The sequence below is a fragment of the Saprospiraceae bacterium genome (assembly GCA_016715965.1).
Lineage (GTDB): Bacteria > Bacteroidota > Bacteroidia > Chitinophagales > Saprospiraceae > Vicinibacter.
Genome location: JADJXG010000001.1, coordinates 1 through 115,343 on the forward strand (window position 1 = coordinate 1; position 115,343 = coordinate 115,343).

The window sequence follows — 115,343 nt, forward strand, 5'->3', positions numbered from 1 at the left end:
TTCTTTTCGAGAAAAGGAATTACTTTTTGATTTCAATCGACGCACATCGTCCAGGCTGACCATATAAAGTCTGGTTTGCGTACCACTTGTCTGAACCGCATAATTCTGGAAAATAAGGCCATTCTTTGATACAAGGCGCACACCAGGTTGCCCAGAAGTTAAAGATTCGGATGGTATCGTCCTTTTTATCCATTTCCTTCAACAAATCTTTCAACACCAACACTATGGGTTCACGCACCTGACCATTGGCTTTAAAACAGGTAATAGACATCAACAGTATGATCACAATCTGAGTCATCATGAATTTAACGCCTGAAGTTTCAGAATGTTGTTTGCAATAGGACAAGGTTTTATTAATTTTTAATCGTTTAAAAAATCGAATGCTTCGAAAATTTTCAAATGGCAAAAGTAAATTGGCGAATCGACAAGTATCTGATTGATGGATAAAATATATACCTTCGCACTTATTGGATATGATGTCTTCCATCAGTAAATTTTTGTATATTTTCCTGGCCATTGTCATTCTGTATATGGTGGGAATTTTCTTTATTTATATTTTTATTGATTTCATTGTGTTTTCACCGACCAAACACGGACCAAATTATAAGTATACATTCACTCATCCGTATAAAGAAATCAAACTGGATCATCCCAATGGTCAAAAAATCAATATTCTTCAGTTTGAGAGCAAGATTCCCACCAAATCATATCTGATTTTTCTACACGGAAGTAACAAAAGCGCCGATTACTGGGCTGCCCAGGTGCCTTTTTTTACCAACAGAGGTTTTCGTGTAATTATGCCAGATTATCGCGGGTATGGAAAATCACAAGGCCATCCAACAGAAATTGGGCTATATGAAGATGGTCAAATTGTCATGGGATGGCTAAAAGGTCAGACTACAGAGGATAGTATACTCATTTACGGAGTTGATTTTGGAGCAACAGTTGCCGCCTATATTTCAACCATCAGTCCCTGCAGGCAAGTTATTCTTGACAATCCTGTGTATAGCCTTAGGTCCTGGATGAGAACCAGATTTCCATTGCTGATTTTACCTTATGAATTAAAATACGATTTCAATACATTTGAGTTTATTCCCAATATTATTAGTCCAATGACGATTTTTTATACAAAGAACAACCCGTTTCACAAAAAGAGGAACTGAAAAATATGGTAGGCTTACTAAGGGATCCAGGCACCGTCATTTGGTTGGAAAACGGAGGTCAAGAGGACCTGGATTTTATTCAATATTTTGACCAGATAAGTAAGAACTATTAGAACATGGTGAAACGCTCAAAACTTGAAAAATTTGCAGCCAATCTAGGCTTTACAAATGTATTTGAAAATTTCAATTTTCAAAACCCAAGTTTACATCAATCCCTTCATGAGGAAGTAGAACTGAAAGGAAAATGGCGCGCCAATCATTTTATGAACAATGATCCATTGATTTTAGAATTGGCCTGCGGAAGGGGAGAATATTGTCTTGGACTCGCAGCCATGTATCCAAACAAAAACTATATTGGGGTTGACATAAAAGGAGCCAGAATTTGGAAAGGGGCCTCTACCGCATTGGCGAAACGATTGGATAATATTGCATTTTTAAGAACTAAAATTGAATTAATTGGGCATTTTTTTGAAGAAGAGGAAATTTCAGAAATATGGATTACATTTCCTGATCCTTTTCCAAGGCCCAGCAAATCAAACAGGCGGCTCACTTCTCCAATATTTCTAGACCACTATTCCAAAGTCCTGGAAGATGGAGCCTATTTACATTTGAAAACAGATGATCCGGGATTGTATGTATTTAGTTTGCAAACCATTCAGTCCCATCCAAACTATACCGTATTGTATCATGATGATGACATCTATGGCAAAACACTCCCCTACCCTGAATTAGAAATTAAAACCTACTATGAGAATATCCATTTGGATCTCGGCAAAAAGATTAAGTACATCAGAGCGAGGCACCATAAACAATACAGATAGAAGAATTAAAATCTTAAATTTCAAGTGAATATAAGATTGTTTCCAAATTAAGAATTTGAACAGGAAGTCGTAAATAAATAATAAATTTGTTTCCAAATCAATTGGAAATTGAAATCGAATGATAGTTTGGAGGGTGATTTATTTTGGTTACGACTGATCATTCCATCCATGGTACAATTATCAAGATGTTTCTTTTTTGTCGCTATTTTTTCTCTCAGTTTAACCCATCCAATATATAGCCAACAAAACTACACTCTATTGGATTCTGCTCTTATCTATGAGAAGCTAGATCAAGCCGATGATTTGGATTTTAATGGTGAATTGGACAGCGCCCTGGCAATCGTTGAGTGGGTCGATAAGTTCTCAAGAAGCAAAATATGAGCAGAGGGCTTGGCTATGCTCAATTAAAAAAAAGCAGATCTGCTTCTCAAAAAATCCATGTACCCTCAAATTAGCGGGCTGTTGGATGAGGGTTACCATATTGGAAGTATCTTAAAGGACAGCCTTATGATGGGACTATCCCTCACCCAGAGGGCCCAATTCTACAAAGCAAAAGGTGATATGGAAAATTCCATCTCTTCAGCATAATCACAATTGCTTCTCCTAAAAAATGATTTAAGCGGTTTGTTCTTTATTGACAGAAAGTCGAGATTGGATTTGATCTTGTTCAAGATATTAATTGTATCATTCTACAAATTTATCTTAGATTTGTGTACCATTTTCTTGTACCATCTCGGAGCGATTTATATTAAATTTAAGCTGAATTCATTTGGTTTTGGATAAAATTTGTGAATTTCCAATTCATTCTTTGTAAATTCAACTTACAAACTATTTGAATACATGGGAATAATTCTTCAAATAAAGTGTCTAAATTTTATTGTTAACGAATAAATCAAAAACGATGAAAAATTCATTGATTAAAACAGCCATCTGTTTGAGCCTATTCATTAGTATCGGATTCAACATGAAAGCCCAGGGTAAATACATTCTAGCCCAAAACAATCCATTTGCCTTGGTTAACTTGAGCAATTTTGCATCACCGGCCCTTGGAGACATTGACAATGATGGCGACCTGGACCTTTTTGTTGGCCAATACAACTCCAATACCATGTTGTTTTTCCGAAATATTGGTACTGCCAAGATGCCAATATATGAAATGCAATCAGGCCAATTAAATCCAATGAATATCTACTCAAGTAATTCCGGATGCAATGCACCTGCATTGGTAGATATTGATCACGACGGTGATCTTGATGCATTTGTTGGGATTTATACCTATCTTATCCGACACTTGAAAAATGTTGGGAATGCCAATGAACCAGATTTTATTTGGCCCAGTCCTATGGATCATCCATTGGATAAAGTGATGACGGAAGGGATTTGCAGTTTTCCAGCATTTGTGGATATCGATAATGACATGGATGATGATGTGTTTATCTCCGATGGGAATGGAAGTATTCTATTTTATAGAAACATTGGAAATAAGACATCCCCTAACTTTGATTTGGATACCATGAATAATCCATTCATAAATGTAAATCTTACAGCAAGAACGAAAATTGCTTTTCATGATATAAACGGTGATGGATTGATCGATGCTGTAATTAGCCATGATGCCACAATACCTGAATTATTGTATTTCGAAAACACCGGATCAATAACAAATGCTTCTTTTGAGCAAATGACAGGAACGTCTAATCCATTCGACGGAATTACAGGACCAGTGGCCCTTGTACCGGCATTTGCAGATATCGATGGGGATGGTGACAAGGATTTGGTACTTGGCACAAATCAAAGAATCAGGCTTTATGAAGCAGTAAGTTCTTCCGGCACCAACTCTTATGACAAATACGCCAACTGCAAAATTTATCCCAATCCCAGTAACGGACTTTTAACTGTTACCAATTTACCCTTCGGTTCTACTTTAAAAGTGGTGGACATAACCGGAAAGGTGCATTATAATGCAATAACTAAAAGCGAGGATGAAATAATTGACACCTCAACTTTTATGAATGGTGTGTACAGTATCCGGATTGAAAACAACGGAACCTTGTACAACGAAAAACTTTTAGTTAGCAAGTAATTTTATTTAGGCATAAAAGACTTATATCATGTAAATTTTAATGTTTTATAACAAAACAGTTGGTCTCATTTTTGGGGAGTATTACAAATATCTTCATTTTTGTTAAAAGAGCATAGTTCAGGATTGAGTTGCTGCAGTTTTTCAAAATTATATATGAATTTCAAAAAATCAAACCGAAACTTTATTTACAGAAGCAGGAACATATCATAAAAAAAATCCCTTTATCTATTCAGATAAAGGGAAATAAATTGTTGAGGTCGAGAGCGGATTCGAACCGCTGTACAAGGTTTTGCAGACCTCTACCTAGCCACTCGGTCACTCGACCATAAGGGACGGCAAATGTAGAGCTTTTATTGGAAATCCTAAGTGTGGAATATAAAAAAATAAGGATTTTTTGTCTAAAATGAGCCCTCACTTCACCATTCCATTAATTTTGACCCATGAAATCCGAACTCGAATATCTTGATCTCTTGAAAGAATTTTGCCTGATTGTCCGGGCTCCGGGAAGGATTAACCTCATCGGCGAACACACCGATTATAATCAGGGGCTTTGTATGCCCGCGACCATCAACCGGTATATTTATCTTGGCATAAACCATTCAAAAAAATGGAGCTTTCAAGCCATCGACACCCTTGAAACTTGGGTTGAAGGTCAAAATTGGACCCCGGATTGGTTGGTGTACTTTAATGGTGTCATCCAACTCGCAACCGAAAAGAACTTACCGACCAGTCCATTAAGCTTGGCATTTGGGGGCAATCTTCCGGTAGGCGCTGGCCTATCTTCCTCTTCTTCAATTTGTTGCGGATTTTGTTACGCCTTGAACACGCAATTCAACTGGCAGATGGATTTGTCTAGTTTGACCCAATTTGCCGTACAAGCTGAAAGACGATCCGGCCTGGAAGGTGGAATGATGGATCAGATCAGTATTCTGAATGGCAAGAAAGCTTGTGCTTTGCTTATCGATTGTAAAGACTGGACATTTACCAACTTTCCCATGACATTGCCAGACCATAGCTGGCTGATTGTCGATACCAAAATCAAGCATAAATTGGTGGATACTGATTACAATACAAGAAGCCAAACTTGTCGGCAAATTTTGATAAAACTGCAAGAAAAAGGAATATCCATTGGAGCCCTGGGTGAAGTAGATGACCGCCAATTGGCTCTGGCAAAAAATTTACTTACGGAAGAACAATTTCTATTGTTGAAATATCAGGTCGAAGAAAATGAAAGGGTCAAAAAATTTGCACACGCACTTATCAACAAGGATGCGATTGAATTAGGCCACATTTTATTGGAAGGCCATAGAGGACTGAGGGATTTGTACAAAGTATCCTGTGATGAATTGGATTTTCTGGTTGATTTTGCAAACAAGGATCCAAGGGCTGAAGGGGCCAGAATGATGGGAGGTGGATTTGGCGGAAGTTCCATTCATTTGGTAAAAATAATACCTTGGACGCTTATCGATCCGACATCGCAGAAGCTTATCAGCTGAAGTTCGGGATACATGCAGATATCTTTGAAGCGGAAGCATCAGATGGTCTTATACGCTTGAAATAAGAAATTTTTAAAGAATGGCTTTATCTTTGCATTTCCAGCAAATCAAATTTCGTAAAAAAAATCTACAATATATATTCTTATCCTCCATCAAATGCGGTTTCAAAATAAAATTATTCTTGCAGTCTTTGTTTCCCTGGTCCACAGTTGTTCACTCTGGTCAGCAGCCACTGCCGCCCTTCAAGAAGATTGGATGATCACAGAATCAAAACTTAAAAAAATCTGGCCCAATGCTCAAATAAATCATCTGAACAAATTGGATGGCTACCAGACAGCCTGGGAAATTTTAGTGCCACAGAAAGTAAATCACCAAGACGCCAGCAGTCCGATTTTTTATCAACGGATATACATAGACCACAAGAGCCTAAAATCACCAAATGTTTTAGTGACTGAAGGATACCAAATCAATCACCGCATTCATGAGCCCAGTAAAATGTTGGATGCCAATCAAATCACCATAGAATACCGGTATTGCGGACAATCTGTTCCTACCAAATTGGACTGGACTTATTTAAATCATGCCCAAGCCATGCAAGATTTTTATAAAATTCAAAATGAATTAAAAAAAATCTACAAGAAAAAATGGATTGTTACCGGTGTGTCCAAAGGTGGCACTACAGCTGCCATCTATAAATTGCAGTACCCAAAAGCGGTAAAAGCGGCCATGGCTTATGTAGCACCCTTTCCCCTGGCTCAGGAAGACCTTAGGACCATCCGCCATTATCGCCAAAAAGCAGGCACAGAAGCATGCAGAAAAAGAGTTTTCGAATTTCAGAAAATGGTATTTTCAAACCGTGAAAAGCTGGTGCCGCTGATACAAAATCTAGCTAAAAGAGAGGGTGTCACTTTCCCATTGGGTATTGAAAAGACCATAGAATATTGTGCACTGGAATATCCTTTTTCTTTTTGGCAATGGGGAACCGATTGTGAGGAGATTCCGGGAACTGAAGCCAATGCATTGGATATTTTTCATCATCTGGAAGAAATCGTCGATATCAATTTTTATGATTCAAAAACTTACGAACAATTCAAACCAGCCTTCTATCAGTTTATGACTGAATTTGGGTACTATGGTTTTGATACGATCGGTTTAAGTCAATATTTACTTTTTGAAAAGCAACCCAGCAACCTGGTCTTTTGTCCATCAGATGTAGATATCCAATTTAATCCTTCCTTTATGCAAAAAATGGAAGAAAAGGCAAGAACGAATGGCAAGAAAATTATGTACGTGTACGGTGGTCTGGATACATGGACTGCTTGTGGCATCGAACCGGATAAAAGATTGAATGCGCTTCGACTGACACTCGCCGATGGTGGACACCGCACCAAACTCAGAAATTTTTCTGCAGAACAAAAATCAATGGCTGTCCAAAAATTAAAAAATGGACAGGTATTAAAAATATTTCCACACCTCAATAAATACTGCTTGCAATGATTCTTGAAAATGACCAGTATCAAATTCAGGGTTTAGCCCTTCTGGATCTAGTTGAAAAATACGGAACTCCTCTCTATGTCTATGACAGCTCCATGATCAAACGTCAATTGGATCGACTTCACAAGGCTTTTGACGTGCCGCAATTGGATGTACACTTTGCATGCAAGGCATTGAACAATGTCAATATATTAAAGCTGATAAATGGGTGGGGAGCGGGACTTGACACGGTTTCCATCCAGGAAATATGGACCGGTCTCAAAGCCGGGGTGGATCCTTCAAGGATTATCTATACTCCCAATTGTGTCGGAGTGGATGAAATTGAAATGGCCATCGAGCTGGGTGTTCAGATCAACATTGATCACATCGAAACACTGGAATACATAGGACACCATCACCCCAACACCAAAATGTGCATCCGGATTAACCCACATGTGATGGCCGGTGGCAATGAAAATATCAGTGTGGGTCATATTGATAGCAAATTTGGAATCTCTATTTATCAAATGCCACTTGTGGAGAGATTGGTCAAAACGCTTGGCTTAAAAATAAATGGTCTTCACATGCATACCGGATCGGACATTCTGGATGCGGGTGTGTTTAGTTTTGCCTCCGATATTCTTTTTGATGTGGCCAAAAGATTTCCGGATCTTGAATTCCTTGATTTTGGCAGTGGCTTGAAAGTTCCTTACAAGGAAGATGATGTCTATACCGATATTGAAGAATTGGGAGTCATCCTATCCAAAAAATTTAATCAGTTTTGCAAAGAATATGGACGTCCATTAAGTCTTTTCCTGGAGCCCGGAAAGTTTATTGTATCAGAGTGCGGCTTTTTTTTGGTTAAAACCAATGTCATCAAACAAACACCTTCCACGGTGTTTGCCGGTGTGGACAGCGGAATGAATCATTTGATAAGGCCTATGCTCTATAATTCCTACCATCAGATCGTCAATGTGAGCAATCCTACAGGAAAGCCAAGGGTGTACAATGTCGTCGGCTATATCTGTGAAACGGATACCTTTGCCAGCAACAGAGTGGTACCTGAGATTCATGCAGGAGATATCCTCTGTTTTAAAAATGCAGGTGCATACTGTTTTACCATGAGCTCCAATTACAACTCGAGATTCAGGCCTGCAGAAGTACTCATCCATGACGGAAAAGACCTGCTGATCCGTAAAAGAGAGAGCATGGAAGACTTATTAAGGAACCAAATCGAAGTATTGTAATGGAGTCATTTGGATCAATGTCATCTTGATTGCACTCCTGATTGCATCCTTAACTTCATAATCGTTGGTAGTTTTCAGGCTCCAATGATAAAAATGATTCATTTTTTGATACAGCCAATGACACTTTTGATCCATCGTTTGCATACTTTGATACAATTGTTTTGGAAAGACTTTTGAAGATCATTATCTTGTTGCCCGTAAATTATTTTTCAGGCTTGCATTGGAATGAAGCTTTTTACCATCCGCCATGCATTATATGACCAGATTAAAAAAAATAGTATCTTATTCATTTTAATACCCAAAATCAAATAGCGTTACCCGCATCAGGAATATTCAAAAAAATCTCCAGAATCCCAAAAGCAGTTTTCTTTCCACTAAAACCTCAACCTATTTTTACACGATCACAATAATTTGCTGCATCAGTCTATAATGAGAACTTATTACTTTTATTTCGGAGCATTGGGATTCATTTTATTTGAAATTGCCAGGGTATATTTCATAATGCCTTTACCCGGAAGCCAGGAAATGCAAAGCCTTGATTTGGCCTACTTTTTACATCAGTGGAAATGGGTTTTTAGAAGCTTGTTTTTGGCTTTCTTGATGTTAGGATTCTGGCGGACGTTCCAAAAGAAGAAATGGCTGACTGCACTGATTTTGACCATTGCAGTTTTTATTGTCTATCAAAACAATTGGAAAATGTCAGCCGACAAGATGTTTCTGCAGCCGGGCTATCTCAACTTCGCCGATTCCCGAGAAAACATGGTAGATCTTAAAAGAATCGTCATCGGTATCCACCATGAGGGAAAATCAAAAGCTTATCCAATACAATTTCTGGGATATCACCATCAGGTAATCGACCAAATAGCGGATAAAAAATCATGGTAACTTATTGCACGGTTTGCAGGACCGGTAGAATTTTTAAGCCCATCATCCATGGAAAAGAAGAGGTTTTCAGATTGGTAGGCATGGATCATTTCAACGCCATGTTTGAAGATCGGTCGACCAAATCGTGGTGGCGGCAGGCCACAGGAGAAGCCGTGGCTGGACCTTTAAAAGGGATGAAACTCGCAGAAATGGATTACAGCCAAATGACTTTAGAGCAATGGTTGCAAAAATATCCGGATAGTCAGATTATGCAGCCTGACAGCGATTTTACCATTAAATATGATAGTATGTCTAATTTTGAACGAGGTAAATTTTATGGTAAGTTGACCATAAGAGATACCCATTCATGGCAAGATAAGTCTTGGATTATTGGAATATCATTACAAGGCATTTCAAAAGCCTACGATTGGAATGAGCTCTGCCGCGAAAGAATCATTCATGACAGCATTGAAAACATTCCACTCGTGATCGCATTGTCAGAGGATCAACACAGTTTCGTGGTTTACCAAAGAAAACACAAGCATCAAATTTTAAAAATGAAGGGTGACAGCTTGGTCTCAGAATACGAGCGTTACGATTTTTTCGGAAATTCAGGAGACAGTAATTCGAACAATCTGAGGTCAATTAATGCATCACAGGAATATTGGCACAGCTGGAAGTATTTTCATCCAAATACCCTGCAATTTTATTTTACCGAGATTAGGGAAAGATAAATTTCAATCACCTCCTATTCAAAAGATTTAAATGTTGTATCCTCAAAAAAACACATTGAAACAGATCCAATTTTTCTAAACAAGGGTAAATGGATCTCTGTCTTTTAAAAGGGATATGCTTTCCTGAAAGCCTTTAATTTTTCTTTTGAAAGTACAGTTGTCCTGATCCCGGTTTCAGATCCCAAATCCAATATTCTGGTGCCTTCGAAATTCCAAACTCCTGAATCTCCTGAATATTCTATTTGATTGCCATCTATACCAAGTCCATTGACCCCAACCGCGTAACACACATTTTCAATACTTCTGGCAGTCAGCAAACTCAACCAGGCTTGTCTTCTTTTTGCCGGGAACTGCGCTACTCCGATCAGGAGCTCAATGTCATCTACATTGCGCAACCAAACTGGAAATCTCAAATCATAACAAATAAATGGCATTATTTTCCAATCCCTAAATTCAAAAACCAATTTTGAAGCCCCTTTTGAATAATGTAAATGTTCATTGGCCAAAGTGAATAAATGCACCTTGTCGTAATACAAAATGCTTCGATCGGGAAACGCGCAAATACACCTATTATAGTACTTTCCGCCATCTTTGATGATCAAACTTCCCATCACCAGGGCATGATGATGATTGGCCAGGACCTGCATCCAACGGACGGTAGGTCCATCCATTGACTCTGCCAATCTTGCACTGTCCATACTAAAGCCGGTTGAAAACATCTCACAAAAAACGATCACATCCGTTGACAAGTCTGGCGATTGAATCAATTGGTCCATGGACAAAATGGTTCCTGCCGGGTCTTCCCACCGAATTGGATTTTGAATCAATGTGACTCTAAGGTCATTCATTTTTATACCATTTCATTTTTTAGACCATTTGCTCCATCACCTGCTCCCATTCTTTTGTTAGTGAATTAAGCTTGGTCTTATCAAGTTTATACTGACTCATGGTTTCGTTGTAGGCTTTGGATTGATAAAACTCTGGATCAGCCATTTTGATTTCGCATTCTTTGATTTTAAATTCCAGTTGCTCGATCTGCCTCTCAATTGACTTAATTTTTTTCTGCAAATTTTTTTGCTCATCAGGATTGAGTTGGACAGGTTTGTGAAGCTTTTGGGTCTGGATCTGCGCAGCAGTTTGAAATGACTGGAGGATGTCCTCTGAATCCATTTTCTCCAAAAAATAATCAATGTCACCTTCGAAAACCCTTATTTTTTGATGGGCAAAGTAAATGGTTTTCTCCGCCAATCCGCGCAAGAACTCCCTATCGTGCGAGACGATGATGACGGTCCCATTGTAGTTTTTGATGGCTTCTTTCAGTGCCTCTTTCGATGGGATGTCGAGGTGGTGTGTTGGCTCATCGAGGATCAATAGATTATGCGGTTGGACCAGTAAAGTCGCCAATCGCAATCTCGACTTTTCACCACCGCTCAGCACCTTTACTTTTTTGTCCACATCCTTTCCCTGAAAACCCAGACCACCCAAAATGGTCCTTACCATCGGCCTCGCCTCCGGAATAGAAGCATCTTCCAAGGTTTGCAGGATGGTGAGTCCAGGATCCAATATATCCGTATGTTCTTGTGCATAGTAACCAATCTTGATTTCATGCACCGATTTGATATCACCCTTAGTTGGCAAAAGTTGTCCGGATATCATTTTGACCATGGTACTTTTGCCTTGGCCGTTTTGACCTATAAAGCTGAGCTTCTGACCCCTTTCAACCAACAGATCAACCTGATCAAGGACCAACAAATCTCCATAGGATTTAGATAGTCCGGTTGCCTCAAAAGCGATTCGTCCACCTGGTTTGTAGGCCTGAAACCGAAGACGCATGGCAGCCAGCTCTTCTTCCGGTGCATCTTTGATTTCCATTCGTGCGAGTTCGGATTGCAGTGATTTTGCAAAAGATGCTTTGCTGGCCTTTGCTCTGAATTTATCGATTAACTGTTCTTTCTGCTGGATCAGTTTTTGTTGGGAATTGTACTCGCTTTGCTCAATATCCTTTCTTATTTTTTGTATTCAATAAAAGCAGAATACTTTCCTTTGAAATCATAAATTTTTCCGCGGTCAATTTCGATGATACGGTCTGCAACATTGTCAACAAACATCAAATCATGGGAAATCAGAACCACAGCACCTTCGTAATTCCTGAGATAGGATTCCAGCCATCGGATGGAGATAATGTCCAAATGGTTATTCGGTTCGTCCAGAAGCAAGAGATCCGGATTTGCCAAAAGCAATTTGGCGAGTTCGATTCTCATCCTCCAGCCGCCACTGAACTCATGGGTCGATCTTAGAAAATCTGTTGGTGAAAATCCAAGTCCGGTCAGAATTTTTTCGATCTCTCCATCAATTTTATCTGCATTCAGGTATTCCAATTGATGTTGGACGGTTGTCATTCGATCAATCAAATCAGACATTAGATCATGATCCAGATGATGATCAGAAAGTTTATGCTCGATCTCTGAAAGCTCAGATTGCAACTGAGTAATCATGACCAAAGAACTTTTTATTTCGTCAATGACCGTATTTCCATAATCTTTGGGCAACTCTTGTTTGAGAAAAGCCAGGGTCATTGTCTTTGGTTTTTCGATCACACCAGTATCTGGTGAAAGTTCTCCGGTGAGCACTTTAAAAAGTGTTGATTTACCAGCTCCGTTGCGGCCTGTCAAAGCAAGTTTTTCACCAGCGGTGACCACCATCGATATATCGTCAAAAATGGGTCGTTCTCCGAAACCTAGGTTTAAATTTTGAATTCTTAACAAGGGGAATAATTTAGTATTTTTTGCATGATTGAATCTATCTAATTGAATATATGATCGCCATCCATTTGGCTGATCGCTGACCAGTGTTCCCCTTTGTCATTCATCATCATTTTCCAAAGGTCCAGTTTGTATTTTTTAAATAAGTAGTTGGTGTCCATTTGCGAAAGAACCCATGATTTTTCGGCAATTTCTCCTTGCAACTGATCGGCCGACCATCCGCTGTATCCCATAAAGAACCGAATGTTATCAGGGAGGATCAATTTTTGTTCAATTAAAAATTTCAAAGCATCAAAATCACCACCCCAATAAATACCAGGACACACTTTGATGGAGTCCTCTAACAATTCTCCAACGTTGTGCAAATAATGCAAGGTATTGGGAGAAACCGGCCCCCCTTCAAAAACTGGTGCGTCGAAATCTCCGATGTCTTCGATAAAATCAGAAAATTTCATTCCTGTACTGCGATTGAGAACAAATCCAACGGTACCGTCTTCTATGGTATGATCAACAATCAGGACCACGGTCCTTTTGAAATTGGGATCCAGCATGAATGGATCAGACAGCAATACCGAACCAGTTTTTATTTCGTGAGATGAATTCATAAAGTACTTACCGGGATATTGCGATCAATTCTTTTTAAAAAACCTGAAAGAACAGTACCGTTTCCTCCCACCTCAACAAATGAACTTATGCCATCTGAAATCATATTTTGCATAATCTGCGTCCATCTGACAGGAGCAGTAAGTTGGCTGATCAGATTGGCTTTTATGGTTTCCGGATCTGAATGTGGTCTGGCGTCAACATTTTGATAAACCGGGCAGGAGGGAGTTTTGAAATTTAACTGGTGGATGGCTGTTTCCAATTGTTTTTTGGCCGGTTCCATCAATGGAGAATGGAAGGCCCCGCCCACCTGAAGCAATATAAACCGTTTGGCACCAGCCTCCATTAGTTTTGCCTCTGCCAACTTCAGGCCAGCCAAACTACCAGATATGACCAATTGTCCGGGACAGTTGTAATTGGCTGGAATCACTATTTCTTCTGTAATCCCATGGCAAATTTCCTCGATTTGTTCGTCTGTCAAGCCGACAATGGCTGCCATGGATCCAGGATTTTGATCGCAGGCCAATTGCATTGCTTCTGCTCTGGTCTTTACGAGGGCTAAACCATCTAAAAAGTCAATCACTCCAGCTGCGACCAATGCAGAAATTTCTCCCAAAGAGTGTCCGGCCACCGCAGACGGCAAAAGCTCATTTGCCTTTGATCTGAGCGAAATAATGGAGTGAAGAAAAACGGAGGGCTGGGTAATACTGGTTTGTTTCAGTTGCTCTTCGTTGCCTGAAAACATCACTTCGCTTATTTTATAGCCTAAAAACTCGTCTGCCAAGTCAAACATGCTTTTGGACTTCGGGTCATTTTCATAAAGATCTTTTCCCATGCCTACAAACTGACTTGCCTGGCCTGGAAAAATAAAAGCCTGATTATTCATCACTTATAATGTTTTCCGAGTAATGTCAAAAATTCATTTCGGGTCTCAAAGGTCTTAAAAACTCCTGTAAAAGCCGATGAAGTTGTCAAACTATTTTGTTTTTGGACTCCTCTCATCATCATGCACATGTGTTGTGCTTCCATCACAATGGCTACGCCGTGGGGTTTTAAGGTATCGTCCAGTGCATTTAGAATTTCTATGGTCAATCTCTCCTGCACTTGCAACCTTCTCGAGAAAACATCCACCAATCTTGGGATTTTACTCAAGCCAACAATTTTGCCATTGGGTATGTAGGCGATGTGGGCATGACCAAAAAAAGGCAACATGTGATGCTCACACAAGGAATAAAACTCGATGTCTTTGACCAAGACCATTTCACTGTATTCTTCTGTAAACAATGCAGATCGTAGGATTGCCACCGGATCTTTCTGGTATCCTTCGGTCAAGAACTCGATTGCCTTTGCCGCCCGTTGAGGTGTCCTCAAAAGGCCCTCCCTATTCGGGTTTTCACCCATGGATTCAAGGATTTCCCGGTATAGATGGACCAGATTTTGATTTTTCAAAACTTGATTTTCTTCCATAATTTTCAAAATGGTTTCATCAAAACGTTCCTTGCTGCTTATAGTTTAGGAAAATTCCCATTTTCGGGTTGGTCAGAATTATTTCAGTTCTGATCGAAAAATTTGGGGTCATAATTCGACAGTTTATTTACTTTGCATGGATTCATGAATGATATCAGTGGAATAGAACTCAAACAACAAGTCAGCCACCGAAAATGGGCAAGGTTGCTATTCTGGAGTCTGTTTTTTATAAGCATTCTTTCCATCAGTCCATCCAGCTGGTCGCTGGCCCATAAAATCATGTGGGCACTCTGCATTGAGATTGCCTTTATACTTTCCGTATATCTAAATCTCAGGTATTTCGCCAGCGGATTGTTGGCCGATCAACATTTGGTACCTTACATTGCCAAATTAATTGGCCTCTCCTTATTGCTCACTCCCCTATTGATGTTTGCCAATCAATATTTTTGCAGACTTTATGTCGAGCCTAGTCCAGCTTGGCTCAAAGACCCAAAGGTGAACTTTTTGAGTATGTTCATCATCACTGCCTTTTCCACCATTGTGAGAGTGCCATTGGATTGGATAAAAATTCAAAAAGAAAAAAAAGAGCTCATTACGAAGAATGTTCAAACGGAATTGCAATTTCTAAAAAACCAAATCAACCCACATTTCTTATTTAATACCCTTAACAATCTATACGCGCTCACTCTTAAAAAATCAGATTATGCACCTGAGGTTGTATTGAAACTTTCAGACATGATGCGATACATGCTCTATGAGTGCAATGAAAAGTGGGTGAGTTTGTCAAAGGAAATCCAATACATCAAAAACTATGTAGAGCTCGAACGAATCAGATTGAGTAAACAAGCCGATATCACAGTGGAAACAGAAGGAGAACCAGAAGGTATTTATGTCGCTCCTCTGCTTTTCATTCCTTTTATAGAGAACAGCTTCAAACATGGTCTAAAAACAAGTCTTGATGGCGCATACATCAAGGCAAAGTTTATCATTAGAAGTGAGACGGTCGAATTTATTGTTCGAAATTCAAAATCTCAAATGATGCCAGGTTTTGCCAAAAAACACAAAGTGGGCGGAATAGGTCTGACCAATGTGCGCAAAAGACTAGAACTACTGTATCCGGATTTACACCAATTAAAAACTGAAGAATCCCCGGATGCTTATGAAATTCATTTGTTTTTATTTTTAAAACCAAATTCAGAAAAAAATGAAAATTAAAACGATCATCGTTGATGACGAACCGTTGGCAGTTGAAATACTGGAAGCTTATGTCCAAAAAATTCCAGAATTGGAATTGGTGGCAACTTGCAACAATGCCATTGAAGCTAATCAGATCCTCGCTAAACACAAAATTGAATTGATGTTTCTGGACATTGAAATGCCGGTCATGCGAGGTACTGATTTTTTAAAAACATTGGACGATGCTCCAAAAGTAATTTTTACGACTGCCTATCCGGAGTTTGCTGTGGAAGGATTTGAATTGAATGCCTTGGACTATTTGTTAAAACCCATTTCATTTGAACGATTTGTGAAGTCGGTCAACAAGGCCATAAAATCTTTTGACCAAACTACAGAACCCGCAAAAGTAGTCGAAGGAAAACCTGAATTTATTTTTGTAAAGGCGGATAAAAGATTGGTCAAGGTCAATTTCGATGAAATTCTATTTGTAGAAGGTCTCAAAGATTATGTAATAATCAGAACAGAACAAAATAAAATCATCACCCTACAGACGATGAAAAGTCTGGAAGAGAAACTTCCCACCCAGACCTTTCTCAGAATACACCGATCTTATATTATCAATTTGGATAGAATCCATGCGCTTGCTACCGGCTCGGTCGAAATCCTGGAAAAGGGTCAGATTAAAAACATACCCGTGGGCGCCAATTACAAGGAAGTCCTGGAGACCATTATTCATAGTAAAAAACTCTAGTTTATCTATTTCATCTGAGTCGGGTTTCAATCAGAATGATAATTAACCCTTATAAACACAAAATGCCTCCCAAATTTGGAAGGCATTTGTGCAAACCGATTATTAAAATGTATTATTTTACGATGACCATTTTCCCAGTTGCAGAATGGCCTGCTGTTTCTACTGTATAGTACAACAATCCTGAAGTACCATTTAATTCATCTGTACCTATTGTTAAAGAGTTTAATCCAGTTTTAGCCTGAATTCTTTTCTGAAGGATGAGCCTTCCGGAAAGATCTCTCACTTTGATATCCGCTCCAGCCTCGGCCGCCACCATAAAGGATATGGTGGTTGCTGAAGAAAATGGATTTGGAACATTCTGGTAGAGTTCAAATTTACTGACCAATTGGCCAGAATTTCTGTTTCTAAGTTGAACATCCAAAAGTTCCAACTCTTCGGTGTAAGCTTCTGCCGACATATCGACTCTTCTAATTGAGAGCACTTCAGCTGCTTTTACGGATTTAATACTGCTCGCTTCCAGGTAAAACAATGGTTTATTAGGCTCTGTTGCAATCGCTTCCTCTGCATTCCAGCTGATATTGATAAAATTAGATTCAGTAATGTGAATATTTGATTCATTCAACATAATAGCAGCGGGTCGCACTCCTTTGATTTGGATGTCTTTGGCGTCAAACGCAAGACTCATCTGAAATCCTGCAATTTTCTTCAGAGATGATCCATAGATTGGGATCAGCAATTCTGAAGAAGGTTTGAGACTTTCATCGGACAATTCAAAAATCAAGGAACCGGATGTACGAGGGCTTATTCCCCCAGACAGATTTGTTCTTGCTGTATAATTCAAATCTCCGATTTTCACGGCAAGAAAATCTATAGCAGAAAGATCACCTTGTAAATGATCGATGTGCACATGCTCCTTCCAGCCATTGTTGGTCCATGGATTTGTAGGTTCATCAAAAACGAAATCCTTGTTTACGAATCTCCATGATTTCTGGCCATTGCGGAATTCATCTGTAATCCCAAGAATAAGCTTCCTTAAATCAGAAATGTCTGCAACAGAAATGGAACCTGAGTTATTTGCATCGGCAGCAATGTACTGGAACGGTGATTCGAAATTCTGTTGACCAAGAATATGTCTCTGGATCATCACAATATCCGCAGTGGTAATTCCATTGGCAGCATCATCATTTTTGGAAGGCATCAGATCATAAGAATCTCCGATCGGTAGATCAAGGAAGGTAAAATGACCTGACTCAAGAGTCAGTAAATCTCCCATTTTATGGTTTGACTTGATCAATTCTACCACAGCACCTTTTAGTGGTGCGCTGGTATTAGCGGTCACCAAACCTGAGACCGTGCCACCACTCAATCTGTTTGGACACGCGTTGCCGGCATTGTCCTGCAGGGTTAAAGTTGTTCTGCAAAAATCCTGATTGCCTGCTTCGTCGGTCACATAAATAGTTACGATTGTATCTTTTGATACTCCATTGGGAATATCTGCACATCTGAAAATTCTGGTCGAATCATTGACATTAGAACTAAAGGAATATCTCAATCTTCCGGCCGGAGTACAGTTGTCTTCACTTTTCTCATTAAAATCTTTGGCCTTTACAGAAACCATGCCATTGCTTCCCATGATCACGGTAATTAATCCGGACTTACACACAGGAGTAGGATGCTTTATGTCTCTAATGGTAAATAATTTATCGCAGCTAGATGAGTTACCACACAAGTCGCGAACTGTCCATCTGATTTTGTGTGTTCCTATTCGATAGGTGCCTGAGGCATTTCTTCCATTGGCAGTCACATCAACAGAACCATTGTTATCAAAGTCAATGGTATATGACCAAACCAAAAGAGTTGAATCTGTACAATCATCTGTGGCATATCCGATTAAAGTAATCGCTTTTTCACAATTATTGCTCAGTGTGGAATCGGTGGATGGAGCGCAGGTAAAATTAGATAGTGTTGGAGCCGTTGTGTTTCTGACTTTAATCACCTGATTAAATTCCCATACCCCATTTGAGTCCGGATGAGCGACATCGTACTGACACCAATCAATGACCCTCCATTTTCTTAATATTTTGATACATAATCCTTCTACATTGTAGAATTTTTCGTCCTCATAACCTCTGATAATGTTTGCACATGGACGAGGTGACCAGGTTGGGAAACTTCCAATTCTATCCGGATGGGCATCTGCAACCGTACATCCGGAAATGGTTACATCGGCTGCAGGCCATGAAATATTGCCCGCATGGATCGGATTTGGATCAATGATGGTGATACTTTGATAACAAAGATCAAATCTTCCGCCCGGGTCCTCAGCCCTCCAGAGTCTTCTGATCGTACCAGTTGCACATCTAAAGCCAATGGAATCGTCTGTATAGGTAATTTCAAGTCCACCGCAGTTGTCCGTGGCAGTTGCAGTTCCAACAATGGATAAATCATGAATATCTACTGTGCATGCCACAGTGATGTTGGCAGGACAAGTAATATCTGGAGCAATTTTATCTTGTACTGTAACTTGTACCATACAATCGTTGTAATTGCCATTTTTATCAATCACGCGCATAATCACCGTAATTGGGCTCGCTGCTACATCTTCACAACAGAACTTGACAAATGGACTGAATAAAGTATTGCCGGGAACGCCGCAGAGATCCGTCATCCTTCGAACCAAAATAGAATCAACCTCGCAGTTGTCAAAGCTACCCTGATCAAAAGTAGTGGCAAAAACTTTTGCAACACCGCTGTCGCCAAGAGTAACCACAGTATGTTGGTCACAAACTGCAACCGGATCCAGATTATCTTCAATGATAACTTCTACAACGCAACGGGTTTCGTTGCCACATAGATCAGTTACTGTATATCTCACCCAATTGGTATCTGCCGGAAGTCCGGAAATTCTAACACGACCATCACTTAAATAGGTCACTCCGGTTGTTCTGAAATCACCAGCTTCCGGATTTCCATTGGGGTCTGCTTTTTTATAAGACACACTTAAGGTCGTGGCATTGCAGTCATCTATAAAATCGGGTCCGGAAACTATGGCAGTACCTGTACATTCATAATAGTCCATTGGAAAAACCATGAAGTTGGTAGAACATGATATGACAGGTGGTTTGTGATCAGCCACTTTGATCAATTGGTTGCAAGTCAAAATTTCCCCTGAGCACCAATCAAAAATGGTCCAACTTCTAAAAATCTTAAAAGAATTTCCGCAAATCGGAATTTTCAAATCTTTGTAGGTCATTGCAAAATGATCGCAGTTGACATTCAATGGATAACCTGTTCCTAACCAAATAATATTACCATCCTTATCCACATAATCGTAAGGGGATGGATGACCGTTGTCCAATGCATTCCATCCTTTGGGATAAGGCCCGAAGGCAGGTTCCTTGTCATCGCATTCCAACGGTGGATTATCAAAACCATCGTAGTTAAGCGGACATCTGATCTCACCGAAGTCTCCCTGAGTTACATTGATAACCTGTGAGCAGGTTTTTGTATTATTTTTACAATCCTTGGCAATCCATTGTCTGATATATTGAGCATAAACAGGGTTGTTGCAACCGTACTTGGTGTATGTATCATGAAAGCACAATTCCACATCGCAGCACAAATCGAAATTGGTCACAATAAAACAATTGGTCACATTGGGTTTTGGATTTACCACTGCTCCTATAGGCAGTGGATAACCTAAGGTCGCCGGACTGACATCATCGTTACAACTTACAGTGATCGTATCTGCACAAGTCAGATTTGGCAAGAATTTATCTTCTACCTTAATATAACCCCAGCAAGTAATGCCAGTACATACATGTCTTACGTGGACCCTCAACTGCTTGTCAAGATGAACACCGGAAACCAGATTTCCTGGAACCACTGTGCCATTGATATTGTAAACCGTAACTACATAAGAATCCTCCGGATATCTGTTTCCTTCCAGGATTACATTTGGAGTAATAAGAGCAGTACAATTTTCATCTACTGACACATTGACCAAATCATCACAGGCAAGCGCCCAGTCTCCTTCTATCCATACTCTGCGCAATAGGTTGACAACGCCATCTGTTGCTGCAACATAGTATGTGCCGGGTGTGGTTCCCCAAGTAATATTGACGGAGGTAGCAGTGGTAGAGTTAATGGTTCCGCCTCCGCTGGGTAAACTAAAAGTCCATGCTCCGGCAGCCGGAGAGATTGAATAAGTGACATTCGCAGCTCCGGGACAAACGCTTGTATCCGTTGGCGAATTGGCGATCAAAGTTTGGGAATGGAGACTGTTGTTGGTTACCACGAACAGGGCAACTAAAAAAATCAGACTCTTAAATCCAAACCAACTTTGAGTAATCATCGGTTTCATATTTACTTTTTTAAGTTGAATTAAATTTCTCATTTAAAAAATTTTTAAGGTTCTGCAATTCAAAGCTATTTACCGGGGACCGTCTGAAGGCCCCCGGTGTCAAGCCTAATTACCCAAGAACCGTTTATTTTATTACGACCATTTTACGTGTGGCAACAAAGTCGTTTGTCTCTAATTGGTAGTAAATGATTCCCGCATATTCAGCATCCACTCTGATTTCTGCAGAATTCAATCCGGTCGTCGCTTTGTACGAATTCGTCATGATCAATTTGCCTGACATATCAAAGAGGCTGATCTTGACTTGTTCGGACTTAGGCACTTTGTAATAAATTGTTGTTACCCCATTGAATGGGTTTGGTACGTTTTGATACAATTCATATTGACCTTTGACAAGATTTCCGTCATTTGATCTAAACAATAAGCTTAGATTGAAATCTTCGTAGGCGCTGTAAGCTTCAGATTGAAAAGTGTTTGACAATGTGACATTCAAAAACTCTTCTTTCATATCAGAATTTGCGCGAATCAATAAATAAAACAATATATCTCCAGATTTGAGGTCTAAGGCTTTCTGCTCATTCCATGAAATCCTGCATGAATTGTCTCTGATCAGATAATGCTGAGGGTTGATTTCAAAACTTGCAGGCTCAACAGATTCAAATTGAAATTTCTGTCCTTCAGATTTGATATCCAATTGAAAGCCTTCAAACGAACTTACATCTGAATTGGCATATACCGGTACTCTGATGAGATCCCCGGACCGTGCAGTAACTGACTCCATTTCCAATCCAAAAACTTTATTAGATCTGGTGGAAGTCCGGACTGCATTTCCGGTAACCGCTTCTCCAGTAACATCTCCAATCTTAATTGCAATAAAATTGTTTTCATACTTTATTTTTTGCAAATTGCTCAGTTTAACGTGATCAGGATAGTTGTATGGGCCCGAAGCATCAAACGCATACTCAGCGTCAACAAAAACCCAGGATTCTGAGTCTTGGAATTTTTCCTGATAACCCAATATCAACTTTCTAATTTCTGTAATATCTCTTGCAGTGATTGAAGCTGATTTATTAACATCTGCAGCAATCATTTTATAAGGACTATTCAATGATTCAACCGCCAAAATATGTTTTTGAATCGCTACAATATCTCTGGTGGTAACACCTTGTATATGATCGTTGTCATCATAGCTTGGTGTCAGCAGGTAAGAATCATTTAATGGCAAATCATAAAAAGCATACTTACCCTGTTCATTGGTAACTGTTTCTTTTTGCTGTCCATTTGATTCCTTGGTAATCTGAAGGGTCACATTCTGTGCCAAAGTTTGATTGGTGACGGTGACCAATCCGAAGACTTCTGATCCCAAATTACTAGGACAAACACCCTGGTTATCCTGAATAATCAAGGTCGTGCGGCATACATCCTGGTTTCCGGCTTCATCTGTCACATAAATGGTCACCTCCCTCCTCAGTTCGCGAAGGCTGTCCAAATCACTACATTGAATGGTTAAAGAAATGTTGTTTGTATCAGCACTAAAAGAAAACTTCAACTTTGAATTTTCTGTACAATTATCGAATGATCCGGCATCAAAATCACTTGCCCAAATCGTCACATTGCCAGTGGATGGCATGATCACAGTGACCACACCCGGTGCACAATAAGGGGTTGGGGCTTTGCAATCTCTTGCGGTCACCAAGTACGAGCAAGTGGCAGAGTTTCCACACAAATCGGTCGCAATAAAGGTAACACGATGAATCCCTTCTTCCAAATTTGCAGAAAAGTTTCTACCTGATCCTGTTAAGTCTACACTGTTGTCATTGTTGCGATCCAAGCGATAAGCCCATCGTAAATCTTGTTGATCTGTACAATTATCTGTGGCTGTAGCACTAAAACTTCCTGTAACGCTGCATCCGTTGAGGATACAAAGTTCTCTGTTAGCACAAGAGCTTGTAAAATCGGGTGGTCTGCTCTCAGAAATTTTGATCACCTGCACCCAACTCCAAATTCCATTTGTACTATCCGGGTCGTGGGCATCGTATTGACACCAATCGATTACTGTCCAGGTGCGGAGTATTTTATGACAGATTCCTTCTACAAAATTAAAATCCAAATCTTTATAGTTCGCAATAATCTGATTGCATTTATCCCGATTTTTGAAGACTGGTTTGCCGGTTATATCCGGAGAAACATTGCCTCTGCAGCCATCCAATACTGTATCTTTTGGAAAGATGATGTCATCATAAGTAAATACAGCTGTATCAAGAACTGTAATGGTCTGAAAACAAGAGTCCTTTCTACCACCTGCATCTGTTCCAATGAACCATCTTCTGATGGTGCCGTAGTTGCAATTGTTCAATAAATTTTCTACTCTTTGCGATGGTTGTACACTGCAGTTGTCAAGAATGGTAGAACTACCAAACACAGATAAATTGGATAGATCTGTTTCACAATAAACAGTGGTGTCTTTGGGACAGGTCACCCTAGGAGGTAGTTTATCTTGAATTTCAACCTGTGCCATACATTCGCTGCTGTTGTTTGCTTTGTCATAAACTGTTAGAATGATGGTGATCGGGCTTCTTGCAATATCTTCACAGCAGAATAAAATAGAATCTGCAGGCGATGTACCAAATACACCACAAGGACCAGGAACCATTCTGCGCACTTTAAAGTAACCCATTTCACAGTTGTCATTTGAACCTTGATTAAATACATGCGCAGCAACTGTTGCACGGCCATTTGCGGTAAGTCCAACCACAGTTTTTTGCTGACATACAGCAACCGGAGGAGTTCTATCAACGACACGAATATCAAACGAACATTCGGTACAGTTGCCACAATCGTCGCAAATGTTGTAAAAGATCCAATTGCAACCGGGCTGCAAATTGTCCACGCGGAATCTTCCATCCGGTAGTCGAACAATATTCGCTTTGGTTCTGAACGCATTTGGATCAGGTACACAACTATTGGGATCCGCGGCTGGTAAATAAGAAACATCGTAAGTCCATCCAGAACAAGTTTCCAAGACAAGTGGTACATTTGGAGCAGGTGGCACACCAACTACAAGATTTTGTGGAGCCGGTAAGATATAGGAAGCTGTACAACTGTGTGCGTTGGTACTCACTTCGATAATATCCGGGCAGTTAGTAACAAGGGGTGGAGTTTCATCCACTACTTTGATCAATTGAATATAGTTTACTCGGTTGTTCGGATTGCACCAGTCTATGATAAGCCATCTTCTCAAAAGTTTGAAAGAACCTTCACACACACGGATGGTGTCATCGCTGAATTCAAATTGTATATTCCCGCAAAAAATACCAGATGGTCTTCCAGTACCTCCTATCAATAGTCCCAAACTATCAAATGCGATTTCACTGGTATCCGGATTTCCGTTCGGAAATTTTTTCCAATTGCCATTGCACTGCAATGCAGGATAATTTCCTGGTTGACCATCAAAATGGGGAGGCAATGTTATATCGCCAATGGTTCCTCTCTGGAGGTCAATGGTATCGGTACAACAACTTTTGTATCCACCCGCATCAGTTGCACACCATCTTCTGTATATGGTTGCACTTAATATAGGATTTGAACAGGCGTGATTAACAACACTGTCACTATAAGTCAATGAAACGCTTCCGCAGGCATCAATACCTGTCACAATAAATGGATAAACTCCAGTATTAATGATAAAAGGAGAATCGACCGGAAAACCAAACACAATAGGATTCAAATTGGTATTGCAACGAAATGTATCCCGTGGTCTGCATTCCAAAGCCGGAGGTGTTTTGTCTTCCAATAGTAAATTTCCCCAGCAGGAGTTACCACAAACAATGTTCCTGGCTGTAACGGTCAGTCTTTTACCGATGTATCCAATACCTAATGGTAAGTTGACCTTCTGGTTATTGTAAGTGATGGTCACCTGGTAAAATCCAAGATCTGCACAAACAGGATCTTCACCTTCCAAAACCATTGCAGCCAATATATCGGCCTCGCAGGAACTGTTGACAGATACCTGAATGTTGTTGTTACAGGCCATTTGACAATTGCTCCAGCAATTTGGAATTTCCGCGGTATTGGATACGCTGGCAGGATCACCAACCGGTATTCCAGCTGCCGCGATTGCAAAATTTCCTAGAACCGCTGGCGCAGCTATCGCTCTTGGGTTGACTTCAAACACCAGGCGATAGACCACTCTTTCTCCAAGAAATAGAAAGCCAATTCCTGAAGTCAGATTGTCATTGGGTAAAATCCCATCATAAGATAAATTGATGATACCATCTTTGTTGGGAACCGGATTGTCCAAATAAACTGTGACCGGAGCTCCCACTACTCTGACAAATGCAGCACCCAACATGGAAGGGTCTGAAGCATTGTCCCAAACATTGATGTTACCGGCAAAGGCACATCCAGTGTTTATCACTTCTATGTCAAAAGTAGCGTCAATGTTTCCAGCAACTCCACTACTTGCCGCAGCCACTCCTACCAATGTTTTGTTGATGGTGAGACATTGGGCGGAAAGATTGGAAATTCCAAATAACGAAGTAATTAGAATAAAACCAATGGTTGCAATCGACCGGAATCTTCCCGGGAGATTTTTGAATACAGGTTCTGAGTAAAATAAATTCCTCATTTTAATTCGATTTTTATTGAGATAATTCTTTTTCATTTTTATGAGTTTTAATAAGGTATGTTGAACAATTTCTGAGATCCTCAAACGGTCCTTTGTAAATACTTGGGTAATTGATTTAAAAAAAACCGGGGGTATGGTTTTAATTATTTTATGAGGATCATCTTTTTTACCGCTCTATGCTCACTCGATTCAAGAATGTAGTATAGAATTCCGGATTGTTCAATATCCTTATTACTGATTTGCACAGTGTGCATTCCTGCACTAAATTTTCTTGTCAGCTGTTTTAGTATTCTTCCATTGACATCACAGATTTTAAGATTTGCTTCTCCTTCTTTTGGAAGGTAAAATGAAATATCTGTAACTGTGCTGAATGGATTGGGTCTGTTCTGATATAACACAAATCCCTTTTCAGTATTTTGGTCTTCTTCGTGAGATCTGAAGCCCAAATTCAGTGTATAAGTTTCGCCGTTGGAAGAATAGGCTTCTCCAACAAAACTGCTTCTACTCATGTAAATGTTCTCTTTAACCTGGCCATTCTTTTTGGTATTGAAAACCAGCTCAAACAAAGGTCGATCGGTGCCTACACCTGACACCTGGTCGATACTAAATCTGATCACTCCATTCTCTAATAGGAATGGGTTGATATGACCGTTATCCGCTTTCATGCTTCCCGCGCGGAGATCCACAAATTCAAGCACGGATGGATCAAAACGAAGCTCTGCCTGCAATCCTGAGATGGTCTCAATTCCATTCATGAAGATTGGAATGTTGATGATATTCTCCATTTCGAAATCAACATCCGAAATTTCAAGCGTGGCTACATTTTGATTTCTTGAGCTCAGCTTGGACAACTGGTTGGTCAACGCAGAATTATTGATGTCACCCAATTTTACCGCGATAAAATTTTTATCCATTTGATGATTGTCCAATTGGTTCAATACCATTGCATCTTCATAAGGCCATGGACTGGTCGGATCATTGAATTTTTGATCCGCATTGACAAACACCCATGATTTTCCAATCGGGAATTTTTCCGTCACACCAAGGATTAATTTTCTCAAATCAGTGATGTCTCTTGCCGTGATGCTTCTGGAGTTATTGACATCGGCAGCTATATATTTGTAAGGACTTTCCAAAGACTGTATCCCTAAAATATGTTTCTGAATCGCTACAATGTCTGCTGTGGTGACACCATTTAATACATCATCGTCTTTAACCGCGGACAAGGTGTAATTTTCTTTCACCGGCAGAGCAGCAAACACGTACTTTCCATCTTTCTGGGTGATGTGATATTTTGGAAGTGATGGTGTTGCTCCATTGATGGCCACCATGGCTTCTTCCAATGTACTGTTCTGGTCCGTGGATATCAATCCAGCAACGATCGCTGTGGCAGTCGTTCCGCCACCACCAAGATTGTCTGGACAAGCATTGCCCAATCCGTCCTGAATAATTACTTTGGTCTCGCAATAATCCTGATTTCCTGCGAGGTCTGTGACATAGATCCTGAAGCTAAATTCCTCAGAAACACCATCTGGGATTTGAGCACATGTGAATGTTCTGGAATTATTATTCGTATTGGAACTAAAAGAATACAATAATTGATTTGCAGGAGTGCAATTGTCATTGCTGGCAATATTCAAATCATTGGCCCAAATAGTTACACTACCACTGGTAGGCATAATCACAGTAATAATACCCGATCTGCACACAGGTGTAGGCTGTTTGCGGTCAATTAAAGTAAATATATAAGAGCAAGTTTCGAAATTTCCACAACGATCTTCTACCGTCCAGGTGATGCGATGTGACCCGACTGGATATACACCACTTGCATCATTGGAGTTTCCGTTGATGTCCACGCTGCCGTTGTTTCCAATATCAATTTTATAGCTCCAAACAAGTCCGGTTGAATTTCCACAAATGTCGATTGCACTTGCTGTCAGTGTGATATTTCCATTGCAATCCGCGGAAATCACATCAAAACTTCGGTTGTCGCAAGAAGAAGTAAAATCAGGTTTGTCTTTGTTGATCACTTTGATCACCTGAGTCCTAGAAATACTTCCTGCTCTCGTTGTCGGGTTAAAACTACACCAGTCAATGACGGTCCATTTTCTGAGAATCTTAAAACATACATTCTCGACCTGATTGAAAACTTCATCTTCATAAGTCGCAATCACGGAGCTACAAGACGAACCTGCAGGCCATTTAGGAGATCCGGTGGCACTGGTATCAACGTGATCGAGACAACCAGATAAGCTCGTATCAGCCGGAAATACAACATTGGCTAAGTTGAAAGGGCTAAAGTTTCTGACTGTAATAAACTGTGTACAGCTAACTGAATTATTGGCTTTGTCCCTGAAGACAAAGGTTCTTTGAATGGTTGCAAGTCCGCATTGTTGAGGAAAAGTAACTTCGGATGTATCGATGAACAAGGTACAATCTTCAGAAATTAATCCATCTCTTCCCCAAAAGTGAGGTTGAGCAACTGTGTTGTTGTTCGGATCATTGAGTATGATATTTTTTCTGTCTTCTTCTTTGGTCCGATAAACACCAAACTTGGTCAAATCAGAATAATCAAACTGACAGCTAACTGTAATATTTGGTAAGCAAGTTACTACCGGTGGTTTCTTGTCATGGACAAATACACGCACCATACATTCATTGGTATTTCCTGCGCGGTCAATTACCAGTAATCTGACAATGACGGGAACTGTGAGTGATACATCATCACAACAAAACTCAATGTAATCATCAAAACTGGTATTTCCTTTTCCACCGCAAATGCTGGAGTCCATTCGCATGACTTTAAAGCCACCCATTTCACAATTGTCATGAGACCCATCGTCGAATGCAATTGCATCAATTTTGGCCCAACCATCATCTGTTAAGGTCACAATGGTCTCAAAATGACAAACCGCTGTTGGCCTGGACGTCTCGACCACGACCACTTCCTTGATGCATTCGCCGACGTTGCCACACGCATCGGTCACTCTATATACCAACCAGCTTAATCCGACTGGAAGATTTTCTACTCGAAAACCCAATAGGGTTGCACCATTCATTCTTCGGAACACACCTTCGGTGGTGGCCTCCAATGAACTAGGCGCGATCGATGTATCCAAAACTCCTCTTTTTACGAGCAACTCATAAACCAATGGATATGAACACTCATTCCTCAAAATCACGGGTAAACCTGTTTCAAAATTTCCGTAACATGCATGGGGCAAGGTGTAAATGGTATCATAGTTTGGAGCAGGACATCCCACAAGCGGAGCTTGATCGTCAACGACTTTGATCACCTGAATACAGGTAGTGTCCTCACCAGTACACCAATCCACAATAAACCACTCTCTCAATATTTTGAAAGATCCAGCACAAGCGCCCAATCGGATGTCGTTGTAGGAATAATTGATATTTCTACAATTCACCCCACCGGGAAAACCTGTAAATGTAGGTGTAATGGAGTCTGTACAAGTTAAGGCAGGTAATCCACCCGGAAGTCCGTCATAATTGGGAGGACAGGTAATGTTGCTCAAGGATCCGGCCCTCATTAGAATGGTATCAACACATGTAGTGTCGTTGCCATAATTGTCCACTGCATGCCATGTTCTAAAAATGGTGTCTATGTATGGAGCCGGAGGAGGACAAACCACTTGGACTGTCCGGTCATTGTAAGTAAATCGGGTTGGACCGCAATTGTCATAAAAAGAACTACTGCTTGTATAAGTCCTGGGTTGACCTGGTACCGGCGTTGGGTTTGGCGCTCCGACAGGTTTTGGAAATCCCACATTGGGATTGGATGGCAAGATACTTTCACCACAATCTACCTCAATGCTGCGACATGTAATTCTGGGCTTTAATTTATCTTCTACCTTAATCAATCCCCAGCAATAATTTCCACTGCAACGGTGGGTAACCGACACCTTATAGTATCTACCCAAATGCGATGAATTGACATAGGGGCTTGACGCTATCGGCGCATCGGTATTAATGTCCCGAATCACAACATCATAATCCCTAAAATCAAATCCAGTACCTTCCAAAATCATCGCAGGAGTTACCAAACCATTGCATGTCTCATCCAAAGACACATTGACTGTGTCATTGCAATTGATTTGAGGTGCATTGGTGGCTCCTACATTGATTCGAAAAGTGTCCCGATCGCATGGGCCTATTGGAATTGAAAGGTCCAGCTCTACCATTTCAAAGACAACGTCACCCGGAGTATTCCAAATAATGTTGACAAACGGCTGAGGAGCCACATAATTAATCACCGCACTACCGGAGATTAAATTGAATGTGTAAGTGTTGGCTGCATCAAAGTTATTAATAACATAAGATTGCACGGTACTTGACTGGCACACATTCGCTACTGGAGGAAGGCTTAAGGTCGCACATGTCTGAGCTCCTAAATCCACCCCAAATACCGGGCCCATCCAGAGCATCACCGGCAGAAGATTCTTCATGAAGAAAGAATCAGTGATTTGTGTAAACAACGGTCTCTTCATAATCAAATGACATTTTTAAATAATTCGTTTTTTGCCAATCATAATGAGCGCATGCCGGCTACATGCGACCATGGGGGGATTGTCGGGTGGAGGGTATAGATAATCTCATTGGTTTCAATAAATGCATACCGCATTTAGCGATTCCAATTATTTTATCTGCTGCTTAAAGTGCAAGGAATGTTCCAAAAATGTCTCTGATCTTTCTACTCATCACTGAAAAGATTAATATCAAAACATTATATAAATCAGTAATATATTAAGTTCTATTTTTACAATATTTACACTTAATAAAAACTTATTATCAGTAAAAAAAAAGTTTATAAAAAAGGAATGTCCTCTCCGATGGACCTAATTATTCCCATCATGGGCTTCAAAATAGACCAACCATTGCAGTGTTCAGAACACTGCTATTCAGATAACTATACTAAATGTTGGAATTTGTGTTACTCTGCGTCGAGTTCAAACGCTTCCAAAAGATCCGATATCCTTTCTCTCAGGTCCTTGCGATCGACGATAAAATCAAGAAATCCATTTTCCAATAGGAATTCGGATCGCTGAAAGCCTTCGGGCAAATCCCTTTTGATGGTCTCCCTAACCACTCTGGGACCTGCAAATCCAATGAGAGCTTTGGGTTCGGAAAAATTAATATCGCCCAACATGGCAAAGGAGGCGGTAACACCTCCTGTGGTTGGGTCTGTTAAAAAGGAAAAATAAGGCAAACGGTGTTTGGCCAAGAGCGTAAGTTTGGCAGAAGTCTTAGCCATCTGCATCAGTGAAAATGCTGACTCCATCATTCTTGCCCCACCGGATTTGGATATTACCATCAGTGCTGCTCTATCCTCTATTGCCACATCGATTGCCCTGCTAATCTTCTCTCCCATCACGCTCCCCATCGATCCTCCAATAAAACTAAAATCCATTGCAGCTACCACCAATGGCTTTTTGTTGATACGACCAATGGCCACAGTAATCGAATCATTTTTATTTGAATTTTTTTTCGCTTCTTCCAAACGCTTGGAATAGGGTTGCAAATCTGTAAACTCCAGAAAGTCATACGATTGGAGTTCATCAAAGAGGGTTTCGTATTTACCCTCAAACAAAATATCAAAATACTGATCTGAACTTATGCGGGTATGGTAGTTGCACGAAGGACATTTGTACAAATTCTCCTTCAACTTCATATTGGTGGAAGTTGTGTTGCATTCCGGACATTTAAACCACAGGCCGTCCGGGGCTTCTTTCTTGTTTTTCGTTTTTGTTGATATCCCTTCTTTCAGGCGGGTAAACCATCCCATATCACGATCATTTAATTTGGTGAATGATTATGTCCAAAGGATTAGCGGCAAAAATAGACCTTTTATTCATGTACCAATGCCTATTTTTGTGTGGGATTTAATAAAATATATTTTTATATTGATTATCAGTTTATTATGAATATTTGTCTAATTGGTTATGGCAAAATGGGGCAGGCCATAGAGAAGGTTTTAAACGATAAAGGACATTCTATCACAGGAATCATCCATAAATCCAATGTCGACGAATTAGCTCATTTTCTAACATTGAGTGATGTCGCCATCGAATTTACAGGACCACTTTCTGCCTTTGAGAATATCAAGGCTTGTTTCAAAGCGGGTGTGCCGGTGGTAAGTGGAAGTACGGGCTGGCTTGACCAATGGGAAGAAATGACAAAATTTCAAATCCAATACAACGGAACACTCATGTGGGCTTCTAATTTCAGCATCGGAGTCAATCTATTTTTTGAAATGAACAGAATGCTGGCAAAACTTTCCAAAACGCTTCCCCTTTATAAATACATCGTCGAAGAGGTGCATCATACGGCCAAAGTGGATAAACCTTCCGGCACGGCTCTTACCCTTGTCTCGGATATCCTGCAAGATCACAAGGAATACAACGGTTGGATCCTTGACCCACAAGAAGAACAAAATCAATTCATACCCGTAAATACAAAACGAGAGGGAAATGTGGTGGGTTACCATCAGGTAAAATTGATCGGGCCAAATGATCAGATTTTGTTGAGCCATGAAGCATTCAATCGTTCTGAATTTGCCAGCGGAGCGGTGATTGGTGCAGAATGGATAAAAGATAAAATCGGTATATATTCCATGGGCGACTTACTTCAATTTACCATGCAGGGCTGAGATGATTCAACACAATTCCATACAAAAAGTTATTGATGCGGCTCGGATCGAAGAAATCGTCAGAGATTATGTCGATCTCAAAAACAGGGGTTCGAACTTAACTGGCCTTTGTCCTTTTCACAAAGAAAAGACCCCTTCCTTTTCGGTGTCTCCTTCAAAAAATATTTTCAAGTGTTTTGGCTGTGGTAAAGGGGGTGATCCCATTGAATTTATCAAGGAGATCGAGCAACTCAGTTTTTCAGAAGCCATTCGGCTGCTTGCAAAACGCTATCAGATCGAGCTCGAAGAAAAAGAATTGAGTCAGCAGGATCAGGCTGCGGAATTGGAAATTCAATCCTTGAATATTATCAACCAATGGGCACAGGAATACTATTCCGACAAACTTTGGAATTCCGACGAAGGCAAAAACATTGGTCTTTCTTATTTTAAAGAAAGAGGATTTCTGGACTCCACCTTGCAAAAATTTGGAATTGGATTTGCCGCAGATTATCCATCTGCATTTACACAAGAATCCATCCAAAAAGGATATCAAGCTGAATTTCTGAAAAAGGTCGGATTGACCACTGCCAACCATCAGGATTTTTTTAGAAACAGAATTATTTTTCCTCTCCACAATCAAAGTGGAAAAGTCACCGGATTTGCTGGCAGAATCATTGGCGGCGAGAGCAAAATTGCAAAATACATCAACTCACCGGAAAGCCAGGTTTATAAGAAAAGTAAAACCTTATTTGGATTACATCTCGCCAAAAATGAGATTAGAAAACAAAACAACTGCTATCTAGTAGAAGGCTATACTGATGTGATGTCCCTGCATCAGGCTGGAATTGAAAATGTGGTAGCTTCTTCAGGTACTGCATTGACAGAAGATCAGATCCATCTTATCAAAAGACATGCTCAAACTGTGACCATACTTTATGATGGAGATCAGGCTGGAATCAAAGCCGCCGAAAGGGGAATTGAACTGATCATCAAAGAAGGACTCAATGTATATGTTGCTTTGTTTCCTGAGAAAGAAGACCCTGATAGTTTTGTTAAAAAATATGGGTATGAAGGTTTTCAGAATTTTTTAACCAACGAAGTAAAAGATTTTATCTTATTTAAAATACAATTGCTCCACCAACAATCACAGAATGATCCTGTCAAACGCTCAGCAGTCGTCCAGGAAATTGTTCAAATAATTGCAAAAATTGAAGACTCCATCAAACGCTCTATTTATTTACAAAATGCTGCTAAAATTTTGCAACTGCAGGAATCCACGCTGATAGAAAATTGCAACAATTACATTCGTGAAAATTTAAAAAATAAATCCTTTGCAGACAAAAGAAAATCCCTGCAACACGATGAAACCATCTTAAACGATCAGCAAGAAATAAGTTTTAAGAAACAAAACCAACATCTTCTAGAAACAGGAGATGAAATCCACGAAAAAGAACTCATCCGAATACTGATGCTTGCAGCAGACCAACCGTGGAAAGATACCAGCTTTACTGTAGCTCACTTTATTATCGAGAATATCATTGACATTCTGGAGTATTTTGACAATCCATTCTACGCCATGCTTATTCAAGATGTCATAGGCAGAATACAAACAAACGATCCGGTTAACTTCAATTACTTCTTACATCATCCTACCAAACATGTGTCTCAATTGGCCATTGAGTTCTCGGCTTTTCCATATTCGTACAGCGACAACTGGGCTGATAAATACGGTATTTATCTCAACAAAAAAACCAATGGCATTGATTATACAGAAAATGAAATTGAATCGGTGGTCAAATATTTAAAATTCAGAAAATTCAATAAAGTGATCAAAGAGCTCGACCAACAAATTGTTGAGAATACAGCCCATGATGAAGGCGTAGAACTCATCAAAGCAAGAGAGGAAATTAAAAAAATGAAAAATCAGCTTTTTCAAGAAGTTTGGAAAACTGAAAACTAATCCATCCAATTTATAAAACTATTGACATGCAAATAAATATCCGACTTCTTGCAATTTGTAGTCTCATTTTCCTTCGATGGAATATGGTATGTGGTCAGGAGGCACCCGATTTATTAAAACCCATACCAGATAAAGATATTCCAGCATGGGCAATCTATCTGTATGATAATCCCGTCAATTTGCATAAAGTTGATTCTGCTTTTAAGGCATATTACGCCATTCACCCATTTGAGAAATCGAAGTTCAGCAGGTATTACAAGCGATTAATCATGCAAAACAGAATGTGTCTGGATGAATTTGGCAATATTAAAGAAAGAAAATCAAATATTATAGAGCAACCAGTTACAGAAATCAATACAAACACCAGATCCCAAATGCCAGAATGGAAGGTGGTGGATATGGAAACTTTTTGGCTGGAAAGTCCTCAGGTGGCCTGTCCATGGCAGGTCAATGTTTACGCAGTTGATCTCTGCAAATCAAACCCTTCTTTTATGATTGCAGCCTCAGAGACTGGCGGAATTTATCGGACTGAAAATAAAGGATTGCAATGGACCCAAGTAGCGCATCATCAAAAATTGGAAACCAAAGCCATAGCGGTTCATCCTACTTCTCCGGATACCATCTTTTTGGGAACGGCAGGTGCCATTCAAAGATCCGTGGACAGAGGAAACAGCTGGAGCATTGTTTTTCAATACCAAGATCTATGGGTGCATGATTTTGAAATTCTCAGCGATAGGCCAAACGTCCTGTTGGCTTCTACCAGCAAGGGACTTTTCAGGTCTGTCAATTCAGGAAAGGACTGGACCCAAATATTTACCGAGGCAAGTTGTGATATAAAGGCCAATCCATCCAACAATAATATCATTTATACCATGCGGTACAACAACAGTCTGGGATACTATGAACCCGTCAAGTCAAGCAATGCAGGGGCAAGTTTCAGTCTAAAAAATGCAGGCTGGCATAATTTGAAAGATGGTGGTGTGCGCATGGCGGTATCACCCGCCAATAGAAACCGGGTTTACGCCATTGTGTTGACTAATAATCGCGGCCCATATTTGATGCGCAGCGATAATGAAGGTGAAAGCTGGAACATTGCTGCAAAGGGTAATTATCAAGGATATAATTCTCCGGAATTTCCAATGGACAATTGGCAAGGATTTTACGATTTGGCCATTATTGCATCCAACACCAATGCAGACCATCTCATCACGGGAACCGGATCCATTTTTAAATCCACCAATGGAGGTCAAAGCTTTACAATACATGGTGGGTATGGTGGAGACTTTGCGGTGCATCCTGATTTTCAATGTGCGGTGGGACATGGCAATGATTACTGGATTGGAACCGACGGAGGCTTGACTTATTCCACCGACTTTTTTACAGATGTCAACAAATCCTACGCACGCAACAAGGGACTCAACGGCAGTGATTTCTGGGGATTTGACGTTGGTTGGCATCAAAAAACATTTGCAGGAGGCAGATACCACAATGGCAACACCGTTTACGCTCCTGATTTTGATGGAAAATACATTCGGATGGGTGGAGCGGAACAGGCGACAGGGTATATTCACCCCATCCGAAATCAAGATTTGTATTTTTCAGACATAGGCGCTTATTCCGTCGCCAGGGAGAATCAACAGAAAATGATCTGGAATCAGATTCCATGCGCCAAATACCCAAATGAATCTTACTATCCCATGGAATTTAGCAAAATGGTCTGGAGTCCGGTTTGTTATTCGACAGTTTATTTGGGAGAAAAAAATTCTCTGTGGGTCAGCAACAACAATGCAGCCTCATTCGAATCCCTTTTTTCAGTACCAGACGCAGACTCATGGGTGGAAGACATTGAGATTAGCCGTGCTGATCCCGCGGTGATTTATTTTAGTGAACGAAACAATCGAAGAACTGAAGGCCAGATATGGAAATCATTGGACGGAGGAAGGTCTTTTGAAAAATTGTCAAATCCCCCTGGAACTTCAGGCGGAATGAGAAGGGTAAAAGCCATTTGCATCAGTGATCAGGATCCCAAGATAATTTTTCAGGCGCTCCGATCCGGAAATGCACAAAACAAAGTTTTCAAAAGTTTAGACGGAGGTCAAAGCTGGATCAATCTCACCACACAAACCATTGCGTCTCATAACATATCCGATATTCTTTATCAGAATGGTACAGAAGATGGGGTTTACATAGCTTGTGATGGCGGCAAAATATTCTATCGCAATAAAAACATGACAGATTGGGATCTCCACGGAACCGGCCTAAGTGCAAGTCATTTTACACGTACTTTAAAACCCTTCTACAAAAACCATCAATTAATCAACGGATCGAATCTGGGTGTTTGGGAAATCGATTTTTACGAACCATCAAAACCGGTGGCGCAACCCTCAGTGGACAAGCAGAGTACTTACTGTCACAGAGATACTTTTTATTTTGATGATTATTCTACTTTGGAATATGACGGCACTCAAAGCTGGGAATGGAGTTTTCCCAACGCAAGTTATGTCAGCGATCCAAGTTCCAGAAATCCAAAAGTAATGTACAGCACACCCGGTAGTTATGATGTTACTCTTAAAATTAAAAATGCCCAGGGCGTTTCTGAAAAAACCGTAACGGACATGGTTAAAATAAACCCATCTGTTTGCAATCCTGATTCGATTTCGGACAAAGCTTTGGATCTTGGAGCACGCAACAACGCGCTTAATATTCCTGCTATTCCGGCACTTGCGGGTGCAAAAGGATTTACGGTAATGGCATGGATTAAGCTCCACCGCAGACAAGATTGCTTTACACAAATCATCAGCAATTGGGGAAGCAATGTTGGATTTGGATTTGGATTTGCATTTCAGGGATATGTACCAACTACCAACCTGACCTTTTTTTGGAAAGATGTCCCTTATCAGTTGACTTCACCATTTAATCTGGACACCCTGGTTTGGACCCATGTGGCTCTTGTGGTGTATAAGGATTCCATTCGACTGTATCGCGATGGAACTGGTTGGACAAGAAGGGGCAATTTTGGAGATTTTGATTTTAGTAAAACACCCTGGGAAGTTGGAAAAGGTGTGCCTGGACAATGCGGCGACTTTGACGGAGAAATGGACGAATTAAAATTGTACAACCGCTCTCTCAGCCAGGAGGAAATCAGATTATCCATGCATTTGATCCAAAAAGAAGAGCTCGGACTCCTGGGATATTTCCAGTTTAACGAAGACAATCATGAGATCTTTTACAATCGGATGGGAGTATCTCATGCCACCAACAACCAGGCGATCTCAATATTGTCCACCGCACCGATTTCCGCAGGCGTCAGCCAACAAATCACTTCACCGAAAGTCGGTTGGAATCAATTTTCAAAAACCGGAATGGAAGTTCATCTACAAAATAACATTCCTTCGACCACCAAATTGTTTTCGTATCATTTGAATCAGAATCCAATTCCACAGGTTGATTCCATTCATGCGCCCTTTCATCCTGGTTATTGGATCACAAGATTCTGGGATGGAAACCCTGCAATGACGCTTGACAGCATTCGATTCATATCTAACTCTTTATTTGATGCAAATGCTGCTGCTCAGAATACAGCATTCAAACTTTTTAGAAGAAATTCTCCCAATGCCCATCAGAACAATTGGATCCTGGGGTCCAATGCCGTATTGGCAAATCAACAAGAACAATCCATCCTATTCCAAAACTCCCTACCCTACTCCGCACAATGGATGATGAGTTTACCGGATGTTCTGCTGAACGATCAGAACGACAACCATTCCAATGGTTCATTTCGCATTTATCCCAATCCGTCATCCGGAATCTGGACCATTTTCACAGAAAATTTTTCAGATCCACTTTTTATTTATGATTTAAATGGTCAACAAATTCAAAACATGAATCCAGGTAATTTACACACCTTAAATTTAACAGAAAATCCATCAGGGATTTATATTCTAAGACAGAATGACCAAATCATCAAATTGATCAAACTTTAAAAAATTTTAAAAAACATTCATCCGCATGATCTCCAACATTATTTCAGAATTACAATCAGAGCTAAAGAAAATCCGCGATGCCGGACTCTATAAATCTGAGAGAGTCATTTGCTCTCCACAAGGACCGCAGGTTAAAACTGAGGATGGGAAAGAAGTTCTCATTTTTTGTGCAAATAATTATCTGGGTTTGTCATCGCATCCAGAAGTGCTGAAGTCAGCAAAAGAGACCATCGACGAAAGGGGATATGGTATGTCCTCCGTGCGATTTATTTGCGGCACACAGGATATTCACAAAAAACTTGAAGAAAAAATAGCTGCATTTCTTGGTATGGAAGATGCCATTTTGTACGCTGCGGCATTTGATGCCAATGGCGGCATCTTTGAGCCTCTATTGACCGAGGAGGATGCCATCATCTCTGATGAACTCAATCACGCATCCATTATTGACGGCATACGGCTGGCCAAAGCCAAAAGATTCAGATACAAGCACAATGATATGAGTGATTTGAGCGAACAGCTCAAAGCTGCAGAAGGAAGCAGAAGAAAACTCATAGTGACCGACGGAGTTTTTTCCATGGATGGTACGATCGCTCAATTGGATAAAATTTGTGGTTTGGCTGAACAATCCAATGCCATGGTCATGATCGACGAATGTCATGCCACTGGTTTTATGGGTAAAACCGGAAGAGGTACTCATGAATATCGCGATGTCATGGATCGGATCGATATTATCACAGGCACTTTTGGGAAAGCACTTGGAGGAGCCTCAGGTGGATTTACTGCTTCCAAAAAAGAGGTGGTGGAAATATTGCGCCAAAGATCCAGACCTTATCTGTTTTCCAATACATTGGCACCCTCCATTACAGGTGCATCCATTAAAGTCCTCGATTTACTATCTTCCAGCACCGATCTGCGGGATAAACTCGAAAAAAACACCCGCTATTTTAGGGCAGAAATGACAAAACTTGGATTTGACATTTTGCCGGGAGAACATCCCATTGTACCTGTCATGTTGTACGATGCGCCTTTGGCCCAGCAATTCGCCGCAGACATGCTGAAAGAAGGCATTTATGTGGTGGGGTTTTTCTTCCCGGTGGTTCCGCATGGCAAGGCGAGAATCAGGGTGCAGCTATCAGCGGCGCATGAAAAAGCCCATTTGGACAGCTGTCTGGAGGCTTTCCGCAAAGTCGGTAAATTGCATGGTGTTTTATAAAATTAAAATTTTGTCATTTTTTATATAAATTTGTAGTACAAACTGCGATCCAGGTACTTAAACCTTTGTAGTCCCTTTGAATCAAACTTTTATTTTTAAAAAGCTAAATCCTGAATTATGGATAATCATCAAATGACTCTTTCAAAAATCAATGTCACTAAACAACACACTGCCAAGCCTTTACCGGTGAACGGGGGATTGAATCCCTATTCCGGACCCTGGAATTACGCCACAGCAGCGCATCTTTTGAGAAGGGCTATGTTTGGACCGACCCATGAACAAATTAATCAGGCTGTAAAGGATGGAATAAACGCAACGCTCAACAAGTTAACGACAAAACCCAATCGCCTTCCGGATCCTCCCCTTACCTATACTTCATCCATTGTCGATCCCAATGTGCCCAAAGGAGAAACATGGGTCAGGGCTCCTTTGAGCCAAAATATACCCGGATTGGTGCAGCTAAAAGAAAATTCACTATACGCCTGGATGATGGAACAAATGTTTGCAGAGGGTGTATCAATGAATGAGAAAATGACGCTTTTCTGGCATAACCACTTCGTGACATCTGATATCTTCGACCCCAGATACAACTATGACTATATCACCTTGCTAAGAGAAAATGCATTGGGCAATTTTAAAACACTGACAGAAAAGATTACCATTGATAAGGCCATGTTGTTTTACCTGAATGGTAATCTGAGTACCAATCGTGCGCCAAATGAAAATTATGCGAGGGAATTGATGGAATTGTTTACCTTAGGAAAAGGTGAAACCGCTGGCCCCGGAGACTATACAAGCTTCACGGAGCAAGATGTAGCTGCCATTGCAAAAGCCCTTACCGGCTGGGTGATCAACAATGGACCAAGAGACAATCCTCTACCTTACCCACTGGTCCAATACAACAACGGACGCCACGATACTACGGTAAAACAATTGTCCCACCGCTTTAACAATGTTCAGATTCCAAATCTGCAAGCAGATGAATACAAAAGAGTCATTGAGATAATCTTTACAAAAAGAGAGGCTGCAGCTTTTATCTGCCGCAAATTATACAACTTCTTTATTTACTATAAAATCGACAGCAACATTGAAAACGAAATCATCAATGGACTGGCCGATGAGTTGGAAGCGAATGATTTTGAAATGGCACCTGTTCTTCGCAAGCTCTTAGGAAGCGAACATTTCTATTCCATTGAGGCCTTGGGATGCATGATACGCTCGCCTTACGAATACATGTTCAATACCTTAAAAACATTGAGATTTATCCCACCTGCTGACCTGGAACAGAAGTACAATTTGTTTGCTTCCATCTACCGCAATTTTACAGGTATGCAACAAACTTATTTTAATATTCCAACAGTGGCTGGATGGGATCCATACCATCAAGAACCAGCCTACCATGAGATCTGGATCAATTCTGCCACTTTGCCTTTCAGGGTGCTTTTTGCCAATCAATTTGTCAATAAGACTTTCAGGGCGCGCAATGTCCAAGGTACATTCGGACTGGATCTTCCGGAATATGTCAAAACCTTGCCCAATCCATCTGTTGCAACAGAGCTGATCCAATCTGTAGTCGGCCATTTGCTTCCTCAACCCATTGAGCAAAAACAATTGGATGCCTTGAAAAGGGTTTTACTTGGCAATCTAACAGACGCTCAATGGACCACCACCTGGAATAATTATGCCAATAATTCGGGTAATGTACAGGCCAAAACAGCAGTTGACAATCGACTCAAACCTTTTTTTACCACCCTTCTCAATATGCCTGAGTATCATCTCAGTTAAATCAACATTTGTTTATCATTTTTAAAATCAAAAAATAAAATTCTTCACCATGAAAAGAAGAACCTTCTTACAAGCAAGCGCAGCAGCCACGGTCCCGGTTATGATCAATGGAATACCGGTCCAAGCTGTAGCCCGTCAATCCTTTCTCGACTTTGTAAGTCCTGAAAATGATAAAATCCTTGTGCTAATCCAACTTACCGGAGGAAACGATGGTCTGAACATGGTACTGCCACTGGATCAATATTCCAACTTGAATATCCACAGAGGTAAAATCATCATCAATGAAAATTTGGGAATAAAATTACGTGATGACCTGGCACTTCATCCTGCCATGACCGGAGCCAAGTATCTGTACGACGAAGGCAAAATGAAGCTGATTCAGTCCGTCGGATATCCCAACCAAAACAGATCCCATTTTAGATCCACCGACATCTGGACTTCAGGATCACCTGCCAATGTCAATATTACCAATGGTTGGCTGGGTAGATATTATCTTGAAAATCACCAAAGCTTTCCATACGGATACCCCAATTTTGACCACCCAGATCCATTGGCTATTACCATTGGGGCGCAGGTATCACAGACCTGTCAGGGGCCGATTGCCAACTTTAGTATGGCCATCAACAATCCTGCCACAATGAATCCATTGCCCATATCCGAATTTGCAGAGTCTGTACCTGCGACCAATTATGGAAATGAGTTGCGTTATATCATGACCGCATTTCAGCAAACCAACGATTATACCGATGTGATCAAACTGGCCAACGAAAATGCGGGAGGATCCATAGCAGCCACAGGAAATGCCCTTTTGGACAGGCTGAACATCGTTGCCCAACTCATCAAAGGTGGTTTGAAAACAAAAGTGTATGTCGTAAGTATTGGAGGATTTGATACACATGCCAACCAATGCGATCCTGATGATCATGAAATCGGCACACATGCTAATTTGCTTGCTAGTTTGGCAGGAGCCATGGAAGGATTTCAAAAAGCCATTACGGATTCAGGAAATGCCAAAAGGGTCCTCAGCATGACTTTCTCAGAATTCGGACGAAGAATAAAAGCCAACGACAGCACCGGTACTGACCATGGTTCTGCAGCACCTCTCATGCTCTTCGGAGAGTGTATTGATGGAGGAATTCTTGGAGACAATCCCAGCATTGGTGACAATGTAACCAATGACGAAGGCGTGGCCATGCAGTACGATTTCAGATCCATTTACGCCACCATTCTAAGAGATTGGTTTGGATTGTCCTCATCAGATGTTGCCAGATTAATGTATGCTGATTTCCAAAGTCTTCCATTAATCTCCGGAGCCTGTACCATCTCAGAAGTGGAAGATGCCTATCGCGATTATCAACTTTCTCTTGATACAGCACCAAATCCTGCAATAGATTATACTTTAATCAGCTTTAAAACCAAAAATGAGTACATTCGGATCAGCCTTTATGACTCCATTGGTTCAGAACTGAAGACCATTTTTGCAGGAAAGGTCAATGAAGGAAATCATCAGATTCACCTGGATACTTCCCAGTTTCCTTCAGGAAATTATGTCATCAGAATTGCTGGAAAAGCAGCGCAGAAAACAAAAATTCTCAGCAAAATTTAAATTTTCCAATCAGAATACTAAAAAACCCCTGCCTTCTGCGGGGGTTTTCTATTTTTGCCTAAACACAAGCAGATGAAACAACATAAAGCCAGTCTGGTGATATTAGCCGCCGGAATGGGCAGCCGGTATGGTGGACTCAAACAATTGGATTCCTTCGGTCCAAATGGCGAGACCATCATAGATTATTCCATATATGACGCCATCCAGGCCGGATTTACCAAAATTGTATTTATCGTTCGCGACAGTTTCAGGAAAGAGATCGAACAAAAAATGCAAAAAAACTGGGGTGATCAAGCCGAACTCCATTTTGTTTGCCAGGAATTGAATCTTTTACCCGCAGGTTTTACATGTCCCGATCAAAGAACCAAACCATGGGGTACAGCTCATGCGGTTTGGGTAGCCAAAGACATCGTCAAAGAACCCTTCGGCGTGATCAATGCGGATGACTATTATGGCAGAGAGGCCCTGTCTGCATTGTTTCACTTTCTGCAGTCGGACCGCAACCATCAAAATGAATATGCGGTCATTGCATATCTTTTGCGCAACACCTTATCGGAGTTTGGAGCGGTCAACAGAGGTGTATGTCTGGCATCTGACGGCCAATTCCTTCGTTCCATAGAAGAATGCAAAGGCATTTTCAGAAATGCAAATGGGCTGATCAGCCTGCAAGATCAGGCGGACAGAATTTTTCAAGAAGATACTCCGGTCTCCATGAATATGTGGGCATTTGGAGTAAGCTATTTCGACCACTCAGAGAAATATTTTATCCAATTCCTTCAAGAAAATCTGGAAAAAGCCACTTCAGAGTTTTATATACCCGATCTTATTCAGAAATTGATTGATGAGAAAATTATTCAGGTCCACTTGATTAAATCACCTTCACAGTGGTTTGGTGTCACCTACCAGGAAGACAGACCCATGGTACAACAAGCATTGCAAAAATTGATTGAAGAAAATTATTATCCCAAGACCCTCTTTTAAAATTTGAATGGTTCCAAGATAAAAGGGAGTAATCCATTTATTTTCTTTTCCGCTTTTCCTACACTACCTTCCACCTGTAAAATTCTGGTTGCTCGGAATCTTGACAAAATCCAAAGGACCAGGATTGACACCTATGAAAAAACTAAAGGCGTTGGACTGCGGGTAATAACTAAATCGCATGTTCCAACAATGGAGCTTTCTATTGAGCGTAATGTCTGGATAAGTCAATCCTTTTCGGATAAAATCATATCCTATACTTCCAACGGATACACTCCAGTTTTTAGTCAATGGAATATTGCCTTGGGTGTAAAAACTGTTGTTGGTCATCATAAATGTATCCTTTCCGCTGCTTAGTCTCACAAATTGATAGGTCAAAGTATGATTTAATCCAAAAGTATTAAAAACACTTCCCAAATCGGGCAGAGGGTCCGGTGTTTCTTTGGGTTTGTAAAAAAGTTGAATAAGTTGTGGTACCGTTGTGCTGGTCACCACACTCAGATCCATTCTGGTGAGATAAAACAAGTTAAATTTACCGTCAGCCTGGATTCTATATTGGTTTATTTGGCGCTCAACCCCATTCTCCAAGACCCGCTTGTAAGGATCCAATACGATGGTATATCCCAGCCTGGTCAGTCCTTTAAATAAAGTGGTTTGCCCCGAACCGCTGATAGACCTGCTCAGCTTAAATGAGTCTGCAAAAACATTGTAATTGCCCCCAATGGTAAAATTGTCAATGAGAGATATTTTCTTAAAATTGGTATCTTTCTTGGAGTAATACTTCATTTCTACGCGGTTGTTGATGCTGAAGTTAAACTGAAAATTTTCCGAAGGAACGGATGAGGTCCCGTATGGAGAATTGGTGTATTTGAGATATTGCTTGACACGATTGCGCCCTGGTCTCAGATCGGTGTTGACATAATCGTAATATCCAAAAGGCGATTGGTCGTAATTGGGAGCGTAACTCATGCTTACATTGGGTGATACAACATGTCGTATTCCTCTGAACCATCCTTTGGAAGACAACAACTGACCATAAATCTGGGTATTCAGGCTGAGACTGCTGCTTATGGTGTTGAGTGCGAAGAATCCTTTTTCCAAAATCTGCTGTTCCACACCGTGTTTCAGGGTATCGTTTCTACCAAAACTGGTGTCTATCACAAATGAATCCAGCAGAAAAAGTTTTTGCTTGTTAAAAAACCATTCTGATCCGGCATCAATTCTAGGGGTGAGGTTGAAATATTTCAACACCCTAAATGAAGCATCTGCTGAGGTCGTATGCCTTACCCCATATCTCATGGTGTCTAATGTCCGCCGTGTAAATAGCAATGAATCATAAGTTGTAAATCGATTGCTAGCTCCTGAATTGTAATTGATGGTGATTTTTTCGTACCAGGCTTGTTGGGAAGAATTAGATTTTTTTCTTTTAAACGGTGTTTGCGCCCTCATTCGAAGATCGACCGAAGGAAAGGTCACATTCATGATTTTTGTGCTGATATTCTGATCGTGGTTCATCCCAACGACCAAGGCAAATGGTGAATTCGGAAAAGTCTGGTTGTATGTGACTGATGATCTCAGGTTGCTGTTTTGTTGACTATAGGCATCCAAATAAATTTGACGATCAAAAGCACCCACCTGGATGGATGTTTGTCCTGAAATGGAACGGTAGGGATGGGCCGTTGGATCTTGTGAATGTCTCCATTCCAATTTTAAAGGACTCCGAATGATGGTCCTGTAATCATTGGGGAGTTCGTTTTTTAATCTGGAATAAGACAATTCGAAATTGCCTGAATTTTTATACCTCTTTTTATAATTACCGAGAATGCCCACTTTAAATGATCCCTTAAACCATATACTTCCCAACAACTTGGCATCCAGATATTCATTGATGGGTTTGTAATAACCGACGTCCTGAAGTCCAAAACCCAGATTGGGATCAAAAACATAATTCCGCGGAAAAATAAGTCCTGAGCTTTTGTCTTTGGAAATGGGAAAAAATCCGAATGGAAGCAAAAAAGGTGGCATTGGTATCTCTTGAATTTTCAAAATCGATGGCCCTACAATGACCAATTTATTCGGTATCACTTTTTGCTTGCGGCTATAAATTCCAAAATGGGGTTCAGGATGATCGCAGGTGGTGAAAATTCCGTTCTGGTTAAAAATCACATCGTCCACCCTGGAGGAATCTCCTGTTTTAGCAATAAATTTGGTGACCTGCCCGAGGATGTAGATATCGGCTTCTTTGGTCACTACATTTTGAATGGTGCCCTTGCGCGTCTTAAAATTATACATCATGCTTTGGGCATCAAATGCCTGACCACCGTCCTCAAAATGTGGAATTCCGGTTTTTTTGCCGAGACTATCCAACAATGGATCGGCAAAGACAATGTTGTTGTTGAGATCTATTTTTATGTAATCCGCATTAATGGTCATGGTTTGGTACTTGATGACCGCTGCTCCGTAAAGATGAATCCACTTTTGTGCATAATCAAAAATGATGCTGTCCCTGGAGTTGTAGTTGACAGGTTCAGCTATGGAGTCGCCAAAAATCACATAGAGGTCCGTGCCCACCAGGCTGAGAGAGTCCTTTGTAAGGCTATCCCCTGTGGCAGGTTTTGGAATCGTATCCTGGGCATATAATCTTGAACAGCAGACCAAAAGACTGAGAATCCATCTCCATGATCTGCTTCTCAAAAAAAAATTCTCCAAAATTATATATAAATATTTATAATATGTATATCTTTGCATTAGAAATAAGAACTCATGGAAAACTACGATTTCCGACCGGCCGGGTTGCTGGTGATGTATTTTATTTTATTCATGGTCAGCAGCCCGGTCTTTTCGATGTTCAATAACGACCCAAAAGTACAACTTATTGGCACTTATACTGTGGTATTGGATGCAGGTCATGGTGGTCATGATTCGGGAGCCAAGGGAAAAAGTTGTTTGGAAAAAGAAATAAACCTCTCAGTTTGTAAATTAACTGCAGAATTGCTCAGGGACAAGATGCCCAACAGCAGAATTGTTTTTACCAGAGAAGACGATCAGTTTGTCAGTCTCCAAAAGAGGGCACAGGCAGCCAATCAAAACAAGGCTGGCCTTTTTGTAAGCATTCATTGCAATGCGCACAAGGATAGGACAATAAGGGGTTCTGAAACTTATATCATGGGTCTCCACAAGACCGCGGAAAATCTGGAAGTTGCTCAAACCGAAAATGCCATTTTCCTCCATGAACTTGAGTCTGAAAACATTCAACACAATACTCCTGAATCTCATATATTGATGAGCCACTATCTGGAACAAAACTTAATGGAAGGTTTAAGATTTGCAGAAGACTGTGAAAACAAGTTTGGAGTTTGTCATCCGGGTGGTAGCCGGGGTGTCCGTCAGGCTGGATTTCTTGTATTGCATCAGGTCGTAATACCGGCTGTTTTGGTGGAATTGGGTTATCTCAGTCATCCGGAGGAAGAGCAATGGCTTTGTTCAGCTGAAGGACAGTGCCAGTTGGCACAAGCCCTAGCAGATTCGATTGTGGATTATTTTGCAAAAAAAGAATTTCTGGCTAGGAAAAACTGAGTGTTCAGATAAAAGAGGATTCTTTTTAGGTACAACGAACAGCCTAATGACACATTAATCAATGTTTTATAAGTAATCCTACATTTTTTTTCTATCATTTAGAGCTGACATTCCTTAGATTTCATCGGACAATTTACCCATGACTTCGACCCCTCGCCCTCTAAAATTTTAAATTCTCCCACTTTAACAATTAACCCATTGACTAATTCAACCATAAACTGTTTATATTCCACTATCTTTGCCCCGCTTAAAAAGAGAAATTGAAACTTAGTTCTGAAGTTAAGATTGGTATTCTTGCCACCGTTACACTTGCCATCCTTGTGATCGGATATCGTTTTTTGAAAGGCAGTAATTTGTTTGACCGTTCAAAGCTGTATTATGCCATGTACAGAGATGTGGAGATGCTGGACGCTTCGGCTCCTGTATTGGCCAGGGGAATCAAAGTGGGTACAGTCATTAAAGTCGCTTTAAAACCAGATAATCCGGACTCTGTAATTGTTACGATGGATGTTAAAGAAGAGATCAAACTTCCTGTCGATGCTGTCGCTGTTTTGGTTTCAACGGGACTCATGGGTGGTAAGGCGATCGAACTCAGATTTCATCATCATTGTGAAGATGATTGTATGCCCAACAAAAGTTTTATCCGGTCAGAAACCCAATCACTTTTAGGGGGAATGGTGAATACCCAGGAGTTGAAAAGTTATATGAAGGATTTAGGTCCCGATCTGGACACCCTCATGAATAAAAGTCAGTTGGGATCCAATGTAAACAAATCCAGTGTAGATCTTGCCATCACATTACAGAATTTTGCAGAAATCAGTAAGCAGCTCCAAAGTCTTTTGAAATCATCCGATCGGCACATTCAAAATTCATTGCAAAATATTGACAAACTGACCAACTCACTCGCGTCCAACACCAAGACCATCGATAAGACACTCCATCATTTGTCTGCAATCACCGAGCAGCTCAAAGAAGCAGACCCAGGTAAGTTGGTAAAGAATTCTGATCAAGCCATTCAGGAAATCAATAAAACGGTGACTGAAGCCAAAGAGGCTGTAAAACAACTCTCCAATTTATTAACAGAAATAGACAAAGGGCAAGGCAGTTTGGGAAAATTAATCAAGGACCCGGCTTTGTTTAAAAATCTTGAAAAATCAACCAAGAATATAGACTTGCTTCTTCAGGATATGCGACTGAATCCAAACCGGTACATTCACATTTCTGTGTTTGGAAGTAAAAATAAACAATACGAAAAACCCGCTCAGGATCCGGCGGAATGATTTGATTGTTTTCTTGACCAAACATACAGCGGCCATCCAATCAGACTTATTAAAATTCCAAATATGGAATTGATGAACACAGTCTTTCCTTCCATATACATTTGAATATCACTGTACAGACTCAGGAATAAATAGGTCGTTGAGAATAAAACAAAGACAACTGCAGTCCAGGGATAACCCGGAGCTTTGTAGGGGCGCGGTAACTCAGGTTGCTTTATCCTTAGAAGAATCACTCCGAGTGCACTCATACCATAAAAAAACCAACTGACAAAAATCAACATGTCTGTTAGCCGATCAAATGAACCGGTCAAAACCAAGAGCAAACTGATCGACTGATTGAGCCAAATTGCCCTGGCTGGTGTTCCGGTCAATGGATTCACTTTGTAAATATTTTTCAGTACACCAAAATCCGCAGTGAATGCATAGGTGGCTCTGGAGCAGGATAGCACATTGGAGTGTACTGCACCAGCAACCGATAGAATAATCAATAAACTTACAAATATAGCACCAGCGCTTCCCCAAATGACGCTTGCCGCATCCGATCCTATGTATTCAGACTCCGCCATGTTCTGTATGCCCATGATTTTTACAAAACTCAAATTAAGTAAAATGTATACCAAAATACTGACAACAATTCCAATAACCAATGCACGAGGAATAGTCCTTTGTGGCTGGATGACTTCTCCGGCCACATAATTGATGTTGTTCCAACCATCATATGCCCAGAATGCGCCAGTGAGAGCCAATAAGAATGCGCCCATTCCAATTTCCTCATGATAGAGCACGGTATCCAAATGAAATGGAGTACTCTTTGAATAAAACAAGGCGCCCATTACCAAAACCAGAATAGCAATAAGTTTTAACAGACTGAGGAATAATTGCAAACGCCCGGAATGTTTTGTGCTCCAGACATTGATGGCAGCGCCCATAAAAAGCAGTCCAATGGTTAATATTTTGAGGTCCAAATTTTCTAAAATTGAAAACTGACCAAGGCCGGGAATGTGAAATGTGTATGCTGATATAGTCTCCATTGTTAGCTCTAAGGCTGGTGTATAGGCGCTTAAATATTGAGCGCAGACAAAAGCAATGGATGCAGTACCCGCAGTATTAAAAACCGCAAACGCTGACCATCCATAAATAAATGCAAAACCATCTCCGTACATTTTTTTAAAGAAAACATATTGACCACCGGTCTCCGGAAACATCGCTGCAGCTTCAGCATTGGTCAAAGCGCCACATAGCGTCATCAAACCAGCTAGAATCCAAACCGCCAACAAGCCTTCCGCAGAACCCAGCTGTCCGGCCATGGTAGCCGGTTTCATAAAAATTCCGGACCCAATCACTCCGCCAATGACTATTGCAAGGACAACACGGAATCCCAAAGTTCTTTTTAGCTCCATGAGAAATTACAAAAATGGGGCTATCTGCATTTTACAAATGAACTAAGAGGTGATTTCATTCATGGCAATGCCCCCACTCTGTTTATCTGTCAACCAGCTCAGATAATAGTTTGGATCCTCTATTTCCGCCGCATGGGTTGTCATCAGCAATGGTCTAAAAGTATCCACCATGACGGCCAGTTCGCGGGTTTCTTTGGCTCCGATGCTTTTTTCCACAGTACCCGGATGTGGACCATGTGGAATACCACCCGGATGTAAGGTAATCATACCTTTCTCGACATGTTTTCTGCTCATAAAATCACCATCCACATAATAAAGCAGTTCGTCGCTGTCAATATTGCTGTGGTTGTATGGTGCTGGAATCGATAATGGGTGGTAATCGTACAGTCTGGGAACAAAAGAACAAATCACAAAATTATGCCCATCAAATGTTTGATGGACAGGAGGTGGTTGATGGACTCTACCGGTAATTGGTTCGAAGTCATGAATGGAGAGCGCAAAGGGATAAACAAAACCATCCCAGCCGACAACATCAAAAGGATGTCCGAGATAATGATAAGGATACATCATCTCTTGCTTTTTGATGTAGAGTAAAAAATTACCTTTCTCATCATGGGTCTCTAAATCCATTGGTTTGCGAACATCGCGTTCGCAAAAAGGAGAATGCTCCAACAATTGTCCAAAGGAGTTGCGGTAGCGTTTTGGAAAGGTAATGGGTCCTGAAGACTCTATGATCAAAAGCCGATTGTCGGATTGGTCAAATTGGAATTGATAAATGGTACCTCTGGGGATCACCAAATAATCACCATACTCAAATCTCAGATTGCCATACATAGTTTTTAAAGTACCAGTACCCTGGTGTATAAAAACCACTTCATCGGCGTCTGCATTCTTAAAAAAATAATCGGTCATGCTATTTGTTGGTGCTGCTAAGCTGATTTTACAATCGCTGTTGACGAGCACAGGTTTGCGGCTTTTGAGGTAATCGCTCTCAGGAACCACATGAAAACCCTTCAGGCAACGATGTTTCAACTGCTTGTCGTGAATCGTTGAGGGAGCCACAGAATAAGGTTCATCGACTTGAACGATCTGGGTGGGGGGCATGCAGTGGTATAGCAAACTGTAGAGGTCTGAAAAACCTTCGGTGCTAAACAACTGCTCGCTGTACAATCTCCCATCCTGGTTTCTAAACTGAGTATGTCTTTTGTGTGGGATCTCCCCAAGCTTGTGATAATGCATGCGCTTTTTATTTAATTGCAAAATTAGTCTTCAAACCTTAGAATTAAAGAGCAAATTTTAGCGAAGGGTCAGCTATGGTATAAACTGCCAAAATAATGGATTGCTGCATTATAGAAACTAATAAATAACAAAAATGAAGTATGCACAATAAGCCATTTTCAGGGCTTTAAATTTCAAATAATCAGTGCCCTTTGACTTTAAAAATATAAATTACCCTCTAAATTTAGTATTTTAGAGCCTCTAAACTCCTGACCATGAAAACAAAACTCCTCTCCATCCACTTGATTATCTTCAATTTATGTACATTAGGCGTTTTACTCCAAGGGCAAAATATTATTCGGATACCATCTGATTACCCTACTATCCAACAAGGACTAGATGCTGCAAATACAAATACAACCATACTTGTTTCTCCCGGTATTTATTATGAAAATCTGATCTGGCCGTCTAAAATAGATAGCATTAAACTTATAGGTATTGAAGGGAGTGCAAAAACTATTATAGATGGGAATTATAAAGGTACTGTAATAACTATCATCAATGATCATATCGATACAATTTTTATAACTGGAGCAAGTTTGCTTCAGGGTTTTACTATTCAACATGGAAGAGTATTTGATAATTTTGCTGGAGGCGGATTATATTGCTATTTTACAAATCCAACTTTAAATGATTTAAGTTTTACCAACAATCAATGTAGTAACAAAGGAGGGGGAGCAAGTCTATACTATTATTCAGGCACTATTGAAAATTGTCAATTTATTGATAATAAAATATCATCTACAATTCAAGCTGTTGGAACCGGTTTAAGTATTAACTTGCATGGGAATTTAATACTTAGAAACTGTACATTTCATAAAAATATAGCGCAAGCAGAAGTTGGATGTTATGGAGGGGGATTGGCTTTAGAACACATCATTGATACAAATGACCAAAATGTTTATGACATATTAATTTCCAATTGTAAATTTTTACAGAATGAAATTCATTCATCAAATTTTTCAAATGGAGCAGGACTATATGCATATAGTAATTCAATTAATAATAAAATAAATTATTACTTTGATTCATGTCTTTTTTATCAAAATAAGGAAAATTTCTGCGAAATTTCAGGCGGAGGAGCAATGCATCTTACCCTATATAATTCAATAATAACTAATTGTAAATTTATAGAGAATAAATCTGATGAGGGTGCTGGAATATATTTTTCCAGTGTTAACCAACGCCCAATTAAATCAATAATTAAAAATACAACTTTCTCTAGAAATCAAACTTATAATGGAGTTGATTCAAAAGGAAGTGCTATATATAAAGATATTAGAGCAATTGATTTAAACCTAACAAATGTTATGTTTGAAAATAATCAATCATCAGCAATTTACATTAGCGATGAAAGTTCAAACATCGAAATGTATCATTGCACAAGCTTTAACAATGAATTAAATGACAATTTTCGCAATGCGTATTTAAATGCACAGAATTCTGTATACTGGACCCAACAGCCTCGCGCTTTTAGCACAAATTCTTCCAAAACTAATCTAAATCACTGCATTGTCAAAGGAGGTTTCCCTGGCATTGGTATTCTGGACAAAGATCCATTAATGTTAAATGCAAATTTACCTGTTCCTGGTATAAATTCTCCCTGTCTAAATGCTGGTGTATTAATCCCTGATATTACAACAGACATTAATGGTTTTCCGCGCCCCATGCCAATAAATAGTTTACCGGACATTGGAGCCTATGAGATGGATCAGTATTTTGCACATGTGCTGGTGAAATATTATTATGATATCAATCAAAATGGAATGAAGGATATCAATGAAAGATATCTTTCTTTCGGAAGTGTAAAAGACCATAATGATCAAACGCATGTCAATTATTCAGTGAATGGAACTTATGTCATCTTACAACAAGGTATGGCATCGATACAATATGTAGAAGATATTTCTTCAGAATGGAAATCAAGTGGACAAAATTTATTTCGATTCAATGTCAATTCGGCTCAATTTAGTGAAAAGATTGAAATAGGTATATATCCTCGAAACACGCAAGCAAAACTATCCACGATGGTTTTTGGCAACAATTTTCGATGCGGGGAAGAAGTAAAGTTTACGATCAGCTTGACCAATTACGGCACCACCATCGAATCGGGATATTTTTGGCTAAAAATAGACAATAGGCTTGATTCAATATGGTTTACAGACCTACCGGATGAGATCATTTCCAAACATGAATTTTCATGGAGATATCAAGATTTGTATCCGGGTGAAAGCATCACCAAAAAATTTTTTGTATTGGCTCCGAGAATTAATAATCCAAACGAGCTGGGTGAAATTTATAAATTCTGTCATGGTGTCTCCGGGCTTGCATTAAGGGAAGACGACTGTTATCTGGCGGAATTGAGATGCTCCTTTGATCCAAACGACAAGTTTGCCAGCCCTCAAAGAGAAGATCATCTAAGCCTCCTGAGTGAACCTCTGATCTACACCATCCGGTTTCAAAATACCGGAAACGATTATGCCAGAAATGTCATTATTCGAGATCAGCTAGACCCTGGATTCAATATCAATACTTTAAAAATTTTACATACCAGCCATCCCGAAATTTTAAAAGTTCTTTATGATGATTTAAGAGAAGTAGTCTTTCATTTTCAAAATATTTTTCTGCCGGACAGCACCACAGACTACGAAGGCAGCAATGGACATGTAACATACTCCATTGAATATATCGATGGTATTGTACCGGAAACCCGCGTTGAAAATACAGCCCATATCTATTTCGATTTTAATCCGGCCATCGTCACCAATACCACCCACAATATTGTGGTATTGGAGTTCCCAACCCTCATCGTGGATCCGGATGGTCCATCGATACATGTTTCACCGAATCCAGCTATCAATAGTCTTGTGTTTAGTCAAATCGTGGACAAGTGCAGCATATTCGATATCAACGGCACAAAACTTGCGGAAGCTTATCATACGAATACGCTTGGTGTTCAATTTCCATTTGGTACTTATCTGCTAAAACTAGAATACAAAGGAAAAGTTTCGATGCACAAAATATTGATCATCAATCGTTAAATCAGGTTTAGCCGATCCCTGCCTGGGTAAAATTTACATTTTTTGGTAAATGGTAAAATTTTTTTGCACAGGGTTCGTTTTTACATTAACTTTGCACTTAAAAGTACTTTTAAATGAAAGAAGAGCAAGAATACATTCAGGATTTAGCCGAGATCCGATCCATCATGGAACGCACCACCAAATTCAAATTACTCTCCGGTTGGGCAGGAATCTTAGCGGGAATCTTTGCTTTGACCGGAGCGGGCATTGCCCATCCTTATTACGAAATGGTCAAGCCTGATCAACAAGGTTTGTTGGGATCGGAGGGCTCAATTCCGGCTTCCTTCCTAAAAATCATTTTGATTGCCCTTGTGGTTTTAGCGCTATCCGCTTCCACCGCCATTTATTTCTCCTTTAAAAAAGCACGACAAAGGGGAGAAAAACTCTGGAATGCTACCACGAAGAGACTCCTTGTATATATGGGAGTTCCATTGGTGGCAGGCGGCTTGTTGATACTTATTTTTATTGCCAAAGGCCTGTTTGGCTTCCTGGCGCCAATCAGTCTGATTTTTTACGGTCTCTCTTTGTACAATGCCAGTAAGTTGAGCCATGATGCAATTAAAATATTGGGTCTTGTTCAAATCAGTCTAGGGCTAATTGGAGCCTATTGTGTAGAACATGGATGGCTCTTTTGGTCCCTGGGTTTTGGGGTTGCCCACATACTGTATGGTATCTTTTTACAATACAAGTATGAAAGATGAAAATATCCATTGAAAAACTGCATAAAGCCTTTGACAGCCGAATCAGGCTGGGCATCATGGCGGCACTGGCAGTGAATGACAAGCTTGATTTTACTGCACTCAAGGAATACCTTGACCTGACCGACGGAAATCTGGCCAGTCACATCAAAGCCTTGGAAAAGGAAGAGTTTATAGGCATAAAAAAATCATTCATAGACCGAAAACCCAATACAAAATATTTTATCACCAAATCAGGCAGATTGGCCTTTAACAATCATTTGAAAGCCTTGGAAAAAATCATTCAATCGAATAAATAAAAATAACATCAAAATAATTTTTCTATTTTTTTACCTAATAACTTTGTATATCAAAGTACTTTAACAAATAAACTAAACCATGGAAACTAAAAATCAAACCACCGTAACAGAAGACAACATGATGAATGAGATCTTACAGCTAATTCATCAACCTGAAAAACTTGAAAATTTATACAGAACACAAAAACCGGCTTTTACAAAATCTTTTTTGCAGTTGTTTCCTAGCATAAAAGATGAACCGGCCGCGCAATTCTGGTATGCGAGACTGAATCAAAACTCTCCAGCCTCTCAGTTTACCAGCCCCAATGAGATCATGATCATTCTTCTGGCTATTTTTGTAGCGGGATGCATTGCCAAAATTCCCGATCTGGCAGGTCTGGAGCAAGAACACTTTTACAGTCGCAACATTTCATTTGTGATTTTTCCTATACTAACTGCATTCTTCGCCTGGAAACAGAAGCTAAGTCGGAATAAACTGGCTTTGCTCTCTGGCATATATCTGGTCTCTATCTTTTACATTAACTATCTGCCGGAAAATCAAAACAGTGATACCCTGATTTTGGCGTGCATACATCTGCCCCTATTCCTTTGGGCAGTTATGGGATTTGCTTTCGTAGGTGACCATACCCATTCCTATTTAAGGAGATTGGATTTTCTGCGCTTCAATGGTGATCTATTGGTTTTGTCCGCCATTCTAATGATCGCATGTGGATTGTTGGCGGCAATGAGTTTTGGTATGTTCGAACTCATTGGCTTGGACATAGAACCCTTTTTTGAACAATATCTTCTAATCTGGGGATTACCAGCAGTGCCAATTACTGCCAGCTTTCTGGTCCGAAGCAATCCACAGTTGGTCAATAAAATTTCCCCCATTGTTGCCAGGCTCTTTACTCCACTTGTCTTATTGATGCTGGTCATCTATCTCATCGCTGTATTTGCAACCGGAAAAGATCCTTACAACGACAGAGAATTTTTAATCCTATTTAATGCGCTCCTGATTGGGGTCATGGCCATTGTATTTTTCTCCGCTGCCGAGATTCTGAAAAATAAAGATCGCAAAATAGAGACTTACCTTTTGTTTGCATTGGCCATCACCACCATTGTTGTCAATGTCATTGCTCTTTCTGCCATCATTTTCAGAGTATCCGAATGGGGATTTACACCCAACAGAACGGCCGTTCTTGGCAGCAATCTATTGATCTTGAGTAATTTGCTTTTAATTACCCACAAGCTATTTCTTTACTTAAAGACATCAGGAAAAAAAGACTTTCTGGAAAAGAGCTTTGCAGGCTTTCTACCTATTTATATCATTTGGTCTGTGTTGGTTTGCTTTTTATTTCCACTCCTGTTTGGATTCAAATGAGCAAAATTTTTGAAACCCATTCTGGTTTTGATATGTAATTGACAAACTGCATAAAGCCATTTTCCCATTTTAGATTTGCAGATCTACTTTATTTTGGTTATATCCGGATTCTATTTAGTTTTCAAATAATGCAATAAATACACTGTATCTAGAAAAAATAAGATAACATTGCAACAGATATACTTGTTTTTATTACTAGATTTGCAATACCAAACAATGACAAACCATTTATTTTTTATACCGGAGACTTCGACAAATCTAAGCTCATTATTTGCACAATGGCTTTAGTTTTACCAATTCATACAATCCAATAATCATTTCAATATTAATTAAAGATATGAAATACACATTAACGGTCTTATTTGTCCTTTCACTTTGCATGGTGCAAGCCCAAAATGAAATTAATTGGAATCCTGCCATTGATCTTGCAAACAGCCAATTTGGAAATGCCCATCCTCGTGTGGCAATCGATGGTTCCGGAAATGCGATCCTGGTTTGGGGTAGAATGAGCGACCAATCTGTCATGTTTTCGAGATGGACAGGAAATAATTTTTCAACACCAGCAAAGCTTAATCCATCAGGTCTTACAGTAGCCAGTGCCAATTGGATGGGCCCGGAAATCGCTTCAAAAGGAGATACAATTTACATTGTGGTCAAAAGGACTCCAGAAAATATTCACACCAACAGACTATTTCTTTTCCGCTCTTTCAATGGAGGAATTACGTTCAGCACGCCTCAGGAACTGGCTTTTATTGCAGACAGCTTTTCAAGGTTTCCGACGGTCGCGATTGACCAATTTGGAAATCCACAAATTGCTTATATGAAGTTTAATCCTTCTTTTTTAGACAGTAGGTGGGTTGTAAGCAAATCGAAAGATTTTGGCTTGACTTTTGAATCGGATATCAAAGCCAGCGGTTGGGGCGCTTCTGCTGAAGTGTGCGATTGTTGTCCCGGTGTATTAAATATATCAGACAACAAATCGGTCATCGTGTACAGAGACAACAATAAAAACCTTCGCGACATTTGGGCTGGAATATCAGAGGATGAATCAGAATCATTTACATCCGGGGTAAGAGTTGACAACAACAATTGGTTGGTCAATATTTGCCCTGCCAGCGGTCCTGATGCAGTGATCATTGGTGATACCTTGTATACCGTCTTTATGAGCGGAAAAAACGGTCTTTACCGAAATTATATCAGCAAGGCATCCCACAATTTTGAATTTGCAACAACCGTCAATAGTTTAACAGGCAGTATTCCCGGATTGGGTCAACAAAATTTTCCACGAATTTCCACTGATGGAAATGCCTTAGCCGTTGTTTGGAAACAAAACATTGGCAATCAAACTCAACTCCCAATTTTATTTACAAAAAACCTGTCCACCGGCTTTAGCAATAACTATACATTGGTGGATTCAGATCACATCACAAATGTCGATGTAGCAATGCACAATGGCAGAATTTACGTAGTTTGGCAAGATGACAATAGCGGTACCATCAAATTCCGAAGCGGTACTTACGAAACCATCAATACAGAGGAGAATCCTTCTGTAGTAAATTCACTAAAAATCTTTCCAAATCCAAACCGGGACGAGGTCCTTTTCGAATCAGACGAGCAATTTGATTGCATGGTGCAAATTTATAATGGCAAAGGAGAGTTAGTGCTCACAACTCAATCAAATTCCAATGGTAGAATTCCAATCAGACATTTTCAAAATGGAGTCTATTATTTGACGATCCAATCAAGCTTTGGCCAATGGGCTGTAAAAATATTAAAATTGGATTGAGATCTACTTTTTATCGCATGAATTTAGCGCAATACCAAGTCGATTATTTGGAATTAAATTTTGGATGTGAGGCATTCAAAAAATTTACAATACTCCTACAAAAAAGCACTTACATTTCTTAACCGAATAGACATTCAGACAAAATCACAATTCTGAATTCAAATTTTTGAATTGCATCCAATTGAGTGAATCCAAATAGAGCAATGGTTATTGACGATTGTAAACTTTTCAAGTTAAGCTCTATCCATTAAAAGGATGATTTATTGTCAAACTCAAAGATACAAAATGAAAAATAATGTATTTGATCCTTCAACCCTGCCGATAAAACCATAACAAAGTACAGTCATCGTTATAGAGTACTAACCAAAAAAGATCAGGAGACAGCAAGTTTCAATTCAAATTACCTGAGGGTATATTTTATTTGAATAAATTTTGTCCGTTCAATTTATTTTGTAAATTTGCTACTGCATGATAAAGCTACCACTTCTTTTCCTCCTGACTCTATTTAATATAGCTCAAATTTATTGTCAAGCCAATTGTTCTGCCGTAAAAACAGACTTAGAGCCCATCAATGATCTTGGCAATAAGATTTCAGCTTTTACTCAAAAAATGGGTGGTTTGTATCCCAACGGATCAAACTACATACCGGAAGATCATAAAGCGTCCGGTATGGCATTGGCTGCTCAAGTGACATGTCTGGATCCATCCGGAAAGGCTGATCCGGAACAAGGTAAAATAGTATGGTTGAGCATTGGAATGTCCAATTGCACCCAGGAAACACAGAGGTTTATTCCATTGGCCAATGCACATCCCGGGAAAAATCCAAGACTGCAGTTCGTGGATGGCGCTCAGGGAGGACAAACGGCTCAGGTCATATCCGCGCCCTGGCATCCCAACTACCAAAATTTTTGGAATACCGTGCAAAACAGGTTAAGCTCTGCCGGAGTATCTGCCCAACAGGTCCAGGTGATCTGGTTAAAAGAAGCCAATCAGGCTGGAAACACTCCCCCTTTTGTGCATTACGATTCTCTTGTGGTACAGTTTAGGAGAATAGCAAGAGAACTAAAAACAAGATTTCCAAATGTCAAATTGTGTTATGTAGCCAGCAGAATCTCCGGTCGGTACGCTTCCACGAACCTCAATCCGGAGCCCTATGCTTATTTGACCGGCTGGGCGGTTAAACAATTGATCGAAGATCAAATTCTAGAAGATCCCGAACTTTCGTTTGAAGGTCCCAATGCCAAGTCGCCCTGGCTTTCCTGGGGCATATACATGTGGTCAGATGGTGATATCCCTCAGAAAAGCAATCCTGATATTTTTTATTCCTGCCCGACTGACTTTACAAACGATGGGGTCCATCCCTCCAATGCAGGAGCGCAAAAAGTAGCAAGACTGCTGCTCCATTTTTTTACAAGCGATTCCACCTGCACACCCTGGTTCTTAGGCAATTCTTGTCAAATTTCCAACCTGAATTCCGCTTTAGAAAAACAAGTAATTGTCGAGATCTTTCCCAATCCAACAAATGAGGTGTTAAATATCCAAATGTGTGATCAAACGTTAAGCTGTGCCTCGATTCAATTGTTCGACTTACATGGACAATGTGTTTTGTCCACGGACCTTTTAAATAAGCTTTCTCTTCAATTACCTGTGTCAGATCTTGCCAATGGAATTTATTATTGTGTCGTACAATCCAAAGAATTTGGACCAATTTGTCAGAAAGTTTGCATTCAACATTGAATCCTCCAAAACAAAATGAATAAAAATTTCTCCCAAACATGTATGAGATAATTTTGACACCATTTAGCATGCTTAGAACTCTTGCACTAAGCTCCCGGAGTTTGATCATTCTCTCCAGACATTTTATTTGCTTATTATGGTTTGGATCATTAACCGCAATGCTCCTACCGGTGAGAGCTCAAAAAATTGCTTTGGGTGGACGACACAGCATTTGGATTTGCCCTGACAAAACAGTGAGAACATGGGGATACAACGGATACGGCCAATTGGGGTACAGTCATTTTGCTGCAGCAAATAAACCTACTGCAATCAGTGGACTTAACAATGTAAGCCATATTGCGGGTGGTCTTTTTCATTCCTTGTTTGTCAAATCAGATGGAACGGTGTACAGTTGCGGAAGAAATGCCCTGGGCCCTCTAGGTATTGGAAATCAAATAGACCAAAGCATTCCGGTTCAAATCGAAGTTTTGTCTGACATCGTTTTGGCGGCTGGAGGATCTGAGCATTCGCTATTCTTGAGAAAAGATGGAAAAGTATTTGCAACAGGTTCCAATTCAGCTGGTCAGCTCGGAGATGGTACCAGGACACACAAAATTAGTCCTGTCATGCTCCCGATCCAGGATAGCATCATCGATATTGCAGCCGGTGCAGAATTTTCCTTGTTTTTAAGAGCGGATGGTCGTGTACTTGCCTGTGGACACAATGGTTTTGGACAATTTGGCAATGGAAATAAAACCTCCAGCAACACTCCAATTATAATAACAGGTATTTCAAACATTAAAGACATTTCTGCAGGAGAATGGCACTCTCTTTTTGTCAATGGCGAAGGCGAAGTTTTTTCGAGCGGAAGAAATCAATATGGTCAGCTGGGTCTTGGTCATACAACAGAACAAAACACTGCCCTAAAAATTGAAGGTTTGTATGACATCATTCAAGCTGAAGCAGGAGGCATCCATTCTCTGTTTGTCAATAAGGATGGTATGGTATGGGCTTGCGGATTAAACAGCGGAGGAAACAATGACGGACAATTAGGTGACAATACAAGACAAGACAGATTGTCTCCTGTTCAAGTTGTTCCCTCCTGGGGTTCGATCAAAGTGATTGCTGCAGAAGCGGCTAGGGAGCACAGCATCTTTTTATTGGAAAATGGTGAAGTCTGGGCCTGCGGTCGTAACAATTATGGACAATTGGGAAACGATTGGTACAGTTCCTCTAATGCACTTTCTCCGGTGCAAACCGTTCCAACTTGTGCAGATCTTACCCATGATAAAAGTTATATCTCAGATGAATCCCAAACCATTCATGTATTTCCGGTTCCTACAAGTGGACCGCTCACCATAGATATTCCAAATTATGACAACGTCCATGATCAAATAGTATTTTACAACATGCAAGGCCTGCGATTAGAAATTCCACCAGCAAGCCGCACGATGCAATACTTGCAATACGACTTAACAGCATTGGCTCCGGGCATTTACTTCTTTGAATTCAACCATCAAAACAGCAAATTTATCATCAGAAAATTCTTCATTGTAATCTAACCAGCCCTATAAGCACAAAGGAACCTTATCAAAAAAAAGAATTTCAAGAATAAAAAGTTAAATTGTCTAAATTTGTAATAGGTTTGCATTGGTTTTACAGCAGGACATAATAATATTTTTTCTACCTTCAATCATCTCATTTTTTGATTCCCAGTCTTTCCGAAAATTTAAAAGAAAATCAATCATTGATCCGGATCGTTTACTGGACAGTAATTCTATTGACATGGGTCAAAGTACCCATGCTGGCCCAAAAACCTGATTCTTTATTAGCCGTTTGGCAGGATAGCGTTCAAATGGATTCTATTCGCATTCAAGCATTCAATCTATACATCCGAAAGAATTTCTTATTTTCCAATCCAGACAGTGCAATAACTCTGGCCGGTGAATTGGTGGATTATGGAACTCAAAAGAAAGTGCTAAGCGCCAAATCCATCGGGTATCATCTGCAAGGTATCGCCAATTATTTTAAAGGAAATTATCCAAAAGCCCTGGATTACTATACAAAAAGCCTCCAAATCCGCGAAGAATTACAAGACAAGGAAGGCATATCTGCCAGCCTTAACAACATTGGAATCATTTATCGAAACCAGGGTAATCTGGATCGTGCTTTGGAATACTATAACCGAAGTTTAAAAATTGATGAAGAGCGCAATGACCAAATGGGATGTGCCAATAGTTTGAACAACATAGCCAATATTCACTATGACAAACAAGCGTTTGATCTTGCACAAATCAGTTATGAAAAAAGTTTGGGAATATTTAAAGAATTAAAAAATTGGCAAGGTGTAGCGAATACCACGAATAACCTTGCCTATATTTTTAAATCCAAAGGCAAAAACAAAGAAGCCATAGAATTTCACTTACAATCCCTGGAAATATTCAAAAATCTGGACGACAAAAGAGGAATTGCCGCTTGCCTGATTGGAATTGGAGCTGCATATAGAGAACTGGAGCAATATAAAAAAGCCATTGAATTTGCGACAAAAGGGCTTACCCTTGCCCAAGAACTAGACATCCTTCCCCAAATAGAGGAAGCCTGTCGAACCCTGTATGCCTCCTACAAATCATTGGGCAAAAATTCAGAAGCACTTCTGTTCTTGGAGAAAATCCAGGTAATCAAAGACACCTTGCACGCACGTGAGACCGCGGAGAAGTTGCAACAAATGGAATTTTCTAAAGAAATGCTGACAGACAGTATCGCCAAAGCTGAAGAAATGAGGTTATTGGTAGAAAATCATCAGGAAGAATTAAGACAGAGAACCAAAACCAGAAATATATTAATTGTTACCACCGTCGGCATTTTAATATTAACCGGAGGAATCTTCAATCGCTTGCAATTCACCCGCAAATCAAAAGCAGAATTGCAACTTGAAAAAGATCGTTCTGAAAGTTTGTTGCTCAACATTCTGCCGGAAGAAATTGCCAAAGAGCTAAAAGAAAAAGGGAAGGCTGACGCCAGAGACTTTTTTCTTGTCTCAATCATGTTTACTGATTTTAAAGCCTTTACTGAAACCTCGTCTCTGTTGAGTGCCGCAGAATTGGTCTATGAGGTCAATGCCTGTTTTGAGGCATTTGATGGTATCATCGATAAATACAACATCGAAAAAATAAAAACCATTGGAGACGCTTACATGGCAGCAGGTGGGTTGCCAGTTCCTTCGGATGAATCCGTCAAAAATACGGTCTTGGCTGCTCTTGAAATGCAGCGTTTTATGGAAGAAAGAAAAACTAACAACATCTCAAAGAACAAAGCATACTTCGAAATGAGGGTTGGAATTCATTCAGGGCCAGTGGTGGCAGGCATTGTGGGGGTTAAAAAATTCCAATATGATATATGGGGTGATACTGTCAATACGGCCAACAGAATGGAAACCAGTGGTGTGGTGGGCAAAGTCAACATCAGTCGAGACACATACGAACATATTAAAGAGGATTCCCAATTTACTTTTATATACCGGGGACAAATCGAAGTCAAAGGAAAGGGAGATCTCGACATGTACTTTGTAGATTTAAAGTAACAAATTGAAGTAAAACAGAATTGCATTTATGTTTTTCTATGTCCTTATCCCAGCTTGTATTTCATGTCAATTCTGATTTTAAAAACTTAATCTCCGCAAGCTTTTGAGATTTTTTTGAAATGATACCTTTGCAACAAATCAATTCTTTCACTTCCCATATGGATTTATAAAAACTCAGAATTCCCATCCCTTTCCGTTTTGAATGCAATGATCGCTAAGTTCGCAATATCTAACACCCATTGGATATCAACGTTACCCAATATGCTGAGGCCCTAAATCTTGAGCAAATTGTTTCTTATTGAGCGAGGAAATTATACCCTGATTTAAATTCTTGATTTTGATGAAGACTAATCCGTCGTTCCAACTATGACAATCGGAATAGTCATCAGCGACACAACTGCAGCAAGGATCTATTTACCAATGATCTGCAGCCTTTGATGGTATTTTTAAATATCGGCACCCGTCTATACCCTTACCTAAGCTGCCCTTATGCCAACGATTGCAAAAAATGAAATACCCTGATTAATCAACAGGTTTAAATATAATCCATTATGAAAGTATAGCCACTGAGCAAAGTATCCAACTATATCACAATATTAATCATACGCTCAGGCACCAGAATAATTTTCTTGATGGGAGCATTTGCAATCCACTTTTTTATTTCTTCCAACTCCAAAACTTCTTTTTCCAGATCTCCTTTGCTTTTGGATTTTGAAACAATCCATTCATGTCTCTTTTTTCCATTCACACTGACCGGATAATTCACAGTGTCTGACTCTAAATAGCTTTCATTGCATTCCGGATAGATGTCGTGATGCACAGATCCCTGACCTTGATAATGAAAATGAATTTCCTCTGTAATAAAAGGAGCAAATGGAGCCAACAATCGATTCAATGTCAAAAGTATTTCCCTGTTGCGGCATTTGATTCTGCGCAGTTCATTGACGCAAATCATAAATGCGCTGACCGATGTATTAAACGAAAGTAACTCGAGATCAGCTCTCAATTTTTTAATACAGGTGTGCAATATTTTTAATTCTTCCGGGCTGGGTGGCACATCCATCAATGACAAATTTTTGTATTCGTCAAAAAACAATTGATGGTACTTTTTTAAAAATCCCGCGACACCATTAATGCCTTTCGTATCCCAGGGCTTTGAGTCTTCCAACGGACCCAAAAACATCTCATACATTCTAAAACAATCGGCACCGTACTCTGCGATGACTTCATCGGGATTGACCACATTGTGATACCTTTTGGACATTTTACCCACTTCAGATTTGGTACTGATTTTAAATTCCTGAGACAATGTAATACAATCTCCTGTTTCTTCTCCATTGCTAAATTGGGCTTCCCTGAAATCAGGCCTCCATTTGACAAATTCTCTGATTCCTTGTACATTAAGGTGCGCATTCGGTGAACCGTAATCGGTGACAAAATCTTTATGCACCGGAATGTATGCGATTTGCTCCTCACCATACTGATTGACCATTTCTTTGGCAATGAATTTAGCGGGCTGACTGTCTTTGACAAAAGCGAGACTTTCAATGATTCCTTGGATCATCCCTTGATTCACCAGTTTTTTAAACGGCTCATTGGTTTTTAAATATCCAAGATCATACAAAAACTTGTGCCAGAATCTGGCATACATCAAATGGCCAACGGCATGCTCTGTTCCTCCTATGTACAAATCAACATCCTTCCAATAATCCAATGCTTCAGTGGAAGCAAATTCGCGATGATTGCTTGGATCCATATACCGGAGAAAATACCAGCTGGATCCGGCGTATCCAGGCATCGTATCTGTTTCCCTTCTTTTGCCTTCCTCAAAATGCACCCAATCCTCTGCCTGTGCCAGGGGTGATTTACCATCTTTGGATGCTTCAATTTTTGTCAAATGCGGTAAAACCAATGGAAGGTCTTTTTCTTCCATTGGAATACAAACTCCATCCGGATCGTAATACACCGGAAAAGGTTCGCCCCAATATCGCTGCCGGCTAAAATTTGCATCCCGCATTTTGAACTGGATTTTTTCACGGCCTAATTTTCTTTCAACGATGATCTCAATGGCCTTTTGAATGGCATGCTTCACCTCCAACCCATTTAAGAAATCAGAATGAATCATCTCGCCCAACTTTTCCTCTGCAGAAATACCATTGAATTCACTTTGATCCACCACCTCAACAATGGGTAATTCAAATTTTTTGGCAAATGCCTGATCCCTCATATCATGTCCCGGCACCGCCATAATTGCTCCTGTCCCATATTCGATCAGAACATAATCCGATATCCATATCGGAATTTTTTGCCCTGAAAATGGATGCAATGCATACGATCCAGTAAACGCACCCGTCACCGATTTTTGGTCTGTGTGACGATCCTTGTCATTTCTTTTTTTAACTTCATCCAGGTACTTGCTGACCTCATACTCCCTATCTGCCGTGGTCAATGAAGCCACCTGGGGATGCTCTGGCGCAAGCACCATGAAGCTTACACCAAAAATGGTATCCGGTCTGGTGGTGAAGACCTCGATGCTTTTCTTTTGACCCTGGATGGGAAAAAATATTTGAGCACCACTGGATCTGCCGATCCAATTTCGCTGCATGTTTTTGAGTGAATCAGGCCAATCAAGTGCATCGAGATCATGGAGCAATCGATCGGCGTAAGCAGAAATCCTCAGAGCCCATTGCATCATGGGTCTCCTGATAACAGGATGTCCTCCACGCTCTGAGACTCCATCTTTGATCTCATCATTGGCCAATACTGTTCCTAAGGCTTCGCACCAATTGACAAAAGACTCCTTTCGGTAGGCCAGGCGGGCATTCATTAAAATTTCATCTTGTTCAAGCTTTGAAAAACCATTCCAATCTTGTTCCCGAAAAGCCTCATCTCCCAATCCAAAAGCATGAGACTCCTTGGATCCAAACTTGGAGAAATGTTTTTTCAAATCCTCGATTGGTTTTGCCTTCTGATCCTTGAGGCAATAATAGTGATTGTACAATTGAAGGAAAATCCACTGTGTCCATCGATAATAATTCGGATCGCTGGTGACAACCTCCCTGCTCCAGTCATAATTCAAACCGATGTTGTGCAGCTGCTCTCTGTAGCGCTTCATATTTTCTTCTGTCGAAACTGCAGGATGAACTCCGGTCTGTATTGCAAACTGCTCTGCAGGAAGGCCAAATGCATCAAAACCCATTGGATGCAAGACATTGTACCCGGACATTCTTTTGTATCTCGCCAAAATGTCCGAGGCAATGTATCCAAGCGGATGCCCCACGTGTAGTCCAGAACCGGAAGGATATGGAAACATGTCTAAGATATAATATTTGGGCAAGGATTTGTCGTTGCTCACATGGTAGGTGCCATGTTTCTTCCATTCCGCTTTCCACTTCTCCTCAACTGCTCTGTGATTATATTCCATCTAAAAGAATTTCTGCAAAAATAGAAGTTCAGATCCATTCCAGTTGCAAATGGATTCATAATGTTTCAACGATCAAATTTCTCTAATTGAAATTCATTTTAAGGTTTAAAACATTGTCCTATTTTGGCTTTACAAAATCAAGAAATGCAGGTTCCTTCGCGATGGGTTTCAGCAATGGATCATTTCCATACGCGTAAAAATCAAACTCAAATCCATTCGAAAAAGCATCAGTCAATAATTGAATGGTTATTGCAGAAGGATTCACATAAGCACTATAAACAGCTTTGGCGTACTCCCTCTGACCGGGATAAAACAAACCATCCTTTTCAATTTTGAGCATCCATTCTTCCGCTTTCTTCTTCTGACCCGCAAGAAAGTAACACACCGCAGCCAACTCAGGGAAGAATCTAAATTGTGGAGTGTTGTCATAATGCTCAAGGTAATGCAACGCAGCCTCTTCATAACGCCCTTCATAAAAAGCGACCATACTTTCAAAATAATGAAAGAACATGTTTTTGGAAAATTCCCTATTTATGTTTGAAAGAATAGAAGTATATTTTTTCAACAATTCCATTTTATCCTTTAAATACAAAATACCGCAAACCTTCCAGGCCATCATTGGAGGAGTATAAAATCGTTGATTTGTGGGGATCGTAGTTTTAAAAACTTGCAACAAGGAATCTACTCTTTCATACTCTTCCAACATGGTCAAAGCATGAATATACGCAGCGGCTATTGAAAAATGGGTAGGTTCATAGGCCAAATTCTGATACCATATTTTGACAGAATCATATTGCTCCAATTGTAACATGGCTTCAAACACTTCTCCAACATAGGCTTGATCGCGCGGATTCCCAGAATCTGGTTTCTTTTCTTTAGGAATAAATAGTCTATATTTTTCAATGGCTCTTTTCGGAAAATTCTGTGCAACAAAATGATAAATGGCTTGTGTGGCACCATACTCAATCTTAAATTCCGAATACATTTTCCAATACATTTCAGCTGCAAGCAATATATCTCCCTTCATTCTGGCCTGAAGTGCAGACCACTGTATGATTTGAAAATTGCTCATATAGGATTTACGCTGTTCGATTAATTGTGTCACAGAATCCAACAGCTGTCCGTGTCCCCAGTTGGTTGTCAGTTCGATCAAGGTAAAATAAGCCTGGATAAACGTGCTGTCCAATTCAATTGATTTCAACAAATGGGATTCCTTTCGTAAAATTTGATCATTGGGAACCGCGTTTGCCTTTACAAATTCCTGATATGCTGCATAATTTGGAGGAACATGACCATACAAGAAATCCTTGGTCGCAAAATATCCCAAAATCTTTTGCTTCAATTGTTCGATGGGCTCTATGATATTGTTTCGGGTACCATTTATAGGTTTCACCGAATAAAGGACCAAATTATTTCGCGCGTCCACCACATCAGCAACAATGGTAATCTTTTCAGGATTGGTGCTGTAGATTTTTCCTTTAATGAATATACCCGCATTCCTGGAGATTTTTTCACTTTCTTTTTCAGAACTTGCTTTGGAAATTTTTAAATTTTCATCCCGGATCACGTTTGCCTGTTTGGTCTCAATCAAAGCTTGCGTGAGCCAATCCTTTGCCAGCAGACCAAGTGCATCAAATTCAGAATCACCGGTTTGATTTTCAAACGGAAAAATTTGAATTAACTGATACAAAATTTCAGGGTTATTGTTTTTACCTTTAAACTTTTGAAACAAAAAATAAGCTAAAAACAACAACACTATAAATCCCAATGCCCATATATAATATTTTTTATTTTGAGAGGGAGATACGGATGAAATGCCTGAAGTGGTTGAATGATGATACACAGGTATTTCCAAATGAGAACCACTCAGGTAATAAATATTCATGGGAGCATTCACATTTTTTAGTGGAATAGCTCCAAGAAATTTACAATCAAATTCCTTTTTGTTTTTAATTTCAAAATAGACTTTCTCTGAAAAAAGGATGGAGCCAGGTGTACCTACAGATTGAATTCTGGAAGCCAGATTGACCGCATCACCATAGACATCATCATTCTCAGAGATTAATTCGCCGTATTCTATCCCGATCCTGATTTGAAAAAGACCCAGTTTATTCACTTCCGACTGCAATTTTGAGGCGGCAAAAACGGCTTCACTGACCGACTCAAAAAGACACAACAAACCATCCCCAAGTTCTTTGATTATTTTACCCTGATTGGCGCCAACTACTTTTTCGTGAATGGTCTTATTCTTTAACAACAATCCATAGGCTCTTGATTCATCTTTACCCATTAAGGCTGTGTACCCCACGATATCGGAAAAAAGGATGGCTGCAAGTTTTTTATGAAGCATGGCTGAAGATCATGCAAAAATATTCAAAAGTCGGCCATTTCAAAGAGTCATTTTCCAATGGATGCAGCTCAGAACTAAAAAACGGAATATCCATTTTCACCACCAGCCGAAACAAAATAATTGGCTGCAAACTTTAGCGAAACAGTAGCTTTGCCCGCCAATTGGACTTCATGAACAAGGCTTTTGTGTTTATTTTCCTTACAATTCTGATCGATGTGACCGGAATAGGTATCATATTGCCAGTTCTGCCGGAATTAATTCAGGAACTCACGGGAAAAAATCTAAGCGATGCTTCTTCCTATGCTGGATGGATGGCCTCGCTTTATTCTGTTATGATGTTTTTTTTTGCACCCATTATGGGAGGCTTGAGTGACAAATTTGGTAGAAGGCCGGTTTTGCTCTTGGCATTGTTTGGATTTGGTTTGGATTATTTGCTTCAAGGATTTGCTCCCAATATATTCTGGCTCTTTGTTGGAAGGGTTCTCGCTGGTGTAACAGGAGCTTCATATTCTACTGCTGCAGCTTACATTTCTGACCTGAGTGCTCCAGAAAAAAAAGCACAAAATTTTGGACTTATCGGTGCGGCTTTTGGCCTGGGTTTTATCATTGGGCCTCTATTGGGTGCCTTCCTCGGACAGTATGGAACCCGCATTCCATTTTTTGGAGCAGCTGGTCTTGCGATGGTCAATTTAATATTTGGGTATTTTATCCTACCAGAATCTCTCAAACTTGAAAACAGAAGGGCTTTTTCCTGGTCAAGGGCCAATCCGATCGGCACTATAAAAGTATTGACCCGGTATTCAGTATTGCGCAGCTTTGTCCTTGTTTTGTTCCTCATTTATCTGGCACATTATTCTCTTCAATCCACCTGGACTTTTTACACCATGTTCAAATTTAATTGGGGACATGATCAGGTTGGATACTCTCTGGCATTTGTAGGATTGATGATGGCCATTGTGCAGGGAGGACTCAGCCGTATTTTAATTCCAAAACTAGGCCCTCCAAACGCTGTGAGATTGGGCATGTTGATTGCCTTGATCTCCTATGTAGCTTATGCACTTGCTCCTACAGGATTGTATATGTATCTCATCATGGTATTTTTCTCCTTGAGTGGATTGGCCGGACCTTCCATCCAAGGAATGATTGCCAATCAGGTGCCCCCGGACGCCCAGGGCGAATTGCAGGGTGGACTCACCGCTTTAATGAGTATTTCTGCCATCTTTGGCCCATTGTTGATGACCCAACTTTTTCGCTGGGGCTCAGGAGGTAGTTTTGGAATTGTCTTTCCGGGTTTACCTTTTTTGTTTGCCGGGATCCTGGTATTTGTTGCATTCAGACTGGTGCAAACCTCGCTTTCCAAGTTTAGTTCCGGAAAATAAATTGGCTTTTCAAACGGATTATCGCGACTGCTTATCACAGGGATCCATCCGGGACTTTTAAACTTTCTTTTCTATATTTGGGCTTTATTAATTATCATATGAAAATATTTCTTCCTTTCATTGTTGGTTATTTTGCGATTTCATGGCTCTTTTCCCAACCAGACCAGGCGCACCAGTATTGTCATCACGCCTTGCAGGCACAGGTTTTACAAGAACCTTCCAAAGCACAATTGCTCATGATGGAAAATTCCAATCGGAGAAGTGATTCCATCGATGTGCTGAATTATACCATACGGATCGATGTAAGTGATTTTAGAAACAGATTGATCCAGGCCCATACAACTGTGGATTTCAAGACAAAAATTGATCAATTGGAATGGATTACATTGGATCTAAGAAAATTGACCATTGACTCCATTCTTTTTGAAGGTAAGTCTATACCATTCAACTATGACACCGAAATTATTCAAGCATTTTTTGGTGAAAAACTGGCCATTGGTCAGGTAGCGTCCATCGATGTGTTTTACCACGGCACACCGCAGAGAGATCCCGTCTGGGGGGGATTTTATTTTGCAGATCCCTATATCTACAATTTGGGGATCGGTTTATCATCCACTCCACCCAATTTTGGCAAAGTGTGGTATCCCTGTTTTGACAACTTTGTAGAACGCAGTACTTATGAATACATCGTGAGCTCACTTTCTCCAGCAAGGGCGTATTGCGTGGGTACTTTCATTGGTGAAGACTCCTTGACGGGAGGAAAAATAAAACGGCATTATTCGATGACCGACCAAATTCCAACTTATTTGTCCTCCATCGCAGTGTCGGATTATGAACAATACAAGTACACGCATCGCGGGAGTTACGAAGAAGTTCCTGTAGAACTCATTTGCAGAAAACCAGAAATGGAACAAATGAAAACCCAGTTGAATAATTTGCCTGGTGCCATTGACGCTTTTGAGTTTTGGTTTGGACCTTATCGTTTTGAAAGAGCCGGATTTGTTACGACCACGGTCGGCGCCATGGAGCATCCTACCAATACTGCTTATCCTGTTAGTTCGATTGTATCCGGAACCCTGGCTCAAAACGAAAGATTGATGGCACATGAATTTGGACACCAATGGTGGGGAAATCTGACCACCCTGGATGATGCAAGGGATATGTGGATTAAAGAGGGAAATGCAGAATACAGTGCTCATTTGTTTTTTGAACATGTCTATGGCAGGAAAAGATTTTTGGATGTGGTCAAAGACAATCTCGCTTTTATTTTATTTAATGCGCATGTCAACGATGAAGGATTTTTACCACTTTCTCCAATGCCCTATTCGAGAACCTACGGGACCCATACCTATCGAAAAGGAGCGGCCATGATCCACAATCTCAGAACTTATTTGGGAGATAGCATGTACCGCAGAATTTGCCACCAGGTATTTGACAGTCTGACCGGGACTTCCATGAATGCTTACGAATTCAGGGATTTTCTCAACAGACATTCAAACCGGACACTCCATCATTTTTTTGACGACCATATTTTTAACAAAGGTTATTGTACATTTTACCTGGATTCTATTCGCATTACAGAAACAACAGGCCCCAATACTGCTGATATCCTGGTCATTCAAAAAGACTACCACGCAGATCACTTATTTACAGATGCACCGGTTTTTATCAGTGCTTATGATGCACAATTCAGGAGAATTGCACAAAAATACTGGCTGACAGGTCCCGCCAATTGGGTACAGATGGATCTCCCAACCGGCTTTCGTCCAGTTGTTTTCCTGGTCAATGAACAACAAGAACTCAATCTTGCCAGTCTTCAGGACAATGCCTATGTCATAAAAACAGGAGCGGTACCTTTGGTGGCAACTGGTATGTCACCGAATGTGACAGAAATAGGCGATTCGGCTTATATCAACATCGTCCATCATCTGGTGGGACCATCAGAAGGATCTGCACTACCCAATGTTTTTAGGTTAAACAACAGGCACTTTTGGCAAGTCAGCAGCATTGCAAAATCAAATCTTAGCATGTCTGGAAGAATTGAGTTTAATGGAAACAGCGGTGGTCTGGATGAAAACCTCGGCATCGTCTCAGAGGACAGCGTAATTCTGGCGTACAGAAAAAATTGGACCGAACCCTGGAGACAATACAGCAACTACCTTTTGCAAAAACTCACTCCAAACGACAAACGCGGTTTTATCCGCATCGATCGATTGATTCCGGGAGAATACGCCATCGCTTATGGGCATAATTCACTGGTTCACACGAAAGATGATGCCAGGATCCAGTGCAGCATCTATCCCAATCCCACCATTTCACAACTCAACATTGATCTACCAGATTCACATCCGGTAAAATCCATTAAGCTGTATAGTCCAAAAGGTCAACTGGTGATGGAAACTTGTTTGGAGTCAAATATACTACAAAAGCAATTGGATGTCAGCAGATTAGAATGTGGATCTTACGAAGTTTGTCTTGCGGATCTGACTGGACAATGTTTGTCTTGTCAGCAGATCCAACTGATCCATTGATTTGAAATGCCTCTCAATGGGGCAGAATGAGCGACATTGTTAAAATATTTCAGACATTTTACAGTACATTTGGGTGTTTTTTGACTTTATATCAGGATAAATAAAATACTTAATTATGAAAAAATTACTCCTCTTTTCTTTTTTATTCACCTTGCTGGCAGGTTTAAATGCCCAGCCAAATACCAAGGACATCACGGTCTATGGGACTGTATTCAATACTGACAAACAGCCAGTCCCTGATTGGGTGGTACTGATTGGTAATGGAAGGACCACCATTGGTTCCGTGACGGTTAAAACCGCTCCTGATGGAAGCTACAAAGCGAGCATTCAGGTGCCGGCAGATCCCATCCAAACCATTTCCGTAATGGTAAAGGACCCCTGCAAGAATATATTGGTTACACAGAGTTTTAACTCGGATGTATCAAGTTCGAATCATGATTTTATCATTTGTTCCCAGGCTCCTCCACCCAATCCTTGTAGAGTTGCTTTCAAATATGAGCAAACCAAAAATAGTCAAATCCTTACTTTTCATGCGTATCCTGAGCTTAAAGACGCAGAATACTTCTGGGATTTTGGAGATGGAACCACAGGAACCGGTAACCCCGCCAGGCATGAGTACAAAAAAGCCGGTGATTACAAGGTGCTTTTAAGAGTTAAATCTCCGAATTGCGAAGGTTCCTATGGTGCTGGCGTAAAAGTCGAGATGACCACTGCACCACCACCACCTCCTCCTCCATCCACCAGCATAGAAGCAAGATGTTGCGGGGCCATACAGATTCTTTCCACTCCGGTCACTACAAACACCGGGGGCAGTACCTTTAAATTTTATGCCAAAGGCGACTTTCCCTTAGAAGGAGTCAGATGGGATTTTGGGGATGGAAACTTCGGAAGTGGAGCTGAAGTCACCCATACTTATACAACCCCTGGAAAATATAAAGTCACAGCCTATCTGGTAGGAACAGATTGCAAGGTTGAACTATCAGCATGGGTACACGCAGGTAGGACCAATTCCAATCCTTGCAATTTTGATTTTTTCCACAAGACCGATGGTCTGGACGCAAGTTTCGGTTTGAATATCAGAGTTGTTCCGGACAAAATCAATTGGAATTTTGGCGATGGCAATAGCTCCTCGGATTTGAACCCAAAACATACTTATGCAAAATCCGGAGAGTACAAAGTCACGGTAGAAGTGATTATCAACGGACAATACTGCAAAATTGAAAAAACCATCAAGCTGAGCGATGGAGGTAGCGGAAGTCGCTGTCCATTTGATTTCGCATTTAGAAATTCTGGTTTAACCAGCAGATTTTCTCCAATAGTCAGTACCACAAAATATGATAAATTGGAATGGCATTTTGGAGATGGAAATAGCTCTACTGAAGAATTTCCTTCCCATACTTATGCCAGAGCAGGTACATACCAGGTGACATTGGTGGTGTATTATGGCAATGAAGCTTGCAAAATCACCAAAGAAATAAAAATTAGTTCATTGACAGGCGGAGGAGGTGCATCCATTATTGATGTAAGCCCAAATCCTGTCGATGAGGAAATGACCATTCGTGTAAAAAGCGCTGAAAAAATACAGGCTGTTTTGGTCATCTCCGATATGAATGGGCTCAACTTAAAAAAGAAAGCAGTCGAATTGGAACCCGGAGAGAATGTTGTACCCTGGGATACAAATGATCTGCAGCCCGGATATTATATTTTACAATTGTTTGTCGGAAGTGAAGTTGTCAGCAGAGTGAGGTTTCAAAAATCTTAATCCAGGTGTTTTCTTTAGGATCCTGGTGTAAAACAAATGTGCAACAAAGCAAGAATGCTCGATCAAAATTTGAGAAGATGCTAGCATCTAAACTTTCTTTGGCTCACAATCGCAATTGAATTCTGAAGAGAAAATTCTAGGCTCATTTTAAAAATATACCATTAAAAAAGCTGCATCCAGCTTAAAACTTGATGCGGCTTTTTTTTGGGATCAACTTGATTTGATGATTTACAGGATGGATATAGTCCATAGGATGATCCAAAAAATGGATCCATGTTGAAGTTTATTTCCCAACAAGATCCAAAGGAAAACTTTGCAAAATGGAATCGGGTATTTGAGCGCTAAGTGGCATCAAAACTCTTCACAGGTGGAGCTTCGTGATCGCCCTTTTTAGGCGGAGTGCGCAATATTCTGATAAATAAATAGATGGTAACTGCACTGACGATGCCAATGGACATTAGCCAGGTGATTAAAGCACTCGTATTCATACTTGATTTAAGCTTTTGATAATTTTAATCGTTTTTGGTAGGCCACATAGACCATGGCGCAAATAGAAAGGTAAAGTCCCAATAACAAAAGTCTGGATCCGTTTACATAGGTCAATTTAGTTCTGAGACCATCGGCTATGGTTTGATCGGTTGCTGAATCGATTTGTCTGTGAACGTCCTGGTTCATCAGATGCCCGATGATGGATCCGTCGGATAAAGGCCATCCGGCGCCAGCCGATAAACTTTCGAAAGCAGCTCCCCAGTCACCTCCTTCAGGTGAAATCAAAGAACCCACAAAGACAAAGAGCAAAAAGATCGTCGTAACGTATTTGATAATGAATTTGAAAACAGCCGGGATTTTCATATCAGCTCCCCGATTGATTTCTTCAAATCCCTTGTCGATTCCAAAAAACCAGGCGAACAAAATGATTTCTGCCAGTGCAAATACAACCAATGAAACTGTACCCGCCCAATAATCATATTCATCAAAAACACCTTCTGCAAAGAAAAATACGCAAGGCAGACCCAAAACAAATACGACCAAACCAAAAAACCAGGCAGAGGTCTCTCTTTTCCAATTAAATTCATCTTTTAAAAATCCCATAAATGGAGTTCCCATGGCCAGTGAAGAAGTAATGCCTGCAAAAAACAACAAACCAAACCAAAACAGACCACAGATCATGGCCAGGACTGTTCCCCATTGTTCAAACAAATATGGCAATACCCGAAAACCTAGACCAAGACCCCCGGATTGAGTAAGTTCGACCACTTTTTCAATACCCAGATACCCAACTGCAATCGGAATGATGATCGCTCCACCTAAAACGACTTCAACAAACTCATTCATCCAACCCGCAGACATTGCGTTGAGAGCAATGTCTTCATTTTTCTTCATATAGGAAGCGTAACAGTGAATCGATCCCATTCCCAAAGAAAGGGTAAAGAATATTTGACCAGCGGCCGCCAACCAAACTTTAGGATTCCAGATCGTACTAAAATCAGGAGTCCACAAGAAATTTAAACCGACCGTACCGTCATACAAGGCTCCCTGAGATCCCCCTTTAAGGGTAATGCCCATGATGGCCAAAAATACTCCAAAGAGAATCAATAAAGGCATTAGCACCTTTGCCACAATCTCAATCCCACCACTCAAACCCTTGGATAAAATCCAGGTATTCAATAATAAACAAATGATCCACCATACGATAGGAGCAGAAGATTCCAAACCCACATAACTATTAAAATAGGTAGAGACCTGTTCTGAACTCATGCCAGAAAAAGCACCGGTTATTGAACTCCAGGCATAATTAAGCGCCCAGGATTCCAAATAGCAATAGTAGGCAGCCACCGCGATGTTGGTAAAAATTCCGAAAACACCCAAATATTTCCAAAACTTCCTCTTGTCAAACGCATTGAAAATAAAAGGTGTACTATGATCGCCTTTTTGTCCTCCAAACCGCCCCATGGCCCATTCAACATAAAGCAATGGAATACCCATCAAAAGAAAACACACCAGATAAGGTATCATAAATGACCCTCCCCCATTCTGAATGGCTTGTACCGGGAATCTGAGGAAATTCCCCAATCCTACAGCATTTCCCGCCATCGCTAAAACCAAACCAACTCTTGTACCCCAAGATTCCTGCGCCTTTGTCATTATTTCAAAATTGAATATTCTTGTTTGCTTGAAAAAGTAAAAGTACAACTTTCAACTAATTTGACTTATTGTTATCCAAATAACTTGCAAATATTGCCCATTTGTAAAAATCCACCGCTGAAAAGCCAAATTGCAATTTATGATGTGTAATCATTGTCTAATCAATTAGATACCAATGATTAAGCCCTTATGAATGCAAACCCAATCTAAACCATCCGCCAGATCTTTCAAAATTGGACCATGCCCTGTTTTAAATCGACAATTTATCCACTATTTATGCTAAAATGCTAATAATCTGCAATTAACAAATTCTATAAATATTTAATATTTAATGTTTTGACAATAAAAAATAATAGCTCACAAGTCACGTGACTTCACGTATATTTGCGGAGTTTTTTTGAAAAATCACTTCAATATATGAAAGAGAAAGGAATTGTTAAGTGGGTCCTTATTGCCCTGTTGGCAGTGTGTGTTATCCAGCTGATGTACTATTTCCCCACCATGGGCATCGAGAGAGACGCCAATGATTATGCCGTGGCAAAACGAGAGGGAATTGCTGACGAAAATGAAGCCTATCAGGTTGAAAAACAAGCACGTATAGATTATCTTGACTCAATTTCTGATCAGACGGTCTTTAGTATTCCCTTACTGAAGGATTATTCTTACAATGACCTTAAAAAGCAGCAGCTAGCACTTGGTCTTGACTTAAAAGGTGGTTTGAGTACCATTCTTCAGATCGATTTGAGTGATTTTCTCATCTCTCTTTCTGGTAATAGCCAGGATCCTGCTTTTAAAACAGCACTTGAAGCGGCCAATGTCCGATTGAGAAATAGCCAGTCTGATTTTATTACCCTGTTTGCGGAAGAGTTTAAAAAAGCATCGCCAGACAGATCTCTGGCTTCTTTGTTTTCAAGGAGTGCCACCTTGAAAGACCGTGTCAACATCAATACCAGCGAAGCGGAAGTGACCCGAATCATCCGCGAAATGGCTGATCAAACGGTTAATCTCACTTTTGAAAGAATCAAGAAAAGGATTGACAAATTCGGTGCGATCCAGCCCAATATCTCTTTGGACAAGGCAAGAGACATGATCCTGGTGGAGTTGCCGGGTGTGGACAATCCTGAGAGAGCCAGAAAATTTCTTCAGGCTTCTGCAAAACTCGAGTTCTGGGATGTGTACCGCATTAGCGATCCTGGAATTTTTGAATCATTCGGCCTGGCTGACCGCAAGTTAAAAGCCATGAGCTCCGGTGATACCTCTGAGGTTTCTGCCCCAAAATTTAGACTGGTCAACCGATATGATTATACCAGAGACAGTCTGGGCAATGTACTCGATTCCACATTGGCCGGAGTAGATAGTATCCCCGAATCCCTGGATCCACTAGCAGATAAGGGACCTTTGTTCGCACTTTTTAGCCCCAACGGAGCATCCTCACAGGGTTTGAATTATGCACCGGCAGTGATGGGTGTGGTGGAAAAACCCAATCGCAACAAAGTCATGGAAATGCTGACAAAGCCTGAAATAAAATCTATGTTTCCTGCTGATTTGGAGTTTAGAGTAGCTGCAAAGCCTTCAAAAAATTACGAAACCAATGAGACCACCAATCAATATGAGATTTACGCCATCAAGAAAAGACTTGGCAGCGATGGGGCTACACTTGACGGAGAACGAGTCGTTCGGGCTTTTTCCCAACCCGATCAAGTGACAGGAAATACCGTGGTCTCCTTGGCCATGGACAGTCGCGGCGCCAAAATCTGGGGAGATATGACCACCCGGGCTGCCCAGGACAACAATCGGGAAATCGCCATCGCATTGGATGATGAGATTGTCTCCTGTCCAAGAGTCAATGAACCCATCCTTGGTGGTAGCAGCCAGATATCGGGCAATTTTACCATAGACGAAGCAAATGACCTGGCCAGCATTTTGCAGGTGGGTAAACTTCCCGCAAAGACCCGAATCATTCAGGAATCTTTGGTAGGCCCTACCTTGGGACAAGAGAACATTCAAAAATCACTATGGTCTATTATCGGGGGATTTAGCCTCGTATTATTGTTTATGGTGCTGTACTATCTGGGAGGTGGAATGGTCTCCATAGTTGCGCTTCTGCTCAATATCATCTTTCTTTTGGCCACCCTTGCATCTTTCGGTACTGTATTGACCCTTCCCGGTATTGCTGGTCTTGTATTGACCATGGGTATGGCGGTGGATGCCAATATTATTATCTATGAGAGAATCAAAGAGGAGCTTGCAGCCGGTAGAACTTATTTACAATCCATCGCGGAAGGTTTTAAAAACTCGATGTCCGCTATCATAGATACCAACGTTACTTCCATTTTATCTTCATTGGTCTTGTTTTATTATGGTATTGGCCCTGTTAAGGGATTTGCATTGGTATTGACCATTGGAGTGATCTTTTCAGTATTTACGGCTTACCTGGTCACCCGATTGATCATTGATTGGTGGTCTTCCAAAGGAAATGAAATTAAGTTTGCTTCCCCATTAACAGCCAGGGCATTTAAAAATGTCAATTTTGACTGGGTGGGAAAAAGAAAAGTAGCTTATTTTGTTTCCGGCACACTTTTACTCATCAGTATTGGATCATTTTTCACCAGAGGCTTCGAGTTGGGAGTCGAGTTTAAAGGAGGATATTCCATCAATGTCCAGTTTGATCAGGACATTAATGTAGAGCAAATGCGAAGCAGCCTCAACAAAGCTTTCAACGGCAATCCCATTGTCAAAAGTGTAGATACCAAAAATACCTACAACATCACCACCTCTTATCTAATCGATGATGTCAGTCCGGATGTAAACGTCAAAGTAAAAACCCAATTATTACAAGGCGTCAATGAAGCAATGGGTAAAACCATCAGTTATGAGGATTTTGACAAAAGTGACGGACAGGGTACCCATATCCTTTCCTACAGTCAGGTAGGACCTGTCATCGCAGATGACATCAAAAGCAGCTCCTTTAAAGCGATCATTCTTTCATTGCTGGTTATTTTTATCTACATTCTGATCCGATTTAGCAAATGGCAATACAGTGCAGGCGCTATCATTGCACTGGCACACGATACCATTATTGTGTTGGGTTGTTTTTCCCTGTTCCATGGAATTTTACCATTTGCCATGGAAATCGATCAGGCGCTGATTGCAGCACTTTTGACCGTCATCGGTTATTCCATGAATGACACAGTGATCGTTTTTGATCGTATCAAAGAATACCTCAGACTTGAAAGCAATAAATCTGAAAAAGAATTGATCAACGATGCCATTACTAGCACCTTATCCAGAACGGTAAACACCTCTTTGGTCACTTTACTAACCGTTGTAATCCTATTTCTATTTGGTGGTAGCAGCATCAAAGGATTTTCATTTGCCCTGGTGATGGGTATCATGATTGGAACTTATTCCTCCATTTTCGTAGCCACACCGGTCATGGTCGATTTGGCTTCGAATTTAAAAACCAAGGTCAAAAAAGTAACTCAAAAAATGACTAGCAAAGTGGCCAAAGTATAAATTCCATTTTGTGTTAAATAAAAAATCCGATGTAGATAAAATTTACATCGGATTTTTTTTTGCCGCACCAGAACCTTACAAACATAGCGTTTAAATAATCCGATAGATCTCCATGATGCTGTCAAGGATTTTTTCAAAATCAATATGCAGGTCTACTAATTTACCAGTGTGTACATCAAACACCCAACCATGCACCATCAAGCCTCTTTCCTTAAACGCTTGTTGGACCGAGGCCAATTTGAGTACATTGGTGCATTGTTCCAATACATTGAGTTCAATCAGTCTATTGTATTTTTTCTGTTCATCAACGATCTGAGTAAGTTCTTCTCTATGAATTCTGAAGACGTCTCGGATATTTCTCAACCAGGGATTCAACAAACCAAGGTCTGCGGATTGCATGGCTGCTTTCACCCCTCCGCAACCGTAGTGTCCGCAAACGACCACATGTTGAACCATTAAATGCCTCACTGCATAATTTATAACCGACTGAGCATTTAGATCTGTATTGACCACCATGTTTGCAATGTTGCGATGGACGAACACCTCTCCGGGGCCAAGACCCATCAATTCTTCTGCGGAAACCCTGCTATCCGAACAACCAATGTACAAAATGCTCGGATTTTGTCCTTTACCCAGCTCCTCAAAATAGCTCGAACTGATCTTTAATTTGTCGGCAATCCAGTTTTCGTTGTTTTTAAATATTTTTTCGATCAACTCCATATTTTATATTTATCTGTTCTTAAAAAAGTAAAATATTTTTTGGATCCTAGTTTCTGGTTATGTCTTTTAAAGCAGAATACAATTGGTCCTGAAAGAGCAAATGTCCACCTTCCAGTTTGCGTTCGATCAATTGATATTCAGAAAGTGCATGCAGCAATAATTCTTTCAACAATAATTCCTGCTTTCCAGCTTTGGTGAACAAACCTTCAAATCCTTTCACTTTTTCCAGTGATTTCTTGTAATCCTGATCGGAGGTGTAGGGTTCCAATTCTACAGAACCACCATTCTCAAACCATTGGACGATGTCCTGATATTTCTTTTTGTGTTCATTGTTGGTCTTCCTTTTGAGCAGATCAATGTCTTTAAAAAACTGAGACGAAATATTCTTTATCGCTTCTCCAATCAGTTTGATGGCGACAAACACCGCACCTTCCTGTTCCCCTTCATAGACCAATTCTACCTTGCCAACAATCGCAGGAATGGCTGCATACAGATCGCTTATTCTTGCGGATCCAGACTTGGAACCATTTCTCAATAGTCTTTGCACTACAGCGCTGTGAATGCTTTCATACGCTGAAATCGGCAACCTGGCAGAAACTCCGCTTTTTTCATCTACATAATCACTGGTTCGCGCTTCTACTGCAATCTGCTCGATCAAATCCTCTATAATCTCGGGTATTTCAACCTGAAAGGAGCTATCCTTCATTTTTACCTCCTGCCTGGTAATCATTTTGGCCGTTTGAATATTTTCAGGGTAATGGGTAAATATCTGACTTTGGATTCGATCCTTCAGTGGTGTGATAATGGCACCTCTGCTGGTGTAATCTTCAGGGTTGGCGGTAAAAACAAAATAAATATCAAACGGAAACCTGAATTTAAATCCCCTGATCTGGATATCGCCTTCCTGCAAAATATTAAACAAAGAAACCTGGATGCGTGGGGCCAAATCCGGCAATTCATTGATGACAAAGATGCCCCGGTGGGATCTTGGGATCAAGCCAAAATGCAAGGCTTCTTCTTCTCCATAACTTGCTTTCAGCCTCGAAGCTTTAATTGGGTCCAGGTCACCTATGAGATCCGATATACTGACATCAGGTGTGGCTAATTTTTCGGTATATCGACTGCTGGAATGAATCCATTGGATAGGCGTTTCGTCCCCTTTTTCAGCGATCAAATCTCTTGCATATTTGGACAAGGGAAGAAAAGGGTCGTCGTTGATCTCTGAGCCTTCTACAATGGGCATCCATTCATCCAAAAGGCCGACCATCATTCTGGCCATACGGGTTTTTGCCTGACCTCGCAAACCCAAAAAATTGATGTGGTGTCCCGACAAAATAGCCCTTTCCATTTGAGGAATGACTGTATTCTCATAGCCGTAGATTCCGGAAAAAACCTCTTCCTTATTTTGAATTTTCTCAATCAGGTTTTTTCTCATTTCTTCCCGAATCCCCATGGGTCGGTAATCCGATTTTTTTAGCGCTCCAAGGGTCCTAATTTGCGTCCATTCCTTCATTCTTATTTTCTTTTACTTTTGCGATAATCTTCAAAAACGAAATCTCCCAATCCCTGAAGGCCAGAATAAAAGGCACTTCCCTGATTTGTCTTGGTAAACTCTCTGACAAATTCCTGCAACCAATATTCTTGCGCCAACATAAAAGTGGTGATCTTGATGCCTAGCTTTCTGCATCTGAGTGCCAGGTCAATGGTTCTGCCAATAATTTTTGGATCCGGTTCGCCGCTGTTCATGTAGTATTTGCCATCCGGCAATTTCAAACAGGTTGGCTTGCCATCCGTAATCATAAATATCTGTTTATTGACCGACTTTCTTTTTCTCAATAGCTCAATGGCAAGCTCAAGGCCAGCCACCGTATTGGTATGATAGGGCCCTACCGACAAATAGGGTAATTCTGAAAGTTCAACCTGCCAGGCGTCATTCCCAAATACCACTACATCCAGGGTGTCTTTTGGAAAATACCTTGAAATCCACTCTCCCAAAGCCATGGCTACTTTTTTAGCCGGCGTGATCCGGTCTTCACCATATAGTATCATTGAGTGAGAAATGTCAATCATCAAAACGGTCGATAGTCGGGTGTGATGGTCTGATTCAAACACTTCCAGATCTTCTTCGCTTAACTCTCCCGTCGCGGAGCCCATCCTTCTTTGTGCATTGATTATACTGGAATGAAAATCAATCTTGTCCAATGCATCACCAAATTCATAAGCTCGTTTGTCCTCATTTATTTCCTCAGCTTGACCTTTGAAGTGGCTGCGGTGATTGCCGCGAACGTTTCTCTTCAGATGGCCAAACACCTGCTCCAGGGATCTCTGTCGGATCAATTGCTCCGCTTTGATTCCAAGCACCAATGCATTTTGATCTTTTGCGGGAACCAGCAACATCAGTTTTTCCAAATCTCTTTTAAAATCTTCCAGAGAATAATCCTTGGTGGTAATCCGGTGTTCACGGTCAATCTGCTCCAACCAATCGAATGCTTCTTCCACATCTCCCGAAGTATGAACCAAGATCTCTAAAAATATTTCGAGTAGCTTCTCAAAGACCGATCGAAGGTCCTTATCCTTGTTGAATGCTGAAAAAATCACTCCTGGCATGGTTTTATAAAACTACAACTTGTGTTAAAAGTTTATTAAATACGGTATTTAAGCATTTCGATGGATATTACAATTGATCCCACAATGTTATAAATTGATCCAAATAATTTAACATTTGGTCGAGAACTCTGAAACGTATCACAACATCCACCCATCTTTACTGTATCAATTAATAAAAAATCAAAGAAAATGAAATCAATACTTATCCTCTTTATGATCCTTGGAAACGCAATCCTGGGATATTCAAGCGACAAATCCGATTCTACCAAAATGATCAAATTTGTGGTGTACGATCAGGAAAAACACAGCTTCATCAATGCCGCTGAAATCGAGCTCATCGTCAATGAGCAGAAACTCACCAACATGACAGATGAATACGGCTATGCTTATTTTTTGGTACCTAAAGCAGATTTGGCCAGTCTTAAAGTACAAATGGTCGGATACAAAGATTTTGCCGTCAATATTGAGCTGGTGGACAAAGCCGTTTGCTTTATAGGTTTGAGTAAAAACCGTACAGAATATTATATCCTATAAAGTTTTTAGTTTTCAAACACCGGGAAGTGTTTTAATCAGTCTTGCGGGAACGCCTACAATTAAACTGTTGTCCGGAAAGCTTTTGGTCACTACGCTTCCTGCCCCTACGACGCAGGCTTTGCCGAGTTTCACACCGTGTAAAATAACAACATGGGCTCCCAAAAAACTACCTTCCCCGATATGAATGGATGCAGTTTGACGAGAATAAGTTTTTGATCTGGGAACCGTTCCCAAATCAATGTGTGTCATCAACATGGAGTGCGCTCCGATCCCCACCCTATCTTCTAAAAAAATGCGGTTTGTCAAATCAAAAAAAGCGCCGGCACCAATCACACAATGATGCCCAATGTGGAGCCTCGAAAGATCTCCTGTGGATTGTTCATCTTCATAAACATTGTCCAGATGAATCGCTCCCTTAAAGTGTACCATATTTCCACAAAATCCACCAAACGATCTGATTAAAAATGGGATTTGCCATTTAAAGCAATTTCTGAAAGTACCTGATATTACCTCCTTTCCAAAGAGTGTTATCTTGATTCTGATAATCCATAAATGAACGGCAGAATAGATCGTTTTTGCAAGTAGTTTGGCGTGCTCTTTCATATTTTTCCGGCACCCCGTTAAACATCATCTCTGGTCACCCTGGTGACTCCGCTGAGTTTTGACAACGATTGGATCACCCTGTTGACCTGATCCTTGTTTTGAACCAATATTCCAAGTTTTCCTTCGAATGTCCCTTCATTCCCCTGGATGCTAAAAGACTTGATGTTGACCCCGAGCCCTGAAGAAATCAAGTGTGACAATCTTTCAATGACTCCAGGCCCTTCATCAATACCTTCTATAAAGAGCTGTACCACATAATTGCTACCCGTCAATTTTGTCCATTCTGCTTTAAGGATCCTATACCCATAATTGGCCATTAGATGCTCTGCATTGGGACAATTGACCCTGTGTATTTTCATACCTGCATTGGAGGTAATATAGGCAAATACATCATCGTCCTGTACAGGATTACAACAAGAGGCCAGACTGTATTGAAATTTGTCTGCAGGCTCTCCGTTGATTAACAACCTACCTGGCAGCAATACCGGGGCCTTGTCAGCCGGTGCCGATTTTCCTTCCTGAGCATCGGATCTTTCCTCTGTTCTGGTCGGCACCAGTTTAGACCCTTCCAGTTCAAACTGCCGGATGATTTCGGTCCAGGACAAATGTCCTCCTGCCAGGGCTACAAATAATTCCAGCTTATTTTTAAAACCGAGTGTCTTCAAGATGATCTCCAGATTGTCATCCAGGTTAATTTTGAGACCTTTGAATTTTCTTTCCAGTATTTCTCTTCCATCCTCTGCCTGCATTTTATAATCTTCCTTAAGGGAGGATCTGATTTTTGATTTGGCCTTGCCGGTGGTCACAATTTGAAGCCAATCTTCAGTAGGCTTTTGTTTGGGGTTTGTAATCACAGTAACCTGATCGCCACTTTGAAGCAAATAACCCAATGGCACCAATTTATTGTTGATTTTACAAGCGCTGGCCCGGCTCCCTACATCTGAGTGTATGCTAAATGCAAAATCAAGTGCGGTCGCTCCTTTGGGCAATACCTTCATTTCACCTTTTGGGGTGTACACATATACTTCCTCTCCATACAAATTGGATTTAAAATCGCTGAGGAATTCAATGGCATCGTTGTGTGGTGTCTCCAGCATGTCTTTGATGCTGTCAAACCAATGGTCATAAATACCGTGAATATTGGCAATGCCTTTGTATTTCCAATGCGAGGCATATCCCTTTTCAGCAATATCGTCCATTCGCTCACTGCGAATCTGAATTTCGACATATCTGCCATCCGAACCTATGACGGTGGTGTGCAATGATTCATAACCATTGGATTTTGGCGTGGTAATCCAATCCCTGAGCCTTTCCGGTATGGGTTTGTGGACATCGGTAACAATGGAATAAATTTGCCAGCAGCTTGATTTTTCCAATTCCTTTGGCACATTGATGACAATCCGAACGGCCAGCAAATCAAATATTTCATCAAAATTAACCTTCTTTGTTTTGATCTTGTTGGCAATCGAAGAAATCGCTTTTGGCCTGCCAAATATGCGATAAGGGATTCCCAATTGACTCAATTTTGCCTTCAATGGTTTGATAAACTCGCTGATGTATTTATTGCGTTCCTTTTGCGTCTCGCTCAACTTCTTGATGATCTCCCGATACAGATCTGGTTCAGTAATTTTGGTACAGATGTCCAGGTATTCAGACTTCAAATTGTATAGGCCGAGACGATGGGCCAAAGGGGCATAAATATAAGAGGTTTCAGCTGCGATTTTAAGTTGCTTGTGTTTGGGCATTCCATCGATCGTCCTGAGGTTGTGCAGGCGATCTGCCATTTTGATTAAAACGACCCTTACATCATCTACCAAAGTACTTAGAACCTTCTTAAAATTTTCAGCCTGAGGAGACTCAACATTGTAGAGTCCGTCCAATTTGGTAAGCCCGTCAACAATTTTCGAAATTCTGGGGCCAAACTTCTGCTGAACCATTTCAATGGTTGCGGGTGTGTCTTCCACCACATCATGCAGAATGGCTGAAATCACAGACTTGTAGCCCAGTCCCATTTCTTCAAAACAGATTCGGGCCACTTCCAAAGGATGCGTTATGTAGGGTTCTCCGGATTTCCTTCTTTGATTGGCGTGAAAGGCAAGGGCAAATTCAAAAGCCAATCTGATCTCTTTTTTCTCATCGACATGAAGAACAGCTTTGTGCAAGCACCTCAGCAAACGCCGATAGGCACTCCTTATCAGAGCCATGTCTTCGGCCGGCCATGGAAATACCTGAGGGAGAATAAAAGCGCTCATCATGGAATTCATTTAACAAACATACAAATTTGATTCCAGGTTTCAAAAAAAGATTCTTTACCCCCTTTGCACCATAAGATGATTAAACAATAAATTAACATAAATGATAATATATATTATATTTATTTACAATACAATAATTTAAAATATAAAATTTTCTTGGATGTTCTTCCAATAATCCAGCCAATATTAGCAACCATTTCTAGAGAAGACATTAACTTTGCGCTCCTTATTGCGGATGTGGTGAAATTGGCAGACACGCTAGACTTAGGATCTAGTGCCGAAAGGTGTGTGGGTTCGACCCCCTCCATCCGCACTTATTGAATTCGCTGTGTGAACCTTTTGTCCGGTTTTCTTATTTTCTAATATCTAAAATCCTTATGCACATTAATTTTAGCCCTTTGGGCAATAATCATGGTATCCTCAGTATTCAACTGGAGGAAATGGATCTTGCTCCGGCAGTCAAAGAACGCCTGAAGACCGTCCGCAAAACAGCACATTTGAAAGGATTTAGACAGGGCACCGTGCCAGAATCAGTGATTCAGAAAATGTATGGCCAGGCCATCAAAGACGAAGTGGTTCAAAAAATGCTCAACGATCAAATTCAAAAATACCAGGAAGATCACAAACGCAGATTTATTGGAGATCTGCTTCCTGCTTCTGAAAATCTGGAACAAGATTTAAAAAACAATTTGTATCAATTTGAGGTGGGTTTAAGCCCCGAATTTGACCTGTCCGCCAGTTTGTCCGCCACTGTAGTTCCGGATTATCAAATCTCCATACCTGACTCCTTGGTTGAAGAAGAGTTGGAGCAAATGAAAGAGCGTTACGGACCGCAAGAATCCATTTTGACAGACCAGGTTCAGGAAAAAGACCTGGTGACTATAAAAGCCACACAAACGGCTGATCCCAACACAACACCGGAAGAATTCCAAACTGTTTTTGATGTGTTGCTCGATGAAAATTGCCATCCTTCTCTGCTTACAAAATTGCTTGGACAATCCAATGGCTTTGCATTTGTGCACTCCATCCAAGAAGTGGAAAACAATCTCGACGAACAAGCCATCCGAAAATACCTGCTAAAGCTTCCTTCAGACGACCAAAGGGTTTTTGCGCATGAGTTCAAAATGGAACTGATTGACATCAAAAGAAAAAAACGGGCAGAACTGAATGAAGAGTTTTTCAAAACCCTGTATGGCCCAGATGCCAATTATGAATCAGAGGAAGATTTCAGGACCAAGGTAAGAGAAGAAATCAAACAATACTACGCCAGGGAATGTGACAAAATACTCGAAATCAAGTTGACCAAAGAATTATTTTCAAAACTCAATCCTGAATATCCGGATGCTTTTTTGAAAAAATGGCTGAAGTCAGAATTCAAAGAATGGTCAGAAAAAAAAGAGAATGTTTTTGACCACGATCTCTACCATTTTAAAGAGGGTTTGACCTGGCAAATGATTCGGGAAAAAGTCGCTGCAGAACAAAATTTTCAGGTCACAGAACAGGATGTTTACCTGAGCTGGATCAATGATTTCAGATCTCAATACCCTGCTTTTAATTTGCCAGTGGAGCAATGGATATCCATGGCAGAGCGGGCACTAAAAGACAAAGAAAAATTCAGATCGGCTTATATGAATTTGATTGATCAGCGCTGTTTTGAATGGTTGAAATCACAAATCGCAAAAGAAACCAAAGAAATTAATCTGGAGGAATTCAAAGAAATCGTGAAACAACTCAACAGCCATGCCGACCATTTTCATGAAGAAGATCATCACGAACACACGCAGGACCAAATTGCAGCGGAAAACAAATCGGCCTGATGTTTTTTAGATTATACAGCTTGATTAAAATAAAAAAATAAATATGTTTTCTAAGGACGAGTTTAAGAAATATGCGGTCAAACACCGTGGTATGTCGAGCATGCATCTTGAAAAATACATGTCAGAAACTGCACCGGACATCAATGCCTTCACTCCTACGGTCATTGAAGAAAGACAGATGAACATTGTCGGAATGGATGTCTTTTCCAGACTGATGATGGATCGCATTATCTTCATGGGGGTGCCCGTGAATGATTATGTGGCCAATGTCATTCAGGCCCAATTGTTGTTTTTGGATTCAGTGGATGCCAGACGAGACATTCAGATGTACATCAACAGTCCGGGGGGATCCGTGATCGATGGCCTTGGCATTTATGACACCATGCAATATGTCAATCCTGACGTAGCCACCATTTGCACCGGGCTTGCAGCCTCCATGGGTGCCGTATTGTTGTGCGCCGGCGTCAAAGGAAAGAGAACCTGTCTCAGACACAGTAAAGTAATGATCCATCAACCTTCCGGTGGAATGCAAGGTCAATTTAAAGACATGGAAATCTCGTACAACCTGATTAAAACCATGAAATCCGAACTGTATGAAATCATGGCCCTGCACACGGGTCAGACCAAAGAAAAAATTGAAGATGATTGCGACAGGGACAATTGGATGTCAGCAGAAGAAGCAAAAAACTACGGTTTGGTAGATGAAGTATTAGTGCGTACCAAGACTAAATAAAATGGCCAAATCCTCTGATAAAATCTTTTGTTCTTTTTGCGGAAAAGAAAATAAAGAGGTCATCGTCATGGTCCAGGGCGAAGAAGTAGCCATCTGTGATCAATGCGTTATACAGGCTTCGCAGATCGTCAACAAGGAGATCGAACAATCGGATCATTCCAGACAAAAAGACAAATTCTCGCTTCCCAAAGATTTTACCCCGAAAAAAATAAAGGAATTTTTGGACGAGTATGTCATTGGCCAGGAATTGGCCAAGCGAACTTTGTCCGTGGCGGTGTACAATCACTACAAGCGGTTGAGTCTCCCAAAATCCAATGATCTTGAGATTGAGAAATCCAATGTACTATTTATTGGCCCTACGGGTTCCGGTAAAACCCTGATGGCAAAAACCCTGGCCAAATTGTTGGACGTGCCATTTGCCATTGTCGACGCCACCGCTTTTACGGAAGCGGGTTATGTGGGAGAAGATGTAGAAGGAATGTTGAGCAGACTGTTGCAAAATTGCAATTACGACATAGAAAAAGCCCAGCGCGGAATCATCTACATCGATGAGATGGATAAGATCGCCCGCAAATCAGAGAATCCATCCATTACCAGAGATGTGTCCGGAGAAGGCGTGCAACAGGCACTGCTCAAAATGCTGGAGGGTGCAGAAGTCAACGTTCCTCCACAAGGAGGTCGCAAACATCCGGAGCAGCCTTTTTTGAAAGTAAATACCACCAACATCCTTTTTATTTGTGGTGGCGCCTTTGATGGTTTGGAAAAAGTCATATCCAGAAGACTCAATACCTCGGTGATCGGTTATCAAAATTCCGGGATCCAAGAAATAGAAAAGGAAAATTTATTGTCCAAGGTCAGCCACCAGGATCTCAAAAAATTTGGTCTCATTCCTGAATTGCTGGGGAGGTTGCCCGTACTGGCCTATCTGGAAGAATTGGATCGGCAGGCTTACATGGATATTTTAACCAAACCCAAAAATGCGCTGATCAAGCAGTACTCGAGGTTGATGGCCATCGATCACATCGAACTGGTTTTTAAACAAGATGCTTTTGAATTGATGGCAGACTATGCGATCGATCATAAACTGGGTGCAAGAGGTCTGCGAACCATCTGCGAATCCATTTTGAAGGACAGCATGTTTGACCTGCCCGGCAGCAATAAAAACCAAAAACTGGTCATCGACAGAGATTTCGTACAAAAGCAATTGAAAAAAACCGAAACTCTTAAAAACGCTTCCTAAGTTTTAATTTGTAACTAACTATATATTAATAATCTTATTAATATATATGAACTGACGGCCTTTTCCGCTTGTTTGAATAATTTGTTGTCATTCGATTATGTTAATTTTTGTAATTTGCCAACAAATATTTTCATTTCAAACAACAAAATCTAATTTTTATGAATGCAATCACAGGACTAGGTAAGTACATTTATGCGATCCCCATGCTCGTTTTTGGCGTTTTCCATTTTATGGGAGCGAATGACATGGCCGGGATGGCGCCATTTGGAGGAGTGACCACCATTTACATTGTAGGGCTGTGTCTTATTTTGGCAGCAGTCAGCATATTTATCGGAAAGTACGACAAATTGGCAACGGTCCTATTGGCCTTAATGCTGTTTTTGTTTGCCTTTATCATGTGGTTTTCAGGCTTTACGGCTCAGGAACAACCCGCAACATCGATGTTTTTAAAAGATCTGGGTCTTGCCGGAGCAGCATTGATGTATGCCCATAGCAGCTCTAGAGACAATGCCATCATTGGTTAAAAAGTTTTCATATTAAATACCATAGGGGGTAGCTTTACAGCTCCCCTTTTTTATTTGTTTCTTTGTGCATGAGATTGGCACTTCAAATACAATTTGACGGAACCCAGTATGCAGGTTGGCAAAAACAAGCACAGGACCTCAGTGTACAACAAAAACTGGAAGAGGTTTTCAAATATTTATGCCAAGTTGACCTCCCGGTGACCGGATGCGGAAGGACCGATGCAGGCGTGCATGCGAAGCAGTTTATGTGTCATCTGGATCTTCCCGGCGAACAAGTCGAAAGAATCAGCACAGAAACCCTCAACAGACTTTTACCGGGAGATATTTCTGTGGATTCGATGTGGATCACACCCGATGCATTCAACTCAAGATTTGATGCCCATCACCGCAAATACATTTACCGGATCTCTTATATCAAAAATCCATTCAAAAGGATTGATCATTTCTACTACCGGGCGGCAGAAAATCTGGATTTAATCCACCAGGAGGAATTGAGCGATGTTTTACTTCAATTAAAAGATTTTAAATCCTTTGCAAAGTCAAATTCCGGCCTTGATCATTTTATCTGTCATTTAACAGAATGCCGGTGGAAAAAAACAGAACACGGCATTGAGTTTCACATTGCCGCCAACCGATTTGTACGGGGAATGGTGAGGTTGGTCGTTGGTACTTTTCTAAATTTGGCCCAAGAAAAAATCAGTCTTTCGGGCATTCAAGAAGCCATTCAATCCGGACTCCCGATACCCAAGGCATGGAGTGTTCCGGCCTGCGGATTAACTTTGGAAGAAGTAACTTACCCGAAAGAAATAAGAAATGATTGGAGAGAACTTAAATAAGATTGGATTAATTTATAATCACCGGTAGATTCAGTTAGCACAGTATAAAATTTGTAAAACAAACATTGGATATTGGCTATTTAGTTTCGCTTCGTTTTATGAGCGATCTTCGCATGCCCTTGTTTTTAGTCCGACAATGCATGCAATTCCAATGATTCAAGTCTGTTCACTGGTATTGTTCATTGTCTGCCAACTGAGTACAGCTGCAATGGCTCCGGCTGTCGGAGCAAGCAGGTAAATCCAAAGTGTCCCAATGTTGCCTGAAACGACAGCAGGTGCTAAACTCCGCACAGGGTTCATAGATGCCCCGCAAATCGGTCCTGCAAACATTGCCTCCAAACCCACTGTGGCACCTATAGCTATTCCTGCTGAGAGCCTATGTTCCTTGGATCCTTGCGACACATTGAGAATCACCATCATCAGGAGATAAGTTAAAATAAATTCCAGCACAAATGACTGGGTTGAACTCCCTGCTGGAATGGTTGCGCCAAGAAGAAAGTTGGAAGGGAAAAGAAATTTCAAAATTCCGGTCGCCAAAAACGCTCCTGCAATTTGCGCGATGATGTATGGTAAAATATATTTTGTGTCAAAACGCTTTGCGATCGCAAAAGCTAAAGTCACAGCAGGGTTTATGTGTGCTCCCAATATGTTGCCGAATGCGTAAATCATTGCTAGTACGATTTGGCCAAAGGTAGAAGCCACTCCGACATGTCCGATTGATCCATTGGTTTGTTCGTTGATTACAAGTGCGCCAGTTCCACAAAAGACAAGTCCGAATGTTCCAATAAACTCAGCTGCATACTTTCTCATTTGGTACTGTGTATATTGATAAAATTCTGTACGGATTGCTTAATTTTATTTCTCACCTCTCTGGTCTTGGCCAATCTTTCTTCATGCGATCCTGTAAAGGAAGAAGGATCTTCAAAAGACCAATTTATTTTCTCAAAAAGTCCTGGGAAAACCGGACAGCGTTCTGATGCTTTGGCATCGCACACTGTAATCAGGTAATCAAATATTTTTCCCTCATTGAAAAACTCAAACACATCTTTCGTTGCATTATTAGAAATATCAATGTCCTCTTCCCTCATTACTTCAATCGCAAGTCGATTGAGTTTGCCGGGCTCAAGTCCCGCACTTTCTACATGAAACCGATCCCCTCCAAGCTTCTTCAGGTATGCTTCTGCCATTTGACTTCTTGCAGAATTGTGAACACAGAGGAATAGCACTTTAGGCGTCATTTTTATTTTTTTGCAAATTTGCAAATAAGAATTCTCAGTCTGTATTACCAAATTGTTAATCTACGATGAATCCCACCTTTTCTGCTTTTAGTTTTGGCGATAATAGTCATTGACCTTGTGTCATTTCAATGTCTTAAAGTAAATGTTCCGGGAATGTGCAAAAAGCAACTTTCACCGATAGAACGTATTTAATGTCTCTTCGAGGATTCATGAAGGCTGAGATTTCTTTGATTTTGCAGTCTGGTACAAATGCTCCATTGAAAATAAGAGGTTCGAGTTAATAACTGAATATAATATGCCGATTCTGCACCACTGTTGATGTCTGCATACCGTTGGTTCTATATTGTCAAGCATAGCTTGTTGGAGCTAGCTCTACTTTTGTCTGTCATAAAGTGAATTTTTCAAATGTTCGCCCGTTAAACTTGAAAGCACCATTTTCATGTGTTCCAAGCCAAATGTCGCCCTTGTTGTCTTTGAACAAGCAAAAAACTGGAATGTCATTTCCATCCACTTGAACTGGATGGTGTTTTATTTGATCTCCGTCCACTTTCCAAACACCGTTTAAGTAAGTGGCGATCCAAATGTTGTTGTTGTTATCTCTTATGATTGATAAATACTCATTCAAGCCGCTCTCTTCTTTACCGTCCAAATTACCAATACTTTTTATACGGTCATAGAAGAGTGTATGGTCCTTCATGCTTTTTGCAATAGTTGGTTTGCTGTAAATGTCATACTTAAATTCTGTGTTAAACCAAAAATATCCGTCTTTATCTTCAATCATTGAACGAACACCATTGGATGGCCCATAATGAAGTTCGTTCACATCAGTTTCAGTAATCCAGTCAAATTTTGAGCCATCGTAGCGGAATACGCCTAAGGCTGCTGTGCCGAACCAAATATTCCCCTTGCTGTCTTTGTAAGTGCAATAAACTGAATATGGGTTGGACGAGTTTGGATGTTTTTGAATCCACTCCTCGCCAATCTTAATTGTAGGTAGTTTTAGCTTATGCAAAATAGTATCATCATATCGATAGAAACATTGTACCTCTGTAAAATTTTTAAACCAGATGTCATTTTCTGATAAACTCCAATTACCTATATCTCCAATCGTTTCTTGTATGATTGAAAGATGATTACCGTTGTATTTGACGATTCCTTTAGCGGTGTTAAAGTAGATATTTCCCTGCTTATCTTCTTTAATTTCTTCAACTCTGTTGGAGGGTAATCCGTGTTCTGTGGTGAAATGAATGATTTTTACACCGTCATATTTATACAGTCCATCCTGCCAACTGCCAAACCAATAATTGTCTTTCTTGTCCTGATAAATAACCATAATGTTACAACTCAGCTCATTGACAGTATTGCCTGAAAACAATGGTTCCGTTCGTTTCGCTGAACCAATGTGCTGTGTGTTGTTCTGTCCATTGCAGGATGTCAAATGAGTCAGAATACTTATGAAGAGGATCCAGTTAAATTTCATGCTTCGACTGTTAAAGTTTTGCTTTGGCGTCATAGATTAACCGATAAGATTTGTGTTTCTGCAATCTGAGGAATAAGACAAATAAAAAGCTATCGCATTATTATCTTAAGCCCTCACTGCTTAACCTTGTCTCTTAACAACGAACAAAAATAATAAAATACCATTACTATTTAGACCCAATTCCCATATTACAGAAACATGATGTTGTGGCAGATGATGTAACACGATACTATTCGCCTAAGCAGTATGTCAGCCCCTTCATAAATCCGGGAATTGCGGCGTCCAAGTGTCCAAAGTTGCTGTATTCTGCTTTCTTTATTTTCAGTCCTTTGTATAGCCGTTCCGTAATTTGTTGCTCAAATGCGTCCAGGATGCCCTTCGATTCATCGTCTGTCATGTCCTCACTACCCATACTTATATATAATTTTAAAGGTATGTCTTCGGACAGTTTGTCCAAATTTTTCTCCATTTGAAATAAATACCTATGGTTATAGTGTAAGCTGGGACTTGCCGAAACCATGTTATTTATCAAGAACGAGTTTTCTTCAATAGATTTGAATGCGTAGAACAAAGTGAAATAAGCACCGAGAGAGTGTCCGAAAAGTACTGATCTGTCAATGTCAATATTGAACTCTTTTGTCAACTTAGGAATTAATTCCTGGTCAATAAACTTTTTGAATTTGTCAGCACCGCCACTCAAATTCATTTTATATTCCGGAATAGCGGTCGAGTAGCTGTAGTCCCTTGACTGCAAAGAATCCATTGTCATAATATCCTTGTAGCCTATTCCTACCACAATGGATTTTGGAATCAGCCCTATAAACGTGTTAAACTTCAATTCTGAAACGGTCGATTCGAAAAATGCATTTGCATCAAGAATTAGAATCAATGGGTATTTTTCCATCGAGTCCATCCCGTATCCTTGGGGAGTCATTTTAAAAAGTCTAAAGCTGTCCTGGATATGTTGTGAATACATATTTTCACTGGTCGGTTCTGAATAATACTTTGAGAATTCGGTCAGCGAGTTGTCACTGATCTGTGTTTTATCAATTTGTCCACAGAAAACAAAGATCATGGCGAGAACAAATCCAGTTAGTAAATTTTTCAAGGTTTCGGCTGGTTTTACATCGATGAGATGTCAACGTTGTCCGATTGGATTAATTCTCCTGAAGTCAGCAAATATTACGAAGCAGAAAATGTTGGACGGCATGAACCAGCATCGGCACAGACAGGAGAATTTTTCTAAAACACATAGATAGATCCGTCTATAAAGACTCACTAAATACTGAAAGTTCCACTTTGGGGAGCTTGCCTTGTCTTGTAGGGAAAAATTAGGTATTAACAACCATTGAATTGAATTTGGTCCGTGGTAATCGCAGAAACGAAAGTAAGTCTCCTATTTGCGACATGTCTGTGTACCATTCAAATTTCTATTAGCCCTTAGATTATATTTCATCGGTTTGAGAGGTGATATATCCCTGTGTTTAAATCTATCTTCGGGTTATCCTTACCAGCCAATTTAATACTCAACCCAAAGTGGAGTTCCATCTTCCCATTTGTTGTGTGTGATCCGAATGTGTTCTTTAGTTGTAAGGTTAAAGGCTACAATTTCCCCGTACATCTGGGGTGAAAATATTATGGGCTGTATTAACGCTTGCTCATCGTTAATGCCATAAGCTTCAGTTGTGTAAATAATCCACTCTCCATCCGGTGAAAAATGAGCATGTGCATTTTGCCCCTGGCCCATTGAAACCATCGTAGGTTCTGTCCAGGTATTATCAGGAGTTAAATTCATCAGGAAAATGTCCATCGTTTTATATTCGCCTGCTTTTCTTAACCTATCGGAGGAAAAAACAATCTTGTCGCCCTGTATTGAAATAGAAGGAAAATTATCTCGATGCGCATCATGGGTCAGGTTAATGATTTCACCACCAATCTGTAAGTAAATGTCAAAATCTCCACTGCGCCCGCTTCTAAATACCATCTTGCCATTTTCACTAATGTCAGCGAATCCATCATTAAAAGGTGAGTCCGCCAGCTTGGCGACATTCTTAGTTTCAAAATCATATTTCCAGATATCTCCCTGAGTGCCCGCATTTCCTCTAAAACTTCCCGTGGTGAATATAAAAGATTTACCATCGTGCAATATTTTACTATCCAATACGCGAAAGTTTGCCGGGTTGGTATTCGATTCTTTTTCCAAACTGAACAATGGCATCTTCTCTCCGGTCAGATAGTCAACTTGATAAAAATGAATGCTTGAGTGTACAAATTGATTTATAAAAGCCGAACAAGCCAATGAAAAAATAGATAGACCAATGAACAGCCAGCAATATAATTTTGCTACCCGATAAGTTTCCTTTGCGGAATGTTGCAACAGCCTCGACTTTTTGTATTGCCACCACGCCAATAAACTCAACACAAGGGTGAGCGCACCCATCGTTACACGAATAGTTAGTACGGGCATGGGATTGATTGTATCCACAAAAAGAAAAACAGCACCCGTTACCACTCCAAAAATCACAGTGAGCAAACTAAAAAACAGATACCTCCAAAATGAAATCAACTTTCTGTGTACAATACCTAAAACAATACCCAAAAGAAACAACACGACCATTAACACAGGCAGCAAAAACATGCTATATCCCAGTGGCTTAAATACACCAAAGAAACTTTGAATGTCTGAAGCATCATAGAAGAGTAAGGTATTCCCTTTTTGTGGGGGCGCTACAAATGCTCTTCTTAAACCAAATGCTTGCACTTTTTGATTGGCAAATACCAGGGTGTCTGGAAGTTTTGCAAGAGCATCTCCGTCAAAACCAAATTTACCGGGCGCACCCAGACTTGGTGCATACTTTCCTCCATGAAATACGATGGTTCCGTTGGGATGAATATTCACATTAAACATCAGATCCAAGTTTTGCAAAAACAGTGGACTAGCTATCTTCGTTTTTACATCATATAACATAATTTTAAAATCACGTTCACTTTGCCAAGTTGTGAAAGCGACCTTACCATTGGCGACATACTGAGGAGAAACGGCCGGACCTGAAAAATCGATGAGTTGCTTTTGATCCAAGCCATTTGCATTCATTTCAAAAATTGAATTGAAGCCGGCGCGTCCGCTATAAAAAACAATCCTGGTCCCATCATCAGACCACTGAGGACTACCATCCCAGAATTCTGAATCAGTCAGCCGCTTTAGGTTGTTACCTGAATCATCCACAGAATAAATATCTCCGATGCGCTGGCGTGCGAACGAGAATCGCGGATGTGGAATAATTTCATGACCTCTGTCGCTACTAAAGGCAATCCTTTTTCCATCCGGCGAAAAGGCAGGACGGAAATCTCCACCGGAATTATTGGTGATGTTCACTGCCATTGAAACATCCTGGATTGAATCAGGCATGAATGGCATAAGATAGATTTCTGAGTTTCCTTCATGAGAGCCTACAAAAGCCAGTTTACTGCCATCAGGGGAGAATGCAGCTTGATCCTGTAAAGAGCTGCTATTGATAAGTAACGCTGCTGACTGATTACCATCAACGGATTGCACATATAATTTTGGCACGCCGGAACGTTCTGAGGTAAATACCACCCATTTTCCATCTGGACTGATTACAGCATCATAGTCTAACGAAGGGTGGTCAGTGAATTTTTCAAAACTCTTTCCCTGATCTTTTGAAATATAAATATCCCAATCCTGCGGACTAAAAGTGGAGTAGAAAATTCGGCCGGCTGTTTGGCTGATGCTACTTGTGCAAGAAAAAAATAAGAGAAGTATAGAAAAGTATATTTGCTTATTCATATTACTAAAATTGCTTAAAGTCAACCATCGATATCAGTTAACACGTCTTTGTCCAGGAATCCTTCCAATTGTTGCCAAGGGATACCTGACTTGCGAAATTCGAAAATATCCGAACAAAGTGAGAAAATATTTTACTGAAATATCGAAAGTCGCATGTTAGCGAAGGTCAACAACATAAGGAAGGCATCCATCATATAACATGTGACATCGGCTGGTCTTCTTTGGGAAGATGCGGATCGAATATGGGTATCTTGCACAATGCTTTGCTCTTAATTAGTTGCAGGATTATGAGGGCTTAAAAATGGAGAGCGGCGAAATACTAGGCCCGACATGCTCCTCAACTGTTCACCGGGGCTACACTAAGTTAAGAAACCAATTTGATTCATCAGCACCGAACCACGCAATTAAATAAACACAGTGTTGGCAACTATAGATATCTTAATTCTATCTTTTTAAAACATCATTCTCAATAATCATCCGGTATTTTTGTGGGTTTTCAAAAATACAATTGTGTCCGGCCCTATCAAAAGTGAACCATTGTTTTTCCGGAGCTTTTAGAGAATCATAATAAGACTTTGCAACTGAAAACTCGGTTTGATGGTCATATTCTCCTTGAAGTATATAAACAGGTATTTTCCATTCTGGAACATCTCTTAATAAGTTAACGTTTGCGCAAGTAGGCCACAATAATTCAAAGGCAGGTGATTTATTTTCAGCGCCCGGAATAAATAGTCCTAATTTGGATTCAAATGATGTTCCGTTATCTATTAAGAATTCTAAGATACTCTGCTGTTGCTCCTGGTCTCCTGGCGGTGGTAGAGGACTATACATTCGACCAATCACTCTCTCAACATTAACCGCAACTATCATTTCCTCATTTGTTTTGTATGGGGGTCGCCCAATTGATTTCAGTCTGCTAACTGATATAGTATCATTGGCTTCTTTGGCCTTTTGCAGGACAAAATCGTATGAAATCTGCTCTGATAATGTTTGATTGCCCATTTGTCCAATACCAACGTATGCAAAGAAAAGTTCTGGTCTTTTTTGTACCATAAAAGCACTAACGGTTGTGCCCCACGAGGTACCCTCAATATAAATTTTTTCCTTTTTAAATTGCTCCCTTAAATAGTTTGTTACAGTAATTCCATCGTCAACAATTTGTTGTAGCGTTATTGTAGAATCAGGAATTTCTGATGAGTAGGCTGTCCCTGAGCCACGTTGGTCCCAGTAACATACTACAAATAAATCTTCCAGGTCAGTGTTTAATAGGCGCGAGAGGAATGGTATATGGGAATTTCCCGGACCCCCATGAACTTTTAAAAGAACAGGGTTGTTAACGTTTTTACCTCGGATAGTTAATCGTTGTGGTACGCCATTAATTATTTTATCTTCATGAAGAGCAATACTATTAGGTAGTACTTTTCCTTCTAAATCTTTAAAAGGTTCTTGTTGACCATTGCTATTGAATCGAATTATTAAAACCAGCGATACCAACAGGATAATAATTACTCCTACAAAGTAGAGAAAGAATTTTCCAATTTTCTCTATGACTCTTATGATTTTCATGCCTCAATTTTTTCTGAGCTCTATTATCGTTTTAATCTACTGTTGCCAAGGATTAGGCCAAACGAAGGCAGAGGTTTGGAAGATTGCCGTCATAGCCATTGTTGGTGGGTTATTTCTATTTATTCCTTCTTTCAATCAGAGTGTTTTTGTAACTCTTTTAAATAGTTTTTCCGAACAATACTCAACACCAATCCAGGAATTATTCTGAATAGGGTTGCAATTAAACGTCCTTGCTTAGGAGCAATAATTATCTCTTCATTTGATTTGACTTTATCAAGGACATGCTTAGCGAATTTATCAACTGGATAAGGCTTACCTAATTTGCTCACATAGTCTCTAAGGCTATTCCTTTGGGAAATATAACTTAAATCATTCGGGCCTGTTGAATCTATCAGCGGAGTTTCAATCGCTGCAGGGCATAAAACATTTATTTGAACACCATGTTCTTTAGCTTCAATTCTCAAACCCCTTGATAAACCAACAATCGCATATTTGGTCATGGAGTAGTCCACCATGAGCGGAGCAGGCAATAGTCCAGCAATAGAAGCTGTATTGACTATACAACCCATACCTTGCTTCACCATTATAGGATAGGCGGCCGCAATTCCGTTCATAACACCTTTGATATTTATATCAATTATTCTGTCGAAATGTTCAACGCCCAGTTCATGCATTTCTCCACAAATACCAATGCCTGCATTATTGAACAGAAAATCAAGACTACCGAAATTAGCAACAACTTGGTCTACGAGAATTTTAATTCCATTTGCGTTGCGGACATCCAATAAAATGGGATATGCATTGGTTCCGAGCTCTGCGGAAGCACTTTTCACTCCTTCTTCATTAATATCTGTCAACCAAACTTTTGCTCCCCGCGCAATTAGTTCCTTAGAAATTGCAAGACCTATCCCTGAGCCTGCACCAGTAACAATTGCTGTCTTATTTTTATATGTAAACATTCTTTCCATTTGTTCCCTTTTAACGCGCACTAACGGATACCACACTTGCGAAGATAGAAAAAATACTAACAAAGCGAGGTGATTTTTTGCATATATTCACAAGTTAAAATTTGTTCGATGGTATAGACAGTATGAACAATATCCATCCTATAACATGTGAACTAGTCAGGCCTTCGTAGTGCAAGATGCCGATCGTAGGGAGATCTCTTGCACAGCGGTAGGATAATGGTCCTGTGGTGGAATTAGGGGCACAAAACTGACAATACATCATCCCCAAAGCCTAGGGGATGGATGCAAGGTAGGATATTCAAAAAACCACAGCCTGCCCTGTCAAAGCGGCATCACTCCTTCTAAGGCAAAATCGGTGCTGCAAGCTGTTCGGTCTCGATAAGATGATCAAAGGAGGCTGCTTTCTCCTATATGAATATTGCAGAATTGTCAAAATGAATGCGTTTTTCAATATTAGATAAAAACAGAATTGGTTCATTTGAGAATATTGCAGTACCGTTCAGTTTCTTGTAGGCACTTTTAAAAACATAGATAAAGTTAAAAGGATTTCTGACGATACTTTATAACTTTCTTTTCCAGTAGGCCTTTTGGATTGTTTTTGCCATGTAAAATCCATGTGGATGTCCACCCAGTGGAAGTAAATGATAGATTTCCTCCGAGTTTTTCTTGACACTGCTTGGGTCATTTGAAGTAGCCATCAACTAGGAATCTATTTGTTGTAAAGCAGAAAGTGGATTTGCGTAAAATCTCTAGAAATTTGCAGCAATAATCGATGGATAACCTCTCTAGTCACTATAAAAAATCTATATTTATCTATCAAATCATCAATTCCTTCTAGTTGTAGTTGTGAAATTGACTTCATATTTAGACTCGTGCCATCATTTTTAAACTCCATAAATTTCTTTCTATAAATCATCGTTAAGAAATAATGATATTCATGTGCAATCAGGCCGACAGGATCTGCCAATTCATAATAAAGTTTTAAATCAATAGCCAGACTTTTCTCAGAGGCGTTTGCGTCTGGCTGAAATACTCCAAAATAAATGAATGGTTGAAAAGTTAGTGAATTCAAATCGCTAGGTAAAACTTATTTGCCTTACTCACAATCTTTCTTTGCAAGTTGCTTTTAGCTAAGTTCCTCCTAAATATTTGTAGTTTAGGCTTATCGGAATAAGTAGAAAGTATTTGCATAAAAATAAAGGCATTGAAATTAGCTAATTTTAACAGACCGTCCATCTCTGACTTCAATTTTGGTGATAAAGCCATCACCATCATCTATTGAATGGTATTTCTCTGGCACCAATTCTCGTATAACTTATAGTACCCTGTTGAAAAAAGATAATCCCAATCCGTTTCTGTAAACTTTTCATTTGAAATATTCTCAGCAATAACCCAAAACGCAGCCACGCTTGAGAAATCCATATTTTGTTTAATGAGCTGCTGTGCAATTGTATAATTATGCAGAATTAATAATTGTAGTACTACGAATGCTCTTCATATTTAAAATACCTAGATACTTTTTAACTTAGTAATTTAGTGAATAGTATTTCAACTGTCTAATTACTGTTTCGTGGCTTAAAGAAGTAACAGTTTAGAAGTACGAAGTGTCATCTTACCGCAAATGATTATTAGGTACACAAATGTTTGAAGAACCGCTGTACAGGGCATTTCTTCTAATCCCTTGTTATCTTATTTGATACTCATGCTATCAAACTGCTTCTACAAAATACATATCAATCTCCCCTTTATTCTTCGCTTGAATTTTTCCGCGATGTGTGCATTTGAATTTATCTTTCACTAATTCATACGTTCTGCCGCTAATGTTTATATTTCCGGCTTCACCGCTTGATTCCATGCGCGCAGCTATATTTACCGTATCTCCCCAGATGTCGTAAGCGAATTTTTTTACACCCACAATTCCTGCTACCACAGGTCCGGTGTGAATACCGATTCTGATTTCAAAAACTACCTTGCCTTCATTTTTCCGTTGCTGAAAATGTTCGAGCATAAATTTTCGAATTTCAATAGCTGCCTTTACAACATCTTCCGCATGTGTCTTATTAGATAAAGGCAAACCGCCTGCACACATGTAGGCATCGCCAATGGTTTTTATTTTTTCGATGTTGTGTTTAGTGATGATGTAATCAAATGCCTTGAAGCATGTATCTATTTCCGCAACCAGTTCTGCAGGTGTGAGTTTTTCAGAAATTTGTGTAAACCCTTTGAAGTCGGTAAACATTACAGTGACTTCATCAAAATGTTTTGCATCAGCGCTGCCTTTATCTTTTAATTCTTCAGCAACTTCTCCTGGTAGAATGTTCAGCAGCAACTCATCGCTGCGTTTGCGCGCTTTGGAAATTTTATTCCGCTGTCGGTAAACAACCAATAAGAAGATTAATGCGCCTGCGAGCGTAGCAGCAATAGAATTGCGAATGGTGCGTTGAAGAATGTCTTTCTTTTCCTGATCGGCTTTGGCTTGAGCTTCTTTCTTGTCAAATTCATATTGCAGCTGATTTTGCAGAAGCTTCTTGGTGATATCGTCATTATAAATACTGTCGCGGATTTTTACATAATTATAATGATTCAGGTAAGCACTTTTCCAGTTACCCTGCAAACTGTCGAAAAGCTGAAGTCCGTTTAAATAGTCGGAAAGCAATTCGCGTGAATCGAGCGCATTACCATAGCGTGCTGCTGAATCCAAAGTAGCCCTGGCCTGTTGAGGCTTATTGAGGCGCACATAACAAATACCCAGTTTACTATACAGTGTTGCAAGAAGATATGCTGCCTTAACTTCACTATAATATTCAATGGCAAGTTGGTAGAACCTGGCAGCTTCTGCATAATTGTTTTGCCTGAAATAAACATCGGCCTGCAAACTGCGTGCATCCCCCATCTGGATCTTATCATTTATCATTTTTCCTTACTCAAAGGCGGTCTGAATTTGTTTAACAGCTTCATTGTAATTTTTAAGATTCATAAATGTATTTGCCAGCTTGAGAAAAATGCCGGAAAGGTTCACATAGTCTCCATTCTTCTCAAGGGTTGACAGCCCTTTTGTTAAATAGTATATGGCTTCTTTGTTTTTATCCAGTTTCAAATAATCGCCAGCCAGATTGCCGGAAGCTATGGCAGCGCCATAATCATCATTTATCGACTCAAAAGTACTTAAAGCCGCCAAGTTTGCTTCTGATGACTCAATATAATTTCCCTGGTGAGAGTGAACCCATGATATTAACATATAGGTTTCTGCCAGTCTCTCCTCTTCATGAATCTGTTGGTATATATCTTTTACTTTTTCAAAATACATTAATGCCTCCGGAAAATTTCCGCCATCAGCATAGTCCTGGCCGATGTTACTGCAGGCTTGAGCGAATTTCTTCGGATCTTTTTTTTCATCTACCAGCCTGAGTGCTTCAAAATGATACTTTTATGCCAAATCCCAATTACCCAATTTCCAATACACCCGCCCCGAAGCTACTTTTATTTTAAAAACATCAAAATCTAATTTTTCGGATAAACTGATAGCCGGCAGCACGTATTTCTCAGGGTCATCGGAAGGAATTATGGTGAACTGATAAAGAAGTTTGCGATATAGTTTTACCTTATTCGTATCGTCATTCGTCTTGTTTATTCTTGCAATGAGAGAGTCGATTTTCGCAATCTGCGCAAAGCAGTTAATAGTGGACCATGTAAAGTTAAAAGTTAAAAACAATAGAAATATATTTTTCATAAATTATGTTCCTACAAAATACATATCAATCTCTACTTTATTCCTGGCCTAAGGATGCATATTCGCTAATGGCCACTGGCTTTGGGCCGTTACAATGGCTTAAAGCCATTGTTCGGGGATTTGCCGAAGGCATCTATCTCCGATGGCACAAAGTCAGTGCCCGTTCGAGGGAATGCCGAAGGCATTTCCTCAACGGTTCCCATCTTTACCAAGTCAGGGGTTTTAACCACTGAACTACCTACAAAGAACAGAACTGCAAATTTACTACTTTACCGTCCTACGAAGCACAAAACCCCTGCTTGGGTTTAGTTGATGTAATGCCTTCGCCCTTCTTTTTCAGTGGTGTTTTGTCTTGTCATACTGTATCAAATTCTTTTGGATAAACAACTGTTCCAGATATGTTTTTAAGTCCGTCAGTTGCCAATTCAATTGCCATAAAAACATTTGAAGGAACGTCAAAAGGTGGTTTGATATTCCATTTTTCGGCTGGTTCAAATCCGAACTTTGGATAATAATGTTCGTGACCCAAAACGATTACAGATTTGAAACCTAATTCTTTTGCTACTTCAAATCCTTTTTTGATTAGTTGTCCGCCTATTCCACTTTTTTGAAGTTCAGGTTTAACAGCCATAGGCGCAAGACCCAGACTTTCGTTCAGGTTTCCTTTGGCGTCTTAAATGTTGATTTTAGTGAACAAAATATGTCCAACCATTTCATTGTCAAAAATTGCTACAATTGAAAGTTCTGGAACAAAAACTGTCTTATTTTTTCTTAAAGATTCCACCAATTTTGCTTCGTTATCCTGTTTGAAAGCTGTACGATTAACTTCAAAAACTTCTGTAAAGTCGTCTTGTGTTTCTTGTCTGAATATTATTGTTTGCTTCATTTTTTCATCATTGGGCAGTGTCGTCTTTTAGGGTGAGGCACAACAGGCACTGACTTTGGGCTGTAACACTGGCTTTAAGCCATTGTTCAGGGATATTGCCGAAGGCATCTATCTCCGATGACATAAAGTCATACTCTGTTCGAGGGAATGCCGAAGGCATTTCCTCGAAAGTTGAGTGCAGACGCAGCACGACCATTTACGGGGGTTCTGCACACTATTACTTGTAATAGTTTAGACTTAATCTGACAGTTAGTGATTAATTTTAAGTTGTCAAAAATAATTAATTAACCACTAAACTGTCAGAAAATGAAATTAGAAACAAAATTAATCAAAACTAAATTGGGATTAGTCCATTTAGCAGAAAAATTGGGAAATGTATCTCAAGCTTGTAAAATAATGGGGTATTCCAGGGATAGTTTTTACAGGATTAAAGAGATGTATGACACAGGAGGCGAAATGGCCTTAATCGAAGTCAGCAGGAGCAAACCACTGGTCAAGAATCGAGTGGCTCCCGAAGTAGAGAAAGCAGTTGTTGATATGGCTATTGACAATCCAGCTTTTGGACAAGTAAGGGTTGCAAATGAGCTTGTTAAGAGAGGAATATTTGTATCCCCTTGTGGAGTTCGTTGTGTTTGGTTGAGGCACGATCTGGAGACCTTCCAAAAGAGATTAAAGGCCCTCGAAGCCAAAGTGGCCCAGGATGGAATAATTCTTACAGAAGCCCAAGTTGTAGCCTTGGAGCGTAAGAAAGAAAAATTGGAATCTCAAGGTGAAATTGAAACATATCATCCGGGCTATCTGGGAGCTCAGGATACTTATTATATTGGCAATATCAAAGGCGTTGGTCGTATCTATCAACAAACCTACATTGACACTTACTCTAAGGTAGTTCTGGCAAAAATCTATGATCGTAAAAATGCTCTTGTAGCAGCCGATTTGCTAAACGATAAAGTCCTGCCATTTTATGAACATGAGCAAATCAGGCTACTCAGGATACTGACCGATCGTGGCACGGAATACTGTGGAAAAAGAGAATATCATGAGTACGAACTTTATCTGAGTTTGGAGGATATTGAACATACTAAGATCAAAGCACGACACCCACAGACTAATGGTATCTGTGAAAGATTCCACCGCACCATTCAAAATGAATTTTATGCCATTACCTTCCGTAAAAAGTTATACAAATCTATTGAAGAGCTACAGGCTGACTTGGAGGATTGGCTACATTACTATAATTCGGACAGACCTCATTCCGGAAAATATTGCTTTGGCAAAACTCCTATGCAAACTCACATCGAGTCAAAAAATATTGCAATTGATAAAATGTTAGAAACTCATTTTGAATAAAGAAGATCATGAATAGAGTAATTCAACGCGTAAACGTCAACAAACTAAATTGTGGAGTAAATGTCAAGAGTTCCGAAGGAACTTGCCTCGCTCTTGACTTTTACGGAACAATTGTTACTTTTGTTGAAGCGTTGGATTATTCTTTTTTATCGCCAACTGTCAGATCAAGTCTAGGTTATTACACATAATGGGATTTAAAGGGTGGCTACGTGGCATACATCATTCTGTCGATCATCTTCAAGCATATATTGATGAATACACCTATAGATACAATAGACATTTTATGACTGGAGACATTTTTGAAAACTTGATGGCACGAATGGTCAAACATAAGCCAGCTTTTTACAAAATGCTTAAAGTAAGTTAAATGCCTAATTCAGTAATTTAATTTACATGGAGATTTCATAATAGTAATTATAAAGTGTATTGATCCCCACCTACCTTGTGAATTATGATGTGTTCGGTGGACTTATGTATTCACCCGCTGTGTTATTGCTGTCAAGGCCTTTGAAGTTATAGAACTGTGAGACAAAGATAAGGCTTGTAAAAAAAAAAAAAAAAAAAAAAACGAACTATATGTTAATTGTTGTTAATAATATGATAACATTTAAATTTTATTTGCTAAATAATACTTTAATTGACTCAATTAACGATGAAAGTTTTAGTTGTTCCATATTTCCAATTTAATAACTTAGCTTAACGCCTTTTGTCCACCATCTCTCTGAAGTGGTCCAAGAAAATGGTACACAAATCTAACTTAAATTTGTGTTATGGATCAATCAAAGACAAACAATCGGAGGAGGAGGTACGATACCGAGTTTAAGCTTAATGCCATTCATTTGCTCGAATCCGGGAAGAACGCTAGCGAATTAGCTGATTCTCTTGGCGTTAGTAAGCAAATGCTTTACAATTGGCGTAGTCAAATCAGGATTACCAGGAATGCTTCCGTCCAGCCAGGAACAAATAATCCTTATACTGAACTTGAACAGCTCCGTAAGAAATTAAGGGATGTTGAAATGGAAAGGGATATTTTAAAAAAAGCCTTGAACATTTTCAGCCGGCAGACATGAAACCAAAAGCTGAATTTATCCAGAGTCTAAGCGGTGTGTATCCTACTAACAAGCTTTGCAAGATGATGAATATTCCAAGGAATACTTTGTATCATTTTATCCACAGGAGGGATTCTCCCACTAAACATTTGGGATTAAGAGACCGAATAAAATCCGTATTTGACTCTCATATGAATAGGTATGGAAGTCGTAGAATTAAAATGGAATTAGCCGTAAAATATTCAAAAAATGTTAGCCGCCATTTGATTCGCAAATGTATGAAGGAACAAAATTTGAAAGCAATCCAGCCAAAGAGTTTTGTTCCAAAAACAACTGATTCCACCGGGACCAAATTTCCTGCACCCAATTTACTTCTTGATTTTGGAAAGGCGCAAAAACCAAATGAAGTATGGGTTGGTGACATTACCTACATTCCTTTAAAGAATGGCCAATGGGCCTATCTTTCAACTTGGATTGATACTTATTTGCATAAAGTAGTGGGCTGGGATGTTCAGACTCATATGAGAAGCGAACTGGTTATTTCAGCCTTCAATAAAGCAAAACTGAAATGCATCCAAAATAAATTAAGTGTGATTGTCCATTCTGACCGAGGAACGCAGTACTCTAGTAAAGATTTCAAAAATGCCATTAAAGGAAATAGACAAAGTATGACTCGCAAAAACGAAGTTTATGACAACGCAATTGCCGAATCATTTTTCTCAAGGCTCAAATGCGAATGCATTAGAGGTACTGTATTTGATGATTTGGATCAATTAAGATTCACTCTGTTTGAATACATAGATGGCTATTACAACACAATCAGAAGGCATTCATCCATTCAATACTATACACCCTTAGAATTTGAAAATATTTATTATTCGAAAAATCAATTCACTCATTGCAACTAATATGGAAACAAAACATGACTTTGCATTTTTACCCTTAGACGAGGACCAAGCTTATTGCTCCCAAAATGTCAAGAGTTCCGCCGACCTCTTTATTCTGTATTCTTCCGGCGGAACTCGACTTGCTCTTGACATTTTGGGAGCAATGCTTATCTTTGTCGCAGGGGTAAAATGTGTACTAATTTTATTTTTTAACTAAATTAGATCAGTGTCCCATTTATTGGTACCATGTCACTCAAGTCGGCTTGGGGTGAAATAAACAGCAATCGAAATGATTCCTATTAAAGCTGTCACATTCCATTTACCATACTTTTACTAATACTAAAAGAAGGATTTAATCCTAAAAAACAATTATAAAAAATATTAACCGGAAAATTATCTTTTTCCTTTTATCCTACTTTTTGTCGCGCAAAAAGTACCAAAAACGCAGCCTTTCTAAAAGGCGGCGCTTTATCTTGTATCTAGTTTTCATTAACTGCAATTCTTGATACCATCACTGGTGGGCAGATTTTGGGTGCTGGATTTTGTCGTTACTAAATTCTCTTTTTCCGATCAGTAAATTATTTAATCGCCTCACTGATAGTTTTCTGAGTAACGACAAAATAAGGCACACAACAGTACCCTACATGACGTAAATATCTCTCGGATATTCATTCAATTCATTTATATTTCATCTCCAAAATCTGCCTGTTTGGGGCCGCTGGTTTAGAAAGTCTCTTCTATGTATCGGGGATACATATCAAACCTGCATTTCAAAATAACGCCGTTGGAGTCAACTCCGTGGAGTTTACTAGGCTGAAAGCGTTACTGCGATTTTCAAATTATTTCCATTTCCTCTATGTGATCTTTTTGCATTCATGCCTGCTCACACACATCAAGCGTGATTGGGGGTTCGGCTAACTAAAAAAATTGATCAAAGGATCCCACACAAAGATCTGTATGAATATCCACACAACAAATGAGTAAGGTAAAATACTAAACTTATACCTTTGTCTATAAGCATTTTCTAATTTCCCGATTTTTACATTGATCCGATGAGAATCAAATTGCAATTAAAATACTTCTGATCATTATAGCAGATCATCAAGGAGACGTAATATGCAGCTATTGGGCTTTTGCCGAAAGCAAAATCACAGCAGACAAGCTTAATTTTATCGCTATTTCGATTGAATAACAAATTTTCAAAAAACTGTTTGGTTTAAGGTCGAATGTTCATGCAGAAAAAGAATATTTCTGTTCATTGTTGTTCCCACGCAATCGATAGGCACAAACCTGAAGCAGGTCCTTTAATTAAACTCTTCCCCGCCTTAGGTCAATGCCGAATGAATCAACAAACAAAAATCTATTAAAGCACTGGATCCAATACAAGTTCCGGATGGACTCTTGTGTTCTGATCTACTCCTTCTTTATCCATGTCTTCAATCTTATGCGCTTTGTCTTTAACCCTCCACATTCTAGTCACGATGAAGTAGGCCAACGGAATTACCCCACCAAAAAAGAAGACCGATGCTCCGATTCCCCTCATCCAGGTCAGTGAATTAAAAATACCATAATCCACGAAGTCTTTTGATCTGCCAAACCAAAGACCGTTTTCCACCACCGCCTTGAATTGGATGGAGCCGGCCGGAAACAAATCCAACAGCACCATGAGCATCAATCCTGCATTGATGGACCAAAAAGAAAAATTGATCAATTTTTTATTCCAGTAATCCGATTTGATCATCAGTCTGGAGGCAAATAACAAGGCTGCGATCGAAATATTCCCATACACTCCCATCAATGCGGCGTGTGCGTGGTTGACGGTGAGATAAGTACCGTGCTCAAAATAATTCATGATCGGGAGATTGATGATAATCCCCAAAACACCGGCACCAAAAAAATTCCAAAAATTGACCGCGATAAGAAATAAGAAAACTTCATTAAAACCAAAATCGCTGCCCAGGGATTTGTGTTCAACTTCACCGACAGCTATTTTGGGCATGTTCTTAAATCTCCAGGCTTCTACGGTAAGGAGAATAAGTGGAACAAATTGCAAAGTAGAAAAAACACTTCCCAAAGCCATGGTGGCAACGGGTTTGGCGTTCCAATAAAAATTATGTGAGATACCCAGGAGTCCGGTTCCTAAAAACAACAATGTGGCAAAGTACACCACCCTGATCGCTGCTTGCTTGCTGACCAATCCCATCAATACCATCAGGTAACTGACGATGACCGTTATAAAAACTTCAAAGAATGCCTCCACCCACATGTGGATCACCATCCATCTCCAGAAATCTGCAATGACAAAATTGGTTTCAGGTTTGGCCACAAAGCCTGAGAGAAATAACAAGGGAATTCCAATGACGGAATACATGATCCATTTTGGCAGGGTCCAGGTCTCCCCTTTAACAAACGATGGTTTTAATCCTCTGTAAACCACCACTGCCCATAAAATAAAAATACCCATCAAAAGTATTTGGTAAACTCTTCCAAAATCCACAAATTCCCAACCCTGATGACCCCACCATCGCCACCATTGTCCCAACAAACCCAAAGGGCCCAAAACCATTCCTGTCAACGAACCGGCCACCAAAACAAACAAGGCCCAGAACAAGACATTGATCAGCTTCAATTGACCCGGAATCTCCTTTTTGGAAAGGATGGGCAAGATGAAAATGGAAGAAGCGATCCAGCAAGTCGAAATCCAATACAAAGAGAGCATCAAATGCCAGCTTCTGGAGATCGTCACCGGAAAATCAGTGATGTGAATCCCGATATAACCAAGCCAATTGATAAAATCATTGATGGTCACCAAACCGCTGCTCACTTGTAGAAAAAACAATAAGATCGCCACGAAAAAAAACTTGTAGGTGGCTTTTTGTGTGGCCGTGGGTTTAAAGCCTGCGACCCTGTCCAGGGTAAATAAATCCCTCACCGGCGGTTTAAAAAATTTATTGGGGAGCTGATTGTATTGTCCAATATAATAAAGCACGATGCCGCACATCAGGACAAAAGCCAAAAGACCCAATACACTCCACAAGATCACCGGAGAAGTTGGCGTATTACCCGAACCCGGATCATAAGGCCAATTGTGGGTATAACTAAAATTGGACCCGGGCCTCTCTGCGACACATACCCATGCACCCCAGTAAAAAAAACTCGCCAGATTTTCGACTTCTGTGCGGTCTTTAATGTATTCCTTAGGCGGAAATCCTTTTCCTTCATTTTTGTCGATGTAAATGTCAGTGTAGTATTTCTTTAGTTCAGCCAATGCATAAGTTTGAGCCGGATTTAAGGGCACCAGATTTTCTTCCTTTGAGTAATTGTTTTTTTTCAATTCCTGCCTGACCTGCTCCTCCATTTGTTTTCTTTCAAATTCAGTCGGCGGCTTGCCAGCCCTGGTTGAAAATTCCTTCTGATAAAAATCAAGCATGTACACCGAAATTAAATGCAAAGCTTCTGCTGTAAAATCAGGACCTCTCTGCGCACCGTCCCCAAAATAACTGCCGTATTCCATCAGGGCGTATTTATGAAATACTTCCTGTCCCTCTTCGATGGTTTTTTGATCGATCAGGGTCTTGCCATTCTCATCTTTAAAACCCGTCATTGGGGGAGCATCAATGTAGGTTTGGAATCCAATCATACCGACACCCAGCAAGCTGATGACCAAAATAAAGGTCAATGGAGCCCACCAATTTTTGGTGTTCATGAAGTAATCTATTTTATTTGGCAAGCTCTTGCCGTTTTCACTTTTCATAAATACTTATTTTTCGATCAAACAAAAACCTAAAAATTCATTTTGGCCATTTGAAATACTTCGCACAAATATTTTCGTCAGTAAGTCCGATTTTAAAAATCATTCAGTAAACCATTAAAAATGGAAGAAAAAAAAAATTAGCCAGTCCGACATTCATTTATTAGCTCCTTCATACATCTTAATGTAAATAGATGCATTCAACCGGTTCAAACATTCTTTATTTGCGCCAGGGCAGTTCAAGCACCTTTTTGCCGGCATAATATCCGATCCTCAATCCTTCATCGCTGTCCATTCTAAAATGCACTCCCAATGGAAGTCGTGAATAGCCATTTTCTGCAGCGGCTTCGTGAAAGGAACTGTAATATCTGGGAGCTCCGATAAATTCGAATCGGTGCACATGACAATTATCCGTAAAGCTCCGGTTGTTGCCAAAAATATCGGTCAGTATGGATGCAGCTGAACCCGCAAAACAAGCGTGTCCGGAAGGATACGCGGGAAATTCCGGAGTTAAACTTTTAATATTGGCGTAAGGAGCGTTTAAAATGGTGGTCCAGGAAGGATCCATCAGTCGACGAATATAATCAATGGGTCTGATGACATTGTAAATGTATTTTGAATTCCAGACCGCAATGGAAGCGTCAGCCATGGCCATACCCAATTTGGCATAGAGTTCGACGGCCTTGTCCAGGCTGATCTTATCCGCAATCACCATTTGATTGGCAATCGCCACTTGCCTGGCAGCAGGTTCAAAAGTCAGTTCGAAAATATCATCGCTCCAGAATTCTGCAATCCAGCGATCTTCGAAACTGGCATTTTGGGCCAGCAATTTAGTCTCAGTCGCTTGCTGAAAAAATCTGGAATTGGGGTCTTCACTATACGGTATTGGCGGTTTGGCAATCAATTCTGACTGGCTAAGGGCAAATGGCCTGACCTGTCCCCAATAGGGAAACAAAGCCCTCGTAAAATCCGGGAAAGTGGGTTGCCATAATTTTTCACCATTGGGCCCCACTGCCGGTGGTACATAACTGGAAGGTCTTGGATTTTTGTAGGCTTCGTGACCGGCAAGATCGGTAGCACTATAGCGGTAAACCTCTTCAGCGACCAATTTGCCAAATGTCTTAGATCTTTTTAAGACGTCTTCGGCCTGCTCAAGCAGAAACTGATTTTCAAATTTGGCCTCCAATTGGTCGATCTTGATGTAATCGGAGGATTTGATGTGGGGATAAAATAGTTTAAAGGATGTTGAAAAAGCTGCGTTCGCGCAAGCGGGCCAATAATAGGATGCGCTCTGGTCAATGACCGGAAGATTTAAATTTGGATATACGGTCCTGAGGCTTTTGTATTCAGGCATCCCTGGCAAGACTGATTCATAGGCAGCCATTCCAACATAAGCCATCATTCTGGCGGCAGCAGGAGGACGATAACCTGGTGAAAACCGATCGATTTCCAACATCAATTGGTACCAGGTCAGGGGAACTTCAGCACTGAATTCGTTTGTAGGTAATTGGGTAGTGTTCGGATCGGTCACATTATCTTTACGGCAGGAGACCAGCAAAACAAAACCGGAAATGATCAACCAAAAACACAGTTTTAGAGAAAGGGATAATTTTTTCATAAAGGCGTGATTTAATTTAAATAATTAAGGACAAATATATCTTCATTTATGAATTCGGTCCAAATATTTTCAATGGTATTTAAATATTTTTTTTTAAATAATATATAATGTTTACTAAAACAACAGAATATGCATTACGGGCGATCATCTATTTGGCCAAGCACAGCGATCTTAATCACAAGATT

At 40.2% G+C, this 115,343-nt stretch carries 79 protein-coding genes, 2 tRNA genes and 3 pseudogenes (1 of these 84 running past the window's edge); 45 read left to right on the plus strand and 39 right to left on the minus strand.

All coding sequences use genetic code 11. From position 1 onward, the window contains the following. Positions 1-19 precede the first annotated feature (19 nt). A complete protein-coding gene (locus IPM48_00005) occupies positions 20-487 on the minus strand; it encodes a hypothetical protein (protein ID MBK9269956.1) in 468 nt (155 codons plus the stop codon). On the opposite strand from IPM48_00005, the gene IPM48_00010 reads away from it, so the two are divergent. The 5 genes from IPM48_00010 (at position 477) to IPM48_00030 (ending at position 4,067) form a co-directional block, all read left to right on the plus strand. Beyond that, entirely contained in the window at positions 477-1,163 is a 687-nt protein-coding gene (locus IPM48_00010) for an alpha/beta fold hydrolase (protein MBK9269957.1), read from the plus strand. The genes IPM48_00005 and IPM48_00010 overlap by 11 nt on opposite strands. Positions 1,164-1,279: 116 nt before the next feature. Then, complete coding sequence (trmB, locus tag IPM48_00015) at positions 1,280-1,984, plus strand: tRNA (guanosine(46)-N7)-methyltransferase TrmB (GenBank protein MBK9269958.1); 705 nt, start codon at positions 1,280-1,282, stop codon at positions 1,982-1,984. A gap of 108 nt (positions 1,985-2,092) precedes the next feature. Then, complete coding sequence (locus IPM48_00020) at positions 2,093-2,365, plus strand: hypothetical protein (GenBank protein ID MBK9269959.1); 273 nt, start codon at positions 2,093-2,095, stop codon at positions 2,363-2,365. 57 nt (positions 2,366-2,422) lie between these two features. After that, entirely contained in the window at positions 2,423-2,572 is a 150-nt protein-coding gene (locus IPM48_00025; GenBank protein MBK9269960.1) for a hypothetical protein, read from the plus strand. Between the two features lie 313 nt (positions 2,573-2,885). Beyond that, positions 2,886-4,067 (plus strand): T9SS type A sorting domain-containing protein, encoded by a 1,182-nt coding sequence (locus IPM48_00030; GenBank protein ID MBK9269961.1) that lies wholly within the window; start codon positions 2,886-2,888, stop codon positions 4,065-4,067. A 254-nt stretch (positions 4,068-4,321) separates the two neighbouring features. Here IPM48_00030 and IPM48_00035 read toward each other — a convergent pair. Next, positions 4,322-4,392: transfer RNA gene (locus IPM48_00035), tRNA-Cys, on the minus strand. Between the two features lie 115 nt (positions 4,393-4,507). Between IPM48_00035 and IPM48_00040 the strand changes: the two genes are divergently transcribed. From IPM48_00040 to IPM48_00055, 4 genes and pseudogenes are all read left to right on the plus strand, one after another. Next, positions 4,508-5,563 carry a hypothetical protein gene (locus IPM48_00040; protein ID MBK9269962.1) on the plus strand — a complete coding sequence of 352 codons (1,056 nt, stop codon included), beginning with the start codon at positions 4,508-4,510 and terminating at the stop codon, positions 5,561-5,563. A 156-nt stretch (positions 5,564-5,719) separates the two neighbouring features. Continuing rightward, entirely contained in the window at positions 5,720-7,060 is a 1,341-nt protein-coding gene (locus IPM48_00045; protein MBK9269963.1) for a hypothetical protein, read from the plus strand. Next, entirely contained in the window at positions 7,057-8,283 is a 1,227-nt protein-coding gene (gene lysA / locus IPM48_00050; GenBank protein ID MBK9269964.1) for a diaminopimelate decarboxylase, read from the plus strand. Before IPM48_00045 ends, lysA begins: the two co-directional genes overlap by 4 nt. 429 nt (positions 8,284-8,712) lie before the next feature. After that, a pseudogene (locus tag IPM48_00055) lies at positions 8,713-9,881 on the plus strand (DUF3179 domain-containing protein). A gap of 104 nt (positions 9,882-9,985) precedes the next feature. On the opposite strand, the gene IPM48_00060 reads toward IPM48_00055, so the two are convergent. The 6 genes from IPM48_00060 to folE form a co-directional block, all read right to left on the minus strand. After that, on the minus strand, positions 9,986-10,729 hold the full coding sequence (locus tag IPM48_00060) for a hypothetical protein (GenBank protein MBK9269965.1): 744 nt from the start codon (positions 10,727-10,729) through the stop codon (positions 9,986-9,988). 19 nt (positions 10,730-10,748) lie between these two features. After that, positions 10,749-11,753, minus strand: a complete 1,005-nt coding sequence (locus tag IPM48_00065; GenBank protein ID MBK9269966.1) for an ABC-F family ATP-binding cassette domain-containing protein — start codon at positions 11,751-11,753, stop codon at positions 10,749-10,751. Between the two features lie 134 nt (positions 11,754-11,887). Next, entirely contained in the window at positions 11,888-12,646 is a 759-nt protein-coding gene (locus IPM48_00070) for an ABC-F family ATP-binding cassette domain-containing protein (GenBank protein ID MBK9269967.1), read from the minus strand. A 38-nt stretch (positions 12,647-12,684) separates the two neighbouring features. Continuing rightward, complete coding sequence (locus IPM48_00075) at positions 12,685-13,248, minus strand: YqgE/AlgH family protein (GenBank protein MBK9269968.1); 564 nt, start codon at positions 13,246-13,248, stop codon at positions 12,685-12,687. Beyond that, positions 13,245-14,132 carry an ACP S-malonyltransferase gene (gene fabD, locus IPM48_00080; protein MBK9269969.1) on the minus strand — a complete coding sequence of 296 codons (888 nt, stop codon included), beginning with the start codon at positions 14,130-14,132 and terminating at the stop codon, positions 13,245-13,247. The genes IPM48_00075 and fabD overlap by 4 nt, the downstream gene beginning before the upstream one ends. Beyond that, a complete protein-coding gene (folE, locus tag IPM48_00085) occupies positions 14,132-14,713 on the minus strand; it encodes a GTP cyclohydrolase I FolE (protein ID MBK9269970.1) in 582 nt (193 codons plus the stop codon). The genes fabD and folE overlap by 1 nt, the downstream gene beginning before the upstream one ends. A gap of 144 nt (positions 14,714-14,857) precedes the next feature. Here folE and IPM48_00090 point away from each other — a divergent pair, with 144 nt between their 5' ends. Next, a complete protein-coding gene (locus IPM48_00090) occupies positions 14,858-15,928 on the plus strand; it encodes a sensor histidine kinase (protein ID MBK9269971.1) in 1,071 nt (356 codons plus the stop codon). Then, positions 15,918-16,640: a response regulator transcription factor gene (locus IPM48_00095; GenBank protein MBK9269972.1), complete on the plus strand. Its 723-nt coding sequence runs from the start codon at positions 15,918-15,920 to the stop codon at positions 16,638-16,640. The genes IPM48_00090 and IPM48_00095 overlap by 11 nt, the downstream gene beginning before the upstream one ends. Before the next feature lie 112 nt (positions 16,641-16,752). On the opposite strand, the gene IPM48_00100 is transcribed toward IPM48_00095, so the two are convergent. The 4 genes from IPM48_00100 to IPM48_00115 form a co-directional block, all read right to left on the minus strand. Further along, positions 16,753-21,036 carry a T9SS type A sorting domain-containing protein gene (locus IPM48_00100; protein MBK9269973.1) on the minus strand — a complete coding sequence of 1,428 codons (4,284 nt, stop codon included), beginning with the start codon at positions 21,034-21,036 and terminating at the stop codon, positions 16,753-16,755. 91 nt (positions 21,037-21,127) lie between these two features. Next, positions 21,128-25,663 (minus strand): T9SS type A sorting domain-containing protein, encoded by a 4,536-nt coding sequence (locus tag IPM48_00105; protein ID MBK9269974.1) that lies wholly within the window; start codon positions 25,661-25,663, stop codon positions 21,128-21,130. A gap of 107 nt (positions 25,664-25,770) precedes the next feature. Next, on the minus strand, positions 25,771-30,090 hold the full coding sequence (locus IPM48_00110; GenBank protein ID MBK9269975.1) for a T9SS type A sorting domain-containing protein: 4,320 nt from the start codon (positions 30,088-30,090) through the stop codon (positions 25,771-25,773). Positions 30,091-30,575: 485 nt separating this feature from the next. Next, a complete protein-coding gene (locus tag IPM48_00115; GenBank protein MBK9269976.1) occupies positions 30,576-31,427 on the minus strand; it encodes an acetyl-CoA carboxylase carboxyltransferase subunit beta in 852 nt (283 codons plus the stop codon). Positions 31,428-31,562: 135 nt separating this feature from the next. Here IPM48_00115 and IPM48_00120 point away from each other — a divergent pair, with 135 nt between their 5' ends. The 7 genes from IPM48_00120 (at position 31,563) to IPM48_00150 (ending at position 43,798) form a co-directional block, all read left to right on the plus strand. Further along, positions 31,563-32,291 (plus strand): 4-hydroxy-tetrahydrodipicolinate reductase, encoded by a 729-nt coding sequence (locus IPM48_00120; protein ID MBK9269977.1) that lies wholly within the window; start codon positions 31,563-31,565, stop codon positions 32,289-32,291. Position 32,292: 1 nt separating this feature from the next. Continuing rightward, positions 32,293-34,230, plus strand: coding sequence for a DNA primase (gene dnaG / locus IPM48_00125; protein MBK9269978.1), 1,938 nt, complete (start codon positions 32,293-32,295; stop codon positions 34,228-34,230). A 26-nt stretch (positions 34,231-34,256) separates the two neighbouring features. Then, positions 34,257-38,213, plus strand: coding sequence for a T9SS type A sorting domain-containing protein (locus IPM48_00130; GenBank protein ID MBK9269979.1), 3,957 nt, complete (start codon positions 34,257-34,259; stop codon positions 38,211-38,213). Between the two features lie 25 nt (positions 38,214-38,238). Further along, entirely contained in the window at positions 38,239-39,426 is a 1,188-nt protein-coding gene (gene kbl / locus IPM48_00135) for a glycine C-acetyltransferase (protein ID MBK9269980.1), read from the plus strand. A gap of 117 nt (positions 39,427-39,543) precedes the next feature. Further along, a complete protein-coding gene (locus tag IPM48_00140; protein MBK9269981.1) occupies positions 39,544-41,211 on the plus strand; it encodes a DUF1800 domain-containing protein in 1,668 nt (555 codons plus the stop codon). A 49-nt stretch (positions 41,212-41,260) separates the two neighbouring features. Next, a complete protein-coding gene (locus tag IPM48_00145) occupies positions 41,261-42,817 on the plus strand; it encodes a DUF1501 domain-containing protein (GenBank protein MBK9269982.1) in 1,557 nt (518 codons plus the stop codon). Positions 42,818-42,889: 72 nt separating this feature from the next. Beyond that, positions 42,890-43,798, plus strand: coding sequence for a nucleotidyltransferase (locus tag IPM48_00150; GenBank protein MBK9269983.1), 909 nt, complete (start codon positions 42,890-42,892; stop codon positions 43,796-43,798). 63 nt (positions 43,799-43,861) lie between these two features. Here the strand turns inward: IPM48_00150 and IPM48_00155 are convergent, their stop codons facing one another. Continuing rightward, complete coding sequence (locus tag IPM48_00155) at positions 43,862-46,504, minus strand: LPS-assembly protein LptD (GenBank protein MBK9269984.1); 2,643 nt, start codon at positions 46,502-46,504, stop codon at positions 43,862-43,864. 54 nt (positions 46,505-46,558) lie between these two features. On the opposite strand from IPM48_00155, the gene IPM48_00160 reads away from it, so the two are divergent. Together IPM48_00160 and IPM48_00165 are read left to right on the plus strand one after the other, a co-directional pair. Next, positions 46,559-47,371 carry an N-acetylmuramoyl-L-alanine amidase gene (locus IPM48_00160; protein MBK9269985.1) on the plus strand — a complete coding sequence of 271 codons (813 nt, stop codon included), beginning with the start codon at positions 46,559-46,561 and terminating at the stop codon, positions 47,369-47,371. Between the two features lie 260 nt (positions 47,372-47,631). Continuing rightward, positions 47,632-48,651: an MCE family protein gene (locus IPM48_00165; protein ID MBK9269986.1), complete on the plus strand. Its 1,020-nt coding sequence runs from the start codon at positions 47,632-47,634 to the stop codon at positions 48,649-48,651. Here the strand turns inward: IPM48_00165 and IPM48_00170 are convergent. Together IPM48_00170 and IPM48_00175 are read right to left on the minus strand one after the other, a co-directional pair. Next, the gene (locus IPM48_00170; protein ID MBK9269987.1) at positions 48,633-50,051 is read right to left on the minus strand and encodes an amino acid permease; all 1,419 of its coding nucleotides are present in this window, start codon (positions 50,049-50,051) and stop codon (positions 48,633-48,635) included. The genes IPM48_00165 and IPM48_00170 overlap by 19 nt on opposite strands. Before the next feature lie 42 nt (positions 50,052-50,093). Next, positions 50,094-51,290, minus strand: a complete 1,197-nt coding sequence (locus IPM48_00175) for a homogentisate 1,2-dioxygenase (GenBank protein MBK9269988.1) — start codon at positions 51,288-51,290, stop codon at positions 50,094-50,096. A 254-nt stretch (positions 51,291-51,544) separates the two neighbouring features. Between IPM48_00175 and IPM48_00180 the strand changes: the two genes are divergently transcribed. The 8 genes from IPM48_00180 to IPM48_00215 all read left to right on the plus strand — a co-directional run bounded on the left by IPM48_00180 (position 51,545) and on the right by IPM48_00215 (position 63,851). Then, positions 51,545-54,370, plus strand: a complete 2,826-nt coding sequence (locus tag IPM48_00180; protein ID MBK9269989.1) for a hypothetical protein — start codon at positions 51,545-51,547, stop codon at positions 54,368-54,370. Positions 54,371-54,483: 113 nt separating this feature from the next. Beyond that, on the plus strand, positions 54,484-55,110 hold the full coding sequence (locus IPM48_00185; protein ID MBK9269990.1) for a hypothetical protein: 627 nt from the start codon (positions 54,484-54,486) through the stop codon (positions 55,108-55,110). After that, positions 55,107-55,406 (plus strand): transcriptional regulator, encoded by a 300-nt coding sequence (locus IPM48_00190; GenBank protein MBK9269991.1) that lies wholly within the window; start codon positions 55,107-55,109, stop codon positions 55,404-55,406. Before IPM48_00185 ends, IPM48_00190 begins: the two co-directional genes overlap by 4 nt. 118 nt (positions 55,407-55,524) lie before the next feature. Then, positions 55,525-56,769, plus strand: coding sequence for a hypothetical protein (locus tag IPM48_00195; protein ID MBK9269992.1), 1,245 nt, complete (start codon positions 55,525-55,527; stop codon positions 56,767-56,769). Positions 56,770-57,106: 337 nt separating this feature from the next. Next, entirely contained in the window at positions 57,107-58,555 is a 1,449-nt protein-coding gene (locus IPM48_00200) for a T9SS type A sorting domain-containing protein (GenBank protein MBK9269993.1), read from the plus strand. 468 nt (positions 58,556-59,023) lie between these two features. Further along, positions 59,024-60,292: a T9SS type A sorting domain-containing protein gene (locus IPM48_00205; GenBank protein ID MBK9269994.1), complete on the plus strand. Its 1,269-nt coding sequence runs from the start codon at positions 59,024-59,026 to the stop codon at positions 60,290-60,292. A 38-nt stretch (positions 60,293-60,330) separates the two neighbouring features. Further along, entirely contained in the window at positions 60,331-61,833 is a 1,503-nt protein-coding gene (locus tag IPM48_00210; GenBank protein MBK9269995.1) for a hypothetical protein, read from the plus strand. A 143-nt stretch (positions 61,834-61,976) separates the two neighbouring features. Then, on the plus strand, positions 61,977-63,851 hold the full coding sequence (locus IPM48_00215) for a tetratricopeptide repeat protein (protein MBK9269996.1): 1,875 nt from the start codon (positions 61,977-61,979) through the stop codon (positions 63,849-63,851). Between the two features lie 583 nt (positions 63,852-64,434). Here IPM48_00215 and IPM48_00220 read toward each other — a convergent pair. Beyond that, positions 64,435-67,275, minus strand: coding sequence for a leucine--tRNA ligase (locus IPM48_00220; protein MBK9269997.1), 2,841 nt, complete (start codon positions 67,273-67,275; stop codon positions 64,435-64,437). Between the two features lie 118 nt (positions 67,276-67,393). After that, complete coding sequence (locus IPM48_00225) at positions 67,394-69,625, minus strand: adenylate/guanylate cyclase domain-containing protein (protein MBK9269998.1); 2,232 nt, start codon at positions 69,623-69,625, stop codon at positions 67,394-67,396. A 170-nt stretch (positions 69,626-69,795) separates the two neighbouring features. Here IPM48_00225 and IPM48_00230 point away from each other — a divergent pair, with 170 nt between their 5' ends. The 3 genes from IPM48_00230 (at position 69,796) to IPM48_00240 (ending at position 75,297) form a co-directional block, all read left to right on the plus strand. Continuing rightward, complete coding sequence (locus IPM48_00230) at positions 69,796-71,004, plus strand: TCR/Tet family MFS transporter (protein MBK9269999.1); 1,209 nt, start codon at positions 69,796-69,798, stop codon at positions 71,002-71,004. Between the two features lie 98 nt (positions 71,005-71,102). After that, positions 71,103-73,535 carry a hypothetical protein gene (locus IPM48_00235; protein ID MBK9270000.1) on the plus strand — a complete coding sequence of 811 codons (2,433 nt, stop codon included), beginning with the start codon at positions 71,103-71,105 and terminating at the stop codon, positions 73,533-73,535. A 115-nt stretch (positions 73,536-73,650) separates the two neighbouring features. Then, complete coding sequence (locus IPM48_00240; protein MBK9270001.1) at positions 73,651-75,297, plus strand: PKD domain-containing protein; 1,647 nt, start codon at positions 73,651-73,653, stop codon at positions 75,295-75,297. 341 nt (positions 75,298-75,638) lie between these two features. On the opposite strand, the gene IPM48_00245 is transcribed toward IPM48_00240, so the two are convergent. Both IPM48_00245 and IPM48_00250 read right to left on the minus strand, forming a co-directional pair. After that, a complete protein-coding gene (locus IPM48_00245) occupies positions 75,639-75,785 on the minus strand; it encodes a hypothetical protein (protein MBK9270002.1) in 147 nt (48 codons plus the stop codon). A 7-nt stretch (positions 75,786-75,792) separates the two neighbouring features. Beyond that, positions 75,793-77,442 carry a sodium-dependent transporter gene (locus IPM48_00250; GenBank protein MBK9270003.1) on the minus strand — a complete coding sequence of 550 codons (1,650 nt, stop codon included), beginning with the start codon at positions 77,440-77,442 and terminating at the stop codon, positions 75,793-75,795. Positions 77,443-77,859: 417 nt separating this feature from the next. Here IPM48_00250 and secDF point away from each other — a divergent pair, with 417 nt between their 5' ends. After that, positions 77,860-80,958, plus strand: coding sequence for a protein translocase subunit SecDF (gene secDF / locus IPM48_00255; GenBank protein MBK9270004.1), 3,099 nt, complete (start codon positions 77,860-77,862; stop codon positions 80,956-80,958). A 90-nt stretch (positions 80,959-81,048) separates the two neighbouring features. Here the strand turns inward: secDF and IPM48_00260 are convergent, their stop codons facing one another. The 3 genes from IPM48_00260 to IPM48_00270 are packed head-to-tail and all read right to left on the minus strand — an operon-like array spanning position 81,049 to position 84,285. Further along, positions 81,049-81,678 (minus strand): carbonic anhydrase, encoded by a 630-nt coding sequence (locus IPM48_00260; GenBank protein MBK9270005.1) that lies wholly within the window; start codon positions 81,676-81,678, stop codon positions 81,049-81,051. Between the two features lie 46 nt (positions 81,679-81,724). Continuing rightward, positions 81,725-83,191: a magnesium chelatase gene (locus tag IPM48_00265; GenBank protein MBK9270006.1), complete on the minus strand. Its 1,467-nt coding sequence runs from the start codon at positions 83,189-83,191 to the stop codon at positions 81,725-81,727. A gap of 2 nt (positions 83,192-83,193) precedes the next feature. Beyond that, positions 83,194-84,285 carry a hypothetical protein gene (locus tag IPM48_00270; GenBank protein MBK9270007.1) on the minus strand — a complete coding sequence of 364 codons (1,092 nt, stop codon included), beginning with the start codon at positions 84,283-84,285 and terminating at the stop codon, positions 83,194-83,196. A 189-nt stretch (positions 84,286-84,474) separates the two neighbouring features. On the opposite strand from IPM48_00270, the gene IPM48_00275 reads away from it, so the two are divergent. Beyond that, positions 84,475-84,819, plus strand: coding sequence for a hypothetical protein (locus IPM48_00275; protein ID MBK9270008.1), 345 nt, complete (start codon positions 84,475-84,477; stop codon positions 84,817-84,819). A 12-nt stretch (positions 84,820-84,831) separates the two neighbouring features. Here IPM48_00275 and IPM48_00280 read toward each other — a convergent pair whose 3' ends face one another. Continuing rightward, entirely contained in the window at positions 84,832-85,422 is a 591-nt protein-coding gene (locus IPM48_00280) for an acyltransferase (protein ID MBK9270009.1), read from the minus strand. Positions 85,423-85,439: 17 nt separating this feature from the next. Then, positions 85,440-87,674, minus strand: coding sequence for a bifunctional (p)ppGpp synthetase/guanosine-3',5'-bis(diphosphate) 3'-pyrophosphohydrolase (locus IPM48_00285; protein MBK9270010.1), 2,235 nt, complete (start codon positions 87,672-87,674; stop codon positions 85,440-85,442). A 234-nt stretch (positions 87,675-87,908) separates the two neighbouring features. Between IPM48_00285 and IPM48_00290 the strand changes: the two genes are divergently transcribed. The 6 genes from IPM48_00290 to IPM48_00315 all read left to right on the plus strand — a co-directional run bounded on the left by IPM48_00290 (position 87,909) and on the right by IPM48_00315 (position 92,827). After that, positions 87,909-87,990 (plus strand) — tRNA-Leu (locus IPM48_00290). Between the two features lie 64 nt (positions 87,991-88,054). Beyond that, entirely contained in the window at positions 88,055-89,494 is a 1,440-nt protein-coding gene (locus tag IPM48_00295) for a hypothetical protein (GenBank protein MBK9270011.1), read from the plus strand. Between the two features lie 43 nt (positions 89,495-89,537). Beyond that, a complete protein-coding gene (locus IPM48_00300; GenBank protein ID MBK9270012.1) occupies positions 89,538-90,227 on the plus strand; it encodes an ATP-dependent Clp protease proteolytic subunit in 690 nt (229 codons plus the stop codon). Between the two features lies 1 nt (position 90,228). Then, entirely contained in the window at positions 90,229-91,467 is a 1,239-nt protein-coding gene (gene clpX, locus IPM48_00305) for an ATP-dependent Clp protease ATP-binding subunit ClpX (protein MBK9270013.1), read from the plus strand. 167 nt (positions 91,468-91,634) lie between these two features. After that, entirely contained in the window at positions 91,635-91,991 is a 357-nt protein-coding gene (locus tag IPM48_00310) for a DoxX family protein (protein ID MBK9270014.1), read from the plus strand. Between the two features lie 68 nt (positions 91,992-92,059). Next, positions 92,060-92,827 carry a tRNA pseudouridine synthase A gene (locus IPM48_00315; GenBank protein MBK9270015.1) on the plus strand — a complete coding sequence of 256 codons (768 nt, stop codon included), beginning with the start codon at positions 92,060-92,062 and terminating at the stop codon, positions 92,825-92,827. A gap of 156 nt (positions 92,828-92,983) precedes the next feature. Here IPM48_00315 and IPM48_00320 read toward each other — a convergent pair whose 3' ends face one another. The 13 genes and pseudogenes from IPM48_00320 to IPM48_00380 all read right to left on the minus strand — a co-directional run bounded on the left by IPM48_00320 (position 92,984) and on the right by IPM48_00380 (position 106,663). After that, entirely contained in the window at positions 92,984-93,637 is a 654-nt protein-coding gene (locus tag IPM48_00320; protein ID MBK9270016.1) for an aquaporin, read from the minus strand. Beyond that, positions 93,634-94,065: an arsenate reductase ArsC gene (locus IPM48_00325; GenBank protein ID MBK9270017.1), complete on the minus strand. Its 432-nt coding sequence runs from the start codon at positions 94,063-94,065 to the stop codon at positions 93,634-93,636. Before IPM48_00325 ends, IPM48_00320 begins: the two co-directional genes overlap by 4 nt. Positions 94,066-94,450: 385 nt before the next feature. Next, complete coding sequence (locus IPM48_00330) at positions 94,451-95,545, minus strand: hypothetical protein (GenBank protein ID MBK9270018.1); 1,095 nt, start codon at positions 95,543-95,545, stop codon at positions 94,451-94,453. A 229-nt stretch (positions 95,546-95,774) separates the two neighbouring features. Beyond that, entirely contained in the window at positions 95,775-96,653 is an 879-nt protein-coding gene (locus IPM48_00335; GenBank protein ID MBK9270019.1) for an alpha/beta hydrolase, read from the minus strand. 411 nt (positions 96,654-97,064) lie between these two features. Then, a complete protein-coding gene (locus IPM48_00340; GenBank protein ID MBK9270020.1) occupies positions 97,065-99,353 on the minus strand; it encodes a PD40 domain-containing protein in 2,289 nt (762 codons plus the stop codon). 444 nt (positions 99,354-99,797) lie between these two features. Then, on the minus strand, positions 99,798-100,919 hold the full coding sequence (locus tag IPM48_00345) for an alpha/beta hydrolase (GenBank protein MBK9270021.1): 1,122 nt from the start codon (positions 100,917-100,919) through the stop codon (positions 99,798-99,800). A gap of 131 nt (positions 100,920-101,050) precedes the next feature. After that, positions 101,051-101,887: an SDR family oxidoreductase gene (locus tag IPM48_00350; protein MBK9270022.1), complete on the minus strand. Its 837-nt coding sequence runs from the start codon at positions 101,885-101,887 to the stop codon at positions 101,051-101,053. A gap of 709 nt (positions 101,888-102,596) precedes the next feature. After that, entirely contained in the window at positions 102,597-102,959 is a 363-nt protein-coding gene (locus IPM48_00355) for a hypothetical protein (GenBank protein ID MBK9270023.1), read from the minus strand. Positions 102,960-103,595: 636 nt separating this feature from the next. Further along, positions 103,596-104,696: an adenylate/guanylate cyclase domain-containing protein gene (locus IPM48_00360; protein ID MBK9270024.1), complete on the minus strand. Its 1,101-nt coding sequence runs from the start codon at positions 104,694-104,696 to the stop codon at positions 103,596-103,598. A gap of 111 nt (positions 104,697-104,807) precedes the next feature. Then, the gene (locus IPM48_00365) at positions 104,808-105,290 is read right to left on the minus strand and encodes a tetratricopeptide repeat protein (protein MBK9270025.1); all 483 of its coding nucleotides are present in this window, start codon (positions 105,288-105,290) and stop codon (positions 104,808-104,810) included. Between the two features lie 24 nt (positions 105,291-105,314). Continuing rightward, the gene (locus IPM48_00370; GenBank protein ID MBK9270026.1) at positions 105,315-105,617 is read right to left on the minus strand and encodes a hypothetical protein; all 303 of its coding nucleotides are present in this window, start codon (positions 105,615-105,617) and stop codon (positions 105,315-105,317) included. A 355-nt stretch (positions 105,618-105,972) separates the two neighbouring features. Continuing rightward, a pseudogene (locus IPM48_00375) lies at positions 105,973-106,503 on the minus strand (N-acetyltransferase). Between the two features lie 7 nt (positions 106,504-106,510). After that, on the minus strand, positions 106,511-106,663 hold the full coding sequence (locus tag IPM48_00380) for a hypothetical protein (GenBank protein ID MBK9270027.1): 153 nt from the start codon (positions 106,661-106,663) through the stop codon (positions 106,511-106,513). A 146-nt stretch (positions 106,664-106,809) separates the two neighbouring features. On the opposite strand from IPM48_00380, the gene IPM48_00385 reads away from it, so the two are divergent. From IPM48_00385 to IPM48_00405, 5 genes and pseudogenes are all read left to right on the plus strand, one after another. Beyond that, on the plus strand, positions 106,810-107,853 hold the full coding sequence (locus IPM48_00385; protein ID MBK9270028.1) for an IS481 family transposase: 1,044 nt from the start codon (positions 106,810-106,812) through the stop codon (positions 107,851-107,853). Between the two features lie 8 nt (positions 107,854-107,861). Next, complete coding sequence (locus IPM48_00390; GenBank protein ID MBK9270029.1) at positions 107,862-108,041, plus strand: hypothetical protein; 180 nt, start codon at positions 107,862-107,864, stop codon at positions 108,039-108,041. Then, a pseudogene (locus IPM48_00395) lies at positions 108,038-108,220 on the plus strand (IS1595 family transposase). Before IPM48_00390 ends, IPM48_00395 begins: the two are co-directional and overlap by 4 nt. Positions 108,221-108,623: 403 nt before the next feature. Further along, the gene (locus IPM48_00400) at positions 108,624-108,923 is read left to right on the plus strand and encodes a transposase (GenBank protein ID MBK9270030.1); all 300 of its coding nucleotides are present in this window, start codon (positions 108,624-108,626) and stop codon (positions 108,921-108,923) included. Continuing rightward, complete coding sequence (locus IPM48_00405) at positions 108,920-109,810, plus strand: IS3 family transposase (protein ID MBK9270031.1); 891 nt, start codon at positions 108,920-108,922, stop codon at positions 109,808-109,810. The genes IPM48_00400 and IPM48_00405 overlap by 4 nt, the downstream gene beginning before the upstream one ends. A 1,342-nt stretch (positions 109,811-111,152) precedes the next feature. On the opposite strand, the gene IPM48_00410 is transcribed toward IPM48_00405, so the two are convergent. Together IPM48_00410 and IPM48_00415 are read right to left on the minus strand one after the other, a co-directional pair. Continuing rightward, complete coding sequence (locus tag IPM48_00410) at positions 111,153-113,543, minus strand: cbb3-type cytochrome c oxidase subunit I (GenBank protein ID MBK9270032.1); 2,391 nt, start codon at positions 113,541-113,543, stop codon at positions 111,153-111,155. Between the two features lie 217 nt (positions 113,544-113,760). Beyond that, positions 113,761-115,158 carry a vanadium-dependent haloperoxidase gene (locus IPM48_00415; protein ID MBK9270033.1) on the minus strand — a complete coding sequence of 466 codons (1,398 nt, stop codon included), beginning with the start codon at positions 115,156-115,158 and terminating at the stop codon, positions 113,761-113,763. 107 nt (positions 115,159-115,265) lie between these two features. Here IPM48_00415 and IPM48_00420 point away from each other — a divergent pair, with 107 nt between their 5' ends. Next, a protein-coding gene (locus IPM48_00420) for an Rrf2 family transcriptional regulator (GenBank protein MBK9270034.1) crosses the window boundary here: on the plus strand, positions 115,266-115,343 show its 5' end (the start). The gene runs 414 nt beyond the window's last position; the window shows 78 of its 492 coding nt (coding positions 1-78); its start codon is at positions 115,266-115,268; the stop codon falls past the right edge of the window.

Excerpts from the sequence above, each read along its gene's own strand:
- IPM48_00010 (MBK9269957.1), top strand. The coding sequence starts at position 477 with ATGTCTTCCATCAGTAAATTTTTGTATATTTTCCTGGCCATTGTCATT.
- IPM48_00005 (MBK9269956.1), bottom strand. The coding sequence starts at position 487 with ATGGAAGACATCATATCCAATAAGTGCGAAGGTATATATTTTATCCAT.
- trmB (MBK9269958.1), top strand. The coding sequence starts at position 1,280 with ATGGTGAAACGCTCAAAACTTGAAAAATTTGCAGCCAATCTAGGCTTT.
- IPM48_00025 (MBK9269960.1), top strand. The coding sequence starts at position 2,423 with ATGTACCCTCAAATTAGCGGGCTGTTGGATGAGGGTTACCATATTGGA.
- IPM48_00030 (MBK9269961.1), top strand. The coding sequence starts at position 2,886 with ATGAAAAATTCATTGATTAAAACAGCCATCTGTTTGAGCCTATTCATT.
- IPM48_00040 (MBK9269962.1), top strand. The coding sequence starts at position 4,508 with ATGAAATCCGAACTCGAATATCTTGATCTCTTGAAAGAATTTTGCCTG.
- IPM48_00045 (MBK9269963.1), top strand. The coding sequence starts at position 5,720 with ATGCGGTTTCAAAATAAAATTATTCTTGCAGTCTTTGTTTCCCTGGTC.
- lysA (MBK9269964.1), top strand. The coding sequence starts at position 7,057 with ATGATTCTTGAAAATGACCAGTATCAAATTCAGGGTTTAGCCCTTCTG.
- IPM48_00060 (MBK9269965.1), bottom strand. The coding sequence starts at position 10,729 with ATGAATGACCTTAGAGTCACATTGATTCAAAATCCAATTCGGTGGGAA.
- IPM48_00065 (MBK9269966.1), bottom strand. The coding sequence starts at position 11,753 with ATGGAAATCAAAGATGCACCGGAAGAAGAGCTGGCTGCCATGCGTCTT.
- IPM48_00075 (MBK9269968.1), bottom strand. The coding sequence starts at position 13,248 with ATGAATTCATCTCACGAAATAAAAACTGGTTCGGTATTGCTGTCTGAT.
- fabD (MBK9269969.1), bottom strand. The coding sequence starts at position 14,132 with ATGAATAATCAGGCTTTTATTTTTCCAGGCCAGGCAAGTCAGTTTGTA.
- folE (MBK9269970.1), bottom strand. The coding sequence starts at position 14,713 with ATGGAAGAAAATCAAGTTTTGAAAAATCAAAATCTGGTCCATCTATAC.
- IPM48_00090 (MBK9269971.1), top strand. The coding sequence starts at position 14,858 with ATGAATGATATCAGTGGAATAGAACTCAAACAACAAGTCAGCCACCGA.
- IPM48_00095 (MBK9269972.1), top strand. The coding sequence starts at position 15,918 with ATGAAAATTAAAACGATCATCGTTGATGACGAACCGTTGGCAGTTGAA.
- IPM48_00100 (MBK9269973.1), bottom strand. The coding sequence starts at position 21,036 with ATGAGAAATTTAATTCAACTTAAAAAAGTAAATATGAAACCGATGATT.
- IPM48_00105 (MBK9269974.1), bottom strand. The coding sequence starts at position 25,663 with ATGAAAAAGAATTATCTCAATAAAAATCGAATTAAAATGAGGAATTTA.
- IPM48_00110 (MBK9269975.1), bottom strand. The coding sequence starts at position 30,090 with ATGAAGAATCTTCTGCCGGTGATGCTCTGGATGGGCCCGGTATTTGGG.
- IPM48_00115 (MBK9269976.1), bottom strand. The coding sequence starts at position 31,427 with ATGGGATGGTTTACCCGCCTGAAAGAAGGGATATCAACAAAAACGAAA.
- IPM48_00120 (MBK9269977.1), top strand. The coding sequence starts at position 31,563 with ATGAATATTTGTCTAATTGGTTATGGCAAAATGGGGCAGGCCATAGAG.
- dnaG (MBK9269978.1), top strand. The coding sequence starts at position 32,293 with ATGATTCAACACAATTCCATACAAAAAGTTATTGATGCGGCTCGGATC.
- IPM48_00130 (MBK9269979.1), top strand. The coding sequence starts at position 34,257 with ATGCAAATAAATATCCGACTTCTTGCAATTTGTAGTCTCATTTTCCTT.
- kbl (MBK9269980.1), top strand. The coding sequence starts at position 38,239 with ATGATCTCCAACATTATTTCAGAATTACAATCAGAGCTAAAGAAAATC.
- IPM48_00140 (MBK9269981.1), top strand. The coding sequence starts at position 39,544 with ATGGATAATCATCAAATGACTCTTTCAAAAATCAATGTCACTAAACAA.
- IPM48_00145 (MBK9269982.1), top strand. The coding sequence starts at position 41,261 with ATGAAAAGAAGAACCTTCTTACAAGCAAGCGCAGCAGCCACGGTCCCG.
- IPM48_00150 (MBK9269983.1), top strand. The coding sequence starts at position 42,890 with ATGAAACAACATAAAGCCAGTCTGGTGATATTAGCCGCCGGAATGGGC.
- IPM48_00160 (MBK9269985.1), top strand. The coding sequence starts at position 46,559 with ATGGAAAACTACGATTTCCGACCGGCCGGGTTGCTGGTGATGTATTTT.
- IPM48_00170 (MBK9269987.1), bottom strand. The coding sequence starts at position 50,051 with ATGGAGCTAAAAAGAACTTTGGGATTCCGTGTTGTCCTTGCAATAGTC.
- IPM48_00175 (MBK9269988.1), bottom strand. The coding sequence starts at position 51,290 with ATGCATTATCACAAGCTTGGGGAGATCCCACACAAAAGACATACTCAG.
- IPM48_00180 (MBK9269989.1), top strand. The coding sequence starts at position 51,545 with ATGAAAACAAAACTCCTCTCCATCCACTTGATTATCTTCAATTTATGT.
- IPM48_00185 (MBK9269990.1), top strand. The coding sequence starts at position 54,484 with ATGAAAGAAGAGCAAGAATACATTCAGGATTTAGCCGAGATCCGATCC.
- IPM48_00190 (MBK9269991.1), top strand. The coding sequence starts at position 55,107 with ATGAAAATATCCATTGAAAAACTGCATAAAGCCTTTGACAGCCGAATC.
- IPM48_00195 (MBK9269992.1), top strand. The coding sequence starts at position 55,525 with ATGATGAATGAGATCTTACAGCTAATTCATCAACCTGAAAAACTTGAA.
- IPM48_00200 (MBK9269993.1), top strand. The coding sequence starts at position 57,107 with ATGAAATACACATTAACGGTCTTATTTGTCCTTTCACTTTGCATGGTG.
- IPM48_00205 (MBK9269994.1), top strand. The coding sequence starts at position 59,024 with ATGATAAAGCTACCACTTCTTTTCCTCCTGACTCTATTTAATATAGCT.
- IPM48_00210 (MBK9269995.1), top strand. The coding sequence starts at position 60,331 with ATGTATGAGATAATTTTGACACCATTTAGCATGCTTAGAACTCTTGCA.
- IPM48_00220 (MBK9269997.1), bottom strand. The coding sequence starts at position 67,275 with ATGGAATATAATCACAGAGCAGTTGAGGAGAAGTGGAAAGCGGAATGG.
- IPM48_00225 (MBK9269998.1), bottom strand. The coding sequence starts at position 69,625 with ATGCTTCATAAAAAACTTGCAGCCATCCTTTTTTCCGATATCGTGGGG.
- IPM48_00230 (MBK9269999.1), top strand. The coding sequence starts at position 69,796 with ATGAACAAGGCTTTTGTGTTTATTTTCCTTACAATTCTGATCGATGTG.
- IPM48_00235 (MBK9270000.1), top strand. The coding sequence starts at position 71,103 with ATGAAAATATTTCTTCCTTTCATTGTTGGTTATTTTGCGATTTCATGG.
- IPM48_00240 (MBK9270001.1), top strand. The coding sequence starts at position 73,651 with ATGAAAAAATTACTCCTCTTTTCTTTTTTATTCACCTTGCTGGCAGGT.
- IPM48_00245 (MBK9270002.1), bottom strand. The coding sequence starts at position 75,785 with ATGAATACGAGTGCTTTAATCACCTGGCTAATGTCCATTGGCATCGTC.
- IPM48_00250 (MBK9270003.1), bottom strand. The coding sequence starts at position 77,442 with ATGACAAAGGCGCAGGAATCTTGGGGTACAAGAGTTGGTTTGGTTTTA.
- secDF (MBK9270004.1), top strand. The coding sequence starts at position 77,860 with ATGAAAGAGAAAGGAATTGTTAAGTGGGTCCTTATTGCCCTGTTGGCA.
- IPM48_00260 (MBK9270005.1), bottom strand. The coding sequence starts at position 81,678 with ATGGAGTTGATCGAAAAAATATTTAAAAACAACGAAAACTGGATTGCC.
- IPM48_00265 (MBK9270006.1), bottom strand. The coding sequence starts at position 83,191 with ATGAAGGAATGGACGCAAATTAGGACCCTTGGAGCGCTAAAAAAATCG.
- IPM48_00270 (MBK9270007.1), bottom strand. The coding sequence starts at position 84,285 with ATGCCAGGAGTGATTTTTTCAGCATTCAACAAGGATAAGGACCTTCGA.
- IPM48_00275 (MBK9270008.1), top strand. The coding sequence starts at position 84,475 with ATGAAATCAATACTTATCCTCTTTATGATCCTTGGAAACGCAATCCTG.
- IPM48_00280 (MBK9270009.1), bottom strand. The coding sequence starts at position 85,422 with ATGAAAGAGCACGCCAAACTACTTGCAAAAACGATCTATTCTGCCGTT.
- IPM48_00285 (MBK9270010.1), bottom strand. The coding sequence starts at position 87,674 with ATGAGCGCTTTTATTCTCCCTCAGGTATTTCCATGGCCGGCCGAAGAC.
- IPM48_00295 (MBK9270011.1), top strand. The coding sequence starts at position 88,055 with ATGCACATTAATTTTAGCCCTTTGGGCAATAATCATGGTATCCTCAGT.
- IPM48_00300 (MBK9270012.1), top strand. The coding sequence starts at position 89,538 with ATGTTTTCTAAGGACGAGTTTAAGAAATATGCGGTCAAACACCGTGGT.
- clpX (MBK9270013.1), top strand. The coding sequence starts at position 90,229 with ATGGCCAAATCCTCTGATAAAATCTTTTGTTCTTTTTGCGGAAAAGAA.
- IPM48_00315 (MBK9270015.1), top strand. The coding sequence starts at position 92,060 with ATGAGATTGGCACTTCAAATACAATTTGACGGAACCCAGTATGCAGGT.
- IPM48_00320 (MBK9270016.1), bottom strand. The coding sequence starts at position 93,637 with ATGAGAAAGTATGCAGCTGAGTTTATTGGAACATTCGGACTTGTCTTT.
- IPM48_00325 (MBK9270017.1), bottom strand. The coding sequence starts at position 94,065 with ATGACGCCTAAAGTGCTATTCCTCTGTGTTCACAATTCTGCAAGAAGT.
- IPM48_00330 (MBK9270018.1), bottom strand. The coding sequence starts at position 95,545 with ATGAAATTTAACTGGATCCTCTTCATAAGTATTCTGACTCATTTGACA.
- IPM48_00340 (MBK9270020.1), bottom strand. The coding sequence starts at position 99,353 with ATGAATAAGCAAATATACTTTTCTATACTTCTCTTATTTTTTTCTTGC.
- IPM48_00345 (MBK9270021.1), bottom strand. The coding sequence starts at position 100,919 with ATGAAAATCATAAGAGTCATAGAGAAAATTGGAAAATTCTTTCTCTAC.
- IPM48_00350 (MBK9270022.1), bottom strand. The coding sequence starts at position 101,887 with ATGGAAAGAATGTTTACATATAAAAATAAGACAGCAATTGTTACTGGT.
- IPM48_00370 (MBK9270026.1), bottom strand. The coding sequence starts at position 105,617 with ATGAAAAATATATTTCTATTGTTTTTAACTTTTAACTTTACATGGTCC.
- IPM48_00380 (MBK9270027.1), bottom strand. The coding sequence starts at position 106,663 with ATGCCTTCGGCATTCCCTCGAACAGAGTATGACTTTATGTCATCGGAG.
- IPM48_00385 (MBK9270028.1), top strand. The coding sequence starts at position 106,810 with ATGAAATTAGAAACAAAATTAATCAAAACTAAATTGGGATTAGTCCAT.
- IPM48_00390 (MBK9270029.1), top strand. The coding sequence starts at position 107,862 with ATGAATAGAGTAATTCAACGCGTAAACGTCAACAAACTAAATTGTGGA.
- IPM48_00400 (MBK9270030.1), top strand. The coding sequence starts at position 108,624 with ATGGATCAATCAAAGACAAACAATCGGAGGAGGAGGTACGATACCGAG.
- IPM48_00405 (MBK9270031.1), top strand. The coding sequence starts at position 108,920 with ATGAAACCAAAAGCTGAATTTATCCAGAGTCTAAGCGGTGTGTATCCT.
- IPM48_00410 (MBK9270032.1), bottom strand. The coding sequence starts at position 113,543 with ATGAAAAGTGAAAACGGCAAGAGCTTGCCAAATAAAATAGATTACTTC.
- IPM48_00415 (MBK9270033.1), bottom strand. The coding sequence starts at position 115,158 with ATGAAAAAATTATCCCTTTCTCTAAAACTGTGTTTTTGGTTGATCATT.